At 70.0% G+C, this 112,377-nt stretch carries 109 protein-coding genes, 1 tRNA gene, 1 rRNA gene and 1 pseudogene (1 of these 112 only partly in view); 28 read left to right on the top strand and 84 right to left on the bottom strand.

All coding sequences use genetic code 11. The features are described from left to right. The 6 genes from AB0P08_RS05865 to rpsA form a co-directional block, all read right to left on the bottom strand. A protein-coding gene (locus tag AB0P08_RS05865) for an O-acetylhomoserine aminocarboxypropyltransferase/cysteine synthase family protein (protein ID WP_187661761.1) crosses the window boundary here: on the bottom strand, positions 1-603 show its 5' portion. It extends 702 nt beyond the left edge of the window; the window shows 603 of its 1,305 coding nt (coding positions 1-603); its start codon is at positions 601-603; the stop codon falls past the left edge of the window. Continuing rightward, positions 600-2,606, bottom strand: a complete 2,007-nt coding sequence (gene acs / locus AB0P08_RS05860) for an acetate--CoA ligase (protein WP_522727301.1) — start codon at positions 2,604-2,606, stop codon at positions 600-602. The genes AB0P08_RS05865 and acs overlap by 4 nt, the downstream gene beginning before the upstream one ends. After that, positions 2,597-3,454: an ABC transporter permease gene (locus AB0P08_RS05855; protein WP_363447323.1), complete on the bottom strand. Its 858-nt coding sequence runs from the start codon at positions 3,452-3,454 to the stop codon at positions 2,597-2,599. The genes acs and AB0P08_RS05855 overlap by 10 nt, the downstream gene beginning before the upstream one ends. After that, on the bottom strand, positions 3,451-4,491 hold the full coding sequence (locus AB0P08_RS05850) for an aliphatic sulfonate ABC transporter substrate-binding protein (protein ID WP_363588747.1): 1,041 nt from the start codon (positions 4,489-4,491) through the stop codon (positions 3,451-3,453). The genes AB0P08_RS05855 and AB0P08_RS05850 overlap by 4 nt, the downstream gene beginning before the upstream one ends. Next, a complete protein-coding gene (locus tag AB0P08_RS05845; protein ID WP_363588745.1) occupies positions 4,488-5,336 on the bottom strand; it encodes an ABC transporter ATP-binding protein in 849 nt (282 codons plus the stop codon). Before AB0P08_RS05845 ends, AB0P08_RS05850 begins: the two co-directional genes overlap by 4 nt. Positions 5,337-5,480: 144 nt before the next feature. Then, positions 5,481-6,935, bottom strand: a complete 1,455-nt coding sequence (gene rpsA / locus AB0P08_RS05840) for a 30S ribosomal protein S1 (protein WP_259954710.1) — start codon at positions 6,933-6,935, stop codon at positions 5,481-5,483. Positions 6,936-7,170: 235 nt separating this feature from the next. Here rpsA and AB0P08_RS05835 point away from each other — a divergent pair, with 235 nt between their 5' ends. From AB0P08_RS05835 to AB0P08_RS05825, 3 genes are all read left to right on the top strand, one after another. Then, complete coding sequence (locus tag AB0P08_RS05835) at positions 7,171-7,698, top strand: hypothetical protein (RefSeq protein ID WP_363588743.1); 528 nt, start codon at positions 7,171-7,173, stop codon at positions 7,696-7,698. 278 nt (positions 7,699-7,976) lie between these two features. After that, positions 7,977-8,477 carry a hypothetical protein gene (locus AB0P08_RS05830; RefSeq protein WP_363588741.1) on the top strand — a complete coding sequence of 167 codons (501 nt, stop codon included), beginning with the start codon at positions 7,977-7,979 and terminating at the stop codon, positions 8,475-8,477. 32 nt (positions 8,478-8,509) lie between these two features. Continuing rightward, positions 8,510-9,460, top strand: coding sequence for a 5'-3' exonuclease (locus AB0P08_RS05825; RefSeq protein ID WP_363588739.1), 951 nt, complete (start codon positions 8,510-8,512; stop codon positions 9,458-9,460). A 12-nt stretch (positions 9,461-9,472) separates the two neighbouring features. On the opposite strand, the gene AB0P08_RS05820 is transcribed toward AB0P08_RS05825, so the two are convergent. Then, positions 9,473-10,459 carry a PHP domain-containing protein gene (locus AB0P08_RS05820; protein WP_187661769.1) on the bottom strand — a complete coding sequence of 329 codons (987 nt, stop codon included), beginning with the start codon at positions 10,457-10,459 and terminating at the stop codon, positions 9,473-9,475. A gap of 2 nt (positions 10,460-10,461) precedes the next feature. After that, entirely contained in the window at positions 10,462-11,532 is a 1,071-nt protein-coding gene (gene trpD / locus AB0P08_RS05815) for an anthranilate phosphoribosyltransferase (RefSeq protein WP_187661770.1), read from the bottom strand. A 192-nt stretch (positions 11,533-11,724) separates the two neighbouring features. Between trpD and ctaE the strand changes: the two genes are divergently transcribed. From ctaE to AB0P08_RS05780, 7 genes are all read left to right on the top strand, one after another. Further along, the gene (ctaE, locus tag AB0P08_RS05810; RefSeq protein WP_101845082.1) at positions 11,725-12,378 is read left to right on the top strand and encodes an aa3-type cytochrome oxidase subunit III; all 654 of its coding nucleotides are present in this window, start codon (positions 11,725-11,727) and stop codon (positions 12,376-12,378) included. A 20-nt stretch (positions 12,379-12,398) separates the two neighbouring features. Next, positions 12,399-13,199: a cytochrome bc1 complex diheme cytochrome c subunit gene (gene qcrC, locus AB0P08_RS05805; protein ID WP_187661771.1), complete on the top strand. Its 801-nt coding sequence runs from the start codon at positions 12,399-12,401 to the stop codon at positions 13,197-13,199. A 36-nt stretch (positions 13,200-13,235) separates the two neighbouring features. Continuing rightward, positions 13,236-14,312, top strand: a complete 1,077-nt coding sequence (gene qcrA, locus AB0P08_RS05800) for a cytochrome bc1 complex Rieske iron-sulfur subunit (RefSeq protein ID WP_363588737.1) — start codon at positions 13,236-13,238, stop codon at positions 14,310-14,312. Further along, the gene (qcrB, locus tag AB0P08_RS05795; protein WP_187661773.1) at positions 14,309-16,123 is read left to right on the top strand and encodes a cytochrome bc1 complex cytochrome b subunit; all 1,815 of its coding nucleotides are present in this window, start codon (positions 14,309-14,311) and stop codon (positions 16,121-16,123) included. Before qcrA ends, qcrB begins: the two co-directional genes overlap by 4 nt. A gap of 76 nt (positions 16,124-16,199) precedes the next feature. Continuing rightward, complete coding sequence (locus AB0P08_RS05790) at positions 16,200-16,487, top strand: Rid family hydrolase (protein WP_363588735.1); 288 nt, start codon at positions 16,200-16,202, stop codon at positions 16,485-16,487. Then, the gene (locus tag AB0P08_RS05785) at positions 16,484-17,011 is read left to right on the top strand and encodes a GNAT family N-acetyltransferase (protein ID WP_363588733.1); all 528 of its coding nucleotides are present in this window, start codon (positions 16,484-16,486) and stop codon (positions 17,009-17,011) included. Before AB0P08_RS05790 ends, AB0P08_RS05785 begins: the two co-directional genes overlap by 4 nt. A gap of 77 nt (positions 17,012-17,088) precedes the next feature. Beyond that, positions 17,089-17,508: a rhodanese-like domain-containing protein gene (locus tag AB0P08_RS05780; RefSeq protein WP_363588731.1), complete on the top strand. Its 420-nt coding sequence runs from the start codon at positions 17,089-17,091 to the stop codon at positions 17,506-17,508. A 64-nt stretch (positions 17,509-17,572) separates the two neighbouring features. Here the strand turns inward: AB0P08_RS05780 and AB0P08_RS05775 are convergent, their stop codons facing one another. The 5 genes from AB0P08_RS05775 to AB0P08_RS05755 all read right to left on the bottom strand — a co-directional run bounded on the left by AB0P08_RS05775 (position 17,573) and on the right by AB0P08_RS05755 (position 22,616). Continuing rightward, positions 17,573-18,007, bottom strand: coding sequence for a cytochrome c oxidase subunit 4 (locus AB0P08_RS05775; RefSeq protein WP_025105064.1), 435 nt, complete (start codon positions 18,005-18,007; stop codon positions 17,573-17,575). 3 nt (positions 18,008-18,010) lie between these two features. Beyond that, positions 18,011-19,744, bottom strand: a complete 1,734-nt coding sequence (gene ctaD, locus AB0P08_RS05770; protein ID WP_187661777.1) for an aa3-type cytochrome oxidase subunit I — start codon at positions 19,742-19,744, stop codon at positions 18,011-18,013. Between the two features lie 3 nt (positions 19,745-19,747). Further along, positions 19,748-20,644 (bottom strand): aa3-type cytochrome oxidase subunit II, encoded by an 897-nt coding sequence (gene ctaC / locus AB0P08_RS05765; RefSeq protein ID WP_363588729.1) that lies wholly within the window; start codon positions 20,642-20,644, stop codon positions 19,748-19,750. A 139-nt stretch (positions 20,645-20,783) separates the two neighbouring features. Continuing rightward, positions 20,784-21,146: an iron-sulfur cluster insertion protein ErpA gene (gene erpA, locus AB0P08_RS05760; protein WP_187661779.1), complete on the bottom strand. Its 363-nt coding sequence runs from the start codon at positions 21,144-21,146 to the stop codon at positions 20,784-20,786. A gap of 66 nt (positions 21,147-21,212) precedes the next feature. Further along, entirely contained in the window at positions 21,213-22,616 is a 1,404-nt protein-coding gene (locus AB0P08_RS05755) for a dipeptidase (protein WP_363588727.1), read from the bottom strand. 45 nt (positions 22,617-22,661) lie between these two features. On the opposite strand from AB0P08_RS05755, the gene AB0P08_RS05750 reads away from it, so the two are divergent. Next, complete coding sequence (locus tag AB0P08_RS05750; RefSeq protein WP_060921218.1) at positions 22,662-23,234, top strand: DUF3043 domain-containing protein; 573 nt, start codon at positions 22,662-22,664, stop codon at positions 23,232-23,234. On the opposite strand, the gene AB0P08_RS05745 is transcribed toward AB0P08_RS05750, so the two are convergent. The 25 genes from AB0P08_RS05745 to AB0P08_RS05625 all read right to left on the bottom strand — a co-directional run bounded on the left by AB0P08_RS05745 (position 23,209) and on the right by AB0P08_RS05625 (position 49,863). Then, positions 23,209-24,246, bottom strand: coding sequence for a quinone-dependent dihydroorotate dehydrogenase (locus AB0P08_RS05745; RefSeq protein ID WP_363588725.1), 1,038 nt, complete (start codon positions 24,244-24,246; stop codon positions 23,209-23,211). The two genes, AB0P08_RS05750 and AB0P08_RS05745, sit on opposite strands and share 26 nt — an antisense overlap. A gap of 10 nt (positions 24,247-24,256) precedes the next feature. Continuing rightward, entirely contained in the window at positions 24,257-24,727 is a 471-nt protein-coding gene (gene nrdR / locus AB0P08_RS05740) for a transcriptional regulator NrdR (RefSeq protein ID WP_187661782.1), read from the bottom strand. A gap of 10 nt (positions 24,728-24,737) precedes the next feature. After that, positions 24,738-26,042 carry a histidinol dehydrogenase gene (gene hisD / locus AB0P08_RS05735; protein WP_363588723.1) on the bottom strand — a complete coding sequence of 435 codons (1,305 nt, stop codon included), beginning with the start codon at positions 26,040-26,042 and terminating at the stop codon, positions 24,738-24,740. A gap of 1 nt (position 26,043) precedes the next feature. Beyond that, positions 26,044-27,279 (bottom strand): hypothetical protein, encoded by a 1,236-nt coding sequence (locus AB0P08_RS05730; protein ID WP_363588721.1) that lies wholly within the window; start codon positions 27,277-27,279, stop codon positions 26,044-26,046. Positions 27,280-27,346: 67 nt separating this feature from the next. Then, positions 27,347-30,865, bottom strand: coding sequence for a DNA polymerase III subunit alpha (gene dnaE, locus AB0P08_RS05725; RefSeq protein WP_363588719.1), 3,519 nt, complete (start codon positions 30,863-30,865; stop codon positions 27,347-27,349). 74 nt (positions 30,866-30,939) lie between these two features. Next, positions 30,940-31,521, bottom strand: a complete 582-nt coding sequence (locus AB0P08_RS05720; RefSeq protein WP_363588717.1) for a GNAT family N-acetyltransferase — start codon at positions 31,519-31,521, stop codon at positions 30,940-30,942. A gap of 53 nt (positions 31,522-31,574) precedes the next feature. Beyond that, a complete protein-coding gene (locus AB0P08_RS05715; protein ID WP_187661787.1) occupies positions 31,575-32,495 on the bottom strand; it encodes an RluA family pseudouridine synthase in 921 nt (306 codons plus the stop codon). A gap of 2 nt (positions 32,496-32,497) precedes the next feature. Then, positions 32,498-33,070: a signal peptidase II gene (gene lspA, locus AB0P08_RS05710; protein ID WP_283398736.1), complete on the bottom strand. Its 573-nt coding sequence runs from the start codon at positions 33,068-33,070 to the stop codon at positions 32,498-32,500. A 9-nt stretch (positions 33,071-33,079) separates the two neighbouring features. Continuing rightward, positions 33,080-33,679 (bottom strand): DivIVA domain-containing protein, encoded by a 600-nt coding sequence (locus AB0P08_RS05705; protein WP_336502191.1) that lies wholly within the window; start codon positions 33,677-33,679, stop codon positions 33,080-33,082. Positions 33,680-33,860: 181 nt separating this feature from the next. Then, positions 33,861-34,160 carry a YggT family protein gene (locus tag AB0P08_RS05700; RefSeq protein WP_187661789.1) on the bottom strand — a complete coding sequence of 100 codons (300 nt, stop codon included), beginning with the start codon at positions 34,158-34,160 and terminating at the stop codon, positions 33,861-33,863. A gap of 3 nt (positions 34,161-34,163) precedes the next feature. Beyond that, positions 34,164-34,637: a cell division protein SepF gene (locus AB0P08_RS05695; protein WP_187661790.1), complete on the bottom strand. Its 474-nt coding sequence runs from the start codon at positions 34,635-34,637 to the stop codon at positions 34,164-34,166. A 43-nt stretch (positions 34,638-34,680) separates the two neighbouring features. Beyond that, on the bottom strand, positions 34,681-35,382 hold the full coding sequence (locus tag AB0P08_RS05690) for a YggS family pyridoxal phosphate-dependent enzyme (protein WP_363589656.1): 702 nt from the start codon (positions 35,380-35,382) through the stop codon (positions 34,681-34,683). Between the two features lie 2 nt (positions 35,383-35,384). Then, positions 35,385-36,539: a cell division protein FtsZ gene (gene ftsZ / locus AB0P08_RS05685; RefSeq protein WP_363588715.1), complete on the bottom strand. Its 1,155-nt coding sequence runs from the start codon at positions 36,537-36,539 to the stop codon at positions 35,385-35,387. 163 nt (positions 36,540-36,702) lie between these two features. After that, on the bottom strand, positions 36,703-37,626 hold the full coding sequence (locus AB0P08_RS05680) for a cell division protein FtsQ/DivIB (RefSeq protein WP_363588713.1): 924 nt from the start codon (positions 37,624-37,626) through the stop codon (positions 36,703-36,705). Positions 37,627-37,629: 3 nt separating this feature from the next. Beyond that, on the bottom strand, positions 37,630-39,030 hold the full coding sequence (gene murC / locus AB0P08_RS05675; RefSeq protein ID WP_363588711.1) for a UDP-N-acetylmuramate--L-alanine ligase: 1,401 nt from the start codon (positions 39,028-39,030) through the stop codon (positions 37,630-37,632). 42 nt (positions 39,031-39,072) lie between these two features. Next, entirely contained in the window at positions 39,073-40,149 is a 1,077-nt protein-coding gene (locus AB0P08_RS05670; protein WP_363588709.1) for a UDP-N-acetylglucosamine--N-acetylmuramyl-(pentapeptide) pyrophosphoryl-undecaprenol N-acetylglucosamine transferase, read from the bottom strand. Beyond that, complete coding sequence (gene ftsW, locus AB0P08_RS05665; RefSeq protein ID WP_187661795.1) at positions 40,146-41,351, bottom strand: putative lipid II flippase FtsW; 1,206 nt, start codon at positions 41,349-41,351, stop codon at positions 40,146-40,148. The genes AB0P08_RS05670 and ftsW overlap by 4 nt, the downstream gene beginning before the upstream one ends. Continuing rightward, a complete protein-coding gene (murD, locus tag AB0P08_RS05660) occupies positions 41,320-42,855 on the bottom strand; it encodes a UDP-N-acetylmuramoyl-L-alanine--D-glutamate ligase (RefSeq protein WP_363588707.1) in 1,536 nt (511 codons plus the stop codon). The genes ftsW and murD overlap by 32 nt, the downstream gene beginning before the upstream one ends. Further along, the gene (gene mraY, locus AB0P08_RS05655) at positions 42,845-43,951 is read right to left on the bottom strand and encodes a phospho-N-acetylmuramoyl-pentapeptide-transferase (protein ID WP_025105090.1); all 1,107 of its coding nucleotides are present in this window, start codon (positions 43,949-43,951) and stop codon (positions 42,845-42,847) included. Before mraY ends, murD begins: the two co-directional genes overlap by 11 nt. Next, positions 43,948-45,360, bottom strand: a complete 1,413-nt coding sequence (locus AB0P08_RS05650; RefSeq protein WP_363588705.1) for a UDP-N-acetylmuramoyl-tripeptide--D-alanyl-D-alanine ligase — start codon at positions 45,358-45,360, stop codon at positions 43,948-43,950. Before AB0P08_RS05650 ends, mraY begins: the two co-directional genes overlap by 4 nt. 27 nt (positions 45,361-45,387) lie before the next feature. Next, on the bottom strand, positions 45,388-47,157 hold the full coding sequence (locus AB0P08_RS05645; protein WP_336502183.1) for a peptidoglycan D,D-transpeptidase FtsI family protein: 1,770 nt from the start codon (positions 47,155-47,157) through the stop codon (positions 45,388-45,390). A gap of 26 nt (positions 47,158-47,183) precedes the next feature. Continuing rightward, a complete protein-coding gene (ftsL, locus tag AB0P08_RS05640) occupies positions 47,184-47,756 on the bottom strand; it encodes a cell division protein FtsL (RefSeq protein WP_363588703.1) in 573 nt (190 codons plus the stop codon). Next, entirely contained in the window at positions 47,753-48,691 is a 939-nt protein-coding gene (gene rsmH, locus AB0P08_RS05635; RefSeq protein WP_315637553.1) for a 16S rRNA (cytosine(1402)-N(4))-methyltransferase RsmH, read from the bottom strand. The genes ftsL and rsmH overlap by 4 nt, the downstream gene beginning before the upstream one ends. A gap of 103 nt (positions 48,692-48,794) precedes the next feature. Beyond that, entirely contained in the window at positions 48,795-49,226 is a 432-nt protein-coding gene (mraZ, locus tag AB0P08_RS05630; RefSeq protein ID WP_025105095.1) for a division/cell wall cluster transcriptional repressor MraZ, read from the bottom strand. Between the two features lie 262 nt (positions 49,227-49,488). Then, positions 49,489-49,863: an SCO2097 family morphological protein gene (locus AB0P08_RS05625; protein WP_187661800.1), complete on the bottom strand. Its 375-nt coding sequence runs from the start codon at positions 49,861-49,863 to the stop codon at positions 49,489-49,491. Between the two features lie 162 nt (positions 49,864-50,025). Between AB0P08_RS05625 and AB0P08_RS05620 the strand changes: the two genes are divergently transcribed. Continuing rightward, entirely contained in the window at positions 50,026-51,051 is a 1,026-nt protein-coding gene (locus AB0P08_RS05620) for a polyprenyl synthetase family protein (RefSeq protein WP_315637766.1), read from the top strand. 9 nt (positions 51,052-51,060) lie between these two features. Here the strand turns inward: AB0P08_RS05620 and AB0P08_RS05615 are convergent, their stop codons facing one another. Continuing rightward, entirely contained in the window at positions 51,061-51,417 is a 357-nt protein-coding gene (locus AB0P08_RS05615) for an Rv2175c family DNA-binding protein (RefSeq protein ID WP_327036728.1), read from the bottom strand. 129 nt (positions 51,418-51,546) lie between these two features. Between AB0P08_RS05615 and AB0P08_RS05610 the strand changes: the two genes are divergently transcribed. Together AB0P08_RS05610 and pknB are read left to right on the top strand one after the other, a co-directional pair. Then, complete coding sequence (locus AB0P08_RS05610; RefSeq protein WP_363588700.1) at positions 51,547-52,689, top strand: LysM peptidoglycan-binding domain-containing protein; 1,143 nt, start codon at positions 51,547-51,549, stop codon at positions 52,687-52,689. A 76-nt stretch (positions 52,690-52,765) separates the two neighbouring features. Then, a complete protein-coding gene (pknB, locus tag AB0P08_RS05605; RefSeq protein ID WP_187661803.1) occupies positions 52,766-54,721 on the top strand; it encodes a Stk1 family PASTA domain-containing Ser/Thr kinase in 1,956 nt (651 codons plus the stop codon). 60 nt (positions 54,722-54,781) lie between these two features. Here pknB and AB0P08_RS05600 read toward each other — a convergent pair whose 3' ends face one another. Next, on the bottom strand, positions 54,782-56,122 hold the full coding sequence (locus tag AB0P08_RS05600) for a class II 3-deoxy-7-phosphoheptulonate synthase (RefSeq protein ID WP_187661804.1): 1,341 nt from the start codon (positions 56,120-56,122) through the stop codon (positions 54,782-54,784). A gap of 46 nt (positions 56,123-56,168) precedes the next feature. After that, positions 56,169-56,858 carry a lysophospholipid acyltransferase family protein gene (locus tag AB0P08_RS05595; RefSeq protein ID WP_187664181.1) on the bottom strand — a complete coding sequence of 230 codons (690 nt, stop codon included), beginning with the start codon at positions 56,856-56,858 and terminating at the stop codon, positions 56,169-56,171. 151 nt (positions 56,859-57,009) lie between these two features. On the opposite strand from AB0P08_RS05595, the gene AB0P08_RS05590 reads away from it, so the two are divergent. Further along, positions 57,010-58,842, top strand: a complete 1,833-nt coding sequence (locus AB0P08_RS05590; RefSeq protein ID WP_187661805.1) for an AMP-dependent synthetase/ligase — start codon at positions 57,010-57,012, stop codon at positions 58,840-58,842. Positions 58,843-58,933: 91 nt separating this feature from the next. Here the strand turns inward: AB0P08_RS05590 and def are convergent, their stop codons facing one another. The 3 genes from def to AB0P08_RS05575 all read right to left on the bottom strand — a co-directional run bounded on the left by def (position 58,934) and on the right by AB0P08_RS05575 (position 64,412). After that, the gene (def, locus tag AB0P08_RS05585) at positions 58,934-59,425 is read right to left on the bottom strand and encodes a peptide deformylase (RefSeq protein WP_363588698.1); all 492 of its coding nucleotides are present in this window, start codon (positions 59,423-59,425) and stop codon (positions 58,934-58,936) included. Further along, positions 59,425-60,939, bottom strand: coding sequence for a MinD/ParA family ATP-binding protein (locus AB0P08_RS05580; RefSeq protein WP_363588696.1), 1,515 nt, complete (start codon positions 60,937-60,939; stop codon positions 59,425-59,427). Before AB0P08_RS05580 ends, def begins: the two co-directional genes overlap by 1 nt. 65 nt (positions 60,940-61,004) lie before the next feature. Further along, entirely contained in the window at positions 61,005-64,412 is a 3,408-nt protein-coding gene (locus AB0P08_RS05575; RefSeq protein WP_363588694.1) for a pyruvate carboxylase, read from the bottom strand. A 92-nt stretch (positions 64,413-64,504) separates the two neighbouring features. Here AB0P08_RS05575 and AB0P08_RS05570 point away from each other — a divergent pair, with 92 nt between their 5' ends. Beyond that, positions 64,505-65,317 (top strand): ParA family protein, encoded by an 813-nt coding sequence (locus AB0P08_RS05570; protein ID WP_025105105.1) that lies wholly within the window; start codon positions 64,505-64,507, stop codon positions 65,315-65,317. 68 nt (positions 65,318-65,385) lie between these two features. Here AB0P08_RS05570 and AB0P08_RS05565 read toward each other — a convergent pair whose 3' ends face one another. The 3 genes from AB0P08_RS05565 to AB0P08_RS05555 form a co-directional block, all read right to left on the bottom strand. Beyond that, complete coding sequence (locus tag AB0P08_RS05565) at positions 65,386-65,931, bottom strand: MerR family transcriptional regulator (RefSeq protein WP_060921155.1); 546 nt, start codon at positions 65,929-65,931, stop codon at positions 65,386-65,388. A 99-nt stretch (positions 65,932-66,030) separates the two neighbouring features. After that, positions 66,031-66,717 (bottom strand): transcriptional regulator FtsR, encoded by a 687-nt coding sequence (ftsR, locus tag AB0P08_RS05560; protein WP_363588692.1) that lies wholly within the window; start codon positions 66,715-66,717, stop codon positions 66,031-66,033. Beyond that, positions 66,717-67,199 carry an FHA domain-containing protein gene (locus tag AB0P08_RS05555; RefSeq protein WP_187661811.1) on the bottom strand — a complete coding sequence of 161 codons (483 nt, stop codon included), beginning with the start codon at positions 67,197-67,199 and terminating at the stop codon, positions 66,717-66,719. Before AB0P08_RS05555 ends, ftsR begins: the two co-directional genes overlap by 1 nt. Before the next feature lie 100 nt (positions 67,200-67,299). Here AB0P08_RS05555 and AB0P08_RS05550 point away from each other — a divergent pair, with 100 nt between their 5' ends. Together AB0P08_RS05550 and lpdA are read left to right on the top strand one after the other, a co-directional pair. Beyond that, the gene (locus AB0P08_RS05550) at positions 67,300-67,950 is read left to right on the top strand and encodes a copper resistance CopC family protein (protein ID WP_363588690.1); all 651 of its coding nucleotides are present in this window, start codon (positions 67,300-67,302) and stop codon (positions 67,948-67,950) included. A gap of 9 nt (positions 67,951-67,959) precedes the next feature. Continuing rightward, positions 67,960-69,357, top strand: coding sequence for a dihydrolipoyl dehydrogenase (gene lpdA / locus AB0P08_RS05545; protein ID WP_060921151.1), 1,398 nt, complete (start codon positions 67,960-67,962; stop codon positions 69,355-69,357). A 54-nt stretch (positions 69,358-69,411) separates the two neighbouring features. Here lpdA and AB0P08_RS05540 read toward each other — a convergent pair whose 3' ends face one another. The 6 genes from AB0P08_RS05540 to AB0P08_RS05515 form a co-directional block, all read right to left on the bottom strand. Further along, positions 69,412-70,533: an FAD-dependent oxidoreductase gene (locus AB0P08_RS05540; RefSeq protein WP_363588688.1), complete on the bottom strand. Its 1,122-nt coding sequence runs from the start codon at positions 70,531-70,533 to the stop codon at positions 69,412-69,414. Then, positions 70,520-71,245, bottom strand: coding sequence for a methyltransferase domain-containing protein (locus AB0P08_RS05535; protein ID WP_363588686.1), 726 nt, complete (start codon positions 71,243-71,245; stop codon positions 70,520-70,522). The genes AB0P08_RS05540 and AB0P08_RS05535 overlap by 14 nt, the downstream gene beginning before the upstream one ends. Beyond that, the gene (locus AB0P08_RS05530; protein ID WP_363588684.1) at positions 71,242-72,399 is read right to left on the bottom strand and encodes a type III polyketide synthase; all 1,158 of its coding nucleotides are present in this window, start codon (positions 72,397-72,399) and stop codon (positions 71,242-71,244) included. The genes AB0P08_RS05535 and AB0P08_RS05530 overlap by 4 nt, the downstream gene beginning before the upstream one ends. Before the next feature lie 62 nt (positions 72,400-72,461). After that, positions 72,462-73,073 carry a CYTH domain-containing protein gene (locus AB0P08_RS05525; protein ID WP_363588682.1) on the bottom strand — a complete coding sequence of 204 codons (612 nt, stop codon included), beginning with the start codon at positions 73,071-73,073 and terminating at the stop codon, positions 72,462-72,464. Continuing rightward, positions 73,066-73,281 carry a response regulator gene (locus tag AB0P08_RS05520; RefSeq protein WP_187661817.1) on the bottom strand — a complete coding sequence of 72 codons (216 nt, stop codon included), beginning with the start codon at positions 73,279-73,281 and terminating at the stop codon, positions 73,066-73,068. The genes AB0P08_RS05525 and AB0P08_RS05520 overlap by 8 nt, the downstream gene beginning before the upstream one ends. 47 nt (positions 73,282-73,328) lie before the next feature. Then, positions 73,329-73,799, bottom strand: a complete 471-nt coding sequence (locus tag AB0P08_RS05515) for a prepilin peptidase (RefSeq protein WP_363588680.1) — start codon at positions 73,797-73,799, stop codon at positions 73,329-73,331. 129 nt (positions 73,800-73,928) lie between these two features. Between AB0P08_RS05515 and imuA' the strand changes: the two genes are divergently transcribed. From imuA' to AB0P08_RS05500, 3 genes are read left to right on the top strand one after another with little or no spacing between them, the layout of a single operon-like run. Further along, positions 73,929-74,714: a DnaE2-dependent mutagenesis accessory factor ImuA' gene (gene imuA', locus AB0P08_RS05510; protein ID WP_280564197.1), complete on the top strand. Its 786-nt coding sequence runs from the start codon at positions 73,929-73,931 to the stop codon at positions 74,712-74,714. Then, complete coding sequence (locus AB0P08_RS05505) at positions 74,711-76,246, top strand: Y-family DNA polymerase (protein ID WP_187661820.1); 1,536 nt, start codon at positions 74,711-74,713, stop codon at positions 76,244-76,246. Before imuA' ends, AB0P08_RS05505 begins: the two co-directional genes overlap by 4 nt. Further along, on the top strand, positions 76,246-79,701 hold the full coding sequence (locus tag AB0P08_RS05500; RefSeq protein WP_363588677.1) for an error-prone DNA polymerase: 3,456 nt from the start codon (positions 76,246-76,248) through the stop codon (positions 79,699-79,701). The genes AB0P08_RS05505 and AB0P08_RS05500 overlap by 1 nt, the downstream gene beginning before the upstream one ends. A 33-nt stretch (positions 79,702-79,734) precedes the next feature. On the opposite strand, the gene AB0P08_RS05495 is transcribed toward AB0P08_RS05500, so the two are convergent. After that, entirely contained in the window at positions 79,735-80,115 is a 381-nt protein-coding gene (locus AB0P08_RS05495; protein ID WP_268777345.1) for a hypothetical protein, read from the bottom strand. Between the two features lie 387 nt (positions 80,116-80,502). Beyond that, entirely contained in the window at positions 80,503-80,718 is a 216-nt protein-coding gene (locus AB0P08_RS05490) for an Rv3202a family protein (protein WP_363588675.1), read from the bottom strand. 84 nt (positions 80,719-80,802) lie between these two features. Here AB0P08_RS05490 and AB0P08_RS05485 point away from each other — a divergent pair, with 84 nt between their 5' ends. Next, complete coding sequence (locus AB0P08_RS05485) at positions 80,803-81,666, top strand: DUF72 domain-containing protein (protein WP_363588673.1); 864 nt, start codon at positions 80,803-80,805, stop codon at positions 81,664-81,666. Positions 81,667-81,681: 15 nt separating this feature from the next. On the opposite strand, the gene AB0P08_RS05480 is transcribed toward AB0P08_RS05485, so the two are convergent. After that, a complete protein-coding gene (locus AB0P08_RS05480; RefSeq protein WP_522727300.1) occupies positions 81,682-82,263 on the bottom strand; it encodes an NADPH-dependent FMN reductase in 582 nt (193 codons plus the stop codon). Positions 82,264-82,391: 128 nt separating this feature from the next. Between AB0P08_RS05480 and helR the strand changes: the two genes are divergently transcribed. Next, entirely contained in the window at positions 82,392-84,521 is a 2,130-nt protein-coding gene (gene helR / locus AB0P08_RS05475; RefSeq protein WP_363588671.1) for an RNA polymerase recycling motor ATPase HelR, read from the top strand. 14 nt (positions 84,522-84,535) lie between these two features. On the opposite strand, the gene AB0P08_RS05470 is transcribed toward helR, so the two are convergent. From AB0P08_RS05470 to AB0P08_RS05430, 9 genes and pseudogenes are all read right to left on the bottom strand, one after another. Continuing rightward, a complete protein-coding gene (locus AB0P08_RS05470) occupies positions 84,536-84,748 on the bottom strand; it encodes a DUF2188 domain-containing protein (RefSeq protein ID WP_187661826.1) in 213 nt (70 codons plus the stop codon). Next, positions 84,748-85,065 carry a sugar ABC transporter ATPase gene (locus tag AB0P08_RS05465; protein ID WP_363588669.1) on the bottom strand — a complete coding sequence of 106 codons (318 nt, stop codon included), beginning with the start codon at positions 85,063-85,065 and terminating at the stop codon, positions 84,748-84,750. Before AB0P08_RS05465 ends, AB0P08_RS05470 begins: the two co-directional genes overlap by 1 nt. 114 nt (positions 85,066-85,179) lie before the next feature. Continuing rightward, positions 85,180-85,296: an SDR family oxidoreductase gene (locus AB0P08_RS05460; protein WP_363588667.1), complete on the bottom strand. Its 117-nt coding sequence runs from the start codon at positions 85,294-85,296 to the stop codon at positions 85,180-85,182. A gap of 98 nt (positions 85,297-85,394) precedes the next feature. Next, a pseudogene (locus AB0P08_RS05455) lies at positions 85,395-85,628 on the bottom strand (SDR family NAD(P)-dependent oxidoreductase); the annotation flags it as partial. A 170-nt stretch (positions 85,629-85,798) separates the two neighbouring features. Further along, on the bottom strand, positions 85,799-86,704 hold the full coding sequence (locus AB0P08_RS05450; RefSeq protein ID WP_363588665.1) for a LysR family transcriptional regulator: 906 nt from the start codon (positions 86,702-86,704) through the stop codon (positions 85,799-85,801). A 59-nt stretch (positions 86,705-86,763) separates the two neighbouring features. Then, positions 86,764-87,219, bottom strand: coding sequence for a DUF6389 family protein (locus tag AB0P08_RS05445; RefSeq protein ID WP_363588663.1), 456 nt, complete (start codon positions 87,217-87,219; stop codon positions 86,764-86,766). Further along, a complete protein-coding gene (locus AB0P08_RS05440) occupies positions 87,216-90,278 on the bottom strand; it encodes a hypothetical protein (RefSeq protein WP_363588661.1) in 3,063 nt (1,020 codons plus the stop codon). The genes AB0P08_RS05445 and AB0P08_RS05440 overlap by 4 nt, the downstream gene beginning before the upstream one ends. Positions 90,279-90,315: 37 nt before the next feature. Beyond that, positions 90,316-90,669 carry a hypothetical protein gene (locus AB0P08_RS05435; RefSeq protein WP_363588659.1) on the bottom strand — a complete coding sequence of 118 codons (354 nt, stop codon included), beginning with the start codon at positions 90,667-90,669 and terminating at the stop codon, positions 90,316-90,318. Between the two features lie 93 nt (positions 90,670-90,762). Next, positions 90,763-90,839 (bottom strand) — tRNA-Pro (locus AB0P08_RS05430). A gap of 108 nt (positions 90,840-90,947) precedes the next feature. Between AB0P08_RS05430 and AB0P08_RS05425 the strand changes: the two genes are divergently transcribed. The 5 genes from AB0P08_RS05425 to AB0P08_RS05405 all read left to right on the top strand — a co-directional run bounded on the left by AB0P08_RS05425 (position 90,948) and on the right by AB0P08_RS05405 (position 94,523). Continuing rightward, positions 90,948-91,556, top strand: coding sequence for a GNAT family N-acetyltransferase (locus AB0P08_RS05425; protein WP_363588657.1), 609 nt, complete (start codon positions 90,948-90,950; stop codon positions 91,554-91,556). Beyond that, on the top strand, positions 91,553-92,008 hold the full coding sequence (locus AB0P08_RS05420) for a hypothetical protein (protein ID WP_363588655.1): 456 nt from the start codon (positions 91,553-91,555) through the stop codon (positions 92,006-92,008). The genes AB0P08_RS05425 and AB0P08_RS05420 overlap by 4 nt, the downstream gene beginning before the upstream one ends. A 62-nt stretch (positions 92,009-92,070) precedes the next feature. Further along, positions 92,071-92,739, top strand: a complete 669-nt coding sequence (locus AB0P08_RS05415) for a lysoplasmalogenase family protein (RefSeq protein WP_363588653.1) — start codon at positions 92,071-92,073, stop codon at positions 92,737-92,739. Beyond that, positions 92,739-93,113 (top strand): Hsp15 family ribosome-associated heat shock protein, encoded by a 375-nt coding sequence (gene hslR, locus AB0P08_RS05410; RefSeq protein ID WP_268777293.1) that lies wholly within the window; start codon positions 92,739-92,741, stop codon positions 93,111-93,113. Before AB0P08_RS05415 ends, hslR begins: the two co-directional genes overlap by 1 nt. A gap of 39 nt (positions 93,114-93,152) precedes the next feature. Then, positions 93,153-94,523 carry an HNH endonuclease signature motif containing protein gene (locus AB0P08_RS05405; protein ID WP_363588651.1) on the top strand — a complete coding sequence of 457 codons (1,371 nt, stop codon included), beginning with the start codon at positions 93,153-93,155 and terminating at the stop codon, positions 94,521-94,523. A 197-nt stretch (positions 94,524-94,720) separates the two neighbouring features. Here the strand turns inward: AB0P08_RS05405 and AB0P08_RS05400 are convergent, their stop codons facing one another. The 19 genes from AB0P08_RS05400 to rrf all read right to left on the bottom strand — a co-directional run. Further along, complete coding sequence (locus AB0P08_RS05400) at positions 94,721-95,668, bottom strand: NUDIX domain-containing protein (RefSeq protein WP_363588649.1); 948 nt, start codon at positions 95,666-95,668, stop codon at positions 94,721-94,723. A gap of 62 nt (positions 95,669-95,730) precedes the next feature. Continuing rightward, positions 95,731-97,203 (bottom strand): ribosome biogenesis GTPase Der, encoded by a 1,473-nt coding sequence (gene der, locus AB0P08_RS05395; protein ID WP_336502826.1) that lies wholly within the window; start codon positions 97,201-97,203, stop codon positions 95,731-95,733. A 40-nt stretch (positions 97,204-97,243) separates the two neighbouring features. Further along, positions 97,244-97,942, bottom strand: coding sequence for a (d)CMP kinase (gene cmk / locus AB0P08_RS05390; RefSeq protein ID WP_363588647.1), 699 nt, complete (start codon positions 97,940-97,942; stop codon positions 97,244-97,246). After that, positions 97,935-99,071 (bottom strand): prephenate dehydrogenase, encoded by a 1,137-nt coding sequence (locus AB0P08_RS05385; RefSeq protein ID WP_363588645.1) that lies wholly within the window; start codon positions 99,069-99,071, stop codon positions 97,935-97,937. The genes cmk and AB0P08_RS05385 overlap by 8 nt, the downstream gene beginning before the upstream one ends. Continuing rightward, a complete protein-coding gene (locus AB0P08_RS05380) occupies positions 99,068-99,865 on the bottom strand; it encodes a pseudouridine synthase (RefSeq protein WP_363588643.1) in 798 nt (265 codons plus the stop codon). The genes AB0P08_RS05385 and AB0P08_RS05380 overlap by 4 nt, the downstream gene beginning before the upstream one ends. Then, positions 99,862-100,485, bottom strand: coding sequence for an SMC-Scp complex subunit ScpB (gene scpB, locus AB0P08_RS05375; protein ID WP_187661848.1), 624 nt, complete (start codon positions 100,483-100,485; stop codon positions 99,862-99,864). The genes AB0P08_RS05380 and scpB overlap by 4 nt, the downstream gene beginning before the upstream one ends. Then, positions 100,475-101,344 (bottom strand): segregation and condensation protein A, encoded by an 870-nt coding sequence (locus tag AB0P08_RS05370; protein WP_363588641.1) that lies wholly within the window; start codon positions 101,342-101,344, stop codon positions 100,475-100,477. The genes scpB and AB0P08_RS05370 overlap by 11 nt, the downstream gene beginning before the upstream one ends. Next, positions 101,328-102,161 (bottom strand): ParA family protein, encoded by an 834-nt coding sequence (locus AB0P08_RS05365; protein WP_164498181.1) that lies wholly within the window; start codon positions 102,159-102,161, stop codon positions 101,328-101,330. Before AB0P08_RS05365 ends, AB0P08_RS05370 begins: the two co-directional genes overlap by 17 nt. A 164-nt stretch (positions 102,162-102,325) precedes the next feature. Then, on the bottom strand, positions 102,326-103,228 hold the full coding sequence (xerD, locus tag AB0P08_RS05360; RefSeq protein ID WP_363588639.1) for a site-specific tyrosine recombinase XerD: 903 nt from the start codon (positions 103,226-103,228) through the stop codon (positions 102,326-102,328). A gap of 2 nt (positions 103,229-103,230) precedes the next feature. Further along, on the bottom strand, positions 103,231-103,827 hold the full coding sequence (locus tag AB0P08_RS05355; RefSeq protein WP_363588637.1) for an NUDIX domain-containing protein: 597 nt from the start codon (positions 103,825-103,827) through the stop codon (positions 103,231-103,233). Further along, positions 103,820-105,514, bottom strand: coding sequence for a CTP synthase (gene pyrG / locus AB0P08_RS05350; RefSeq protein ID WP_029989884.1), 1,695 nt, complete (start codon positions 105,512-105,514; stop codon positions 103,820-103,822). Before pyrG ends, AB0P08_RS05355 begins: the two co-directional genes overlap by 8 nt. Before the next feature lie 26 nt (positions 105,515-105,540). Next, the gene (recN, locus tag AB0P08_RS05345; RefSeq protein ID WP_363588634.1) at positions 105,541-107,223 is read right to left on the bottom strand and encodes a DNA repair protein RecN; all 1,683 of its coding nucleotides are present in this window, start codon (positions 107,221-107,223) and stop codon (positions 105,541-105,543) included. Continuing rightward, entirely contained in the window at positions 107,220-108,140 is a 921-nt protein-coding gene (locus AB0P08_RS05340) for an NAD kinase (protein WP_363588632.1), read from the bottom strand. The genes recN and AB0P08_RS05340 overlap by 4 nt, the downstream gene beginning before the upstream one ends. After that, complete coding sequence (locus AB0P08_RS05335; protein WP_363588630.1) at positions 108,137-108,934, bottom strand: TlyA family RNA methyltransferase; 798 nt, start codon at positions 108,932-108,934, stop codon at positions 108,137-108,139. The genes AB0P08_RS05340 and AB0P08_RS05335 overlap by 4 nt, the downstream gene beginning before the upstream one ends. Continuing rightward, complete coding sequence (locus AB0P08_RS05330) at positions 108,931-109,110, bottom strand: hypothetical protein (protein WP_187661855.1); 180 nt, start codon at positions 109,108-109,110, stop codon at positions 108,931-108,933. The genes AB0P08_RS05335 and AB0P08_RS05330 overlap by 4 nt, the downstream gene beginning before the upstream one ends. Positions 109,111-109,159: 49 nt before the next feature. Then, positions 109,160-110,209 (bottom strand): HAD-IIA family hydrolase, encoded by a 1,050-nt coding sequence (locus tag AB0P08_RS05325; protein WP_522727299.1) that lies wholly within the window; start codon positions 110,207-110,209, stop codon positions 109,160-109,162. Further along, positions 110,209-111,039 (bottom strand): tetratricopeptide repeat protein, encoded by an 831-nt coding sequence (locus AB0P08_RS05320; RefSeq protein WP_363588626.1) that lies wholly within the window; start codon positions 111,037-111,039, stop codon positions 110,209-110,211. The genes AB0P08_RS05325 and AB0P08_RS05320 overlap by 1 nt, the downstream gene beginning before the upstream one ends. A 47-nt stretch (positions 111,040-111,086) precedes the next feature. After that, the gene (locus AB0P08_RS05315) at positions 111,087-112,112 is read right to left on the bottom strand and encodes a hypothetical protein (RefSeq protein ID WP_363588624.1); all 1,026 of its coding nucleotides are present in this window, start codon (positions 112,110-112,112) and stop codon (positions 111,087-111,089) included. A 181-nt stretch (positions 112,113-112,293) separates the two neighbouring features. Beyond that, positions 112,294-112,377, bottom strand: a 5S ribosomal RNA gene (rrf, locus tag AB0P08_RS05310); the annotation flags it as partial.

The following is a 112,377-nucleotide window of genomic DNA, read 5'->3' as shown; positions in this document are numbered from 1 at the left end:
CGCCCCGTGCTCCAGCGGACGCGCGAGGTACGGGGTGGCCAGGGTGGCGTCCACGACGAGCGGCACACCTGCCTCGTGGGCGACAGCGGCGAGACCCTCGATGTCGGCGATCTCACCCGAGGGGTTTCCGATCATCTCGACGTAGACGACCTTGGTCTCGGGACGGACGGCCGCGGCGAAGTCCGCCGGGTCGGAGGAGCGGACGAAGGTCGTCTCCACGCCGAAGCGACGCAGTGTCACGTCGAGCTGCGTGACCGTGCCCCCGTAGAGCTGCGCGGCGGCGACGACGTGATCACCCGCGCCCACGAGGGCGGCGAACGTGATGAACTCCGCGCTCATGCCGGAGGCGGTCGCGACCGCACCGATGCCGCCCTCCAGCGAAGCCAGGCGCTCCTCCAGGGCGGCGACCGTGGGATTGCCGATACGCGAGTAGATGTTGCCGTACTTCTGCAGCGCGAAGAGGTTTCCGGCGTCGGCTGCATCGTCGAAGACGAACGACGTCGTCTGATAGATCGGCACCGCCCTCGCCCCTGTGGCGGCGTCCGGGGTGCCCCCGGCGTGAAGGGCGCGGGTGCGGAACCCGAAACGATGGTCGTCGGTCATGATGTCCTCGATTCTGCGGCGAGAGCGCCGGCGATGTCGTCGACGGCCCAGGGGTTCTGCAGTGACGTCGTGTCGCCGAGCGCCTGCGGGGTCCGTCCCGCCCGCCGATCCTGTTCCGCGTCCCAGAGCTGCGCGAGGAGGCGGCGCATGATCTTCCCCGAGCGCGTCTTGGGCAGGTCCGGCACGACGACGACGTGCTTCGGCTTCGCGACCGGACCGATCGAGCGGGCGACCTCAGCGCGCAGCGCGTGCGCGTCGATCTCCGCCCGGCCGGACGGGGTGACGAACGCCACGACCGCCTGCCCCGTGACCGGGTCCGCCACACCGGCGGACCCGGCTTCGCCGACCGTCTCGTGCGCCACGAGCGCCGACTCGATCTCGATCGTCGAGAGGCGATGACCGGAGACGTTCACGACGTCGTCGAGCCGCCCCAGGATCCAGATGAAGCCATCGGCGTCGCGGGTCGCCCCGTCTCCCGCGACGTAGTAGCCGCCATGCGCCCCCACTCCGGCGTACGCGGACCAGTACGCGTCGCGGTAGCGCTCCGGGTTTCCCCAGACGGTCCGCGCCATCCCCGGCCACGGGCGCCGGACGACCAGGGTCCCGGATCGGCCCGGCGCCACCTCGTCACCGTTCTCGTCGACCACGGCGACGTCGATGCCCGGAAGCGGGACCGACGCGGAGCCGGGCTTCAGGGGCGTGATGCCGGGCAAGGGGGCGATCATCGCGGCACCGGTCTCCGACTGCCACCATGTGTCGATGACGGGGAGCTCATTCCGCCCGAAGTTCCGGCGGAACCACACCCAGGCCTCCGGGTTGATCGCCTCACCCACCGTGCCGAGCAGCCGCAAGCTCGACAGGTCGTGTCCGCCCGGCAGTTCGTCGCCGAACCAGGTCATGAACGTCCGGATGAGCGTCGGCGCCGTGTAGTAGACCGTCACGCCGTAGCGCTCGATGATCTCCAGGTGCCGCTCGCGACGCGGAGTGTCCGGCGTGCCCTCGTAGATGACCTGGGTGAGCCCGTTCGACAGCGGTCCGTAGATCTCGTACGTGTGCGCGGTGACCCAGGCGAGGTCGGCCGTGCACCAGTGCACGTCATCCGGTTTGGCGTCGAAGTGCGCCCAGTGCGCCCAACTCGCGTGCGTCAGGTAGCCGCCGGAGGTGTGCACGAGCCCCTTCGGCTTCCCTGTCGTGCCGGAGGTGTAGATGATGAACAGCGGGTGCTCGGCGTCGAAAGCCTCAGCCTGATGCGCGGTGGGTGCTGTGTCGACGACGTCGTGCCACCACACGTCCCGACCGTCGGTCCACGGGACGGCCTGTCCGGTACGACGGAGCACGAGGACGTGTTCGAGGTCCGGCAGTCCCGCAGCGGCGGCATCGGCGGCGGACTTGACCTCGGTCGCCGTCCCCCGCCGGAACTGGCCGTCGCTGGTCACGAGCAGCTTCGCCCCGGTGTCCTCGAGCCGGAACCGCACGGCCTCCGCCGAGAACCCTCCGAAGACGAGCGAGTGGACGGCTCCGATCCGCGCGCACGCGAGCGTGACGACCACGGTCTCCACGAGCACGGGGAGGTAGATCACCACGCGATCGCCCGGTCGGATCCCGAGGTCTTCCAGCGCGTGCGCCGCCTGGGCCACACGACGCTGCAGGTCGGCGTAGGTCACCGAGATCCGGTCGCCCGGCTCCCCCTCGAAGTGGAGGGCGACCTTGTCTCCGCGTCCGGCATCGACATGCCGATCGACGCAGTTCACCGCGACGTTGAGCCGCCCGCCGAGAAACCATCGCGCCGCGGGGACCGCACCGTCGAGAGGCGGCTCCCAGTCGTGCACGAGGTGCCAGGGCTCGACCCAGTCCAGCCGGCGGGCCGCATCTTCCCAGAAGGCCAGAGGATCAGCGGCCGCGCGGGCATAGGCTTCTGCGGTCACGTTGGCATCGAGGAACGCGGGCGACGGAGGATAGACCCGTTCCTCCTGCAGCCGGGCCTCGGTCATCGTCACGTCCATCGCCGCAACAGGTACTTCTCCAGCAGCGCGAGCACGCCGTTGGTGATCGTGCCGAGCAGCGCCAGCAGCACGATGGAGAGCAGGATGCGGTCGACACGCCCGGTGCTCTGCGAGTCCGTCAACAGGAACCCGAGCCCCATGGACGAAGCGATGAGCTCGGCGGCCACGAGGAACAGCCATGCCTGCGCCAGCGCGAGACGCAGCCCCGCGACGACGGAGGGCACGACGGCCGGGAGCTGGACCGTGCGGAACAGCGACCAGCCGTGCAGGCTGAACGAGCGTCCCGCCTCGACGAGCTGCGGGTCCACGTGACGCAGTGCCGAGGCGACCGTCGTGTAGACCGGGAAGAACGCGCCGATCGCGATGAGGGTCACCTTGGACTCCTCGCCGATCTGCATCCACAGGATCAGCAGCGGCACCCAGGCGAGCGACGGGACGGCGCGAACGGCGGCGAGAGTGGGACTGAGCAGAACGTCACCCCACCGCGAGAGTCCGACGATGCCGGCCGCGGCGAGCCCGATGACCGAGCCGATCGCGAATCCGAGCAGCACCCGCTGGACCGAGATGGCGATGTGGGTCCAGAGCTGTCCGGTCTCGGCGAGTTCCACTCCGGCCTGGAAGACCGATCCGGGCGTCGGGAGTCGGTACGGCTCGATGAGCCCGGCCGTCGTGACCACCTGCCAGGCGATGAGGATCACGGCGGGGAGCAGGAAGCCCCCGAGGATCCGCACGACAGGCGGCAGGCCACGCCGTGCTCCCCCGGGCCTCCCGCGGGGAGCACCCTTCGCGAACTCGAGCGCGTCCCGCGATTCCGCCGGGACGACCACCCGCTCCTCGAAACCGGTCACTCGCTTGCGCCCGCCTTCGTCGCGAAGGTGTCGTTGATGATGCTGGAGAGCGCCTTGTCGACCGATGCCTGACCGCCCTGCACATCGCCGGACTCGACGAGCACCGGCGCGATCTTCTCGAGAACGGCGAGCTGGTCGTCACCGGGGACGCCGCTCACGTCGAGGTTCGACCGCTCCTGGATCACCGTTGTCGCGACCTCGAGGTCGATGCCCGCGACGTCGGCGAGCAGGGCGGCCGTCTCCTCCGGGTGCTCGAGCGCCCAGACGCGCGCCTCCTCGTAGGCGTCGACGACGGCCTGTGCGAGATCCGGGTGGTTGTCGATGAAGTCCTCGGTCGCGTTGAGGAAACCGTAGGTGTTGAAGTCGACGTTGCGGTAGATGAGCTTGTCGCCCGACTCCTGCTCCGCAGCGGCCATGATGGGGTCGAGACCCGCCCACGCGTCGACGGACCCGCCGTCGAGCGCGGCCCGCCCGTCCGCGTGCTGGAGGTTCTGCACCTCGACGTCCGCGAGCGACAGCCCGCCCTCCTCCAGCGCCTGCAGGAGGAAGAAGTACGGGTCGGTGCCCTTGGTGGCCGCGATGGACGCGCCCTTGAGGTCCTCCACCGACGTGATGTCGCTGTCGGGACCGACGACGATGGCCGACCACTCGGGCTGGGAGTAGATGTCGATGACCTGGATGGGGGAACCGTTGGCGCGAGCGAGCAGCGCGGCCGAGCCCGCCGTCGAACCCACGTCGACCGAGCCGGAACGCAGCAGCTCGTTGGCCTTGTTGGACCCGGCGGACTGCACCCATTCGACGGTCACGTCGTCGCCGAGGATGTCCTCGAGGATGCCCTGGTCGCGGATCACGAGGCTGAGCGGGTTGTAGGTAGCGAAGTCGATGGACAGCGTGTCGGCGGACCACTCGCCGCTCCCGGCGGGCGTGGACTCGGCGTCGGCCGTCGCGTTCTCGCCGGCGACGCAGCCGGTGGCGACGAGCATCATCGTCCCGGCGACGGCGATCGCAGGGATGATGCGGCGGGTGATGGTGCTCATCGGGTCTCCTCGGGGGTGTGGTGGTGCGTGTCGACGCCGAGCCCTTCGAGGAGCTCGGCGCGCAGGTCGGCGAGGCCGCGGTCGGCGCGGTCTCGGGGGCGGACGCCGGGGACGTCGACCGTCCGCGCGACGGACGACTCGTCGTCTCCCGCGCCGACGGTGCGCAGCAGCAGCACGCGGTCGGCGAGGTAGAGGGCCTCCTCCACGTCGTGGGTCACGAGCAGCACCGTGGTGGGCTCGGCGGCGTGGATCTTGAGCAGCAGGTCGTGCATGCGCAGACGGGTGAGGGCGTCGAGCGCGCCGAACGGCTCGTCCAGCAGCAGCACCCCGGGGTTACGGGCGAGAGCGCGGGCGAGCGAGGCGCGCTGGGCCATGCCGCCGGAGACTTCACGAGGGCGCTGGTCGGCGGCATGCTCCAGTCCGACGAGTTGCAGCAGCTCACGCACACGTGTCCGTCCGGCGACCCGGCCGGTGCCGCGCGGCAGTCCCAGTTCGACATTCTGGGCGAGCGTGCGCCATGGAAGCAGCCGCGGCTCCTGGAACGCGACAGCGGTGCGCTCGTCCACGTCGGCGACGCCCGAACCGTCGAGCCGGATCGTGCCCGTGGTGGGAGCGTCGAGGCCGCCGATGAGGCGCAGCAACGTGGACTTCCCACACCCCGACGGGCCGACGACGGCGACGATCTCCCCGGCGGCGATGTCGAGGTCGATGCCGCGGAGCACCTCTCGCCGGCCCTGCGCGAGCGGGAACGAGCGCGCGATGCCGTCGAGGCGGACGGGCTGCGCGGAACCCGACCCCTCCGGGGCCTCGGCAGTGCGCGACGCAGCGGGCAGGAGGGCGGTCATGTCCCCATCGTGTCGGAGCCGCTGGATTGTTACGAATGCGGCCGTAACGTTGCGTCACGCAGCGGTTTCCGGGGGCTCCGGGCATGCGAAAAGGGCCGTCACACCCGCCGTGAAGCGGGGTGACGACCCTTTTCGGAGTGTTACTTAGGAGTTGCCGCCCGAGAGCTTCTCGCGCAGAGCCGCGAGAGCCTCGTCGTCGGCGAGCGTGCCGGCGCCGGCCGTCTCGCTCGAGAAGGACTGGCCACCGAAGTCGTCGCCGGCCGCAGCCTCGGCCTCGGCCGCCTTCGCGACCTGAGCCTTGTGCGCCTCCCAGCGAGCCTGGGCCGCAGCGTACTCCTGCTCCCATGCCTCGCGCTGGGCGTCGAAGCCTTCCTTCCACTGACCGGTCTCGGCGTCGAAGCCCTCCGGGTACTTGTACTCGCCGTTCTCGTCGTACTCGGCGAGCATGCCGTACAGAGCCGGGTCGAACTCGGTGCCATTGGGGTCGACCGACTCGTTGGCCTGCTTCAGCGACAGCGAGATGCGGCGACGCTCGAGGTCGATGTCGATGACCTTGACGAAGACCTCTTCGCCGACCGACACGACCTGCTCCGCCAGCTCGACGTGCTTGCTGGAGAGCTCGGAGATGTGGACGAGGCCCTCGATGCCGTCTGCGACGCGGACGAACGCACCGAACGGAACGAGCTTGGTGACCTTACCCGGCGTGACCTGACCGATCGCGTGGGTACGGGCGAAGACCTGCCACGGGTCCTCCTGCGTCGCCTTCAGCGACAGGGAGACGCGCTCGCGGTCGAGGTCGACCTCGAGGATCTCGACGGTGACCTCCTGGCCCACCTCGACGACCTCGGAGGCGTGCTCGATGTGCTTCCAGGACAGCTCGGAGACGTGCACGAGGCCGTCCACGCCGCCCAGGTCGACGAACGCACCGAAGTTGACGATCGACGACACGACACCCTTGCGGACCTGACCCTTGTGCAGGTTGTTCAGGAACGTGGTGCGCGACTCCGACTGCGTCTGCTCGAGGAGCGCACGGCGGCTGAGGACGACGTTGTTGCGGTTCTTGTCGAGCTCGAGGATCTTCGCCTCGATCTCCTGGCCGAGGTACGGCGTGAGGTCGCGGACGCGGCGCAGCTCGATGAGCGAGGCCGGGAGGAAGCCACGGAGGCCGATGTCGACGATGAGTCCACCCTTGACGACCTCGATGACCGTACCGGTGACGACGCCGTCGTTCTCCTTGATCTTCTCGACGTCTCCCCAGGCGCGCTCGTACTGCGCACGCTTCTTGGAGAGGATCAGGCGGCCTTCCTTGTCCTCCTTCTGGAGGACGAGGGCCTCGACCTCGTCGCCGACCTTGACGACCTCGTTGGGGTCGACGTCGTGCTTGATCGAGAGCTCGCGCGAGGGGATGACACCCTCGGTCTTGTAGCCGACATCGAGCAGGACCTCATCGCGGTCGATCTTGACGATCGTGCCTTCGATGATGTCGCCGTCGTTGAAGAACTTCAGGGTCTTCTCGACCGCGGCCAGGAAGTCCTCAGCAGATCCGATGTCGTTGATGGCGACCTGCTTGGTGGCCGGGGCGGTCGTTGCGGTAGTCATGTAGTGGGTTGTCCTTGTGAATGGATACTCGGGCTGCGGAGCATGACCGCGCACGGTCGGGATGTGCTTCGCAGCAGGTGGATTGTGGTGTGTTCGTCACCTGGGCATGCGTGTACACGCCACGAGTGACAGTTCAGGCTACCAGAAGTTGCCGCCCTATGAAGGAGCCGATTCCCCGCAGCCGCTCTGTGGATAACGTCGGCAGCGAGCTCGGCATTCCGCATACGGTGGCCCGGTGATCTCGCCCACCGCTCTCCGCCTGCTCGCCACGCTGGCAGTCGGCGTCTCGATGCTCTCCGGGTGCACCGCCACTCCGGACCCCACGCCCACTCCCTCCCCTGCGTTCTCGTCCGAAGAAGAGGCCTTCGCCGCCGCCGAGGCCACGTATCGCGAGTTCACGCGACGGCTCAACGAAGTGGATACGTCTGACCCGGCCACCTTCGAACCGCTCTACGAACTGTCGACCGGTGATTTCGAGAAGGCGGATCGCAAGGCGTATTCAGCGATGCACGCGGAAGGAATCAAGGTTGAAGGCGAGACGCGAATACTGTCTTTCGCGGCCGTCGACTCCGACGCGACGCACAATGCCGTTGCAGCGGTCGTATGTCTGGATGTCAGCGATGTCGAAGTTACCGATTCGAACGGGGTATCCCAGGTGGCGCCTGGTCGGCCAGACGTATACGCGTTGAGAGTGAACTTTGTGATTGAGCGGGGAAATTATGTCATCAGCTCAGCCCAAGGGGAGTCGGAGACCAAGTGCTGAGCCTTGCCCCGGCGTTCCTCGCTCTCACCCTCGCGGTCTCGGGCATGGCTTCCGGACCGTCGGCTAGTGACCGCCACGACACCGACCCCATCGGGAGCGCCGCGTTGTCGGTCGGGAACACATCGCTCAGCGTGTCTGCCGCTGAGACTCGTTCGGCCACTCCGAACCCAGTGCGCCGTAGCGCCGGCGAGCAGGCACCCTCGGTCCCCGAGACGGAAAGCAAGACGTGCCGGACCGACACGGTGCTGAGCCGGTCGTGCGGGATGTACGCGGTGCGGGTGACGGAGGAGTCCGGGAGGCCGCTCACGATCGAGGATGTCGCGCAGTTCGCACCCGCCCCCGTGACCACGACGGCCGAGCCGGGCAACGTGGGCGTCGTGGGGATGCCGACCAACTTCGTGGCGACCGTCGCCGCGCACACGGCGACCGGCACACTCCTCGACCGGCCCGTGACGGTGCGTTTCACGCCCGTTCGCGTCGTCTTCGACCACGGCGACGGCACGACGGCGGTGACGCCCGACGGCGGTCGCACCTGGTCGATGCTCGGGCAGGCGCCGTTCACGCCGACCGAGACGAGCCATACCTATGCGCGACGGGGCACCTATTCGACGAGGACCACGGTCGCGTACACGGCGCAGGTCGACGTCGGCGGCGGCTGGTTCGCGGTTCCCGGTGAGCTGTCGATAGAGGGAGCGTCCCGGGACATCCGCATCTACGAGGCGACCACCGCGCTCGTGGCGCGGACGTGCGAGGAACGACCCGCGGCGGTCGGCTGCTGAGCGCCCGATGGGACACGCTCTACCCTGAATCCATGACCCGCGCCGAACGCCTCATGCTGCTCGACACCGCCAGCCTCTACTTCCGCGCGTTCTACGGGGTGCCCGACAAGGTCACAGCCCCGGACGGGTCCCCGATCAACGCCGCACGCGGCCTGCTGGACATGATCGCCAAGCTGGTGACGACCTACCAGCCGACCCACGTCGTGGCGTGCTGGGATGACGACTGGCGTCCGCAGTGGAGGGTCGACATCATCCCCAGCTACAAGACGCACCGCGTGGTCGAGGTCGTCACCGGTGCGCCGGACGTCGAGGAGGTCCCCGACCCGCTGGAGGCGCAGATCCCCTTGATCCGGGAGACGCTCGCCGCCATCGGCATCCCCATCGTCGGCGTCGCCGAGCATGAGGCGGACGATGTGATCGGCACCCTCGCGACGAACGCGACGATGCCTGTCGACATCGTGACCGGCGATCGCGACCTCTTCCAGCTCGTCGACGATGCCCGGGACGTCCGGGTGATCTACACGGCCCGCGGCATGAGCAATCTCGAACTCGTCACGGACGCGACGGTCGTCACGAAGTACGGTGTCCTGCCGACGCAGTACGCGGACTTCGCGACGATGCGCGGGGACGCGTCGGATGGGCTCCCCGGTGTCGCCGGCATCGGCGAGAAGACGGCCGCCACGCTCCTGCAGAAGCACGGCGATCTGCTCGGTATCCGCGAGGCCGCGGACGCGGGTGAGGGCATGAGCGCGGGCATCCGCGCGAAGATCCTCGACGCGCAGGCCTACCTGGACGTCGCTCCGACCGTCGTCGCCGTCGCCACGTCGCTCCCGATCACCGCCCCGGGTGTCGCCCTGCATGCCCTCACGCCGGACGAGGCCGAGGCGGCCACGGCCCTCGCCGAGCGCTGGAACCTCGGCAGCTCCATGACCCGCGCAGTCACCGCGGTCACCGAGGCGGCGAAGGCGGTCGCGGACGCCTGACGAGGGCGTCCCTCACTCCGCCCAGGCGAGCAGACGCGACAGGCCCCACGTGGTGACGATGCGTGACGCCGGCACCCCGGCACGCTCCGCCCGCTCGGCACCGTGGTCCAGGAGCGACAACTGGCCGGGGGCGTGTGCGTCGGAATCGATGGAGAACAGGCAACCGGCGTCGAGCGCGATCGCGATGAGCTCGTCCGGGGGATCCTGACGCTCGGGACGGGAGTTGATCTCCACGGCGACCCCGTTCTCCGCACAGGCCGCGAAGACGGCGGCGGCGTCGAAGGCCGAAGGCGGGCGCGTGCCACGGTCCCCCTGCACGAGACGACCCGTGCAATGCCCGAGGACGTTCACCCGCGGATGCGACACCGCGGCGATCATCCGCTTCGTCATCGCCCGACCGTCCATGCGCAGCTTCGAGTGCACGGAGGCGACGACCACATCCAGCTCAGCGAGCACGGCGTCGTCCTGATCGAGGGCGCCGTCTTCGAGGATGTCCACCTCGATGCCGGCGAGCAACGTGAATCCGTCCCCCGACTGCGCCCGCACCTGCGGGATCTGCTCACGCAGCCGTTCCACCGAGAGGCCTCGGGCCACGCGGAGGCGCGGCGAATGATCCGTGATGGCCTGGTACTCGTGCCCCTGCGCGCGGGCTGCGGCGGCCATCACCTCGATGGAGGTCGTCCCGTCTGACCACTCGGTGTGAGCGTGCAGGTCCCCGCGCAGCTTTCCACGGAGCGCAGACACCCGCTCAGGCTCGACGTCCCCGCGCAGTTCGATCAGATACTCCGGCACGTCCCCGGCCTGAGCCTGCCGGATGACGGCGAAGGTCGACTCGCCGATGCCCTTGGCCGCCCGAAGACGGGTCGGGTCGTCCTGCACATCGGCAGGGAGGTCCTGGAATGTCGCGGCCGCCTGACGGAAGGCCTTGGCCCGGTAGCGCGACGCCCGCTCCCGCTCCAGCAGCGAGGCGATCTCGAGCAGCGCGTCGACCGGATCCATGGTCACTCCTGAGGGGCCGCCAGCTCGCGGCTCACGCCGATCCACTGGTCGAGCTTGGCCAGTGCACTCCCGTCGTCCACGGCAGCGGATGCACGGGCGAGCCCGTCGCGGAGGCGCTCGAGGATCGGCCGCTGCACCTGGGTCGCGTCCTGGGAGAGCTCGAAGGCGACGATCCCGGCGGCGGCGTTCAGGAGCACGATGTCCCGGACGGGCCCCTGCTCCCCCGCGAGCGTCCGCCGGAGCACGTCCGCGTTGTGGGCGGGAGACCCGCCGATGAGGTCGGACAGGTCGGCGAGGGGGATGCCCAGGTCGCGCGGGTCGAGATCGTGTTCATGGATGTCCCCGCGGGTGACCTCCCAGATCCTGCTGTGCCCTGTGGTCGTCAGCTCGTCCAGGCCGTCGTCGCCGCGGAACACCAGCGCCGTGGCCCCCCGCGTGCGGAAGACGCCGGTGATCAGCGGCACCCGCTCCATCTGTGCCACGCCGACCGCGTTCGCCTCCGCGCGCGCCGGGTTGCACAGCGGACCGAGCATGTTGAACACGGTCGGCACGCCGAGCTGCGACCGGACGGCACCCGCGTGCTTGAACCCGGGATGGAAGGCCCCGGCCCAGGCGAAGGTGATGCCGGTCCGGTCGAGGATCGAGGCGACCGCCGCGGGGTCGAGGGATAGCTCGAGGCCGAGTGCACCGAGGACGTCCGAGGAGCCCGAGGCCGAGCTCGCGGCGCGATTGCCGTGCTTGACCACGGGGATGCCCGTGGCACCGATGATGACGGCAGCCGTCGTCGACACGTTCACCGTACCCACACGGTCCCCACCCGTGCCGACGATGTCCAGCACATTCGGGGAGACCGGAAGCGGCACGGCCGCTTCGAGGATGGCGTCACGGAAGCCGACGATCTCGTCGATCGTCTCGCCCTTCGCGCGCAGCGCCACGAGGAACCCCGCGAGCTGCGCCTCGGAGACCCCACCCTGCATGATCTGCCGCATGGCCCAGGTGGACTCCCAGACGCTGAGGTCGCGACGCTCCAGGAGAGAGGTGAGCACGTCGGACCAGGTCAGGGAATCAGCCATGTGTGCGATCCTATCGGCGCGGAGAAAACGTGCAGTGCGATCCGAGCGGGCGCGCAGACACCGAACGTGCGGCGTTTCCCGCGTATTCACCGGGTATTCGCAGTGTTTTCTTAGGGTCCCCTAAGTCACCGACGGGCGAATCGAGGGCCGGGGGTGCAAGAATCACGCTCGCGGATCGGCCATAATGGAGGGGTGACGACCTCAGCGACGTATGCCCCGGCGGCGAGAACCATCAAGCGGCCCAACCCGGTAGCTGTCGGCACCATTGTGTGGCTCGGCAGCGAGGTGATGTTCTTCGCGGGACTCTTCGCGATCTACTTCACCCTCCGCAGCACCTCACCCGAGCTGTGGGCCGACCGTACCGAGCTCCTGAACGTCCCCTTCGCGGCAGTGAACACGGCGATCCTCGTGCTCTCCTCGTTCACCTGCCAGATGGGTGTGTTCGCGGCGGAGGACCTGCAGCCGTACAAGATCGGCAAGGGACAGAAGAACGGCGCCGGCCGCCGTCGCCTGTTCGGCTGGGGCATGGTCGAGTGGTTCTTCCTCACCTTCGCCCTGGGCGCGATCTTCGTCTCCGGCCAGGTCTGGGAGTACGCACAGCTGGTCGCGGAGGGCATGCCCATCCAGGCTGACGCCTACGCCTCGGCCTTCTACCTGACCACCGGCTTCCACGCCCTCCACGTCACCGGCGGACTCGTCGCGTTCCTCCTGGTGATCGGCCGCGCGTACGCCGTCAAGAACTTCCGGCACAAGGAGGCGACCTCCTCGATCGTGGTGTCCTACTACTGGCACTTCGTCGACGTCGTCTGGATCGTGCTGTTCTTCGTTATCTACTTCCTGAAATAAGAGCGGAGCTGATCCCCGAGATGGCACGAGAGAAGAAGCGCCGTTCGAGCGGTCGTCGCAGCCCACTGGCGGCGGCCGCGCTCATCGGAGCAGGCCTCATGATCACCGGCGCTGTGTACGCGGGTGCGACCGCGGCATTCGCCGCCAACGACGCGCCCACGGCATCGACGCAGCTGACGGTCGAGGACGGCGAGAAGCTGTTCACGGCCAACTGCGCCACCTGCCACGGCCTCGACCTGGAGGGCACCCCCAACGGCCCGAGCCTCTACGGCGTCGGCGAGCTCGCGGTCGAGTTCCAGGTGTCGACCGGCCGCATGCCGCTGCAGATGCAGGGACCGCAGGCCCCCCAGAAGGAGCCGCAGTTCACCGAGGAGCAGATCCTCGCGATGGCGGCCTACGTGCAGTCCGAGGCCCCCGGACCGGAGTTCCCCTCCGAGAAGATCCTCGACGGCGAGGGCGACGTGGCGCACGGCGCCGAGCTCTTCCGCGTCAACTGCGCGATGTGCCACAACGTGGCCGCCGCCGGTGGCGCACTGACCGAGGGCAAGTACGCTCCGGCGATCACCGAGACCAGCGCGCTGCACATCTACGCCGCCATGGTCACCGGCCCGCAGAACATGCCGGTCTTCGGCGACATGAACCTGTCCGACGAGGACAAGCGCGACATCATCTCGGCTCTGCTCTTCCAGCAGCAGTCCGTCCAGATCGGCGGCTTCTCCCTCGGCTCGCTCGGACCGGTCTCCGAGGGCCTGTTCGTGTGGATCTTCGGTATCGGCGCTCTGGTCGCCATCACCGTGTGGATCACGGCGAAGTCCAACTGACGCTTATTCATCGAAGAGGAACGTACGAGGAGCACCATGGCACACGACGACGACTCGCAGGCTCTTGACAGGGCCTACCAGCCCTCTCCGGGGCTGGGTGTCGCAGTCAGCGATCCCGTGCAGAACCCGGGTCTTCCGCCGCACCGTGAGCGGATGACCGACAAGGACCCGCGCGCCGAGAAGACCGCGGTCCGCACCGTCTACACGCTGTTCTACCTGTCCCTCGCCGGGAGCATCTGGGCGGTCGCCGCCTACATGCTGTTCCCGATCGAGAGCGGCGCGCTCATCGACATCCGTCAGAACAACCTCTTCATCGGTCTCGGCATCGCGCTCGCGCTGCTGGCCCTCGGAATCGGTGCCATCCACTGGTCCAAGGCGCTGATGTCCGACAAGGAGTTCATCGAGCACCGCCACCCCACCCGGGGCAAGGACTCCACGCGTGAGGCCGCCATCAGGGCGTTCTCCGACGCGAACGAGGAGTCCGGGTTCGGACGCCGCACGATGATCCGCAACTCGCTGTTCGCCGCGATCGTGGCGTCGATCATCCCCGGCGTGACGCTGTTCCGCGGCCTCGCTCCGCACTCGACACCGGACGACCCCACCGCGGGCGACCCGGTCGCGCTGCTGAAGCACACGATGTGGGACGAGGGCATGCGCCTGGTGCGCGACCCGGATGGCACCCCCATCCGCGCAGCGGACGTGACGCTCGGCTCCGCCTTCCACGTCATCCCCGAGGACCTCGCGGAGCTCGGGCACGACGAGGGCTACCTCGAGGAGAAGGCCAAGGCCATCGTGCTGATGATGCGCCTCCGCCCCGAGCAGCTCATCGAGGCCGAGGACCGCAAGGACTGGTCCTACGACGGCATCGTCGCCTACTCCAAGGTCTGCACGCACGTCGGCTGCCCCGTCGCGCTGTACGAGCAGCAGACCCACCACCTGCTGTGCCCGTGCCACCAGTCGCAGTTCGACGTCACGGACCACGCGAAGGTCATCTTCGGCCCGGCCGCCCGGCCGCTGCCCCAGCTGCCCATCACCGTGGACGACGAGGGCTACCTCATCGCACGCAGCGACTTCACCGAACCCGTCGGCCCGAGCTTCTGGGAGCGCCATTGAGCACCGCAACGCTGTCCAAGGACGAGAAGGACACCAAGGCGCCTCTCGGCGGCCGTTTCGTCGGCGCCGCGTCGAACTACATCGATGAGCGCACCAGCCTCTCGGGCTTCGTCAAGGAGCTCGGTCGCAAGATCTTCCCCGACCACTGGTCGTTCATGCTCGGTGAGATCGCGCTCTGGAGCTTCGTCGTCGTGTTCCTCTCCGGAACCTTCCTGACGTTCTTCTTCCAGGCCTCCATGGTGGAGACCCACTACACCGGCGCATACGCCCCCATGCGCGGCATCGCGATGTCGTCGGCCCTCGAGTCGACGCTGCACATCTCGTTCGACCTCCGCGGCGGTCTGCTGGTCCGCCAGATCCACCACTGGGCCGCGCTGGTGTTCATCGCCGGCATCGGTGTGCACATGCTCCGCGTGTTCTTCACGGGTGCGTTCCGCAAGCCGCGCGAGCTCAACTGGGTGATCGGCTTCGTGCTGTTCATCCTCGCGATGGCGGAGGGCTTCACCGGCTACTCGCTCCCCGACGACCTGCTCTCGGGTAACGGCCTCCGGATCATCGACGGCATGATCAAGGGTCTCCCGCTGATCGGCACCTGGACCTCGTTCCTCCTCTTCGGCGGCGAGTTCCCCGGTACCGACATCGTCGGACGCCTGTACACGCTGCACATCCTGCTGCTGCCGATGCTGGTCATCGCCTTCATCGCCGTGCACCTGATGCTCATGATCATCAACAAGCACACGCAGTTCGCCGGCCCCGGCCGGACGAACGACAACGTCGTGGGCTACCCGATGATGCCGGTCTACATGTCCAAGATGGGCGGCTACCTGTTCATCGTCTTCGGCACCATCGTGCTGATCGCGACGTTCTTCCAGATCAACCCGATCTGGAACTACGGACCGTACGACCCCTCCCCCGTCTCGGCGGGTACGCAGCCCGACTGGTACATCGGCTTCGCGGACGGCGCGCTCCGTCTGGCGCCGTCGAACTGGGACATCGTGTTCCTCGACCACACCTGGTCGTTCGGCATCCTGGCCCCGGTCGCCGTGCTCGGCCTGTTCATCGTCATCGTCGCGATCTACCCCTTCATCGAGGCGTGGGTCACCGGTGACAAGCGTGAGCACCACATCGCCCAGCGCCCGCGCAACGCGGCCACCCGCACCGCGATCGGCGTCGCCGGCGTCATCTTCTACGCGGTCCTGTGGGCGGCGGCCTCGTCCGACCTCATCGCGACGCACTTCATGCTCACCATGGAGGGCGTGATCCACACGCTGCAGGCGCTGCTGTTCCTCGGCCCGATCATCGGCTACTTCGTCACGAAGCGCATCTGCATCGCGCTCCAGAAGAAGGACCGCGAGATCGTCCTGCACGGCTTCGAGTCGGGCCGCATCGTGCGTCTCCCCGGCGGCGAGTTCATCGAGGTGCACCAGCCGGTCGACAAGTACGACCGCTGGAAGCTCATCGACATCGACGGTTACGAGCCGCTCGTCGTCCGTCCGAACGCGAAGGGCCGTATCCCGTGGACGGAGAACCTCCGCTCGGCGATGTCGCGTTGGTTCTTCGAGGATCGCCTTGCCCCGCTCACGCAGGCCGAGATCGATGCCGCGGACGCTCACCAGCACCACGTCACCGAGGGCAACGAGGCGGCGGAGGTCGCAGAGATCCAGGGCGCTCATGAGCGTGCCGGCTTCCCCGACGCCCCGCTCACTGTCGACGAGACGCACGTCGACGAGACTCCGAACACGCCCAGCACGGTGATCTCCACCGAGCCGGTCAAGAAGCCTCGGAAGAAGAAGTCGGAGGACGACGAGTAATCGTCACCCCCCTCGCGAAGGCCCCGTCCGCTCGGACGGGGCCTTCGTCGTTCTCCCCCGATGAGAGGATCGAACCATGTCATCCGTCGTCCGTCTGCTCCGCGCACCTCAGTTCGCCGATGCCCCCTACGCCTATGCAGCGACCGCACCCGCGGACGCCCGTCTCGTCTTCCTCGCCGGAGCCTGCCCCCTCGAGGACGACGGCACGGCCACGGCTCCGGGCGACGACGCAGCGCGGGCCGCGCGGTGCGTGGAGACCGTGGAGCAGGCTCTCCAGGCCGCCGGCGCCACCCTGATGGATGTCATCAGCACGCGGGTCCTGGTGGCCTCTTCCGCGCAGCGCGAGCTCGTCACCGCCCGATGAGGCCACTCATCCGGTTCGCGACCGCCGCCGACCACGTCGTTCTCGAAGAGCTCGAGCGCGCCGCCGACCTCATCCTGATCGAGCGTTTCGGGGCGCGGTCGTGGCCACCCCCCACCTCGAACGAGGAACGCCAGGATGCCCCGGGGTTCGTCCTGGTGGCGGCTCTCCCCTCCCCCGCCGACGAGCATGTCGACGATCCCTCGACGCCCGTCGGCTTCGCGCACGTCCTCGAGGTGGACGGGGAGGCACACCTGGAGCAGCTCTCCGTGCGCCCGGAGCACGCCCGCCGCGGCGTCGGACGCGCGCTGGTGGTGGCCGTGCAGGAGGAGGCGCGACGTCGAGGCCATCGGCGCCTCACCTTGCGCACCTACGCGGACGTGCCGTGGAACGCCCCCTTCTACGCCCGGTGCGGCTTCGAGGAGTCCGCGCCGGACACCGACTTCCTGCGCGCGCTCGTCGGCGTCGAAGAACGGCTGAACCTCTCCGTCCACGGCCGACGGATCCAGATGACCGCACCGCTCTGAGGAGGATCGGCAGGATTCGTGCGATGCGCGACGGGAACACTCCTCCGTGCGGCGCCCACGTTCCGTAATCTGAACTCATGATCGACCGTACCGACTACTTCGCTGCCCGCCTCGCCTATGAGACCGACCCGAGCGACGTCCATGCTGATCGCGCCGCTGGCCGCCCCCTCGTCGTGGTCGACGTGCGCTCGACCGAAGCATGGGCTCAAGGGCGCGTCGCCGAAGCCGTCCACATGCACCACAGCGAGATCGCGGACAGGGCGCCGCGAGAGATCCCCCGCGACGCCGACGTGGTCGTGTACTGCTGGAGCCCGGGGTGCAACGGTGGTGTGCGCGGTGCGCTCGAGTTCGCGCGCCTCGGCTATCGCGTGCGTGAGATGATCGGCGGCTTCGAGTACTGGGTCCGCGAGGGGTACCCCGTCGAAGACGCCGAGGGCGTGCACCATCGGCCGATCGACCCGCTCACCGGAATCCCCCGTATCCGCACCCGGGCTTGACCACGGCGTCGGAACGACGAAGGCCCCCGGAGTGATCCGGGGGCCTTCCTTCGTGTGCGGGGACTCAGCGGGCGAAGTTGCCGCGGTAGTACTCGTAGACCCAGCCGACGATGGCGACCACGAAGATGGCCAGCCCGATCGGGAGGAGGAAGTGCCCGACCGCCAGACCGACGACGAACACGCCAGCCGATGCCGCGAGGACCAGCGGCCACCAGGACCACGGGCTGAACTCGCCGAGCTCGGGGTCGCCGTCGTCGATGTCCGACGTGAGGATGTCCTCAGGCAGCTCGCCGTTCTGCGCCTTGTGCGTCCGGTCCAGGTAGAACGCGACCATGGCGCCCATGAAGGCCGAGAAGAACAGGGCGACCGTGCCGACCCACTCGATCTGGTTCACGAGCGGAAGCCCCGGGTGAGCCAGGATGTTCCAGCCGGTGTAGACGACGCCGACGAGGGCGAAGAACGCGGTCAGGACCCACCAGATGATGACGTTGTCGCGCATGACTCAGTGGCCCTCTCGCTCGCCGGGCGCGGTGGTCGCGAACTCCGCGGCCTCCGGGTGGTTCAGGTCGAAGGCCGGACGCTCGCTGCGGATGCGCGGGATCGACGTGAAGTTGTGCCGCGGCGGCGGGCACGAGGTGGCCCACTCGAGCGAGGCGCCGTAACCCCACGGGTCGTTCACCGTGACCTTGGGCGCCTTGCGTGCCGTGATCCAGACGTTCAGGAAGAACGGCAGCATCGAGGCACCGAGGATGATCGCGCCGATCGTGGAGACCTGGTTCTGCCAGGTCCAGCCGTCCGCCGCGGAGTAATCCGCGTAACGCCGGACCATGCCGTCGACACCGAGCCAGTGCTGGATGAGGAAGGTCATGTGGAAGCCCACGAACAGCATCCAGAAGTGCACGTAGCCGAGGCGCTCGTTGAGCATGCGGCCCGTCCACTTCGGCCACCAGAAGTAGAAGCCGGCGAACATGGCGAACACCACTGTGCCGAACACCACGTAGTGGAAGTGCGCCACGACGAAGTACGAGTCGCTGAGGTGGAAGTCCAGCGGCGGGGCCGCGAGGATCACACCGGTGAGACCACCGAAGACGAACGAGACGAGGAAGCCCAGTGCGAACACCATCGGCGTCTCGAAAGTCACAGAGCCTCGCCAGAGCGTGCCGATCCAGTTGAAGATCTTCACACCCGTCGGCACCGCGATGAGCATCGTCATCAGGGCGAAGAACGGCAGGAGCACCGAGCCGGTGACGTACATGTGGTGCGCCCACACGGCCACGGACAGCGCGGCGATGGCGATCGTCGCGTAGACGAGGGTCTTGTATCCGAAGATCGGCTTGCGGCTGAACACCGGGAAGATCTCCGACACGATGCCGAAGAACGGCAGCGCGATGATGTAGACCTCGGGGTGGCCGAAGAACCAGAACAGGTGCTGCCAGAGCAGGACACCGCCGTTCTGCGGATCGTAGATGTGGGCGCCGAGCACACGGTCGGCGGCGGCGGCGAAGATCGCCGCGGCTAGGACCGGGAAGGCCATCAGGATCAGCAGGCTGGTGATCAGCGTGTTCCAGCTGAAGATCGGCATGCGCCACATCGTCATGCCGGGCGCGCGCATCGTGATGATCGTCGTGATGAAGTTCACCGCACCGAGGATCGTGCCGAAGCCCGAGATGCCGAGACCGAGCATCCACAGGTTTCCGCCCGCTCCTGGCGAGAACGACGCGTTGGCCAACGGCTGATAGGCGAACCAGCCGAACGAGGCCGCACCCTGCGGGGTGAGGAAGCCGGCGACCGCGATGGTCGAGCCGAACAGGAACAGCCAGAACGCGAAGGCATTCAGACGCGGGAAGGCGACGTCCGGAGCACCGATCTGCAGCGGCAGGATGGCGTTGGCGAAGCCGGCGAACAGCGGCGTCGCGAACATCAGCAGCATGATCGTGCCGTGCATCGTGAACAGCTGGTTGTACTGCTCCTTCGTCGGGACGATCTGCATCCCCGGCGCGAAGAGCTCGGCACGGATGACAAGCGCCATCACGCCACCGAGGAGGAAGAACATCACCGAGGCGATGAGGTACATGTACCCGATCGTCTTGTGGTCAGTGGAGGTGATCCACTTGACGACGATGTTGCCCTTCTGCTCCACACGCGAGGAGCTCATCAGAGCGGCCTGACGCGCGGGCAGGGTGGTGGGACGGGAGCGGGGTGCCTCGTCGGTGCGAGGAGCTTCAGTGGTCGACATGGTTTACTCCTCTCCTTCCTCGGTTTCGGTCTTCCCGGAGGTGCCGGGGAGGTTCGAGAGACGGTCGTACGCGTCGGTGATGTCCCCGGTGTTGCCCTCTTCCTCGAGGGACTCGAGGTAGGCGTCGTACTCGTCCTGCGAGACGACCTTGACGTTGAAGAGCATCATCGAGTGGTACTCGCCGCAGAGCTCGGCGCACTTGCCGGCGTACTCGCCCTCGCGGGTGGGGATGAAGGACCAGGAGTTGTCCTTCCCGATGAACATGTCCTTCTTGTAGAGGAAGTCGATGATCCAGAAGGAGTGGATGACATCGCGCGACTGGAGGTTGATCGTGACCTTCTGGTCGACGGGGAGCACCAGCGTCGGCAGCTCGGACTGGTCGATGTTGCCTGCGGCGTCCGGCTGGGCCTGGATGCCCATCGTCCAGACGGTGTCCTCGTCGGTCTCACCGTTGTACTGGAAGTCCCACGCCCACTGCTTGGCGATCGCGGTGATCTCGACGTCGGGGTCATCCCACTTCGTCTCGATCTCGGTCTGATCGCGAGCCGTGAAGAAGAACATGCCGAGCACGAGGATGAGCGGCACGATCGTGTAGAAGATCTCGATCGGCATGTTGTATCGCATCTGCACCGGGAGGCCGGTCTGGCCCTTGCGCCGGCGGTACGCGATCGCAGCCCAGGCCATGAGGCTCCAGGTGACGACGCCGACCGCGAGGAGAACGATCCAGGAGTTCACCCAGAGGGACGACACGCGCTCCGTCTGGTTGGTTGCTGCCGGACCACCGTCCACGAAGCCCGGAAGAAAGCCGTTCAGCTCGGTGGGAGTACATCCCGCCAGAGCCACAGCTGCCACAACTCCCACAGGGAGTGCGGCCCAACGAAGGCGGCGTTTCGAGGGCACGATGCACCTTTCAGATCGCGGACAAGGCATGTTCAAGTCTAGAGCAACCTCACACCTGATTCATGCCAACCATGCAGGTTGAGAAGCGGAACGGCCGCCGTCACGCGAGGTGACGACGGCCGTTCGCGGGAAGAACGTGTCAGTGGAAGCTGTCGCCGCAGGCGCAGCTGCCCGCCGCGTTCGGATTGTCGATCGTGAAGCCCTGCTCCGAGATGGTGTCCTTGAAGTCGATCGAGGCGCCGTCGAGGTAGGGAACGCTCATGTTGTCGACGATGACCTCGACGCCGTCGAAGTCGACCGTCTCGTCACCCTCGAGGAATCGCTCGTCGAAGTAGAGCTGGTAGATCAGGCCCGAGCAGCCGCCGGGCTGCACGGCGACGCGCAGACGCAGGTCGTCGCGGCCCTCCTGCTCCAGGAGGTTCTTCACCTTCGTGGCGGCGGCGTCCGTCAGCTTGACGCCGTGTGCGCTGGTGGTCTCTGCGGACAGGATGGTGTCGCTCATGTCGCTCCTCATGACGGGCCGGGTACGGGCTCTTCGACGATTCTACCGTCGGTGGGGACGGAAGGCTCAGATCTCACGCGCGTTCATACGGGCGAGCAGCAGCGCCTCGGTCGCCACGGCGTGCCGGAAGGTGTTCAGATGCAGCGACTCGTTGGGGCTGTGCGCGCGGGAGTGCGGATCCTCCACGCCGGTGACGAGGATCTGCGCCTCGGGGAACTCCCGCACGAGATCCGCGATGAACGGGATCGACCCGCCCACACCGAGATCCACCGGAGGCACCCCGTACCCGTCCCGCATGGCATCCCTGGTGAGCGCGACGGCCCAGCCGCTCGTGTCCACGAGGAAGGGGTTACCGAGGTCCACGTCGGAGAAGGTCAGCTCGGCACCGAAGGGCGCGTGTGCGCGGAGGTGACGCTCGAGAGCCTCGTACGCGTCCTGGCCGGACTGGCCGGGGGCCACTCGCGCGCTGATGACCACGGTCACCTCCGGGAGCAGCGTGTTCGAGGCCGCGGCGACGCTCGTCGCATCGATGCCGATGACCGTGACGGAGGGCTTGTTCCAGATGCGGCTGAGGATCGTGCCGTCACCGATGGGCGTGGTCCCCGGCAGGAGCCCGGCCTCGTCGCGCAGCGTCTCCTCGGTGTACTCGGGGGTCTCGGCGTCCCGTGCCGTCATCCCCTCGACGGCGACGGAGCCGTCCTCGTCCCACAGCGTGGCGAGGAGCCGCACGGTCGCCATCATGGCGTCGGGCACCGCTCCGCCGAACATCCCGGAGTGCGAGGCGTGGTCGAGCGTGCGCACCTTCATGGTGAAGCGCGCGTTGCCACGGAGCGAGACGGTCAGGCCGGGCGTGACGGAATCCCAGTTGCCGGAGTCCGCGACCACGATCGAATCGGCGCGGAGGGCGTCCTTGTTGTCGGAGAGGAACTGGGCGAAGGACCGCGAACCGTACTCCTCCTCCCCCTCGACGAACATCGCGATGCCGAGGTCGAGGTCGTCGCCGAGCACCTCCGCGACCGCGCGGATCGCCCCGATGTGCGCCATGATCCCCGCCTTGTCGTCTGCGGCGCCGCGGCCGTACAGGCGGCCGTCCCGCACGGTGGGCTCGAACGGCGGCGTCTCCCACAGGGCGTCGTCCCCCGGAGGCTGCACGTCGTGGTGGGCGTAGAGGAGGATCGTCGGCTTGCCGTTCCGTGCCGCGCGCGTCGCGAGCACCGCGGGCTGACCCTGCTCGTCGGTGCCGGGGATGTCGGCGCGGAGCACGGTCACCTCGTCGAAGACGCCGGTGCCACGCGCGAGGGTGGCGACGGCGTCGGCGCTGCGCTCCAGCTGCGTCTGATCGAAGGCAGGCCAGGCCATGCCGGGGATGCGCACGAGGTTCCCGAGGTCCGACAGCGCGGAGGGGATACCGGTGGCGACGGCTTCGAGGACGGCGGCGTCGGACTCGCTGGGAAGAGCAGGTGAGGTCATGCGAGTAATCTTAAGGCGACCCACCCCAGCGAACCGAGGAACCTCGTGGCCACTACCCCCGCCTCCCCTTCGACGAACGACGACGCCCCCCAGACGCCTGCCGTCGGCAAGGGACGCGCGACGCCGACCCGCGCCGAGCAGGAGGCCGCCCGTCGCCGCCCCCTCGTGGCGAACACCAAGGAGGCCAAGGCCGCGGCCCGCGCCGAGCTCAACGAGCGCCGCGCGAAGGCGCAGGCGGGCATGGCCGCAGGCGAGGAGAAGTACCTCCCCGCGCGCGACAAGGGCCCGCAGCGTCGGTGGGTGCGCGACTACGTGGACGCCGGCTGGCACCCCGCCGAGTTCGTCATGGGGGTCATGGTGCTCGTCATCCTGGCCTCGTTGCTGCCGACGAACATGATGATCTCGTTCTACGCGTACCTGTTCATGATGGCGTACCTCGTCATCGCGATCGGCGGCATGATCCTGCTCGGCATGCGGGTCAAGCGCAAGGCGGCCGCGAAGTTCGGCAAGGACCGCGTCGAGAAGGGCCTCGGCTGGTACGCGGGTATGCGCGCCCTGCAGATGCGCTTCATGCGCCTGCCGAAGCCGCAGGTCAAGCGCGGGCAGTACCCGGACTGACCAGTCCCCGGTTGATCTCGCGGCCCCAGAACGGTCCGCGGTAGAGGAACGCCGTGTAGCCCTGGACCAGGGTGGCCCCGGCATCCAGACGCTCCTGCACATCCGCGGCCGTCTCGACACCGCCCACCGCGATCACGCAGAAGTCCTCGGGGACCGCGGCGCGGACGACCCGGAGGACCTCGAGCGACCGCTTCTTGAGCGGCGCACCGGAGAGACCGCCCGCGCCGGCCGCCTCGACAGCGGCCGCATCGGTGCGGAGCCCGTCGCGGCTGATCGTCGTGTTGTGGGCGATGATGCCCGCGAGCCCCTCCTCGACGGCGAGGCGCGCGATCGCGGCGATCTCGTCATCCGGCAGATCGGGGGCGATCTTCACGAGCAGCGGGGTCGCCCCGGCTGCCTCGCGGACGGCCCGCAGCAACGGCGCCAGCGTCTCGACGGCCTGCAGACCGCGAAGTCCAGGGGTGTTCGGCGACGAGACGTTGACGGCGAGGTAGTCGGCGAGCGGGGCCAGTCGGGTGGCCGACGCGACATAGTCCGCCACGGCGTCCTCGACGTCCACCACACGGCTCTTGCCGATGTTGACGCCGATCACCGTGTCGGGCGCGCCACGACGAAGCCGTGCGAGACGACGGGCTGCGGCATCCGCACCACGGTTGTTGAAGCCCATGCGGTTGATGACCGCGCGGTCCTCGACCAGTCGGAACAGCCGGGGCTTCGGATTGCCCTCCTGCGGGACGGCCGTGACCGTTCCGACCTCGACGTGCCCGAAGCCGAGCGCTGCCAGGCCACGGACGCCGACGGCGTTCTTGTCGAACCCGGCCGCGACGCCGAACGGCGAAGGGAACGTCAGCCCCAGCGCCTCGACCCGCAGGGAGGGGTCGGGCCGGGTCATCGCGCGCGTGGTCCACGAGAACGGCGGCACACCGAGCACGCGAATCACCGCCATACCGGCGTGGTGGGCGAACTCGGGATCGAAGCGCGAGAGGACGGCGCGGAAGAGCAGCGGATACATCCCTGCCAGATTACCGGTCCGCCGCCTCCGCCTTGGCGTGGTCGGCCCGGAGGTCGCCGATGGCGGACTCGAAGTCCTCGAGCGAGTCGAACGCCTGATAGACGCTCGCGAAGCGGAGGAACGCGACCTCGTCGAGCTCCCGGAGCGGTCCGAGGATCGCGAGGCCGATCTCGTTCGTGTCGAGCTGGGAGACACCGGTCTGCCGGACCGCCTCCTCCACGCGCTGCGCGAGGATCGCGAGGTCTGCCTCGGTCACGGGACGCCCCTGACAGGCCTTCCGCACTCCGGAGATGACCTTCTCCCTGCTGAACGGCTCCATGACGCCCGAGCGCTTGATGACGTTCAGGCTCGCGGTCTCCGTCGTCGAGAAACGTCCCCCGCATTCCGGACACTGGCGACGACGACGGATGGAGAGCCCGTCGTCGCTGGTGCGCGAGTCGATGACCCGGGAATCGGGGTGACGGCAGAAGGGGCAGTGCATCTGACAGATCCTACGCGGTGAAACGGGCCTCGATCGCCTCGCCGTGGGCGGGGAGCACCTCGGTGTCGGCCAGCGCGACGACGCCGTCCCGGACGGCGGCGAGGGCGTCGCGGTCGTACGACACGACCTGCTGCGGGCGGAGGAACGTGTACGCACCGAGGCCCGGGGCGTAGCGCGCCTGCCCGCCCGTCGGCAGGACGTGGTTGCTGCCAGCCATGTAGTCGCCGAGACTGACCGGCGTCTGATCGCCGACGAACACGGCACCCGCGCTCGTGAAGACGGTGGCCGCCTCCTCCGCGTCGGCGAGGTGCAGTTCCAGGTGCTCCGGGGCGTAGGCATTGCTGAACGCGATCGCCGCCGCCCTGTCGTCCACGAGCACGATCGCCGACTGCGGCCCGGACAACGCCGCCGCGACGCGCTCGCTGTGCCGGGTGCGCGCAGCCTGCCGTTCGACCTCGGCCCTGACCTGCTCGGCGATCTCCACCGCGTCGGTCACGAGGACGGCCGAGGCCTGCTCGTCGTGCTCGGCCTGGCTGACGAGGTCGGCGGCGATGAGACGGGGGTCGGACGCGGCGTCCGCGACGACGAGGATCTCGGTCGCGCCGGCCTCGGAGTCCGTGCCGACGACCCCGGCCACGGCACGCTTCGCCGACGCGACGTAGTTATTGCCCGGTCCGGATACCACGTCGACCGGATCGAGTCCCAGGCTCGCGACGCCATGGGCGAGTGCTCCGATGGCTCCGGCCCCGCCCATCGCATAGACCTCGGAGACGCCGAGCAGCGCCGCCGCGGCGAGGATCGTCGGGTGGACACGGCCGTCCTGATCCGCCTGCGGCGGCGAGGCGAGGGCGATCTGCTGCACCCCGGCGACCTGCGCGGGGACGACGTTCATGACCACGCTGGACGGGTAGACGGCCTTGCCCCCGGGGATGTAGACCCCGACGCGAGACACCGGCTGCCACCGCTGCGTGATGGTCGCTCCCTCGCCGATCCGCGTCACCTGCGGGGCGGGGACCTGCGCGGCCGAGGCGAGACGCACACGGCGGATGGCCTCCTCGAGCGCTGCGCGGACCGTGGGAGTGAGATCCGACAGGGCTTCCGCGAGGTGGGCCTCCGGAACACGAACCGCGTGACCGACGACGCGGTCGAAGCGCTCCGCCTGCTCCCGCAGCGCGTCCTCGCCGCGTTCCCGCACATCGTCCACGAGGCGCGCCGCGGTGTCGAGTGCCTCGGCCCGAGCCTGGGTCGCGCGCGGGACGGCGGCGAGCATGTCAGCGGGCGAGAGCTCGCGCCCCCGCAGATCGATCGTGCGCATGTCAGCCCTTCGTGATGCCGGCGATGTCGTGGAGGTAGCCGATACGGCCGTCGTCATGACGCACGACGAAGGCGCCGCCCCGGTCCTCGATCACGAGTGCCCAGGCGGTCGGGCCGATGCGGAAGATCGGCTCTCCGCGTTCGTCGTGCACGTCGCGCTCCGTCGGGGCGAGGATCCAGAAGGGCTGCGCCTCAACAGCACTCTGTCGCGGAGCGGCAGCCTGCGGATCGGCGTGGTCGCTGATCACCGGGTGCACAGCGGTCGCGTCGTCCGGTGTCGGCTCCTGGGCGGCGGCGAGCTCCTCCTCGGAGAGTGCCTTGGCGCCGAGCAGCGACTCGATGCTGCCGGTGTCGGACACGATCTCGGGCTGCTCCCCGCGGGAACGCCGCGAGTAGACCGGGGTGTACTCGGGTTCCGAGGTGACAGGGACGGTTCCGGTCCCCCCACCCGAGGCGTGTGCGGTGAGCGGAACGCGATCCGCGTCGTCCACGGAGGCGCCGCGGTCGGCGGTGGCCGTCTCACGGACGTCGACGGCGTCGTCCTGGTCCGCGGGGGTCGGCTCGAGGTCGGCATCGGCGATCACGGCCGTCTCATCCGCGGCAGGAGAGCTCGGGGGGACGGCGTCCGCAGACGCCTCGGCCGCCGATCCACTCGGCGTCACCTCGGGACGCGGGCGTGCGATCACCGGGCGCACGGGGTTCGCGTTGCGGTGGGCGAGCGTGACGAGCCGCCCCTGGAAATCCTCCTTGAGCCCCGGGATGAGAGGCGCGAAGACGGTGAGGACGACGAGGGCGGTGGAGGTGATGACCTGCACGACCGCGTTCCAGGGCAGCCCCCAGTTCCCCGTGGAGATGACCGCCGAGAGGGCGAGCCACAGGTTGCCGGCCCACACGCAGGCCGCGACCGAGAACGCCACGGAGGCGAACTGGTCGATGCCGAGCGAACCGACGCGACGGATGCCGTCCGGCGAGAAGCGCCGGAGGACGAGGAGGAAGACGGCCACCGTGGGCACGCCGATCGGCAGGATCCACTGGATGCCGATGCCCCACAGGGAGATGCCGCCGCTGAGCGGGAAGAAGGAGACGAGGAAGGAGACCAGCCAGACGCCCACGATCAGCAGCTCGCGCAGCGTGAAGCCGAGGATGCCGTACTCCGGCGTGACCTCGTCGTCGTAGAGGACGCCGTCCTCATCGCTGAACACCGCTTCGGCGTCCGGCTCGGGAAGATCCGTGCTCATAGTCGTCCTTTCCTCGTCGGCGCACCACGACTCTCCGGTGCTCTCGACGGCTCCCGATCCTACCCGCTCACCCCAGACAGGTCGGTCCGAGCAGAGACTTGAGGTCACCGAAGAGGTCGGCCGAGACCTTCACCGGCATGGGCACCTCGAACACCTTCGCCGTGCCCGCGCGGTGCACGCGGAGCAGCACCTCGGTGTCCCCGCTGTGCCGCCGGAGGACCTCGGCCAGCTCCGTCATGACCCGCTCGGTGGCGCGCCGCTCGGCGAGGACGAGCGACAGCGGGCCTGCAGCATCGAAGGAGCCGACGTCGGGTGCGAACGCGGACTGCGCATGCAGGTTCAGCCCGTCGTCACGGCGCGAGACCCGTCCACGCACCGCGAGGATGGCGTCCTGCTGCAGGGTGTGCTGGAACTCGAGGTAGGTCTTGCCCATGAACATCACGGTGACCTCACCGTTGAAGTCCTCCACGGTGATCATGCCGTACGGGTTCCCACTCGCCTTCGCCACACGATGCTGCACGCTGGTGACGAGGCCGGCCACGGTGACCTGATCGCCGTCCTGCAGATCCTCGGAGTTGTTGAGGTCGTGAATGGAGATCGAGGCGTGCTTCGCGAGCGGCACCTCGAGACCGGCGAGCGGATGATCCGAGACGTAGAGGCCGAGCATCTCGCGCTCGAACGCGAGCTTGTCCTTCTTGATCCATTCCGGACGTGGGGGCACCTTCGCGGGCGCCGCCTCCTCCATCCCGTCGTAGAGACTGTCGAAATCGAAGCCGATGGCGCCCTGCGCCTCGTTCCGCTTCCTGTCGACCGCCGCCTCCACGGCGTCTTCATGGATCTCGAGGAGCGCCCGGCGGGTGTCCCCCATCGAGTCGAAGGCACCGGCCTTGATGAGCGATTCGACCGTGCGCTTGTTGGCGACGTGCAGGGGAACCTTGTCGAGGAAGTGATGGAAGGACGTGAAGCGCTCGTCCTTGCGGGACTGCACGATGCCGTCGACGACGTTCGTGCCGACGTTGCGTACCGCGCCGAGACCGAAGCGGATGTCGTCGCCGACGGCCGCGAAGAAGTTGATCGACTCGGAGACGTCCGGCGGCAGCACCTTGATGCCCATCCGGCGGCACTCGTTCAGGTAGAGCGCCATCTTGTCCTTCGAGTCGCCGACGCTCGTCAGGAGCGCGGCCATGTACTCGGCCGGGTAGTGCGCCTTGAGGTACGCGGTCCAGTACGACACGAGACCGTACGCAGCGGAGTGCGCTTTGTTGAAGGCGTAGTCGGAGAACGGCAGGAGGATGTCCCAGAGCGCCTTGACCGCCCCCTCGCCGAAGCCGCGTTCGGTCATTCCGGCCGCGAACCCCGCGTACTGCTTGTCCAGCTCGGACTTCTTCTTCTTGCCCATCGCGCGGCGCAGGATGTCGGCTTGACCGAGGCTGAATCCGGCGACCTTCTGCGCGATCGCCATGACCTGCTCCTGGTAGATGATGAGTCCGTAGGACTCCTCCAGGATCTCCGCGAGCGGTTCCGCCAGCTCGGGATGGATCGGGGAGATCTCCTGCTGACCGTTCTTGCGCAGCGCGTAGTTGGTGTGGGAGTTCGCTCCCATCGGTCCAGGACGGTACAGCGCGATGAGGGCCGAGATGTCGCCGAAGTTGTCCGGCTTCATGAGTCGCATGAGCGAGCGCAGCGGCGGGCTGTCGAGCTGGAACACGCCGAGGGTGTCGCCACGGGCCAGCAGTTCATAGACGGCGGGGTCATCGAGCCCGAGGTGCTCCAGATCGAGCTCCTCGCCGCGGTTCATCCGGATGTTGTCCAGCGCGTCCGAGATGATCGTCAGGTTCCGGAGGCCCAGGAAGTCCATCTTGATGAGGCCGAGGGACTCGCACGACGGGTAGTCGAACTGCGTGACGATCTGGCCGTCCTGCTCGCGGCGCATGATCGGGATGATGTCGAGCAGGGGCTCGGACGACATGATGACGCCGGCGGCATGCACGCCCCACTGCCGCTTCAGCCCCTCGAGCCCGAGAGCCCGGTCGAAGACGGTCTTCGCCTCCGGATCGGTCTCGATGAGGGCACGGAACTCGCTGGCCTCCTTGTAGCGGGGGTGCGCGGAATCGAACATGCCGTCCAGCGGCATGTCCTTGCCCATCACCGCCGGGGGCATCGCCTTGGTGAGCCGCTCCCCCATGCTGAACGGGAACCCGAGCACGCGACCGGCGTCCTTGAGGGCCTGCTTCGACTTGATCGTGCCGTAGGTGACGATCTGCGCGACGCGCTCGGAGCCGTACTTCCGGGTCACGTACTCGATGACCTCGCCGCGGCGACGATCGTCGAAGTCGACGTCGAAGTCGGGCATCGAGACGCGGTCGGGGTTGAGGAAGCGCTCGAAGATCAGACCGTGCTCGAGGGGATCGAGATCCGTGATCTTCATCGCGTAGGCGACCATCGAGCCGGCACCGGAGCCACGACCCGGGCCGACGCGGATGCCGTTGTCCTTCGCCCAGTTGATGAAGTCGGCGACGACGAGGAAGTAGCCGGGGAAGCCCATCTGCAGGATGATCCCGGTCTCGTACTCGGCCTGCTTGCGCACCTTGTCCGGGATGCCGCTGGGGTACCGGTAGTGGAGGCCCTTCTCGACCTCCTTGATCAGCCAGCTGTCCTCGGTCTCGCCGTCCGGGACCGGGAACCGCGGCATGTAGTTCGCCGAGGTGTTGAACTCGACCTCGCAGCGCTCGGCGATCAGCAGCGTGTTGTCGCAGGCCTCCGGGTGGTCCCGGAAGAGCTGCCGCATCTCGGCGGCGGTCTTGATGTAGTAGCCGTCGCCGTCGAACTTGAAGCGGTTCGGGTCGTCGAGCGTGGAACCGGACTGCACGCACAGCAGGGCGGCGTGGGCGTCGGCCTCGTGCTGGTGGGTGTAGTGCGAGTCGTTGGTGGCCACGAGCGGGATGCCGAGGTCTTTCGCGAGCCGCAGCAGATCGGTCATGACACGGCGCTCGATGGAGAGACCGTGGTCCATGATCTCGGCGAAGTAGTTCTCCTTGCCGAAGATGTCCTGGAACTCCGCCGCCGCGGCCCTGGCGGCGTCGTACTGGCCGAGCCGGAGCCGGGTCTGCACCTCCCCCGACGGGCACCCCGTCGTGGCGATGAGACCCTTGCCGTAGGTCTGGAGCAGCTCGCGGTCCATGCGGGGCTTGAAGTAGTAGCCCTCCATGCTCGACAGCGAGCTCAGCCGGAAGAGGTTGTGCATGCCCTCGGTGCTCTGGCTCCACATGGTCATGTGGGTGTAGGCGCCCGAACCCGAGACGTCGTCGCTGCGCTGGTCCGCCGAGCCCCACTGCACCCGGGTCTTGTCGCTGCGGTGCGTGCCCGGGGTGACGTAGGCCTCGAGACCGACGATGGGCTTGATGCCGGCGTTGCGTGCGGCGTTGTAGAACTCGAACGCCGCGAAGGTGTTCCCGTGGTCCGTCACCGCGATCGCCGGCATGCCGTAATCGGCGGCCGCCTGGGTCATCGCGTTGATCTTCGCGGCCCCGTCGAGCATCGAGTACTCGCTGTGCACGTGCAGGTGGACGAAGGAGTCGGATGCCATGCTTCGAGTCTACGTTCGGCTCCGGACACCGGCATGCGTCGCGCTCCCCCAGCAAGCGCGCCGCGGAACCCGGTTCACGCGTCCTCGCGGAGGTCCAGCCGCATGAGCACGCGGGGGAACCCGTCGAGCACCGAGCCCGTGTCCGCGACCTTGCGGAATCCCGCGCTCTCGAAGAGACGCCGCGTGCCCACGTACGCCATCGTCAGGTTCACCTTCGCCCCGGCGTTGTCGACCGGGTACCCCTCGACGGCGGGGGCGCCGCGCTCTCTGGCGTAGGCGACGGCTCCCTCGATGAGCGCATGCGACACGCCCTGCTTGCGGTGCCCCGGCCGGACTCGGAAGCACCACAGCGACCACACGTCGAGGTCGTCGACGTGCGGGATGAAGCGGTTGCGCGCGAAGCTCGTGTCGCGTCGAGGGTGCAGCGCCGCCCAGCCGACCGGCTCGTCGTCGAGGTAGGCGAGCACACCGGGAGGGGGGTCCTGGTGGCAGAGCTCGCGCACCCGGTCGGCACGCGCGGGGCCGCGCAGGGAGACGTTCTCCTTGTTGCCGATCCGGTAGCTCAGACAGAAGCAGACGTTCGACGTCGGCTTCTTCGGTCCCACCACCGCCGCGACGTCGTCGAAGACCGTCGCCGGACGCACCACGATGCTCATGCGGTCAGTGTGGCCGAGACCACCGACACCGCGGAAGCGACGCTCCGCGGGACCTATTCTCCGCGGAGCACGTCCAGTGCGTGCTGGAAGTCGTCCGGATAGGGCGAGGTGAACTGCACCCAGTCCCCCGTCGTCGGATGCGCGAAGGCGAGCTGATGCGCGTGCAGCCACTGCCGGGTGAGACCGAGCCGGGCGGACAGCGTCGGGTCGGCACCGTACAGCGGATCGCCTACACACGGGTGGCGGTGCGCGGCCATGTGCACGCGGATCTGGTGGGTGCGGCCCGTCTCCAGGTGGATCTCGAGCAGGGAGGCACCGGGGAACGCCTCGAGGGTCTCGTAGTGCGTCACGGAGGGCTTGCCGTCCGGGACGACCGCGAACTTCCAGGAGTGGTTCGGGTGGCGACCGATCGGGGCGTCGATCGTACCCACGAGCGGGTCCGGATGCCCCTGCACCACCGCGTGATAGATCTTCTCGACCGTGCGCTCCTTGAACGCCCTCTTCAGCGCGGTGTAGGCGGCCTCGCTCTTGGCGACGACCATGAGCCCGCTCGTCCCCACGTCCAGCCGGTGCACGACGCCTTGACGCTCCGGCGCGCCGCTCGTGGCGACGCGGAACCCGGCGGCGGCGAGAGCACCGACGACCGTGGGGCCCTCCCACCCGAGCGAGGGATGGGCGGCGACGCCGGTCGGCTTGTCGACGACGACGATGTCGTCGTCGTCGTACACGATGCCGAGCTCGGGCACCGCGATCGGGACGATCTTCGGCCCTTCCTTCGGCTCCCACTCGACGTCGAGCCAGGCACCGCCACGCAGGCGGTCCGACTTGTCGAGGGTGACGCCGTCCAGGCGGACGCCGCCCGACCCGGCCACCTCGGCCGCGAAGGTCCGCGAGAACCCGAGGAGCTTGGCGAGGGCGGCGTCGACGCGCGTGCCGTCGAGCCCGTCCGGGACGGGCAGCGACCGGGACTCCACGCTCAGCGCCCCTCGGACGCGGCGGCCGCCTCGGCGTCCTCGTCGGTCTCGACCGGGGCGTGGTCCTTCTCCCGCGTGCCGTCGAAACGCAGTCCGAACACGACGAGCAAGGCGACCGAGATCATCCCGGTGACGATGAAGATGTCGGCGACGTTGAAGATGGCCGGCATCATCCACGGCATGGAGATCATGTCGACCACGTGGCCGACGGGGAAACCGGGCTCGCGGAACAGTCGGTCCGACAGATTGCCCAGCACGCCCCCGAGCAGGCAGCCGAGGACGACCGCCCAGAGGCGCGAACGCAGCCCGAACGCCTTCCAGACGATGACACCCGCCACCACGGCGAGAGCGATCGTGAAGATCCAGGTCACGCCGGAACCGAGGGAGAACGCCGCGCCGGGATTGCGCACGTAGTAGAGCTGCAGGAACTCTCCGAGAACCGGGACCGCCTCGTGCAGCGGCAGGTTCTCGATCGTGAGGTACTTCACAAACTGATCGGCGGCCAGCACGACCGCTGCGAGAATCGCAACGATCGCACCGGCCGCCGACCGACGAAGGGGACGACGTCCTGACAAGAGGGCGCCTTACAGGCCGATCGCGGAGACCGGGGTGGAGTCCGTGGACGCCGACTTCTCGTCGAGCTCGCGGAGCTGGCCCTCGATGTAGCCGCGGAGCTGCGAGCGGTAGTCGCGCTCGAAGTTGCGCAGCTCGGTGATGCGGGCCTCCAGCGTGTTGCGCTCGCGCTCGAGACGTGCGGTCTCCTCGCGCTGCTTCGCCTCGGCCTCCGTGCGGATGCGTGCGACCTCGGCCTCGGCCTCGGAGATGAGCTGGTTGCGCTTCGCCTCACCCTCGGCGACGTGCTCGTCGTGCAGACGCTGCGCGAGCTCGATGATGCCGGCGGTGGCGGTCGCGGAGCCGGTCGGAGCGGCCTCGGCGGCGGGCGTCTCGACCGCGGGGGCCGGAGCGGGAGTGGCGGCAGCCGGCTCGGCAGCGGCGGGAGCAGGGGTGGAACCCGACTCGTACGCGGCGAGCTTCGCCTTCAGCTCGGCGTTCTCCTCGAGGGCCTTGCGCCACTCGATGACGATCTCGTCGAGGAAGTCGTCGACCTCGTCCGGGTCGAAGCCGTCCTTGAAGCGGACGTGCTGGAACTGCTTGGTGACGACGTCATCCGGGGTAAGTGCCATGGGTGGCTCCTCTTTCGATGAGTTCGATTGCCAGTACCGATGTATGGCGTGTTCGTGATGTGGCGCGAACCCGGGGCGCGCACCTGGGTGCCAGCATAGCCCCCGAGCCTTGGCGTCGCGATGCCACGACACCCAGGCTCGGACAACTCGCGGCGGTTCCAGGGCGCGACACGCGGGGTGGTCAGCGGATGAACAACCGGACGATGTTCATCAGGATCAGCACGACCAGCAGGGTCAGCGCGAAGCCGAAATCCAGCGACAGCTGGCCGATGCGCAGCGGAGGGATGATCCGCCGGAAGAACCGGATAGGCGGATCCGTGACGGTGTAGACCGCTTCCGCGGCCACGAGGCCGAAACCCTTCGGACGCCACTCCCGATTAAACATCGGGATGTAGTCGAGGATGAGCCGCGCGAAGAGCACGAGGATGTACACCAGCAGCATCAGATGGACGATGCTGGCGAGGACCGAGACCAGCTGCACGGTCTAGGAGTGGTCGAAGCCCGCAGACTCGGCGTCTGCGTGCGCGATGCCCCCGTGACCCGACACCGCGATGTTCTCCGGCGACAGCAGGAAGACCTTCGAGGTCACCCGCTCGATGCGACCGTAGAGGCCGAGGGAGAGACCGCTCGCGAAGTCGATGAGGCGGCGCGCATCGGCGTCGCTCATCTGGGAGAGGTTGATGATGACCGGGACGCCCTCGCGGAAGCTCTCCGCGATCAGCTGGGCGTCGCGGTACTGCTTCGGGTGGACGGTGAGGATCTCGTTCACGGCTCCTGCTGCGGGCTGGCGGACGGCGACGGGACGACGGAGCGGCGTGACGGGAGCCGGAGCCGGCTCTTCGCGGTCACGCTCACGCTCGCGCTGGGCACGGGCGGGCGCCGGCGTCTCCTCCTCGTAGACCTCTTCCTCATCGGCGAGGCCGAGATACACCATGGTCTTCTTCAGCGGGTTACCCATCGTGTCCTCCGGTTCGAACGTTTCGGGCTGGTCTTGTCACAGGTTAGCCCCGGGCGGGGCGCGGGCCCGTGATTGCGGAACCGATCCGCAGGTGTGTCGCGCCGGCGGCGATCGCCTCGGCGAAATCGCCGGTCATCCCGGCGGAGATCCAAGTCGCCTCGGGGGCGACCGATCGCACGTCGTCGGCGATCCGCCGCAGGCGGTCGAAGGCGGCCGTGGGCTCCTCATCGAGAGGAGCCACCGCCATGACGCCGCGGAGGCGCAGTGAGGGCAGGGTGAGCACGTGCTCGGCCAACGCCACCGCGGAGGCCGGGGCGACGCCTCCGCGCCCTTCGTCCTCCGTCAGATTCACCTGCACGAGCACGTCGAGCACGTCGTCGTCCACGGCGGCTCGGTGGAGGGCGTCGGCGAAGCGGTCACGGTCGACGGAGTGGACCACGTCGGCACTCCGCCTGATCGCGGAGGCCTTGTTCGTCTGGCCCTGTCCGATGAAGTGCCACTCGAGGTCGAGACCGGCGAGCTCGGCCTCCTTGGCGGTGAGCTCCTGCTGTCGGTTCTCCCCCACCGCGTGCACTCCGAGGGCGTGCAGATCGCGCACCAGGGAGGCGGGGTGGAACTTCGTGACGACGATCCGGGTGATCTCCGCCGGCGAACGGCCGGCGGCACGCGCGGCGTCGGCGATCCTCTCGTCGATCGCCGACAGCCGCGCGGCCAGGTCCGATGGCGCCGAAGCGCCGACCGGCATCGTCACTTCAGGAATTCGGGGATGTCGATGTCGTCGTCGGCGAAGGCCGGCTCGATGCTCGTCGTCGGGGTGCGAGGCGCCGACGGCGCCGCGGTGGGCTCCGGCGCGCTCTTCTCCGTCGCGGGCTCGGTGGTCTCCGACAGCGCAACCTCGGGAAGCGACGCGGTCGAAGGACGCGAGACGACCATCGGGTCCAGCCGCAGCGAGGGCTCGCCGCCATCGAAGCCGGCGGCGATGACCGTCACTCGGACCTCGTCGCCCAGCGTGTCGTCGATCACGGTACCGAAGATGATGTTGGCCTCCGGGTGCGCAGCCTCCTTGACGAGGTCAGCTGCATCGTGGATCTCGAAGATGCCGAGGTTCGAGCCACCCTGGATCGACAGCAGCACACCATGCGCACCCTCGATCGAGGCCTCGAGCAGTGGGGACTCGACGGCGAGCTCGGCGGCCTTGATCGCGCGGTCGGCGCCGCGCGCCGACCCGATGCCCATCAGCGCGGACCCTGCTCCCTGCATGACCGACTTCACGTCGGCGAAGTCGAGGTTGATGAGACCAGGGGTCGTGATGAGGTCCGTGATGCCCTGCACACCGGCGAGGAGCACCTGGTCGGCGGTCGCGAACGCCTCGATCATCGAGATGCCGCGGTCGCTGATCTCGAGCAGACGGTCGTTCGGGACGACGATGAGGGTGTCGACCTCTTCCTTCAGCTTCGCGACGCCTGCCTCGGCCTGGCTCTGGCGGCGGCGACCTTCGAAGGAGAACGGCTTCGTGACGACGCCGATGGTCAGGGCACCGATCGACTTCGCGATACGGGCGACCACCGGGGCACCGCCGGTTCCCGTGCCGCCGCCCTCACCCGCGGTGACGAAGACCATGTCGGCGCCGGTCAGCGCCTGCTCGATCTCCTCCGCGTGGTCCTCGGCCGCGCGGCGGCCCACCTCCGGGTCCGCTCCGGCGCCGAGCCCGCGGGTGAGCTCACGGCCCACGTCGAGCTTGACGTCGGCGTCGCTCATGAGCAGCGCCTGGGCGTCGGTGTTGACGGCGATGAACTCGACTCCGCGGAGACCGAGCTCGATCATGCGGTTGACGGCGTTGACGCCGCCACCGCCGACGCCGACGACCTTGATCACGGCGAGGTAGTTCTGGTTCTGGCTCATGGCCGGCCTCCGATTAGTAGAGCCTGGAAGGGGTGAACCTTAAACCTCAACTAGAGGTGTAAAGTATTTCCCGGTATTGCGTTCTCTCAGATCGAAGGTAAGCGCCGCCTGCCCCTGCGCGCGCAGCGACATGGGCGTGTCGCGCCATTCCCGTCGAAACAGATCAGCCGACCACCGCGACGTCGGGTGAGGTGACGTCGATCGACGAGGCATTGGGGTTCTTCACGAGCGCGGCGGAGAGCGCGAGCGCCTTCAACCCGGAGTCCTCCTGGCTCCCCCACACGACCGTGAGGCCCGAGTCGAGGGTCAAGGTCACGTCGTCCGCCGTCGAGGCGCGGACGCCGGTGAGCGCACTGCGGATGTCGGCAGGGAGAGCGCGGACCACGAGTCCCGCGCTGCGGAACGCCGGCGAGTCCATTCCCCCCTCGACCTCCACCAGCGGCTGCCCTGCCGGGCGTTCCGCCGTCGTCGAGAGGGCGACACCTGCGGCATCCACGAGAGTGAATCCGGCACCCGACTCGACGACCCCGATCGGCGTGCGCTCCACGATGCGCACGGTCAGATCGTGCGGCGGTCGAGCCTCCAGGGCATAGGTCTCGATGAGCGGGAACGTCAGCAGCGCCGCCTTGACCTCGCTCGTGTCGACCAGGGCGAGGGGCGTCCCGAGCTGATCCGCGAGGGCCCCCTCGATCACCGCGGGATCGATCGTCGTGGTGCCGGTGACCGTGATGCGCTGCACGGCGAAGAGCGGGCTGTAAGCGGCAGCGACACTCCCCCCGATCAGCAGCACGACGGCCCCCACGGCGCTCAGCCAGACGATGCGGCGCCGCCGCGATCGCTGGGTGAACCGACGGATCTCCGCCCTGAGCGCCTTGCGGCGGGCGCGTGCCGCGCGCCAGACGTCCATCGAGGAACGAGGGCCCGCTTCCTCCTCCGTCTCCGCCTCGTCGGGCTCGACGGGCGCGGCGACGGCACCCTCGTCCGGAGCCGCCTGAGGCGCGGGACGCCGGCGGAGGATCCGCTCGGAGGCGACGTCCGTCTCCCCCGGAGTGTCCGGAGCGCTCGGGAGCGGGGGCGGCCGGCGCATGGGCTACGCCCCGTCGGTCCGGCGCAGCGACTCCAGCACCTGCGGGATGATCTGGTAGACGTTGCCGCAGCCGAGAGTCACGACGAAGTCGCCGTCCTTCGCGACAGACGCCGTGTAGTCGGCCGCTTCCTGCCAGTCGGCGACGAAGCGCACACGGGAGGGGTCGTCGAACGCCCCGCTCACCAGCTCGCCCGTCACGCCGGGCACCGGGTCCTCCCTGGCACCGTAGACGTCCAGCATCACGGTGTGGTCGGCGAGCTCCTCCAGGACGTCTGCGAACTCCTGGTACATGTGCTGCGTCCGCGAGTACGTGTGCGGCTGCTGGATGGCGATCAGCCGGCCGGACCCGGCGATGCTGCGCATGGCCTCGAGCGCCGCACGCACCTCGGTCGGGTGGTGCGAGTAGTCGTCGTAGACGGTGACCCCGCGCTCCTCGCCGTGGCGCTCGAGACGACGGATCGTCCCCGCGAAGCCCTCGACGGCACGTACGGCGTCGCGGAGCGAATAGCCGAGCGCGAGGAGGACGGCGACGGCGCCGGTCGCGTTGATCGCGTTGTGCACGCCGGGGACCGCGAGCTGCATGCGCTCGATCTCGCCGCCGTGCGAGACGGCGGCGGCGACGGGGCCCGAGGTGACGATCTCGCTGACGCGGACGTCGGCGTCCTCGGCCTGCCCGAACGTGAGGATGCGCGGGTGCGACAACCCGGCCAGCACGCGGAGTGCGCCGGGGTCGTCGCTGGAGATGACGACCGCCTCGGATGCCGCGTCTGCGAAGCGCACGAAGGCGTCGTGGAAGGCCTCATCGGAGCCGTAGTGATCGAGATGATCGGGGTCGACGTTCGTGATGAGCGCGACCGCGGTGTCGTAGAGGAGGAAGGTCCCGTCCGACTCGTCGGCCTCGATGACGAAGAGGTCGCCGTTCCCGGTCGCGCTGGAGGTGCCGAGCTGCTCGATCACGCCGCCGTTGACGAAGTGCGGATCGGCGCCGAGCGCGCGCAGAGCCGTGACGATCATGCCCGTCGAGGTGGTCTTGCCGTGGGCGCCGGCCACCGAGACGAGGCGTCGGGTGCCGATCAGCCAGTGCAGGGCCTGAGAGCGGTGGATGACGTGGAGGCCGCGCCCCTTGGCGGTGACGAACTCGGGGTTCTCCGGCCAGATGGCACCGGTGTGCACGACCGTGTCGGCGTCGCCGAGGTGGGCGGCGTCATGACCGACGTGGACGGTCGCCCCCGCGGCGGCCAGCGCCCGGAGGTTGTCGCTGTCGGCGCGGTCGCTGCCGGAGACACGGATGCCCGCGTCGAGGAACATCTTCGCGAGTCCGCTCATCCCGGATCCACCGATGCCGATGAAGTGCGCGGAGGTGATCGTGTCGGGGATGGGGAGGGAGAGGTCGGGTCTGATCATGTCCGCTTCAGTCTACTTTTCGTTCTCGTCCGGACGGCGGCGTCACGCCGCACCGAGGGCACGGTCGATCATCGCGACGACGTTCTCGGTGCCGGTGCGGGTGCCCGCGGTCTCCGCCGCCTCCGCCATCCGCCGGATGCGGTCACGGTCGCCGAGCAGCGGCACCACGATACGTCGGACCGCATCGCCGTCGAAGGTCGCGTCATCGAGGAGCTGAGCGGCACCGGCGGCCACGGCGGATCCTGCGTTCAACCGCTGCTCTCCGTTGCCCACCGAGTACGGCACGTACAGCGCGGGAATCCCGAGCGCGCTGATCTCGCTCACGGTGGCCGACCCCGAACGCGACACGATGAGATCGGCCAACGCGAACGCGAGGTCCATGCGGTCGATGTACCGGCGGAGGGCGTACCCGGGCACTCCAGGATCCGGCAGGTCGCTGCGCTCCCCGGTGACATGCAGCAGCTGCCAACCGGCGGCGAGGATGTCGCGCCAGGAGTCCGCCAGGGCGTCGTTCAACCGCTGCGCTCCGAGCGAGCCGCCGAAGACGAGAAGGACAGGACGATCGGCGTCGAGCCCGAAGTACTCGGCGGCCTCGGCGCGTCGAGCCGCCCGGTCGAGCGTGATGACCTCGCGCCGCAGCGGCATGCCGACCACCTCGCTCCCGCGGAGCGGCGTCCCGGAGAACGCGACTCCCACACCCGCGGCCGCACGGGCACCGAGCACGTTCGCCAGCCCGGGCTTCGCATTGGCCTCGTGGACGACGAAGGGCACGCGCTCGCGACGCGCGGCGACGTAGGCGGGTGCGGAGGCGTAGCCGCCGAAGCCCACCACGATGTCGATCCCGTGCTGCCGGATGTGCGCACGCACCTGGGCGATCGCCCGGCGGAACCGCGCGGGGAACGCGGCGGCCTGCGCGTTCGGGCGCCGCGGGAACGGCACCTTGTCGACGATGAGCAGCTCGTAACCACGCTCGGGGACGAGACGGGACTCCAGGCCCTCCGCCGTGCCGAGCACGAGGATCGTCGCCGACGGGTCACGCTCACGCAGCGCATCGGCGACCGCGAGCAACGGATTGACATGGCCGGCGGTGCCACCGCCGGCGAGGAGGTACGAAGTCACCTCGCGACCCTACCCCGCTCGGCTGACTGCTTCTCGGCGACCGGGATGGTCCGCGCGAAGGCCAGCAGGACGCCGCAGGCGACGAGCACGGCGAAGAGTGCCGTTCCCCCCTGGGACATGAACGGCAGGGGCACACCCATCACCGGGAACACGCCGATGACGACGCCGACGTTCAGGACGGCCTGACCGACGATCCAGACCGTGATCCCCCCCGCGGCGACGCGGATGAAGGGGTCCGACGTCTTGCGGATCACATGGAACGCACCGACCGTGAAGAACGTGAACAGGGCGAGGACGACGATGCAGCCGATCAGCCCGAGCTCCTCGCCGACGATCGCGAAGATGAAGTCGTTGCCCGCGGCGGGGAGCCAGCCGTACTTCTCCTGGGAGTTGCCGAGCCCGAGTCCGAAGATCCCGCCGGAGGCCATGCCCCAGATGCCATGGATCGACTGGTAGCAGTCGGTGTAGTACAGCGCCATGTCATCGCACGTCGCGGTGATGCGACGCATGCGGTCCTCGCTGGAAAGCGCGTAGGCGAGCACCGCGACCACGCCCAGGATCATCGGGATGATGAAGAGGCGCAGCTTCACACCCGAGAAGAAGAGACAGCCGAGCAGGATGAGGACCATCACCATCGCGGTCCCGAGGTCCTTGCCGGCGAGGACGGTGCCGATGGCCAGCGCGCCGACCGGGATCACGGGGATGAAGACGTGATGCCAGGTCCCGAGCATGGTCTGCTTGCGCAGCAGGACCGCGGCGATCCACAGGGCGAGGGCCAGTTTGAGGAACTCGGACGGCTGCATCTGGAAACCCGCCACCTGGATCCAGTTCCGGTTTCCGCCGTCGGCGATGCCGAGCGGTGTGAACACGAGGAGCTGGAGGGCGATGGCTCCGAACAGCGCCGGCCAGGCCATGCGCTTGAGGAACGCCACAGGGAAGCGGCTGATGAGGAACATCATCGGGATACCGAGCAGGGCGAACACACCTTGCCGGAGAGCGCCGTCCAACGGGTTCTGCGCCTTGGCCACCGCCGTCGCGCTCGTCGCGGACAGCACCATCACGAGACCGAAGATCGTCAGGAGCAGGGCGGTTGACGCGATCAGCAGGAACTCGGTCGACACCGGGGTGAACCGGCGTCCGAGCGAGACCCGCGCGGCGAGGCCACCCGACTCAGACCGCGGAGGGCGAGCCACCTGCGTCATCGGCGCTCCCCCGATCGATCCATTCCCGCACCGCTTCGGCGAAGCGGTGGCCGCGATCCGCATAGCTGGAGAACTGGTCGAAGGACGCGGCGGCGGGAGCGAGGAGCACAGTGCCCTCCCCGTCGACGATCCCCGCCGCGATCTCCACGACGCGGTTCATGACCTGTCCAGTGTCGCCAGCTTCGACCTCGAAGACCGGCACCGTCGGCGCGTGTCGCTCGAATGCCGCGACGACGGCTGTGCGGTCCGCTCCGATGACGACCGCCGCGCGCGCGGTGGAGCCCGCGTCCGCGACGAGATCGGCGATGTCGACGCCCTTGAGATCACCGCCGACGACCCACACCGCACCGGGGTACGCGCGCAGTGACGACGCGGCCGCGTGCGGGTTCGTCGCCTTGGAGTCGTCGACCCAGGTGATGCCGGCGTGGCGCGCGACCACCTCGATGCGGTGCGCGTCCAGGCGGAAGGTCTGCAGCGCCCCGTGGATGGCCTCGGGCTCGACCCCGAGAGAACGGGCGAGGGCACTGGCGGCCAGGATGTTCTGAACGATGTGCGGTGCCGACAGCCCTGCGGCCTCCAGGTCGGCGACCGTGGTCAGTTCCAGGGCGCTGCGGGCTCGATCGTCGAGGAACGCCCGGTCGACGAGCAGCCCCTCCACGACGCCGAGATCGCTCGGGCCGGGGATGCCGAGATCGAAGCCGATGGCGCGGGCGCCCTCGACGACGTCGGCCTCCTCGACCATCCGGCGCGTCGCCTCGTCGGCCTTGTTGTAGACGCAGGCGACCCGCGTGTTGCGGTACACCAGCGCCTTCGCGTCCCGGTAAGCCTGAGCGCTGCCATGCCAGACGAGATGATCGTCGGCGAGGTTCAGGCAGACTGCGGCGTGCGGGAACAGCTCCCCCTCCGAACGCGACAGTCCGAGGTACCAGAGCTGGTGGCTGGAGAGCTCGACGACGAGCACGTCGAAGCCGGCGGGGTCGCGGACCGCGTCGAGCACGGGGACGCCGATGTTGCCGCACGGTGCGGCGCGCAGGCCACCGGCGACGAGCAGCGTCGCCGTGAGCTGGGTCGTCGTCGTCTTGCCGTTGGTTCCGGTGATGAGCACCCAGTCCGCCGGCGTGCCGTCCGCGCGGCGGACCTTGTCGCGCACCCGCCAGGCGAGCTCGACGTCACCCCAGAGCGCGATGCCCTCGTCCTGAACCCAACGGATGACCGGGTGCGCCGGGGCGAAGCCAGGGGACGCGATGACGACCTCGGGCCCGAACGCCATCAGCGCCTCGGGCACGGCGTCCAGCGGACCGAGCTCCAACCGGGCACCGATGACGGGGAGCAGGCGGGCGTACTCCTCCTCCGCGGACTCGCTGAGCACGAGGACGTCGGCACCGAGCTCGGCGAGGGTGTCGGCCACGGAGAAGCCGGTCATGGAGAGGCCGAGGACGGCGACGCGCAGGCCGCTCCAGTCGGCGTGCCAGCTCGTCAGCCCGGCCAGACGCTCAGCCGACACGGGTCAGCCATTCGACGTAGAAGAGCCCGACGGCCGACACCGCGAGAAGACCCGCGATGATCCACATGCGCACCACGATGGTGACCTCGGACCAGCCCCGCATCTCGAGGTGGTGGTGGAACGGGCTCATCAGGAACAGCCGCTTGCCGCGGGTGATCTTGAAGTAGGCGCGCTGCAGGATCACGGATCCGGAGGCGAGCACGAAGACGCCGGCGATGATGAGGAGCAGCAGTTCGGTGCGGGTCATGACCGCCATCGCGGTGATGACGCCACCGATGGCCATCGAGCCCACGTCTCCCATGAACACCTTCGCCTTGGGCGCGTTCCACCACAGGAACCCGATGAGGCTGGCGGCGAAAGAGGCCGAGATGATGGCGAGGTTGAACGGGTCGCGCACCTCGTAACAGCCGCCGAGCGAGCCCGGATCACCGCCGATGCAGGGCTGCTTGAACTGCCAGAACGCGATGAGGCTGTAGGCGCCGACGACGATCACGCCCGCGCCGGCGGCGAGGCCGTCGAGGCCGTCGGTGAGGTTGACGCTGTTGGAGGTCGCGACCCCGATGATCGAGATCCAGGCGAGGTAGAGGATCCAGCCCAGGATGACGCCGAACGCGAAGAGGTTCAGCCAGGTGATGTCCCGGAAGAGGGAGATCGACGCACTGGCCGGCGTCTGCCCCCACTTGTTCGGGAAGTTCAGTGCCACGATGCCGAAGGGGATCACGACGATGAGCTGACCGATCACCTTCCGCCACCCCGACAGCCCGAGGCTGCGCTGGCTGCGCACCTTCATGTAGTCGTCGATGAATCCGACCACACCGAAGCCGACCATGAGCCAGATCACCAGGATGGCGGACAGCGCCGGCGTCTCGCCGCTGACGAGGACCCCGGTGAAGTAGCCCACGATCGAGCCGAGGATGAAGATGACACCACCCATGGTCGGGGTGCCGCGCTTCGCCTCGTGGCTCGGGTTGCCCGCAGCCTCCGGGGTACGGATGACCTGCCCCCAGCCCCACTTGCGGAAGAGCCGGAGGAAGACGGGAGTCAGGAAGAGAGTGAAGGCGAGCGAGATGGCCGCCGCCATGATGAGGGACCTCACGAGAACAATTCTCCCAGACGATCGCCGAGATGCCGGAGGCCCGCGGAGTTGGACGACTTCACCAGGACCCGGTCTCCGTCACGCAGCTCGGTACGGAGGTACTCGAACGCAGCGTCCTGGTCCGGCAGATGCACGGCTTCGCTGTCCCATGACCCCTCGCCGACGGCGGCGAGGTAGAGCCGCCGTGCCTCCGGGCCGACGACGACGATGCGCCGGATGTTGAGACGCACGGTGAGGAGGCCGATGCGATCGTGCTCCTCCCCTGCGCTCTCGCCGAGCTCGCTCATCGCGCCGAGGACGGCGACCGTGCGCTCGTCGGGGCCGGTGATCTGGGCGAGGGTCCGCAGGGCGGCCGCCATCGAGTCGGGACTGGCGTTGTACGCGTCGTTGATGATGCGGACGCGGTCGTTGCCCAGCGGCTGCATCCGCCACCGCTCGGCGATCTCGACGGTCTCCAACCGGGAGACGGCATCGGCCGGGGCCACGCCGAGCTCGACGGCGGCGGTGATCGCGGCGAGGGCGTTGCTGACGTGGTGGGCGCCGAGGACGCGCAGGCGCAGTGGCAGCCGCTCCCCTGCGACCTCGATCACGCACTGCGTGCCGGAGGCCGAGACCTCGATCTCCCGCGCGTGCACGACAGCCGCAGCCGACTGGCCGAAGCCGACGACCCGGAGGCCGCGGCTCTCCGCGAGCTCGCGCATCGCCCACACCCGGGCGTCGTCCGCGTTGAGCACGGCGATGCCGGGCACGCGGGCCGCGGCGACGAGCTCGGACTTGGCCTTCGCCGTGGCCTCGATGCCGCCGAAGCCGCCCGCGTGCGCCATGCCGACCATCAGCACGACCACCAGGTCCGGCTCGACGAGACCGGCGAGCCGCGCGATGCTGCCCGGCGCGGCGGCCCCGAACTCGCTCACCAGGAAGCGGGTGTCGTGCGTGACGCGGAGCATCGTCACCGGGGCGCCGACCTCGTTGTTGAAGGACTTCACCGGGGCGACGGTCTCGCCCTCGTCCTCGAGGATGCGGGCGAGGAAGTTCTTGGTCGTCGTCTTGCCGTTCGAGCCGGTGATGCCGACGATGCGCAGGTTCCCGCCGGCGCGCACGCGCGCCACGACCTCGCGCGCCAGCTCGCCGAGGGCGACCACGGCATCGGACACGACGATCTGCGAGACATCGACGTCGACGGGGTGCTCGACGATCGCCAGGACCGCACCGGCTTCGGCGGCGGCACCGACGAAGCGGTGCCCGTCGGTCTCGACGCCGGGCTTGGCGACGAAGATCGACCCCGCCCCCATGGTGCGCGAATCGGTGTCGACGATCCCGTCGACCACCGTCTCCGGCGTGTGCTCTCCGGCCACGCGCAGTTCACCACCGATGGCGGCGGCGATCTCAGCGAGCGTCAGGGCGATCATGTCATCTCCATGCGCGGCTCTCGCCGGCTATCCGAACTTGGGGAGGAGCGCGTCCATCGGGACAGAGGACGGCATCACGCGATAGGTCTTCATCACCTGCGTCATCGCCTTCTGGAAGGCGGAAGCGGTGGCCGCGGACGATACAACCTTAGTCGGCTCGTCGAGGGTGACCACGACGACGTACTGCGGGTCGTCGACGGGCGCGAAGCCCACCATGCTCGTGTAGTACACGCCTGCCTTGTAGCCGCCCTTGCCGTCCGAGACCTGCGCGGTACCGGTCTTGCTGGTCACCCGGTATCCGGGAACCTGGATGCGATCGGCGTTCCCGCCCTGCACGGCGACGTTCTCGAGCATGCGGGTCAGATCGGCGGCGGTCTGCTCCTTCACGATCTGCTCGTGCTTCGGCTTCGGCGTCTCCGTGACCGTCCCGTCGGGCGCCGTGCAGGACTCCACCATCGACAGGTCGATCTTCTCCCCGCCGTTGGCGATGGCCTGGTACGCACCGGCGAGCTGCGGGGCCGTCACCGTGAAGTACTGGCCGAACGTCGTCGTGTAGAGGGACTGGCTGTCCCAGTCGCTCACCGGGTGCAGGATGCCTCCCACTTCGGAGGGGAAGTCCAGGGTCTTCTGCCCGACCCCGAAGCGCTGCAGGTAGTCGTAGCGGACCTCGGGGGCGACCATCGTGCCGAACTTCGACAGCGCGGTGTTGGAGGAGTCGATCAGTCCGCCCGCGAGCGTGTAGTTGTAGGCCGGATGGCTGAACGCGTCGTTGACCACGGCGCCGTTCGGGAAGGTCTCGCGCGAGGAGGCCGTCACGGTGCTGAGCGGGGTGAGGCCCGCACCCTCCATCGCCGCCGCCGCGGTGATCGCCTTGAACGTCGAACCGGGCTCGAAGTCGCGGTGGAAGATCTGGCTGTAGCGGGTCTCCGGAGTCGAGGAGTCCAGGTCGTTCGGGTCCATGGCCGGCCATTCGGCCGCGGCGCGGATCTTGCCGGTGCCCACCTCGACGACCGTGACGGTTCCGCCCTTCGCGCCCTGCTTCTGGGCCTCCTCGCCGATCATCTGCTGGAGGTACCACTGCAGGTCGCTGTTGATCGTGAGCTGCACGGTGCCGCCGTCGACGGCGTCGGTGACCGACTCGCTCCCCGGGATCACGACGCCGTCCTTGCCCTTGCGATACGTCTTCTCCCCATCGATCGGCGCGAGGCACGATTCCTCGAGCTGCTCGACGCCGGCCTTGGCCTCCCCGGTGTTGTCGAGGAAGCCCAGCACGTTCCCGGCGACCGCGCCGTTGGGATAGACCCGGGTCTCGCGCGGCGTCAGGGCGAGGTACGACCCCAGGCCGAGGTCGCGGAGCGCGATGAACTGCTCGGTGTTGAGCCCCGTCTTCAGGGGTGCGTACTGGCTGTTCGGGTTCTCGGCGAGGGCATCGGAGACGCGTTTGCGGATCTCGTCTCCCGGTACCCCCGTGATCGCGGCGATCTTCTCGGAGGCCTCGGCCCAGGGCAGCGCAGGATCCTTCTCCTCCGTGAGCCTGATGACCTGAGGACTGAGCTGCGCGTCGTACACCATCACGCTCGACGCGAGGACCGTGCCCTCGGCGTCGACGATGGATCCCCGCTGTCCGGGGATCTTCGAGCCATCGCCGATGTGCTCGAGGGATTGGTTGACGTGCTCGTCGGCGCTCACCACCTGGATGTCGATCAGGCGGACGACGAACGCCACCAGGATCGAAAGGATGACCGCCAGTGCGACGACGGTGCGTCGCCGCGGTCCGCGCGTGGCTCGTGTCGTCATGGGATCTCTCCGTCGATCGGGGATGGTCAGCGCGTCGTGGGGCTGGGCAGGCCGTCGGTGATGGCGGGCGGCAGGTCCTGCGCGGGCGGTGTACCGCCGGTCGCGTCGTCCCCGGCGTTCTCCGCCGGCGGGGTCTCCTCCGTGACGAGGACGTTGCCGACCGCCGCCTTCCCGTTGGGATCGATCGTGGAGACCCCTTCCGCCCCGGCGCCCGTCCCGAAGACGGCGCCGTCGCTGAGACGGAGGTAGGACGGGGCGCCCGCCACGACCATGCCGAGGTCGGCGGCGCTGCTCGCGAGCACCTGCGGGGAACTCAGCCCCGTCAGCTCCTCCTGCAGCGCGTCGGTCCGGAGGTCGAGTTCGCGCTGCTGGGACGTGAGCCCGGCGAGGGTGAACGAGTCCTGAGTGATGGCCAGCGAGAGCCCGACCTGCCCCGCACCGATGGCCAGGGCGCCGCCCAGCGCGACGAGCGCGTAGGCGAGCTTCGGCTTGCGGCGCCGTGCGGGCGCCGTCACCGGTCGCAGGCGCCGCTCGGGCGTCGTCTCCGGAGCGACCGGCTGCAGCGGCAGGGTCGGCTTGCGGACTGCGTTCATGCTCATGCGCTCTCCCGCACCTTCTCGGCGGCGCGCAGGCGCACCGGTATCGCACGCGGGTTGCGTGCGCGCTCTTCGTCATCGGCGAGTTCCGCACCCTTGGTGAGGATGCGGAATCGGGGGGCGTGCTCCGGCAGCTCGACCGGCAGCCCGGCGGGCGCCGTCGAGGAGGAGGCGGCCGCGAAGGCCTGCTTGACCAGCCGGTCCTCGAGGGACTGGTACGACATCACGACGATGCGGCCTCCGACCGCGAGTGCGTCCATCGCGGCGGGGATCGCGTCCGCGAGGACGTTCAGCTCGGCGTTGACCTCGATCCGGAGGGCCTGGAACACGCGCTTCGCCGGGTGTCCGGATCGCTGCGCGGCCGCGGGGGTGGCGGCCACGAGGATGTCGACGAGTTCGCCCGATCGCGTGATCGGCTGCTTCTGACGGGCGTCGATGATGAAGCGCGCATACCGTCCGGAGAGCTTCTCCTCTCCGTACCGCTCGAAGATGCGCCGCAGGTTGCCCTCGCTGTAGGTGGCGATGACCTCGGCGGCGGTGATGCCCTTCGTCTGGTCCATCCGCATGTCGAGCGGAGCGTCCTTCGAGTAGGCGAAGCCGCGTTCGGCCTCATCGAGCTGGAGCGACGAGACGCCCAGGTCGAACAGGATTCCGGCCGCCCCTTGCGCGTGCAGGCCGATCTCGTCGTAGACCGTGTGGACGAGGGTCACGCGATCGCGGAACCGAGCGAGCCGCTCCCCCGCGATCTTCAACGCGTCGGTGTCACGGTCGAGACCGATCAGACGGATGCCGGGGAACCGCTCGAGCAGCGCCTCCGAGTGCCCGCCCATCCCGAGCGTGGCGTCGACGAGCACGGCGCCGTCCTCCTGGAGGGCAGGTGCGAGGAGCTCGACGCAGCGGTCGAGCAGGACGGGGGTGTGGATGTCGCGGAGGTTCATGATCTCTCTCGGGTCCGACCTTCGGCTCTGATCCCCCTCCGCATCTCGACCCGGCACCGGGGAAGTGTGTCGGGGCGGGAGCGGCGGGGCATCACAGCCGTGGTCAGAACAGTCCCGGAATCACCTCCTGCTCCAGCTCGGCGTAGGACTCCTCGCCGGCGGCGAGGTACGCGTTCCAGCTCTCCGCGTCCCAGATCTCGGCGTGGGCGCCGACTCCGGTCACGATGAGCTCCTTCTGAAGACCCGCGTACTGACGCAGGTGGGCGGGGATGGTGATGCGGTTCTGGCTGTCGGGCATCTCCGCACTGGCACCGGAGAGGAACATGCGCATGAAGTCACGCGCCTGCTTGTTGGCGAGCGGGGCCTGACGGATCCGCTCGTGCATCGCCTCGAACTCGGCCGTGCTGAAGACGTAGAGGCAGCGCTCCTGGCCCCGGGTGACGACGATGCCGCCGCCCAGGTCCTCGCGGAACTTCGCGGGAAGGATGACCCGTCCCTTGTCGTCCAGCTTCGGTGAGTGCGTGCCCAGCAGCATCGGCCATCACCCCCTCTCCGTCCGGCCAACTCGAGGTGCGCCCCACTTTACTCCACTTTCCTCCACATTCCTACGACGAATCCAGGGTATCGTCCCTGTGCTTCCGCGGGTCTCGCCCTACTTCCGCGACATTCCGCGGTGGAGCGAGGTGGAGCGCCAGTGGAGGGCCGGTGGAGGGCCGGTGGGGACCGGATGCCCAACAGGCACGAAAAAGCCCGGATGCTCAGCATCCGGGCTTCGTGGTGGAGGGGAAGGGAGGAGGTCAGTGGCCGTCCTGGCGCCGATCCCATCGATCGTTCATGCGGTCCATGAAGGAGGAGGAGTCCTGCCGCTTCGGAGCGGTGCGGGTCCGGGGCTCTGCCGGTCCGGACCGTCGGACGGGAGTGACGGCCAGCATGACGCCGCCGAGCATGGCCGCGAAACCGATGACCCCGACGACGATGCCCCAGATGTCTCCGAGGATGACACCGACGACCAGTCCGCCGACGCCGGCCAGCAGGAGCAGAGCACCGTAGACGAGATTGCGATAGCTGAGCGTGCGATCGCCCGACGGCGCGCTCACGACGTCGGCGTCATTGTGCAGGAGATGGCGTTCCATCTCGTCGAGCAGACGTTGCTCCTGTTCGGAGAGTGGCATCTCGTCCCCCTCGGGTATGGTGCCCTCCAGTCTACGCGCGAGCGGCGTCCGGGGCTAGCGGTTCGGGCGTCTCATCCTTTACGTATGCTGGGAGTCGTGCCGTCCCCCTCCCCCTCCGTCGCCGACGCCGTGGCCGCGCGACTGGACCTGTTCCTCGACCGCATGCGAGCAGAGTCGGCGGGGTACGGCGACGACGCCGCGGCCTTCCTCGATGCGGCGTCCGACACCCTCTCCGGAGGGAAGAGGCTGCGCGCCCGCTTCTGCCACGCAGGGTGGCGCGCCGTCTCCCGGTTCCGTGACCGTCTCGCCGTCGAGGACGACGCCCTGTGGGACCTCTGCGCGGCGCTGGAGATCTTCCAGTCCGCCGCTCTCGTGCACGACGACCTGATCGACAACTCCGACACCCGCCGGGGCCGTCCCGCGGCGCACCGGGCGCTCGAGGCCTCCCACCGCTCCGCCGGATGGTGGGGCGACGCCGCTGCCTTCGGGCGCGCCGGTTCCGTGCTGCTCGGCGATCTCCTCGTGGCGTGGAGCGACGACCTCCTGGAGTCGGCGCTCGACGGTCACGGCGCGGCACGGACCGTGCGCGCCGAGTACGCGCGCATGCGTCGCGATGTCACGACCGGACAGTTCCTCGACATCGCCGAGGAGTCGGCGTGGAGCGTCAGTGATGACCGCGAGCATGCGGAGCGCGCGCTGCGCGTAGCCTCGCTGAAGTCGGCGCGATACAGCATCGAGCAGCCACTCATCCTGGGAGCGAGCCTCGCTGGCGCCGACGCCGGGCAGACCGAGGCGCTGCGCCGCTTCGGGCACCCTCTCGGCCTCGCCTTCCAGTTGCGTGACGACGTGCTCGGCGTGTTCGGCGATGCCGCCGTCACCGGCAAGCCCGCGGGCGACGACCTCCGAGAGGGCAAGCGGACCGTCCTCATCGCGCTCACCAGGGAGAAGCTGGACGCGCCCGCCCGGCGGGTGCTCGACGAGATGCTCGGAGACCCCGACCTGACGGCGTCCCAGGTCTCGTTCCTGCAGGAGACGATCGCCGGGACCGGAGCCCTCGAACGGGTCGAGACGATGATCGCCGACTACGCCGGAGAGGCCGATCGCGCGCTCTCCGGAGCCCGGCTCGAGGACGCCGCGGTCGGCGAGCTCCGCGATCTCGGCCGAGCGGCGACCGTGCGCTCCTCCTGAACAGGTCGCTCAGGCGAGGGTGCGCGCGAGCCGACGGACCTCGCTCTTGTGCCCGGCGAGCAGAGAGGCGATCGGGGAACGCCCGAGGGTCTCGTCCTCGGCGAGCAGCCAGTCGATCAGTTCGTCATCGGAGAAGCCGGCATCCTGCAGGACGATGATCGTCCCGCGCAGGGAGCTCAGCGGCTCGCCGTCCACGATGAACACCGCAGGAACGGCGAAGACGCCGCTGCGCCGCGAGCCGACGAGGTAGTGCTCGTCGATCAGACGACGCACGCGGCCGAGGGGCTCGCCGAGCACCTCGACGAGGTCGGGCATGGTCAGCCACTCGAGGGCGGCGTCAGGGGTTGCAGCGACGTTCTCAGACACGTTGCCACTATCTCACCTCGGCCCCCGACGCGCATATCCATCACTTCCGTCACATTCGTCACACCTGTCACTTCTGTTGACATCTCTATACATCCGTGTCAGCGTGAAGTGCTCGAAAAGGGGGCTGACGTGATCTTCCAGACAGCCGTGGCCGGCGCCCTCGCCGCCACTCTGACGGCGACACCCGCCGCCGCGCCCGCACCGCCGGTCGCGCCGCACGAACGGCATCGGATCGCTCCGGTGCGCGTCGCACCGACGCAGAACATCCCGCCCTCGCACGTCGTACAGCCGGGGGACACGGTCGCCGGCATCGCCGGTCGTCACGGACTGCGCACCGCTGACGTCCTCGGCTGGAACGGCCTCTCCTGGCGCTCGGTCATCTATCCGGGGCAGACCCTGCATCTGCGCGCCCCGGCCTCGGCACCCGCGCCGGCGCCCACGCCGGTGCCTGTGGCGACGAAGACCCACACGGTCGTGGCGGGCGACACCGTCTTCGGCATCGCCCGGAAGTACGCCACCTCGGTCGGCGCGATCCTCGCCGCCAACGGCCTTCCCGACGGCGCCATCATCTACCCGGGACAGAAGATCGTCGTATCCGGAGGCGCGGCTTCCGCTTCCCCTCCGGCACCCGCGGCCGCACCCGCGGCGGCACCCGCGACGCCCCCACAGAGTGGCGGCAGCGCCCACACCGTCGCCGCGGGCGAGACGCTGTTCTCGATCGCTCAGCGGTACGGGACCACCACGCAGTCCCTCTTCGCCTGGAACGGCCTCGGCCCGTCGTCAATCATCTACCCGGGTCAGCGCCTCGCCGTGCAGGCGCCTGCCCCGAAGCCCGCCGCTGCGCCCACCGGACAGCGCAGTGCGACCCTGACGGCCGAGCAAGCTGCCAACGCCGCGCTCATCATCCGCGTGGGCCGCGAACTCGGAGTCTCCGACCGCGGGATCGCCATCGCCCTCGCCACCGGCATGGTGGAGTCGGATCTCCGCAACCTGGACTGGGGGGATCGCGACTCGCTCGGGATCTTCCAGCAGCGCCCGAGCACCGGCTGGGGCACCCCGGCGCAGATCATGGACGCGGAGCGGAGCACGCGGGTCTTCTACGGCGGCACGGGCGACCCGAACGGGCACACCACCCGCGGACTGCTCGACATCGCGGGCTGGGAGTCGCTGCCCTTCACCGACGCGGCGCAGGCCGTGCAGATCTCCGCCTACCCCGATCGCTACGGGCAGTGGGAGGCCCAGGCGTACGCATGGCTCGCCCAGCACGGGTGAGGCCGCCGGAAATCCGGATGACCCGAGGGGTGAGGCGTTCCCGGGGCTTTCAGCCATTCGTCCATAGACTTCTGTCGTGACGACCAATCATCAGGCCGACCCCCTCATCGGGCGGCTTGTCGACGGTCGGTACCGCGTGCGTGCGCGGATCGCCCGCGGCGGCATGGCCACGGTCTACGTCGCCACCGACCTCCGCCTGGAGCGCCGCATCGCCTTGAAGGTCATGCACGCGCACCTCAGTGACGACTCCGCGTTCCAGAGCCGGTTCATCCAGGAGGCCCGCGCCGCGGCCCGCCTCGCCGACCCGCACGTCGTCAACGTCTTCGATCAGGGCCAGGACGGCGAACTCGCCTACCTCGTCATGGAGTACCTGCCAGGGATCACTCTGCGTGAGCTCCTCCGAGAGCAGAAGCGCCTCACGGTCGCTCAGACGATCACGATCATGGATGCCGTTCTCGCCGGGCTGTCCGCCGCGCATCGCGCGGGCATCGTCCACCGCGACGTCAAGCCGGAGAACGTCCTGCTCGCGGAGGACGGCCGTATCAAGATCGGCGACTTCGGACTCGCCAGAGCCACGACCGCGAACACCGCGACCGGGCAGCAGCTGCTCGGGACGATCGCGTACCTCGCGCCGGAGCTCGTCACCCGCGGTACCGCCGACGCCCGCAGCGACATCTACGCGCTCGGCATCATGCTCTACGAGATGCTCGTCGGCGAGCAGCCCTACAAGGGCGAGCAGCCGATGCAGATCGCGTTCCAGCACGCCACCGAGTCGGTCCCCCGACCCAGCGTCCGCAATCCGTCGGTGCCCGAGCAGCTCGACGAGCTCGTGCTGTGGGCCACCGAGAAGTCCCCGGACGAGCGTCCGGACGACGCTCAGCAGATGCTGGAGCGCCTGCGGGAGATCGAGCGCGAGATCGGTGTCGCCCCCGCCGTGACCCGGACCACCGGCGCCTCCAGGGATCAGGCCGACTCCGGCGACCTCACCAAGGTCATGCCGGGCACCATGCTCCTGCCGGAACCGGCGACGGCCACCTCCCCCGGGATCGACAACGCCACCATCCTCCGGCGGCGGGCCGCCAAGCGCCGCGCCCGTGGCACGTTCCTCCTCTCCCTCGTCCTCCTGCTCGCCGTCCTCGCCGGCGGCGTGGGCTGGTGGTTCGGCTCCGGTCCCGGCTCGCTGATCGCGGTGCCCGCCGTGGCGGGCCAGACGTACGACGAGGCGGCGGCAGACCTCACGGAAGCCGGCTTCGAACCCGCCCAACGCGACGAGTTCTCCGTCGACGTCGAGAAGGGCATCGTCATCGAGACGGACCCCGGCGAGGGCACCAGGATCGACAAGGGCACCACCGTCGCCGTCGTCGTGTCCGCCGGCCCCGCCTCCCACGACCTCGCCCCTGTGGCCGGACAGCCTGCCGAGGACGTCCGGGCCGCGTTGCAGGCGGCGAACCTCGAGATCACCGACGACGAGGAGTACTTCACCGACGCCGCGGCCGGATCGGTCATCAACGTCCGCATCACTCCCCGTGACGGCGGCGATGCCTTCGGCTGCGATGAGGGCTGCACCGTCCACGAGAAGGACACCGCCACGATCCAGGTGTCGCGCGGGCCGGTGCCCGACGTCACGGACATGACCGTCAAGCAGGCGACCGAGACGCTCACCGGCAAAGGCCTCAAGGTGGCGGAGGAGAACATCTACCGCCCGAGCGATTCCATCGGCAAGGACCGGGTCATCGGGTACGCGGACCGCACCGAGGAAGGATCCTGGCGTCCTGGCGAGACGATCCAGCTGATCGTCTCGCAGGGCCCGCCGCTGTTCGATGTGCCGGATGTCTCCGGGATGACGCGCGACGAGGCCACCGGCGCGTTGCGAGACGCCGGATTCACCTGGAGCTACACGAGCAGCACGGGTCTGCCGGACTCCGTGTGGGACCTCCTCGCGAACGAGAACACGCGCGTGGAGTCGTACAGCCCATCCGAACCGCAGCGGAAGGGCGCGAGCATCACGCTCACCATGAGCTTCGCCGGCTGACGCCGACACGACGAAGGGGCCGGAACATCGTTCCGGCCCCTTCGTGCGTCCACCCGTGGCTCAGCGCTTCTCGAGCTCCTCGGCCACCAGGAACGCCAGCTCCAGGGACTGCATGTGGTTCAGGCGCGGGTCGCACAGGCTCTCGTAGCGGGTCCCCAGGGCCGCCTCGTCGATCTGCTCCGATCCGCCCAGGCACTCGGTGACGTCGTCGCCGGTCAGCTCGACGTGGATGCCGCCGGGGAACGTGCCGACCGCCCGGTGCGCCTCGAAGAAGCCGCGGACCTCGTCGACGACGTCGTCGAAGCGACGCGTCTTGTACCCGGTCGGCGTCGTGATGCCGTTGCCGTGCATGGGGTCGGTGACCCAGAGCGGCTGGGCACCCGACTCGCGGACCGCCTCCAGCAGCGGGGGCAGCGCATCGCGGATGCGGCCGGCGCCCATACGCGTGATGAAGGTCAGCCGGCCGGGCTCGCGCTCCGGGTCGAGCTTGTCGATGAGTGCCAGTGCCGTCTCCGGCGTGGTGGTGGGGCCCAGCTTCACGCCGATCGGGTTCCGGATCTTCGAGAAGTAGTCGACGTGCGCGCCGTCGAGCTCGCGGGTGCGCTCCCCGATCCACAGGAAGTGGGCGGAGGTGTTGTACGGGGTGTCCGTCCGCGAGTCGATCCGCGTCATCGGGCGCTCGTAGTCCATGAGCAGACCCTCGTGACCGGTGAAGAACTCGACGCGCTTGAGCTCGTCGAAGTCGGCGCCGGCGGCCTCCATGAACTTGATCGCACGATCGATCTCGGCGGCCATGCGCTCGTACCGCTGGTTCGCCGGGTTCTGCGCGAAGCCCTTGTTCCAGGAGTGCACCTCGCGGAGGTCCGCGAAGCCACCCTGCGTGAACGCCCGGATGAGGTTCAGCGTGGAAGCGGCGGTGTGGTAGCCCTGCAGCAGTCGACCGGGGTCGGCCTGACGGGAGCCCTCGGTGAAGTCGTAGCCGTTCACGATGTCGCCGCGGTACGCCGGCAGGGTGACCTCGCCGCGCGTCTCGGTGTCGCTGGAGCGCGGCTTGGCGAACTGCCCGGCCATGCGCCCCATCTTGACGACCGGCATGGACGCGCCGTAGGTGAGCACGACGGCCATCTGCAGCACCGTCTTGATGCGGTTGCGGATCTGCTCGGCCGTGGCCCCGGCGAAGGTCTCGGCGCAGTCGCCGCCCTGCAGCAGGAAGGCCTCCCCGGAGGCCGCCCTGGCGAGACGGTCGCGGAGGTTGTCGACCTCACCGGCGAAGACCAGCGGCGGAAGGCTCGAAATCTGCCGGGAGACGTCGGCGACGCGGTCGGCGTCTGGCCACTGCGGCTGCTGCTTGATGGGAAGCGAGCGCCAGGCATCAAGGGCGTCGATGTGGTGCGGAAGCATGCGTCCAGCCTAGTGGGCGGCACCACCGCCGAGACGCGCCGGGGGCCTATGTGACGCGCGTCGGAAGACGGTCCTTGACCGTGGACGCGTAGACGTCCTCGTACTCCTGCTGACCGAGGCGCTGGAGGGCCACCATGATCTCGTCCGTGACGGACCGGAGGATGTAGCGGTCGTTCTCCATGCCCGCATAGCGGGAGAAGTCCAGCGGCTCGCCGATGACGATCCCGACCCGCATGACCCGCGGGATACGGCGGCCGATGGGCATGGCGGTGTCGGTGTCGACCATGATGACCGGGATGACCGGGACCTTGGCTTCGAGCGCCATCCGGGCGATGCCGGTGCGGCCGCGGTAGAGCTTGCCGTCGGGGCTGCGCGTGCCCTCGGGGTAGATGCCCAGCAGGTCGCCGCCCCCGAGCACCTGGAGGCCGGTGTTGAGGGAGGCCTCGGACGCCTTGCCCCCGGAGCGGTCGATGGGGATCTGGCCCGTCGCCTTCATGAAGAAGCGGGTGGACCAGCCCTTGAGGCCTCGTCCGGTGAAGTAGTCGCTCTTCGCGAGGAACGACATCGACCGATCGATCACGAGCGGAAGGAATATCGAGTCCGCGAAGGAGAGGTGGTTGCTGGCGAGGATCGCCGCCCCGGTCGCGGGCACGTTCTTCCGCCCCACGATCCAGGGACGGAACACGGCCTTGACCACAGGGCCGATCACGACGTACTTCATCAGCCAGTAGAACATCGAGGTGAAGTCTAGCGCCGCGACGCGGATCGCCCTCATGTTCCTCGTCGGACGACCCGCAAAGCGACTGAGTTCCACCCTGACCGCGACCGGGTGCCATGCCCTAGACTCGGACCAACGCCCGTGCCCGACCGGTACCGAAGGAGCTGCCGTGGTCCAGTTTGAAGTCCCCGCGATCGTCCCCGCCGATCCCGACGCGAACGTCGCCGACCTGCTTGCGAAGCGTGTGGAGGCGACTCCCGACCGGGCGCTGTTCTCCGTCCCGCAGGGCGACGGATGGCGCGACATCACCGCCGCCGACTTCGAGACCGCGGTCATCGCGCTCGCAAAGGGGTTCGCCGCTGCGGGCATCCAGCCCGGCGAGAAGGTGGGCTTCCTCGCCCGCACCACGTACGAGTGGAGCCTCGTCGACTTCGCGCTCTTCTATGCCGGTGCCGTGATGGTGCCGATCTACGAGACGAGCTCGCCGTCGCAGATCCAGTGGATCCTCGAGGACTCGGGCGCGATCGCCCTCCTCGTCGAGTCACCGGAGCACTTCGCCCGCGTCGACGAGGTGCGCGGCGACCTTCCGCTCCTCCGAGAGGTCTGGCAGCTGCACCTGGGCGCGATCGACACGCTCACCGCGCAGGGGGCATCCGTCTCGGATGAGGAGATCCAGCGTCGCCGCGGCCTCGCCGTCGGCTCCGACATCGCGACCCTCATCTACACCTCGGGCTCCACCGGACGACCGAAGGGCTGCGTGCTCACCCACAGCAACTTCGTCGAGCTGTCCCGCAACTCCGCCAAGGCGCTCGACGAGGTCGTGCAGACGCCCGGCTCGTCCACGCTGCTGTTCATCACGACCGCGCACGTGTTCGCCCGCTTCATCTCCATCCTCAACGTGCACGCCGGGGTGCGCACCGGCCACCAGCCCGACACGCGTCAGCTGCTCCCTGCCCTCGGCTCGTTCAAGCCCACCTTCCTCCTCGCGGTCCCCCGCGTGTTCGAGAAGGTCTACAACTCCGCCGAGCAGAAGGCCGAGGCGGGCGGCAAGGGCAAGATCTTCCGCGCCGCCGCCGACGTGGCGATCGAGCACTCCCGGCTGCTCGAGGAGGGCAAGAAGATCCCGTTCGGGACGAAGCTCAAGTTCGCGCTCTTCAACAAGCTCGTCTACTCCAAGCTCCGCGAGGCCATGGGCGGCAACGTCGTCTACGCGGTGTCGGGCTCCGCTCCCCTCGGCGCGCGCCTCGGTCACTTCTTCCACAGCCTCGGCGTGGTGATCCTCGAGGGCTACGGCCTGACCGAGACCACGGCGCCCGCGACGGTGAACCTCGCCTCGAAGTCGAAGATCGGCACGGTCGGTCCCGCCCTTCCCGGCGTCGGGGTGCGTCTGGCCGACGACGGCGAGATCGAGGTGCGCGGCATCAACGTCTTCAAGGAGTACTGGAACAACCCGGAGGCCACCGCCGAGGCGTTCAGCGACGGCGGCTGGTTCCACACCGGCGACATCGGCAGCTTCGACGCCGACGGCTTCCTCACGATCACGGGGCGCAAGAAGGAGATCATCGTCACGGCGGGTGGCAAGAACGTCGCTCCGGCCGCACTCGAGGACCCGATCCGCGCGAACCCCATCGTCGGGCAGGTCGTCGTCGTCGGGGACCAGCGCCCGTTCATCTCGGCCCTCGTCACCCTCGACCCCGAGATGCTGCCGACCTGGCTCGCGAACAACGGCCTCGACGAGAAGATGACCCTCGCGGAGGCCTCGACCAACGCGCAGGTCCGTGCCGAGGTGCAGCGTGCGGTGGACGCGGCGAACGAGCGGGTGTCGCGCGCCGAGTCCATCCGCAAGTTCACGATCCTGGACTCGGAGTGGACGGAGGCCTCCGGCCACCTCACCCCGAAGCTGTCGATCAAGCGGAACATCATCATGAACGACTTCGCCGACGAGATCTCCGCGATCTACGACGAGCCGGTCGCCACGACCAACGTCGCCATCGGCGGCTGACCCGCGCGTCGACCCACCCCCTTCTGACCGAACCGGCCCCTTGCGCTCGTGCGCAAGGGGCCGGTTCGTACGTGAAGGGGTGGGTCGGTGGCTAGAACCAGGAGCTCTCGCGAACCTCGCGCATCGCGACCTTCCGGGTCTCGGGATCGAGCCGGGAGAGGAAGAGCTTGCCGTCGAGGTGGTCGGTCTCGTGCTGGAGCGCCTGCGCGAGCAGCCCGTCCCCCTCGAGCACCACGGGCTGTCCGTCGAGATCGATCCCCTCGACGCGGGCCCAGGGATGGCGCTGGGCGTCGTGCCAGAGTCCCGGCACCGACAGGCAGCCCTCGCCCGTCGGCTCGGGCTCGCCGCGGACCTCGGTCAGCACGGGGTTCAGCACGTAGCCGATCTCGCCGTCGACGTTGTAGCTGAAGGCGCGGAGCGCGACGCCGATCTGCGGCGCGGCCACGCCGGCGCGGCCCGGGAGCTCGACGGTCTCCAGGAGATCCGTGACGAGCGCACGCACGCCGTCGTCGATCTCCTCGATGGGTGCGGACACCGTCCGCAGGACCGGGTCGCCGAAGATGCGGATCTCGCGAACCGTCATCAGGCGGCCTTCGCCCGGAGGCCCTCGACGAGGAGCGCCGCGAGTTCCCGCGCCGCCTTCCGCGTCTCGGGGAGGAGGTTCGCGAAGACGATCGTCCCGCCCGCGGCGATCTGCGGGTCGTACGGCACGCGCACGACGCTGCGGGCCCGCGACGCGAAGTGCGCCTGGAGCTCACCCAGCCGCACGAGCGGCGTCCCGGGCGTGGACTGGTTGAGCACCACGATGGCGTCGCGCGCCTGCTGCGCGTACCCGTTGGACTCCAGCCATGTGAGGGTCTCGGACGCCAGCCGCGCCTCGTCGACGCTGAGTCCGGAGACGATGACGATCTGGTCGGCGAGGTCGAGGGTCGCCGACATCACCGAGTGGACGATCCCCGTGCCGGTGTCGGTGAGGACGAGGGAGTAGTAGTGCGCGGCCACATCGGCCACGTCGCGATAGTCGTCGTCGCTGAAGGCCTCGGCGACACGCGGGTCGGCGTCCGAGGCGAGCACGTCGAGGCGCGTCGCATCCCGCGCCACGATCGCGGAGATGTCGTGGAACCCGCGCACGTCGTCCCGGATGCGGACGAGGTCGCGCACGGACTTGCCATGCTGCGCGCGCTGCACCCGGTCGGCGAGCGTTCCGCGGTCGGGGTTGGCGTCCACGGCGATGACGCGGTCCTCCCTCGCGTCAGCGAGGGCCATGCCGAGGAGCGCGGTGACCGTGGTCTTGCCCACGCCGCCCTTCCGCGAGAGCACCGGCACGAACCGGGCACCGCCGGCGAGCGGGGCGGCGATCCGCGCCGTGAGCTCCTTGCGCTCGCGCGCGCGACGGCCGTCGCCGATGTTCAACCGGCGTCCGGACAGCGTGTAGAGCAGGTGACTCCACCCGCCCTCGGGTTCCGGCTTGGCGACGCGGTGCGGGTCGAGGAGGCGATCGGAGGTGAGGAGATCTGCGGACTCGCGGGCGGACTCACCCAGCTCCCCCAGACGCTTCGCGGTGAGGGTCACGTCGGTCCGGGGCGCCGGACGTGCGGGCGCGGATGCGACGGGCTTGTCGTCGGCTTCGGGCATCGTGGTCTCCTTCTGCACGGGCGCCTGTGGGGCACGCGCCGGTTTCGCGGCCGGGACCTGGGCACGGTCGGCGCCGGCCTTCGCGAGGAAGCGGGCGGCCGCCTCCTCCTCCGCGAGCAGGTCAGCCGCGGGCTCGGCAGCCGGCACGGGCTCCTCCGGCACGGAATCCTCCACCACGGGCTCCTCCACCACGACGGCGTCGATCACGTCGTCGAGTCGCGGAGCATCGAGGACGGGCTTCGGCGCCGCGGGGAGGGTCACGTCGTCGACGACGAGGTCGATGCCGACCTCCCCGTCCACGACACCGTCGTCGGCGAGGTCGTCATCCTCCTCCGCCGGCAGGGTCACCCGCACCTGCGCGGTTCCGCCGAGGATGCCGATGCCGGCGGTGTCGACGGATGCGGCGTCGTCGAGCACCCCCAGCGGACTGTCCTCGGGGTCGGCGTTGTTCTTCGCGGTCACGTGTCACTCCCAACCTGTGCGGGCCTCGGGATGCGCCCAGGGTGCGCGGCCTCGCCCGCACAAGATTAGTGCGCCGGTCGGATCACGACCAAAAGATCGCCCGCGTCCACCTGCTGCGTCTCGGAGATGGCGTGCCGCTCCACGACCCCGTCCACGGGGGCGGTGATGGCGGCCTCCATCTTCATCGCCTCGATCGACGCGACCGGCTCGCCCGCGCGCACCGTCGCTCCCACCTCGGCCTTGAGGGTGACCACGCCGGAGAACGGCGCCGCCACCTGGCCGGGGACGGACGTGTCGGCTTTCTCGACCTCGTGCGCATCGACCGAGATGGAGCGGTCCCGCACGAACACCGGGCGGAGCTGACCGTTCAGCGTGGTCATCACCGTCCGCATGCCCTTGTCGTCGGCCTCGCCGATCGCCTCGAGCCCGACGTAGAGCTGGACGCCGCGATCGATCTCGATGAGGTGCTCCTGGCCGGGGACCAGCCCGTACAGGTAGTCGCCGGTGTCCAGCACGGACAGGTCGCCGTACTGCTCCCGTCGTTCGGCGAACTCGGCCGCCGGAGCCGGGAAGAGCAGAGTGTTCAGGCAGGAGCGTCGTTGCGCGCTCGTCCCCGCCAGCGCGGCCTCGTCCTGGTCGGTGAGAGCCGTGAGCCCGGTCCGCACGGAACGACCGGCGAGCACCTTGGACCGGAACGGCTCGGGCCAGCCTCCGGGGAGGTCGCCGAGCTCACCCGCCATGAAGCCGACCACGGAGTCGGGCACGTCGTACTTCTCCGGGTTCGCCTCGAAGTCCGCGGGGTCGGCCTTCACGGCGGCGAGATGCAGGGCGAGATCGCCCACCACCTTCGACGACGGGGTGACCTTCGGCACGCGTCCGAGGATGCGGTCGGCCGCGGCGTACATGTCCTCGATGAGCTCGAAGTCGTCGGCGAGCCCGAGGGCCTTGGCCTGCTGTCGGAGGTTCGACAGCTGCCCGCCCGGGATCTCGTGGTGGTACACGCGGCCGGTGGGCCCCGGGAGCCCGGACTCGAACGGCGCGTACTGGCGACGCACCGCCTCCCAGTAGGGCTCCAGATCCGAGACGGCCGCGAGCGAGATCCCGCTGTCCCGCTCCGTGTGGGCGAGGGCGGCGACGAGTGACGACAGCGACGGCTGACTGGTCGTGCCCGACAGCGGCGCCGAGGCGGCGTCCACCGCATCCACGCCGGCGGCGCTGGCGGCGAGCAGGGTCGCGAGCTGCCCGCCGGGGGTGTCATGGGTGTGCAGGTGCACGGGCAGGTCGAAGCGCTCACGGAGCGCCGAGACGAGCGTCGCGGCCGCGGCGGGGCGGAGCAGGCCCGCCATGTCCTTGATCGCGAGGATGTGCGCGCCGGCCGCGACGATCTGATCCGCCAGCTTCAGGTAGTAGTCGAGGGTGTAGAGCTCCTCTGCCGGGTCCAGCAGGTCTCCGGTGTAGCAGAGCGCCACCTCGGCGACGGCGGTCCCCGTGGCGCGGACCGCCTCGATCGCCGGCCGCATCTGCTCCACGTCGTTCAGCGCGTCGAAGATCCGGAAGATGTCGACGCCGCTTGCCGCTGCCTCCGCCACGAAGGCCTCGGTCACCGCGGTCGGGTACGGCGTGTAGCCGACCGTGTTCCGGCCGCGCAGGAGCATCTGGATGGCGACGTTCGGGAGGGCGGCACGCAGCTTGTCGAGCCGCTCCCACGGGTCCTCGCCGAGGAAGCGCAGCGCGACATCGTACGTGGCGCCACCCCAGGCCTCGACCGACAGCAGCTCCGGGGTGAGACGGGCGAGGTACGGGGCGGCGGCGACGAGGTCCTTCGTGCGGACCCTGGTCGCGAGCAGCGACTGGTGCGCGTCGCGGAAGGTCGTGTCGGTGATCGCGAGGGCGGTCTGCGCGCGCAGGCCGCGGGCGAACTCCTCGGGGCCCACCTCGAGCAGCCGCTGCCGGGAGCCGGGCGCCGGCTCCGTGCTGAGGTCGATCGGCGGGAGCTTGGTCGCGGGGTCGATGACGCCGGGGTGCGCGCCGTGCGGCTTGTTCACCGTCACGTCCACGAGCCAGTTGAGGATCTTCGTGCCGCGGTCCTTCGAGGCGCGACCGCGGAGCAGCTCCGGGCGCTCGTCGATGAAGGACGTGCTGACGTCGCCGCGGATGAAGGCCTCGTCATCGAGCAGCGCCTGGAGGAAGGGGATGTTCGTGGAGACGCCGCGGATGCGGAACTCGGCGAGGGCACGGCGCGCGCGGGCCACGGCGGCCGGGAAGTCGCGGCCGCGGCAGGTCAGCTTCGCGAGCATCGAGTCGAAGTGCGGGCTGACCTGGGCGCCCTGGTGCACGGTGCCGCCGTCGAGCCGGATCCCGGCACCGCCGGGCGAGCGGTAGGTGGTGATCTTCCCGGTGTCGGGACGGAAACCCTGCGTCGGGTCCTCCGTGGTGATGCGGCACTGCAGCGCGGCACCTCGCAGGTGCAGGTTCTCCTGCTGCAGCCCGAGATCGGCGAGGGTCTGCCCCGCGGCGATGCGCATCTGGCTCTGCACGAGATCGACGTCGGTGACCTCCTCGGTCACCGTGTGCTCGACCTGGATGCGGGGGTTCATCTCGATGAAGACGACCTCTCCCGCGCGCTCCCCCGCCGTCTCCAGCAGGAACTCGACGGTGCCGGCGTTCTCGTAGCCGATGGAGCGGGCGAAGGCGACGGCATAGCCGTGCAGGGCCCGGCGCACGTCGTCATCGAGGTTGGGGGCGGGAGCGATCTCGACGACCTTCTGATGCCGCCGCTGCACGGAGCAATCCCGCTCGAACAGGTGCACCGTCTCACCGGTCTTGTCCGCGAGGATCTGCACCTCGATGTGCCGCGGGCGCACGACGGCCTGCTCCAGGAACATCCGGGGGTCGCCGAAGGCGCTGCCGGCCTCCCGCATCGCCTCGGCGAGGGCCGGTCCGAGGTCGCCGAGCGTCTCGACGCGTCGCATGCCGCGGCCGCCACCACCGGCGACGGCCTTGGCGAAGAGGGGGAAGCCGATCTCCTCCGCCTGGGCGACGAGCGCGTCGACGTCGTCGGAGGCCTCGGTCGAGCGGAGCACGGGGACGCCCGCCTCGACCGCGTGCCGCTTGGCCTCGACCTTGTTGCCGGCCATCTCCAGCACCTTCGCGGGAGGACCGATGAAGACGATGCCGTGGGCGGCGGCCTTCTCCGCGAGCTCCGGGTTCTCCGAGAGGAAACCGTAGCCGGGGTAGATCGCGTCGGCACCCGACTCGGTGGCCACGCGGATGATCTCGTCGACGTCCAGGTAGGCGCGGACGGGATGGCCCCGCTCGCCGATCTCGTACGCCTCGTCGGCCTTGAGCCGGTGGACCGAGCCGCGGTCCTCGTGCGGGAAGACGGCGACGGTGCGCGCCCCCACCTCCACGGCCGCTCGGAATGCCCGGATCGCGATCTCGCCACGATTCGCCACAAGGATCTTCTGGAACATGCACACCTCTGAGAGCTCGATGCACGGCCGAGGCACGCACATGGGGCGGGGCTGAGTGTTCCCCCAGCCTAGGGGAAGGTAACGTGGAGTCCGTGCACGTACTCAGCGTCAGCTCTCTCAAGGGGGGCGTCGGCAAGACGACCGTGACACTCGGGCTGGCCTCCGCGGCTTTCGCCCGGGGTGTCCGGACGCTCGTCGTCGACCTCGACCCGCAGTCCGACGTCTCCACCGGGATGGACATCCAGGTCGCCGGACGACTCAACATCGCCGATGTGCTGGCGAACCCGAAGGAGAAGACCGTCCGCCAGGCGATCACCTCCAGCGGCTGGGCGAAGGTCCACCCCGGCACGATCGACGTGCTGATCGGAAGCCCGTCCGCCATCAACTTCGACGGCCCGCACCCGAGCGTCCGCGATGTGTGGAAGCTCGAGGAGGCGCTCGCAGCGGTCGAGGCGGACTACGACCTCGTGCTCATCGACTGCGCGCCGTCGCTGAACGCCCTCACCCGCACCGCGTGGGCCGCGAGCGACCGCGTCATGGTCGTCACCGAGCCCGGCCTCTTCTCCGTGGCCGCCGCGGACCGTGCGCTGCGCGCGATCGAGGAGATCCGCCGCGGTCTCTCACCGCGCCTCCAGCCGTTGGGCATCGTGGTCAACCGCGTGCGCCCGCAGTCGATCGAGCACCAGTTCCGCATCAAGGAGCTGCGGGACATGTTCGGCCCCCTCGTGCTCTCGCCGCAGCTTCCGGAGCGCACCTCGCTGCAGCAGGCGCAGGGCGCCGCGAAGCCGCTGCACATCTGGCCCGGCGACTCCGCTCAGGAGCTCGCCGCGGACTTCGACCAGCTCCTCGACCGCATCATCCGCACGGGTCGCGTCCCCGTTCCGGAGAACGGACCGCAGAGCTGACACCGCGGAACGACGAAACGGCCATCCTCTTCGAGGGTGGCCGTTCTTCGTGAAGCGGGGGTGGAGCGTCAGGCGGAGCGCTTGGCGCGACGGGCGGAGAGCTCGTCGACGGGGTCCGGCGCGGAGGCATCGAAGGCGACGAGCGTCGACTCCACCTCGCGCAGCACCTTGCCGACCGCGATCCCGAAGACGCCCTGACCGCGGCTGACCAGGTCGATCACCTCGTCGTTCGAGGTGCAGAGGTAAACGGACGCGCCATCGCTCATGAGGGTCGTCCCCGCGAGATCGCGGATGCCGGCGCGACGGAGCTCGTCCACCGCGGTGCGGATCTGCTGCAGGGAGATGCCCGTGTCGAGCAGGCTCTTGACGAGCTTCAGGACGAGGATGTCGCGGAAGCCGTAGAGACGCTGCGAGCCGGAGCCGTTCGCGCCGCGCACCGTGGGCTCGACGAGCTCGGTGCGGGCCCAGTAGTCCAGCTGGCGGTAGGTGATGCCGGCCGCACGGGCTGCAACGGCGCCGCGATAGCCGACCTCGTCGTCCATCGCGGGCAGACCGTCGGTGAAGAGGAGTTCGGTCACGAACCGCGGGTCGCCTGCGAGCTCATCCGCATTCATCTGAAATCCTCCCTGGAACGGTTATCTCCACGGTAGAGCAGGGTCCCGGCACCGGCAACGACATCCGTGCGACACCGAAGGTGTGTCGCAATCAGTTCGTTACGAAAGGATCCGCGTGAGCGCATCCTTGACGAACAACGTCCGGACGTCGTCGATCCGAGTGGCCAGCTCCGGCGCCAGTTCGTTGGCGCGGGCCCGCGAGGTGGCATCGGTGCGACGCAGCAGCGTGGACAGCGCCGACTCGATGAGCGAGACCTCCCGCTCCGCGCCCTGCCGCAGGGAACGGAGATGACGCGGCTCGATACCGTGCCGGTCGAGGGCCACGAGCCCGCGGAGCAGCGCGACCGTGGGCTCCGAATAGGTCTCCTGTGCGGTGATGACCCCGGTGCTGATCGCGTCGTTGAGGAGCTGCGGTCCGGCGCCGGCAGCGGCCAGGAGCTCGTCGCGACGATAGCGCCGCGGCGCCGGGGCGATCGAGGGCGGCGGGGCGAGCGCGGCCGTCTCGCCCGAGGCCTCCGCCTCGTCGAGCTGCTCGCGGATCACGCTGAGGGGAAGGTAGTGATCCCGCTGCAGGGTCAGTCCCAGACGGAGGCGCTCGATGTCCGAGGAGGAGAACTTCCGGTAGCCGGACTCGGTGCGGGAGGGACGCACGATGCCCTGCACCTCGAGGAACCGCAGCTTGCTGGAGGTCAGGTCGGGGAACTCCGGGGTGAGACGTGCGAGCACCTGACCGATACTCAGCAGGCCCGCGGACGCCGAGCGTTCGCGGGCGGGAGTTGCCGCCATCAGGCGTTCGCCGCGCGGTCGAGCGGGGACGCGAAGAAGTTCAGACGGAACTTGCCGACGCGCAGCTCGGAGCCGTCCGCCAGGGGGCTGCGGTCCACGCGCTCGCCGTTCACGTAGGTGCCGTTGAGGGAGCGCTGATCGATGATCTCGAACGTCGTCCCGTTGCGGGTGATCTCCGCGTGACGGCGGGACACCGTGACGTCGTCGAAGAAGATGTCGGCCTCCGGGTGACGACCGACCGTGGTCACGTCGGTGTCGAGGAGGTACCGCGCACCGGCGAGCGCACCGGAACGGACGAGCAGCAGAGCCGAGCCCGAGGGCAGCGCCGCGATGGCCGACTGCTCGACATCGGTCAACTCCACGCCGAACGGCACGAACGACAGATCGGAATCGTGTCCGAACGTCTGCGTCACGTCGTGTCTCGGCTCGCCGGAGCGATGGATGGCGGCTTCACCGGCCGGTCGGCTGTCGCTGTCTGTCACTGTGCCCTCCTGGCTGTCCAGACTATCCGATCCGGAGGGGTGCGCGGGAGGCCGCTTTCACACTCAGCGGTCCCATACCGGGGATTCATAGGCTGGACTCGTGAAGACCACAGCTCTGCGCCGCCCGGCGGCCCCGATCGCCCTCGCAGCCACCCTCCTCGCCGCATTCCTCGTCCTCCTCTCCCCGCTCTCCGCGTCCGCCCATGACGCGCTCGTGTCGTCGTCGCCTGCGGCGGACAGCTCCGTGGAGACGCTGCCCTCCGAGCTCACCCTCACCTTCAGCGCGAAGCTCATCGACGGCGAAGGAGCGACGGAGCTGACCGTCACGGATCCGGCCGGTCAGTCCGTCATCGACGGCACTCCCACGGTCGAGGGCGCCATCGTGACGCAGCCCCTGCTCGGCTCCGGGCCCGCCGGTGAGTACCACGTCGTCTGGAAGGTCGTCTCGAGCGACGGCCACCCGACCTCCGGCGAGTTCTCCTTCACCGTCACGGTCGGCGACGAGGCCACGCCGTCGGACGAGCCCACCACCGCTCCCCCGACGGCGGCGCCGACGACGGAGCAGACCGCCGCCCCCGAGGCGACCGCGACGACGGCACCGGACGCGGGAGACGACGCGGGAGCCCCTTCGGTGTGGATCTGGGTGCTCGCGATCCTCGTACTCGCCGCGCTGGCCCTTGTCGTCTGGCTCGTCCTGCGCCGCCGCCGGGGACCGGCTCCGACCGATTCCGCTACCCCCTCGGAGCGATAGGCTTAAGGCATGCCACACTACGACGTCGTCATCCTTGGTGCAGGTCCTGGCGGATACGTCGCTGCGGTTCGCAGCGCGCAGCTCGGTCTGTCCACCGCCATCATCGAGGAGAAGTACTGGGGTGGTGTCTGCCTCAACGTCGGCTGCATCCCTTCCAAGGCGCTCCTGAAGAACGCGGAGATCGCGCACACGCTGAACCACAAGGCCGACTTCTTCGGGATCTCCGGAGAGTTCACGATCGACTACGGCAAGGCGTTCGACCGCAGCCGCGTCGTCGCCGATGGCCGGGTCAAGGGCATCCACTTCCTCATGAAGAAGAACAAGGTGACCGAGTACGACGGCCGCGGCACCTTCACGGGCCCGAAGGCCATCTCGGTGGCGAAGGCGGACGGCTCCACCGAGGAGGTCACCTTCGACAACGCGATCATCGCCACGGGCTCGAAGGTCCGCCTGCTCCCCGGCGTGCAGCTCAGCGACAACGTCGTAACCTACGAGGAGCAGATCCTCTCCCGTGAGCTGCCGAAGTCCATCGTCATCGTCGGCGCCGGCGCGATCGGCATGGAGTTCGCCTACGTGATGACGAACTACGGCGTCAAGGTCACCATCATCGAGTTCCTCGACCGCGCCCTCCCCAACGAGGACGCCGACGTGTCGAAGGAGATCACGAAGCAGTACAAGAACTACGGCGTCGACATCCTCACCTCCACCAAGGTCGAGTCGGTCGTCGACAACGGCTCCTCCGTGACCGTCTCCTACACGGGCAAGGACGGCCAGCAGGCGTCGATCGAGGCCGACAAGGTGCTCATGTCGGTCGGGTTCGCGCCGAACGTCGAGGGCTTCGGGCTCGACAAGACGGGCGTGAAGCTCACCGAGCGCGGCGCGATCGACATCGACGACCACATGCGCACCAACGTCGAGGGCATCTACGCCATCGGCGACGTGACCGCCAAGCTGCAGCTCGCGCACGTCGCGGAGGCACAGGGTGTCGTCGCGGCCGAGACCATCGGCGGCGCCGAGACCATGACGCTGGGCGACTACCGCATGATGCCGCGGGCGACCTTCTGCTCGCCGCAGGTGGCGTCCTTCGGGCTCACCGAGCAGCAGGCGAAGGACGAGGGACGCGAGATCAAGGTCGCGACCTTCCCCTTCATGGCCAACGGCAAGGCGCACGGCCTCGGCGAGCCGGTCGGCTTCGTCAAGCTCATCGCCGACGCCGAGCACCTGGAGCTCATCGGCGCGCACATGATCGGACCCGACGTGTCGGAACTGCTGCCCGAGCTCACCCTCGCGCAGAAGTGGGACCTCACGGCCCTCGAGCTGGCTCGCAACGTGCACACCCACCCGACCCTGTCGGAGGCGCTGCAGGAGGGCTTCCACGGCCTGGCCGGCCACATGATCAACTTCTGATCCCTCGCCTCGAGAAAGGCCCGGCCCGCGCACGCGGACCGGGCCTTTCTCGCGTCAGAGGCCGCGCATCGTGATGAGACCGGTCGTCCACGGGCGCAGCGCGGAGGAACCGAGCGTACGCACCAGCCCCTCCCGCACGGCGACGACCGGGGCGACCGCCGGAGCCCCCATCGCCATGAAGAACGCGGAGCGATGATGCGCCTTCCGCGCCGCCCGCTGGACCTCCCGGGCGAAGCCGTCGAGGACGGGGGCGGCGCCGCGGTCGGTCCGGCGCAGCGCCGCGACCAGCCGGAGCGCATCCGCCCAGCCGAGGTTCATGCCCTGGCCGCCGATCGGGCTCACCTCGTGCGCGGCGTCGCCGAGCAGCACGATCCGTCCGCGGTGCAGCCGTCGAGCCGCGTGCTGGGCCGCGCGGAACGAGGAGACAGGCGCGGTGGGGTCGACCTCGAGCCTCTCCCCGGTCCGGCGACCGACGATGTCCGCCAGCTCGGCGGCTGTGGACACCGTCCGACCACGGTCTTCGCGCACCACCCAGCGGCGCCGGCCGCCCGGCAACGGGAAGGACTCGACGAGGCCGTCCGGCTCGAAGTACAGCACGGCGCGATCGTCGGCCGGCGGATCATCGACGTCGAGCATCGCGTAGCCTGCGGTTCCGGTGGGCGCCCGCCACCCCGCACCGAACGCCTCCCGCAGGGGACTCCGGACGCCGTCCGCGACGACGACGATCGACGCCGTCTCCTCCCGACGTCCGTGCTCGCCGTCGATCCCGACCCGCACGAACGGCCCCTCGTCGCGCACCGAGCGGACGACGGAGCCGGACTGCATTGCATCCGGTTGCAACGTCCGGAGACGGTCTCGCAGCAGCTCCTCGGTGCGGGGCTGCGCGATCGTCAGGATCGGGCGCTCGGTGGTGAACGTCAGGGTGGCGAGTCGCCGGCCGCGGCTGCGGACCTCACCACCGGAGAGGCGGAGCGCCTCGGAGCGCACGCCGGTACCCACTCCCGCGGCGTCGAGGGCATCGAGCCCCGGTCGATGGATCCCGATCGCCCGCGTCTGCCTGCCGGGCTCGGGGCGACGCTCGCACACCCGCACCCGGCGACCGTCCTGCCCCACGAGGCAGGCGAGGAGCAGCCCGACCGGACCGCCGCCGACCACGAGGACATCATGGTCGACCATCGCCACCCTCCCAGCGCAGTTCGAGCCGAGCGGGCAGGTGCGACCGGACCTCCCAGCCCGGCGGCGCGACGGCCGCGAGCTCCCGCAGGGTATAGGAGCGGCGGATGCTCAGGAGGCCGTCGACTCGGATGAAGGAGCCCGCGAGAAGGTTTCCCGCGAACGGCCGGGTGCCCACGGCGAACGCCCCGTAGGCGAGGCGGCTGCGGGCGATGTCGTGGTGGGAGACGAGTCCGCGGTCACCCACCAGCGCACGGGAGTCGTCGAGCACCGCGTGCAGCGCTGCGGCGTCGAGGTGATGGAGGACGTGGTTGGAGAGCACGACGTCAAAGGTGTCGCCCGCAGCCACGAGATCCCCGGAGAACGCGTGGCGATAGCGGATCCCTGCACCGTCGTCGTGTGCCGAGGCCCAGCGGATCGCACGCTCGTCGGCGTCCAGGGCGGTGACATCGGCGCGGAGGCCGTCGCGACGCAGTCTCCGGACCAGATCGCGGCACAGGTCGCCACCACCGGCGCCGATGTCGAGGATGCGCAGCACACGCCCGGCCGCCGCCCGGGGACGGATGTCCCGCCGATACAGCCGTCCGGGGCGCGAGACGACCGCGTTGACGGCGCTGAAGCGCCGGTACGTGCGACCGAGCGCCTCCTCATCCGCGTCGGGGTCGTCCATGAGCTCGACGAGGTCGACGGCACGCGTCGACAGGTCCAGGCTCACGGTGCGGGCGCGACCACGGTCAGCAGCGCGCTCTCGGCGGTGAGCCCCGGGCCGAAGGCCATCGCCGCCACGCGGTCACCGGGATCCGCGCCCTCCTGCTCGAGGATGCGCTTCAGCACGAACAGCACGGTCGCACTCGACATGTTCCCGTACTCCCGCAGCGTCTCGCGCGCGGGTCGCAACTGCACGTCGCTCAGGGCCATCCGCTCCTGCACCCGGTCGAGGATGCTGCGCCCGCCGGGGTGGATCGCCCAGTGGCGCACCCGCTCGCCCACCCGCCCGGCGGTGAAGGCCTCCGCCAGGTCGTCCTCGCGACCGTAGAGCGGCGTGAGCGCCCCGATGATCGACTCCCCGATGATCTGTGGGACGGCGGTCGAGAGGATCATCTCGAAGCCCGAGTCGCCGATCGTCCAGGCCATGTCGTCCACGCCCTCCGGCACGATCGCGGTGTGGAAGCCGTCCAGCCGGAGCGCGGGGACGGCGGTGGGCAGGTCTCGTGCCGTCACGATCCCGGCGGCAGCCCCGTCCGCGAACAGGGAGGAGGCCACGATGGTGTCCGGATCCTCGGAAGAGCGCAGATGCAGCGTGCAGAGCTCGACGCTGACGACGAGGACGACCGCGTTCTGATCGGCCGCGCAGAACTGTGCGGCCGCGCGCAGGGCCGGCATCGAGGCGTAGCACCCCATGAAGCCGAGGTGATAGCGCTGGACGGCATCGGACAGGCCGAGCCCGCGCACGATCTCGTACTCGGGGCCCGGGGCATGGAAGCCGGTGCAGGAGACCGTGATGACGTGCGTCACGTCCGCGGGGTCCAGGTCGGGGTCCGCCTCGAGGGCGCGGCGCGCGACCTCGACGAAGAGACGGGAGGCCTCGCGCGTGTAGACGTCGTTGCGCGCCTTCGTTCCCGGCGCCAGCAGCCGTCCGGAGGCGCGATCGTAGAACAAGGGCTCATCCGGGTCGGCGTCATCGGCCAGCTCCGCGATGACGGTGTGCCGCGTGTCGATGCCGGAGACGTTGAACGACGTCGCCACGATGCGCTGCGCCAGCCGTCCCAGATCGGGCTGGGCGGCGAAAACGTCGCGTACCTGCTCCTGCACGAGGACGGTCTCGGGGACGATCGTCTGCAGCGATCGGAGCACGGGCGGTCGACTCATGTCGTCACTCAACCACCCCGGAGCCGGACGCGGAAAGGGGTTGCATCCGGAGAGTCCGCGGCCTAGAAGCCGAGGGCGCGGGCGAGCTTCGAGTCGGAGCTCGCCTCTCGGCCGCCGACCGCGCGCACGGCGCTTTCGATCGCCGCGAAGAACGCCGAGCGGCCGGCGTCGTCGGAGGGGCCTGCGGGCCCGAGTTCGACCTCCCACTCCCGCCACGCACGTCGCGCCCCGGTGCGCAGGTCGGTCGCCTGGACGTGGTCGTCGACGAACTCCGCCACGACGCCGTCCTGTCCGGTGAGGAGGTACGCCGTCCGGTCGTTCTCGATGCGGGCGAGAGGTTCCAACGGCGCGGTCGTCCAGGCGGCGATCGCCTCGCGCACCGCCGTCGGGATCTCCTCGTCGCCGAGTGGCCAGCCCTGCTCGACCCGGCCGTCACCCTGCCGCGGACCCTTGATGTGCCACCCCTCGTCCGGTCCGCCGGAGCGACGACGCAGGGCGACACCGGCACGGGCCAGCGCGCCGTCCGCGGTGTCCAGATAGCGGGCGTCGAGGGCACGGTGCTCGGCAGGCGAGACGGCATCGACGCCGGGGATCGCCGCCCAGTCCGGCAGCGGAGTCCCCTCGTCGACGTCGTACTTGCGCTCGACCTCGACGGTGCGAGAGGGCTCAGTCATCCTCGAGCGTGAGGTCCTCGAGGGCTTCCTCGAACCAGTAGTCGACCTCGGTGGGGCCGTCGCCCTCGCCCGTGTTCTGCGGCTCGCCGCGGCGGTTGTAGACCACCTGCGTCTCGCTGTAGGGGACGATCAGCTTGTCGTCCGCGTCGTCATCGAGGGGGATGATCTGCCCGTCCAGCGGGCCGCCGTGAAGTCGTGCGAGTGCCATGTGCCCAGGGTAGCGCCGCCCTCCCCCATTCGGTGCGACCTGCACGGTCAGCCGCCGAGGACTCCGAGGACGGCCCCCGCGATCATCCACGGCCCGAAGGCGATGCGCGTCCTCCGGTCGGCCCGTCCCGCGGCGAGGAGCACGAGCGCGAAGACCGCCCCGAGCACGAAGGCGGACGACGCGCCCAGGAGGAACGCGCCCCAGCCGTGCCACGCCAGGAGGAGTCCGATCACGAGGGCGAGCTTCACGTCCCCTCCTCCCATGCCGGCCCGGCTGATCATCCGCAGCACGGCGTAGAAGCCGCCGAGCATGAGGGAGCCGAGCAGGCCCCGGCCGAGCGGCGCCGCGTCTGCGGTGACGACGGCGTCGACGGAGACCGCCACGGCCAGCAGGGCCAGGGTGGGCAGCACGATGCGGTTCGGCAGTCGGTGCGTGCGGACGTCGATCACGGTGAGCAGGATGCCGATCCCGAGGAGGGCGCCGTGCACGAGACCGAGGAGGGCGAGACGGATGTCCATCCCGGCAGGGTAGGGAGATCCGGGACGGCGCGGAGCGCGCTGTGGACAACCAGGCGGCGATGTCGGATGTACGAACTAGCGTCAGTCTCATCACTTGCTTTATTCGTACATATCTTCGAGGATGGATACATGGGGATCGGGCTCGATGCGATGACCGCGCTCTCTCCGACCAGCGACACCCGCGCCGGAGAGGTGCTGCGACTGCGCCGCGAGATCAGCCGGATGCAACGACGCCGCAGCGAGCACACGCTCCTCCCCCTCGATCCCGCCTTCGCGGCGCTGCTGCCGGAGGAAGGGCTGCAGACGGGCACCTCGTACACCGTCTCCCCCTCGCCCGCCCTCGTGCTCGCGCTGCTCAGCGCCTCCTCCGGTCGGGGCCACTGGTGCGCGGTGATCGGCATGCCCACCCTCGGGGTCGAGGCCGCCGCCGCCTACGGCATCGATCTGAGCCGGCTGATCCTCGTCCCCGACCCGGGAGACCGCTGGCTCGCGGCGGCGTCCGCATTGGCCGAGGTGGTGCCCCTGATCGTCGTGCAGCCGACGACGAGGGCACGGGACGCCGATGTCTCCCGGTTGAGTGCGCGCCTGCGCGACCGCGGGGCCACACTGCTCGTGGCAGAGGAACCGGGCGCCGGCCGCTGGGCGCAGAGCGAGGGGACCATCCGACTGCACGATCCTGATTGGCACGGGCTCGGCGAGGGATGGGGGCTGCTCTCGGACTGCACGGTGACGGTCACCGCGCGGACCAGGCACAGCCCCCGCGCCTCGAGCGTGCGCGTGCGACTTCCCGGCGGACACGGAGCCGTGGAGACCGCGGCCGCGGAGCTGACCGCCCTGCCGCCGCTCGCTTCCTCCCCGACGGACAGCGCTGCGTCCGCGTCCTCCGACCTCCTCTTCTGGGCGGAGGCGGGATGAACGCTCCTCTCCGCGTCCTCGTGCTCTGGTTCCCCGACTGGCCGCTGCGGGCGGTGCTGGGCGGAGGGCCGCATCCGCCGACGGCCCTGGTGCAGGCGAACACGGTCGTCGCCTGCACCGCCTCGGCGCGGGCGCACGGCGTCCGCATCGGGCAGCGCCGCCGCGTCGCCCAGGGCCTGCTCTCCTCGCTGCAGGTCCTCCCCCACGACGCCGAGAAGGACGAGCGCGCCTTCGTCCCGGTGCTGCAGCTCATCGAGAAGCACGCCCCCGGCGTCACGCTCCTGCGCCCCGGCCTCGCGATCCTGCGCGCCCGCGGCATCGCCCGCTATCACGGCGGAGAGGCCGAAGCGGCGGCGGCGCTGTCCGCGGTCCTCGCTGCGGCCGGCTTCCCCGAGGTGCGTGTCGGCGTCGCCGACGGCCCCTTCACCGCCGAGATCGCGGCCCGCGGCGCCGCCGCCTGCACCGTCGTCCCGCCCGGCGGATCCCGCGAGTTCCTGGCCCCCTATCCCGTGCAGGTGCTCCGCGACGAGCAGATCAGCGATCTCCTCCTCCGCCTCGGCGTGCGGACCCTCGGCGAGTTCACCGCGCTCGCCCCTCTCGACGTCCGCGACCGCTTCGGCGAGCACGGCGCCCGCCTGCAGGCCCTCGCCGCCGGCGCCGATTCCCGCCCGCTGGCCCCTCGGCCGCCGGATCCCGAACTGGCCAGGACCATCGAGTTCGAGTCCCCTCTCGGCGGCACCGACCAGGTGGCCTTCGCCGTGCGGCAGACCGCCGATGCCGTGATGCTCGCCCTGGCGGATGCATCCCTCGTGTGCACCGAGGTGCGGATCGACCTGACCGACGACGACGGCGTCGTCCACTCCCGCACCTGGCTGCATCCGACGAGCTTCGACGCCGCCGACCTCGTGGACCGCGTGCGCTGGCAGCTGGAGGCGCTGGCCGCCCTGACCGCCCGCGAACCCGTCGATGAGGCGAGGGCGTTCGGGGGCATCGTGGCCGCCCGCCTCCTCCCCGTCGCCGTGGACGACGCCGCCCACCACCAACCGGGGCTCTTCGGCTCGGGTACCGATGAGCGGCTGCATCACGCGGTCTCGCGGGTGCAGACCATGCTGGGGCATCAGGGCGTGGTCACCGCCGCCCTCTCCGGAGGGCGCTGGCTCGCCGACCGCCAGGTGCTCACGCCATGGGGCGAGCGTCCGGTGCCTCCGCGTGATCCGCGGTCCCCCTGGCCGGGGAGCCTCCCGGATCCCCTCCCCTCCGAGGTGTTCCGGCCCCCGCGTCCCATCGGCGTCGTCGCGGCGGACGGGAGCACGATCGACGTCGATGACCGCGGCGCCCTCACGCACGATCCCGCCCGCATCGACGGGGCGACCGTGCAGGCCTGGGCCGGCCCGTGGCCCGTGCACGAACGGCGCTGGAGCACGGGCGGCGGCAAACGAGGACACCGGCTCCAGATCGTCGACGACCGCGACCGCGCCTGGCTGGTCTTCCTGGCCGGCGAGCGCTGGTGGGCCGAGGGGAGGTACCGCTGATGGGCTGGCACAATCCGCCGTTGACCTGGGATCAGCTCGAACGCACTCTCAGCGGGGAACCCATCCCCGAAGCGGCCTTCGCACCCCCGGGACTCCGACCGGATCCCGGGCCGGTGAGTCGCCCGCGGAAGCTCGTCCCCCCGGCCCTCCCGGAGCGGCCAGAGGAGGCGGTGCCCTATGCCGAGCTGCACGCGCACTCGTCCTACTCGTTCCTCGACGGGGCGTCCTCCCCCGACGACCTGCTCGCGGAGGCCGAACGTCTCGGCCTGAGCGCGCTCGCCCTCACCGACCACGACGGGTTCTACGGTGCCGCCCGCTTCGCCGAGCTGGCGGAGCTCATGGAGCTGCGCCTGCAGACCGTCTACGGCGCCGAGCTCTCCCTCGACCTCCCTTCCGCTCCGCAGGGGGCCGCCGATCCGCCGGGCACGCATCTGCTCGTGCTCGCCCGGGGCCTCGAGGGATACCACCGTCTGTCGGGGGCGATCACCGCGGCCCAGCTGCGCGGCGGGGAGAAGGGGCGCCCGGTCTACGACCTCGACGAGCTGGCAGGGACCGCCGACGGGCACTGGACGATCCTCACCGGCTGCCGCAAGGGGGCGGTACGGCAGGGGCTGGAGGCCGGAGACGCCGCTGCGCCGCTGCGTCACCTCGTCGACCTCTTCGGGCGCGACAACATCGCCGTCGAGCTCTTCGACCACGGCGATCCGCTGGACACCCGGCGCAACGACACCCTCGCCGACCTCGCCCGCCGGATGCGGCTGCCCGTCGTGGCGACCAACAACGTGCACTACGCCCGCCCGGACCAGGCCCCTCTCGCCGAAGCGGTGGCCGCGGTCCGCGCGGTCCGGAGCATGGACGAGCTCGACGGCTGGCTGCCGGCCCACGGGGGTGCCCATCTGCGCAGCGGGGCGGAGATGACCGCCCGCTTCCGACGGTACCCCGGCGCGATCTCGCACGGTCTGGAGCTGGCCGCGGCCTCCGCCTTCCCGCTCCGGATGGCGCGTCCCGCCCTCCCCCGCCAGGACGTGCCGTCGGGGCACACCCCGATGAGCTGGCTGCGGCACCTGGTCTGGGAGGCGGTCCCGTCGAAGTATCCGCGGCTGGACGAAGACGGCCGTCGGCGCATCGCCCGTGAACTCGACGTGATCGAGGAGAAGGACTTCCCCGGGTACTTCCTCATCGTGCACGGCATCGTGGCGGAAGCACGGCGACGCGGCATCCTCTGCCAGGGCCGGGGTTCCGCTGCGGCGAGCGCGGTCTGCTATCTGCTGGGCATCACCGCGGTCGACCCGATCCTCTACCGCCTCCCCTTCGAGCGCTTCCTCGCCACCACCCGCACGGAGGAGCCGGACATCGACGTGGACTTCGACTCGCGGCGGCGGGAGGAGATCATCCAGTGGGTCTATCGGGAGTATGGCAGGGAGCGGGCGGCTCAGGTGGCGAACGTCATCCAGTACCGGCCGAAGAACGCGGTCCGCGACATGGCCAGAGCCCTGGGGCACTCGCCGGGGCAGCAGGACTCCTGGTCGCGGCAGGTGGACGGCTGGGGGTCGGGACTCGAACCCGTCGAGGGGCACGACATCCCCGACACCGTGCTCGACTACGCGGCCGAGCTGCTGAAGGCTCCGCGGCACCTGGGGATCCACTCGGGCGGCATGGTGCTCACCGCCCGGCCGGTCGGTGAGGTGGTGCCGGTCGAGCACGCCCGCATGGAGGACCGCACCGTCATCCAGTGGGACAAGGACGACGCCGCCTTCATGGGGCTGGTGAAGTTCGATCTCCTCGGCCTGGGCATGCTCGCGGCACTGCAGCACTGCTTCGACCTGGTCCGGGAGGCGACGGGCGAGGAGTGGACGCTGGAGAGCCTGCCGAAGGAGGAGGCCGGCGTCTACGACATGCTCTGCCGGGCCGATTCGATCGGCGTCTTCCAGGTGGAGTCCCGCGCGCAGATCGGGCTGCTCCCCCGGCTGCAGCCGCGACGCTTCTACGACCTCGCCATCCAGATCGCCCTCATCCGCCCCGGGCCCATCCAGGGCGGCGCCGTGCACCCGTTCGTCCGGCGCAAGATGGCGAAGGACAGGGTGGACGAGGCGAACCGGGAGCGGGAGGCCAGGGGCGAGCCCCTGGAGGACTTCCCCATCCCGTACCCGCACAGCGACCTCGAGGACATCCTCGCGCGGACTCTGGGCATCCCCATCTTCCAGGAGCAGCTCATCCAGATGGCCACGGCCGTCGGCGACTGCACCGCCGATGAGGCCGACCTGCTGCGCCGCGCGATGGGGTCGAAGCGAGGTCTGGAGAAGATCGAGAAGGTCAGGGACAAGCTGTATGCGGGGATGGCCCGCCGCGGGCTCGTCGACGAGGCCGCCGACCGGATCTATGCGCAGATCCAGGCGTTCTCGAACTTCGGGTTCGCCGAGTCCCATTCGCTGTCCTTCGCGCTGCTCGTCTACGCGAGCTCGTGGTTGAAGCTGCACTACCCGGCAGCCTTCCTCGCGGGTCTGCTGCGGTCGCAGCCGATGGGCTTCTACTCCCCTGCGACCCTCACGGCGGATGCCCGTCGGCACGGTGTGGAGGTCCGCCGCCCGGATCTGCATCTCTCCGGCGCCACCGAGACCCTCGAACCCCTCACCCCGGACGCGGCGGGCACGACCGGGAGGGCCGACTGCCTGGCCGACCCGCAGCCGCCCGTGCACCGGTTCGACAGGAACGCGCCGGACGAGTCCGCGACGCACCGCAGGGACGGACGGTTCGCGGTGCGTCTGGGCCTCAGCGGCATCCGCGGGATCGGGGTGCCGATGGCGGAGCGCATCGTCGCCGAACGGGAGGCTCACGGTCCCTACCGCGATCTGCACGACCTCGTGCGTCGCACCGATGCCACGGCCGCGCAGGTGGAGGCCCTCGCCACCGCCGGAGCCTTCGCATGCCTCGGGCTGGAGCGCCGGGAGGCCATCTGGCTCGCCGGGGCCGCCGCGGAAGACCGCGCCCGGTTCCTCCCGGGGACCACGGTGGCGGTGCAGCCGCCGCTTTTCGCCGACCAGACCAGCTACGAGCGCCTCTCGGCCGATCTCTGGGCCACGGGCATCTCGACCGACGACCACCCGATGACGCACTTCCGCGACGACCTCCGGGATCGCGGCGTCCTGACCGCCGCGGACCTGCAGCGCCACGAGACCGGACGACGCGTCGAGGTGGCCGGTCTCGTCACCCATCGACAGCGACCCGCCACCGCCGCCGGCGTCACGTTCGTCAACCTCGAGGACGAGAGCGGGTTGGTGAACGTGATCTGCTCGACGGGGGTCTGGGGACGGTTCGGTCGCATCGCCCGAGAGTCCCCCGCGCTCATCATCCGCGGCATCCTCGAGCGCTCACCGGAGGGGGTCGTCAATGTGCTCGCCGACGCCTTCGAAGACCTCCGCACGGGGGTCATGCACCGCTCGCGGGACTTCCGATGACCCCGGTGCGCGAGGTGCCCCGGCTTCCGGCGGTCACCAGAAGCGTTCGGGCTCCTCCGGCGGGGGCCGATCCGATCCACCCCAGCGATCAGCCTCGGCCTTGGCCGCGTTGACTGCCGCGTCCGCGCCCCGCAGAGCGATGCCCGCGCCGCTGGCCGAGGGCCCGATGGGGTCGAGGAGCAGCGACGTCCGCGGAGCGACGCCCACCGCCACCGTGCAGTCGAGGACGCGACCGATCCAGTGCGTCACCTCGGCCCGCGGCTCCTCGGCGCGACGGTAGCGGATACCGGTATCAAGGTCGAGCAGCGAGAGGACGACCGGCTCCTCCGTCTGCGGGTCGACGAGTTCGGAGACCTCGACCCGGTGCCCGACCGGGAGCGCGACCTGACCGGCGAAGACGAGCATCCTGTCCATGCCCCCACCCTACGGAACGGCTCGCATCGGCGACAGGGATCGGAGCCGGGCAGAATTTTCGAAGAAATCTTTGTCCCCCAAATGGCGGACAAGGAGATTAAGGGATATCCTGCTCTCGTAGCGGGGGCTACCGGCTGGATCTCTGGGGGATCAGCCGTAGAGACAGCGAGACTTCGCCGCCTCCCCAACCGTCCGGGTAGGACGGTGAGCCCTCTCGGCAGCACCGAGTTGGGGCGGTCCCGTCGAGAGGGCATACCCCGCGGCTAGCCGCCGTCCCGCCGAGCGTCAACCCCGGCGAACGCGCGCGCCCGCCGGACTACGGTCGTGCACCATGACGCCTCTCCGCAGCCTCCGACGCCACTCCGGCGCGCACACCGCCGGAGGCGGTCAGTCGTCGCCGGGCTCGTCGAGGCCGTCCTCGTCCAGGGGCACCTCGATCCGCTGCTCCGCGGCATCCGCGGGATCCGCCTCGATGGGGTGCGGCTCCGGTGCCGAGGGGGCCGGCGCTTCCGGGTCCTCGGGAGTCTCCGCGGCGAGGCGCTCCTGCTCCTGCAGGTCGGCTTCGGGCTTCACATCGTCGATCGGATGGTCATTCAGGGACATGGCTTCTCCTCCTTCGGTGTGGATGTCTCCAGCTTGCCGACGCCGGATGACAGCGGCAAGGGGCTTGACCCGACGGAGGCGGCGATGACGCGGAAGGGCGGTGGAGGCCGGGTCCGCATCGGCGTCTCCGGATGGCGGTACGCCCGGTGGCGCGGCGACTTCTACCCGCGCGGCCTGCCGCAGCGACGAGAGCTCGAACACATCGGGTCGCTGTTCCCCACGGTGGAGCTCAATGGTTCGTTCTACTCCCTGCAGCGGCCGGACAGCTACCGGCGGTGGGCGGCGAGCGTTCCCGAGGACTTCGTGTTCGCGGTCAAGGGCTCGCGCTACGTCAGTCACATGCTCCGGCTGCGGAACGTCGAGCAGGCGCTGGCGAACTTCTTCGCGTCGGGGGTCCTCGCCCTCGGTCCCCGCCTCGGACCGATCCTCTGGCAGCTCCCCGAGCGTCAGCGCTTCGACGCCGAGCTCCTGGAGTCGTTCCTCGACACCCTTCCCCGGACGACGGCTGAGGCCCTCGCGCTCGCTCGACGTCATGACGAGCGGCTGCAGGACCGGGCGTGGCTGGAGATCGATGCCGACCGCCCACTCCGGTACGCCCTCGAACCGCGTTCCGACTCGTTCGCCGATCCGTCGAGCCTGCGTCTTCTGCAGGAGCACGGCACCTCCCTCGTCGTCGCCGACACCGCAGGGAAGTGGCCCCGCTTCGACGCCCTCACCGCGGACCTCGTCTACGTCCGACTCCACGGTGCGCAGATGCTCTATCACAGCGGATACACGGACGCGGAGCTGCGGGAGTGGGCGGCCCTCATCCGCGGATGGGCGGACGGCTCAGGAGCCGACGACGGGAAGCCGCGCGACGTCTACGTGTACTTCGACAACGACGCCCGCGGGCACGCGCCCCATGACGCCATGGCCCTGAGCGCCCTCGTCGCGGACATGCCCTCCTGACGCGGCGAGCGCGGCCTACCGATCGCCGACGTGACCCGGCGCGGTGAGCGACAGGACCCGCTCGACGAACGCCGCGTACTCCTCCATGTAGTGCGCGAGGAACTTCTCGGTGTCGGCGTCGTGCACCGTGCCGTCGGCACCGAACACCTCGCGCCGGAACGTGATGTACGCCTCCGGGGCGTTCAGCTGCGGCGCGTTGAGGAAGCTTAACACGCTCCGCATCGACGACTGCATGACAGCGGTGCCGATCGCCCCGGTCGAGGCGCCGATGATGCCGGTGGGCTTCCGCGCGAAGGAGTTGTGCCCCCACGGCCGCGAACCCCAGTCGATGGCGTTCTTCAGCGCACCGGGGATGGAGCGGTTGTACTCCGGCGACACGAGCAGCAGACCGTCCGCCCCCTCGACGGCACTCTTGAACGCGGTGACCGCGGCGACGGGTTCGAGCTCGTCGTCGCGGTTGTAGAGCGGGAGGTCCCGGATGGGGATCTCCACGAGTTCCAGGTCGGGCGGGGCGAGCCGCACGAGCGCCGTGGCGAGGACGCGGTTGATCGAGTCCGATGCGAGGCTGCCGATGAGGTAGCCGATCCGATGGATCATGATGAGGTCCCCTCATCTCCCTGCACTTCCAGGATATCGCCGGGGTGGGGGCTTGCCACAAGGCCCCCCTCGCGAGGCAGAATCGACGGCTCGTGTGCCCCCGCCCGCTCTCGCGAAGGAGACCTCCGGTGCTCGACCCCTTCACCCTGCCCGACGACCACGCGGCGAAATCCGCGGATGCCCTCATCGCCGTCGATCGTGCCCACCTCCGGCGTCTCGGCGCCGCGCTGTCCCGGGAGCGGGACGCCCTGACCGCTCGTCTCGCCCTCGTCCGTCGGCAGGCCGCGGACGCGGGTGTGACGGCGGTCGACCGCGACCTCGAGATCCGACGGCTCAGTGCGACCCTGCGCCTGCGGGAGCGCTTCGACATCGACATGTGCCTCGGGCGGATGACCCCTGCGGAGGGCCCGCCGGTGTACATCGGGCGCGCCGGGGTGTCCGACGCGGACGGCACCCGTCTGCTGGTCGACTGGCGGGCTCCGGCAGCCGAACCGTACTTCGCGGCGACCTGGGAGGACCCCCGGGGACTCATCTCCCGGCGACGGTACCGATGGAACGCAGGCCGGATCACGGACTACTGGGACGAGGCCCTGTCGCCGGAGGGTCTCGACGGTGCGGCATCCCTCGACGATCAGTCCGCGTTCCTCGCGAGCCTGGAGGCGCACCGCACCGGGCGGATGCGGGACGTGCTGGCGACGATCCAGGCGGATCAGGACGCCATCGTTCGCGCCCCCTCCCCCGGCGCTCTCGTGGTGGACGGCGGGCCCGGCACCGGGAAGACGGTGGTCGCGCTGCACCGGGCGGCGCACCTCCTGTACGCCGAGCCGCGGCTGACGAACGGCGCCGGCGGCATGCTCCTCGTGGGTCCGAACCCGCAGTACCTCGGCTATGTGGAGGACGTGCTGCCGAGTCTCGGCGAGGACACGGTGCGGTTGTGCACCCTGCGCGATCTCACACCCGAGGGCGCGGGCGCGGTCGCAGAGCCGGACCCCCGCGTGGCCGAGCTGAAGCAGGGCCTCGACCCGGACCAGGTGATCGAGGCGGCGGTCGCCGTCCTGACCCGGCCGCCGAGGCACGCGCTCCGCATCGAAACGCCGTGGGCCGATCTGTGGATCAGCCGAGACGACTGGGGCGAGCTGTTCGCCGCGGCCGATCCCGCCTCCCCGCACAACGAGGCCCGCGACGAGGTCTGGGAGGAGCTGCTGGAACTGCTCGTCGACCAGGTGCGCGACGAGGATGTCCCGGAGTCCTCGATCCGCCGGTGGCTGCGGCAGGACGACGAGCTCACCGGGACCTTCGTACGGGCGTGGCCGCTGCTGGCGCCGGAAGCGGTGGTCGCCGCGCTCTGGGCGTCCCCGACGCTGCTCGCGCAGTGCGCCCCCGACCTCGCGCCCGAGGAGCTCGCCCTGCTGCACCGTGCCGAGGGGGCGCCCTGGACGGATCCCGACCTTCCCCTCCTCGACGCCGCGCACCGCCGGATCGGCGATCCCGAGGTCGTCCGCGAGCAGCACCGCCGGCAGGGCGCGGCGGCCGCGGCGCAGGAGCAGATGTCGGCGGTGGTCGAGCACCTCGTCGCGAGCGACGACAGCGAGATGAAGGTGATGTCGATCCTGCGAGGTCAGGATGCGCGCAACGTTCTCGCCGGAGCGGACGTGCCTCCCCCGCTCCCGCCGGACGAACTCGCCGGCCCCTTCGGTCACATCGTCGTCGACGAGGCCCAGGAGCTGACCGATGCGCAGTGGCGCATGCTGATCGCACGGTGCCCCTCCCGCAGCTTCACCGTCGTGGGCGACAGGGCTCAGGCGCGGCGGGAGTTCACCGAGTCGTGGTCCGCCCGCCTCGAACGTCTCGGCCTGCGGAACGTGCGGGTCTCCTCGCTCCGGGTGAACTACCGCACTCCGGCCGAGGTCATGGCGCTGGCCGCACCGACGATCCGCGAGGCTCTGCCCGACGCGAACGTCCCGACCTCCGTGCGGGAGAGCGGCATCCCGGTCCGCTACGGCGCGGTGGCCGAGCGCGACGCGGTGCTGGACACGTGGGCAGCGGCGAACCCCGAGGGCGTCGCCGCCGTCATCGGCGACGAGAGTGCCCTGCCGCGGCCCCCGGTGCGCGCCCTGACGCCGGAGGAAGCGAAAGGGCTGGAGTTCGACCTCGTGGTCCTCGTGCGCCCGGAGGCCTTCGGCTCCGGGCGCACGGGGGCGGTCGACCGCTATGTGGCGATGACCCGCACGACGCGCGAACTCGTCATCCTCCGCTGAGGGACCGTCCGGTCTCAGACGTCGTCCGGGTCGCCGCCGTCGGTGATCGTGCCGGTCGGCTCGCTCTCCTCGACCTCATGGCGGGCGCCGTGCTCGGAGGCGAGCGCTTCACCCTCCTCGATCGCCTCATCGCGGCTGGTGTAGCTGCGGGAGAGCTCCGGCGCGCCCTCCACCTCGTTGACCCACTGGCCGTTCTTCGAGCGGGTGACGATCGACGTGATGGCCATCAGACGTCCCCCGGTCCCAGGTCGCCCTGGCCTTCTTCGCCGAGATCGGCGAGGACCGGCTCCTCCCCCTGGCTCTCCGGCTGCGGCGCGGAACCCGGCAGGTCCGCCGCCGGCACCTGGTCGTCGGGGTCCGGGATCTCGTCCGGATCACGGCCCGTCGCGGTGGTCGCGTCCAGCTCCTCCGGCGTCGCACCCTCGTCGAGGGCTTCCGTGCGCTCCCATTCCGCCTGAGCGGGATCGTTGCTCGGGTCGGCCTCGGTGGTCGCGTCGCCGTCGCGCAGCGGCTGACCGCCGACGTCGTCGGGTGTCGATTCCATGTCTCCTCCTTCGATCGGGCTGGCCCCAGTCTTCCCGCCGGAGCCGCTGTCATCGAGGGGCTTGAGGAGACCTCGCCGAGCAGCTAGGTTCCCGGAGCGTCGGGAGAGGCGGGTTCAGTTGCGCCCGGCCATCACGCCGCCGTCCGCGTCCCAGACCGCTCCGGTCACCCAGCCGGCCCGGTCGGACAGCAGGAACGCGGCGACCTCGGCGATGTCCTCAGGGGTCCCCACGCGGCCCAGCGGGTGGAAGGCGTCGAAGCTCGACACACCTCGTCGACCTCGTCCTTCGGGATGAAGCCTTCGTAGATGGGGGTGCGCACGACCGCCGGGGCGATCGCGTTCACGCGGATGCCGTGCGACGCCAGCTCCATCCCCAGGTGCTGCGTGAGCGAGTGCAGGCCGGCCTTGGCCATCGAGTACGCCGACGACGGCGTCGCGGCGATGGCGTCGATGCCGTGGCTGACGAGCGACACCCGCGCCGCCTCCAGCATCTCCCCGCGTCGGCCGACGAGGACGACGGTCGCGCCCTCCCGTCCGATCCGCTCGGCGATGGCGAGACCCATCCCGCTCGTGCCCCCGATCACGATCGCGGTGCGTCCGGTGAATTCCTGTCGAGCTCGGCCATTGTGCGGCTCCTCTCCGTCATGGACGGCAGGTGCCGACTCGTCTCCACGCTACGAAGCGAGAGCCCGCCGCAGTAGACGAGTGCGTGGGATGGAGTGATAACGAATGCTTATGACCGGACGGCGGCGGGATCCAGCGAGAGCGCGGCGGTGAGCTCGGCCAGGTCGTCGGCGAGCGGGGAGGAAGGATCCCAGACGGCCTCGTAGAAGATCTCCACGTCCATGCCGCGTTCACGCAGCGTGCGGTGCGGCGCGTCCGGGGACGCGAGCTTCGATCGCGGGATCACCGCCGTGCCGAGGCCGAGCTTGGCCCACTCCTCGAGCACACGGTAGGTCGCGGCCTCGCCGTCGTAGGCGCTCAGCGGAACGTCGTTCGCAGCGAAGAGATCGATGGTGAAGGTCGTCAGCCCGCACGTGTCCGGCATCAGGATCAGGGGTGCGTCCGTCAGGTCGCGGAGCTCCACAGGGCCGTCCGGCGACGGCTCCTGATCGACGACGACCACGGGTTCCGCATCGACGATACGGTGCCGGAACCGCGGCATGGGGGCGACGGACGGGACGAGGATGAGGTCCAGCTCCCCGACGGAGAGCTCGCGCCGCAGGTCGGCGACGTTCGCCTCGCGGAGGACGAGCTGTCGGGGTGCTGGCGCGGCGGGAAGCGCGCATACGGCCGTGTAGGCGCGAGCCACGATGGCCGGGTTCATGAGCGGGGAGACGCCGACTCGCACCCGTGCGTCGGCGGACCGGTTCCAGCGCGCCGCCTCGGCGGCCACCTGGTCGACGGCTTGGAGCGCGCGGTCGATGACCGGGAGCAGATGCGCACCGAACGCCGTCGGGACGACTCCGCGGGGCGAGCGCTCGAACAGGCGCTCTCCCAGACGGTCCTCCAACTTGGAGATGCCCGTCGAGAGAGCGGGCTGCGTCACGCCGTAGGCACGCGCGGCCGCGCCGAAGGAGTGCCTCTCGGAGACGGCCTGGGCATAGCGGAGGGCTTCGACGCTCACGCGGTCACTCATAGCCCGACGTTATCACCGCGCGACGGACGGACGGGCCGTTCGCGGCAACCCGCGCGCGGTCAGGCGTAGCCGAGGTCCGGCGCGCCGACCCAGAAGAGGCCCTCCTTCGCGTCAGCGGGGAGGAGGCCTTCGATCCACTCGGCGACGATGACGAGGACGGCTTCCTCCAGGCGATCCCGCGTCCACCGGCGCGGGCGCGAGGGTACCGCGGGCTCCCAGCCGTCCGCGGTCCACTCGACCCCGAACAGATGGCGCTGCTCGTCGAGACGTCGGTCCAGCGCGAAGGCGCCAGCCCCCTCGAACCGCGCCCAGACGTCGAACGGGCCCTCGCCGTCCTGGTCGACGAAGACGTCGATGAGGATCGCCTCCACGCCGTTCTCCGCCTCGACGGCGGCGCGGTGCAGGTTCCCCAGGGCGGCGGCGACGCGCTCGCTCTCCGTGTCGAGCACGGTGCGCAGGGCACGGGCGTACGATTCCGCATCATCCCCGCGCGCTCCGGACTCTGCAGCGCTCATCGCTCCCGCTCCGTCTCGGTGTCGAGGTCCCTGCCCACGGCGATCTCGCGGATCGCCGACGCGAGCGCGTCCCTCGACCGTCCGTGCGGGAAGGGGCCGGCTGCGAAGTCCAGCAAGCTGCGGCCGTCGGGGAGAGCCGGCGTCGCGGGGTCGACATCGCCGTGCACGAGGAGGGTCCGCACCAGCGGCGCCAGCGCGGTCTCCTCCATGTCGCGATCCAGCAGCTGCACGAACGGATGACCCTCCGGGAGCGTCGCGACGGGTGTCGGGCCCGGGATCGCGCCCTTCTCGAGGAGGCGTCGCAGCACCGGCTCGTCCTCTGCGTCCAGCGTGGGGTTGGCGAAGAGGACGTTGACCGGGCTCAGGAACGACAGGGAGGAGGACGCGTCGAGGCGCTGGTCCAAGAGCCAGAGCGCGAGCTCGCGGCGGCGCTCCGGGTGCGGGTTACTGAGCGCGGCGTCGAGGAGGAACCGGTATCCCGGAGCATCGACGACGACGTCGAGGAGATCGTTGAGCGTGCCCGTGAGTGCGAGATCGGGGAACACCCCGAGGCCCGCGTAGACCTGCTCGATCTCCTCCCTCTCGGGCACCCGATCGAAGACGAAGCTCGCGTACGGCGCATCCAGCAGGGTCGGCGGCCCCATACGGTCCCCCATCCGGAGCGCCCACTGGAGCTGCGGCACCCCCAGGGCTTCGGCGTAGATGGTCTCCAGGGGGTTCGTCGTGTCCACGTCGTCCGGGTCGAGGGCAGAGCGCACCCGTTGCAGCATCCCTTCCGAGGCGCGCCAGTCGACGTCATCCCGCCAGAACACGGCGTGCACGGCGGGCAGGGTCGTCGCGCCGGGGAGAAGGCCGGCGGTCTCAGCGGGGCCAGGGGTCGAAGCCTCGCGATGCACGACCGGGCAGAACCCTCCCGGGTCGCGGTCCACCACGAGCGACAGCAGGTCATCGGGCACCCCGCCGAACAGGGAGAGCTGTTCCTCGAAGGTGGGCTCGGGTCGCGCGGCGGCGTCGGGACCCGTCGGATGGGACAGGAGGAGGCCGCGCCCGTCGTGCGTGAAGTGCCACGTCCAGAAGTGGTCGCCGGTGCGGAAGCCGCCGCGCATCGCATCGGGGACGAGGGAGGAGTCCGCGAGCGGCGGGCCGTTCCACGGCACGGGTTCGGACGCGGGGGCGCCGCCCACGAGGGCGGAGACGTCGGAGATGATCCGGGAGCGGATGCGGAGCTCCCAGGGACTGCTCCCCCGCGCGAGGTCGAGCACGGCGTCCGGTCGCGCGATGACGATGATGACCTCGGGGTCGTCGCCGTACGAGGGGTCGGGTGTCCCCGCGACGACAGCCACCGCGTGGCCGTTCACCCACCAGAGCGGCGCGGTGAGCAGTCCGGTGGCGCGCAAGACACGGGTGAGCGGGCTGCGGCGATCGATTCCGGTCTTCTCGTTGCGGGCGTGGATCTCCCCCGCCGCTCCCCACCGTCCGCCCATGATGCGGATGAGGTCGTCCGCCCAGGCCTGGAGTGCATCGACCGTCCAGCGCTCCCCCGAGGCGAGCACGACGCGGAGCGCCCGACCGTGGTCGTCGCGGAGCCCGCGTCCGCCGATCTCGAACGTCCGATCCGCCCAGTCGGCGTCCTCCGGCGAGCGCTCCCACCACGCTCTGGTGACGCGCTCGATGTCCGCCACGAGGTCGTGATGGTCGCCGCTCGTCGGTACCGCGTAGCCGAGGCGGTCCGTGTCGGACGGGCGGTCCTGCTCCGGGTACGGGCACGCGGCGAAGACCTGCTCGAACCAGGCGCGCCGCTCGTCGCCCTCCCGGGACATCTCGTCGAGGGTGAGCGCGCCTCCGAGGCGATACGGCTGCCGCACCGCGGCGCCGAAACCGAAGTCGTCCATGCCGAAGTCGTTGCGGCGGCCGATCTCCATGAGCGAGGGCGAGACGCACCAGTGCGCTCCGTCGAACCACACCGCGCCGGTGATGACCGGCACAGGTTCGTCGCCGAGCATGCGGAACTCCAGGTCGTGCTCCGCGACCGCGCCGCGGGCGTCCTCGCCACGGGCGGCGATGAGGGCACGGAGGTCGTCCGGCACCCTGTCGAGCATGCGCGCGGCCAGAATCAGCCACGCCTCCGCCAGATCCGCTTCCCGTTCGGAGGAGTCCACGACGTCCGCCGCCTCGCCACCGTGCTGCTGCGCCACCTCGGCGAGGAACTGCGCCGGCGCTTCGTCCGCGAACGTCGACGTCGGGTCCTGGATGAGGACGAGGATGCGGCCGTCGTCCGTGAACGTCCAGACCGTCGTCACCCCGCTGCGCGACTGCAGGCTGAAGCGGGATGCCGGGACGTCGACGTCGCGCAGCCGCACCTCCCCGGCGCCGAACAGCGTGCTCAGCAGCCAGGCGCGGCGCCGCAGCTCGAGCGGATGCTCGCCGTTCATGAGGAGGTCGTTGTGCATGTCCTCCTCGGGCAGGAGCGCGCTGAGGCTGCCGACGGCGTACTCCCGCGGCAGCACGACCATCGCCTGGCGCAGCATGCCCTGCCGGGGCTCGGCGTCCCAGTTCGTGACGAGCACGCAGTACAGGTCGCCGCGGTCCCACATCTCCGCCTCCGGAATGCCGACCGAGACGAGGACCACGTCGAGGATGCCCTCCGGATCCTGGTTCTCCCCCACGAGCGACGGCTTCCGGACCATCGGCGCGCCCCACGCTTGGTGCAGCGTCCGGCGCACGCCCTCCGTCCACTCCTCCGCGTAGGCGGCGAATCCGCCCTCGGGGACCACGAGGTCCGCGGGCGGGTTCGGCTGCAGCGACTCGTCGGCGTCGGGGTCGTAGCCGCCGAGCGGGAGCAGCCAGACCCCCTGCGACTCCTCGACCTCCACCCCCTCGAACGTGAAGGCCTCCCGCGTCTCTCCCGCGAGCAGGTGGGCGACAAGCCGGTCGAGGAACCCGGGGACCTCTTCCCTGCCGAACGGCGGTGTGTAGTACGGGAGGTCCTCCTCCGTCTCGTCCCTCGTGTCTGCGTCGTCCCTGCCGGTGTCGTCGACCATGCCCCACCCCGTCGTCATCGAAACAGCCTTGGGACGAGCATACGGACGCGTGGCGTCAGGCGTCCTCGGAGTCGATGAGCTCGAGGAGCTTCCGCAGCTCGTCCCTGATCTCCGAGTGGTCGTACTGCCCGGCGCGGCTCTCACCCGAGATCACGCCGGAGCGACGCACCTTCCGGAAGTCGCCGAAGGGAAAGCTGTACGCCTTCTTCGTCTCGGGGTTCTCGCTCTTGTCGATGCCGAGGTGCCAGTGGGCGAACTCCGTCCACCCGTGCTCGTCGATGAAGCGGTTCTCGTCCTCTGCGCTGGGCGCTGCCTCGGACCAGTCGTCGCGTTCATCCCGCACGACCTTGCCGTCGCGGACGAGGGAACGCGCGAGCTTCAGCGCCGGTCGGTTCAGTTCGATAGCCATGGGGGAACGCTAGGACGCGGAGTGACGGTGCCGTACCCCCTTGACGGGGGATGCAGAAGGGCCGGAAACTCTTGCGAGATTCCGGCCCCGAAATGGTCGGGCTGACAGGATTTGAACCTGCGACCCCTTGACCCCCAGTCAAGTGCGCTACCAAGCTGCGCCACAGCCCGTTGTTCTGCACTCTCGCGCAGGCAACTCCCCTATCTTAGCCGCACCGGAGGCCCTCTCGCGAACCGAGGCGTTGCGGGGTGTCGGAAGCTGCTTGTACCGTCGCCTGCATGGCGACGATCACGACCGCGCTGGCGACGATCGCCCGCTGGGACGACGTGCAGCACGCGCTCACCGGCGGCGGTGACGGGGCGAGCTGCCAGTGCATCTGGCCGGTGCTGCCGAACAAGGACTGGAATCAGACCACCACGCCTCAGCGCACCGAGATGTTCCGCGCCGAGATCGACGAGGGTCCCCCTCCGGGGCTGGTCGCGTACGTCGACGGCGAGGCCGCGGGCTGGATCCGCATCGGACCGCGCACCCGTCAGGCCCGGATCCCCCGTACCCGCATGATCGCCGCGTCGAGCACCGAGCCGTTCGATGACGAGTCCGTGTGGGCCGTCACCTGCTTCGTCGTCCGCAGGGACCATCGGGGCAGCGGGCTCAACGCGGAGCTGCTCGACGCCGCGATCGCCTTCGCGCGGGAGTCGGGCGCCCGCCTCATCGAGGGCTACCCGGTCGACACCCGCGGCGAGAAGCAGCGCGCGAACGATCTGTACCACGGCACACTCGGGACATTCCTGCGCGCGGGTTTCACGGAGAAGATGGTGATGAAGCCGGGGCGCGTGATCGTCGCCCTCGACCTGGCGCCGAACGGGACCGATAGCGTGAAGGCATGAGCGACGCGACCTCCTCCCTCGAAGACCCCGACCTCGGTCCGCTCCACCGGGCGACGTCCGAGCTCGACGACGGCTCCGTCCTCACCCACGACTGGTTCGTCGGCAGCGTCGAAGTCGACGGCAGCACCTACGAGCTGATGGTCGAGGGCGCGTCGCCGGACGAGGTCGCGCCGCTGCTCCCCCGGCTGCGCACAGTCGTCGCCGCGCTCCCGGGACTGCGCCGGGTCGCCTCGGACGCCGTGGTCACGACGTTCAGCACCGGAGACCCCGCCCCCGCCGAGCTCGACGAGGCGGCCGACGACCTGGAGCTCGAGACCGTCGAGGCCGGAGCCGACGGCACCGTCGTCCTCCACTTCACGGACTCCTGCGGCGAGCACTTCCCGGAGGGGTACTGGCCCGCCGTGCACCTCGATGCCGAGGGGGCCGTGGCGGCGGTCACCGTCGAGTCCTGAGCCGGGTCCGTCCGATCGACCGCCTTCGGGACGACATGCCCCTCCGGTCATACGATGGGGGGATGCAGCGCCGCACTCTCCCTCCCGCGATCGTGTGGGCGTTCGTGCCGTACGTCGTGGTCGCTCTCCTGCACGTCGTGCTTCTCGCGCTCGGCCATGACCTCGCGGGGCCGACGAAGCTGCTGCTCATGCCGCTGCTCGCGGTGCCGGTCCTGGTGGCGGCGCGACGGATCCACCCACCCGTGACGGTGGCCTTCCTCCTCATCGCCCTGCTCTTCTCCTGGCTGGGTGACGGCGCGGGCGCGCTGTTCCCCGCGGCACCCGAGCTTCCGCTCATGCTGGGCTTCTTCGGCCTCGCGCACATCGCCTACATCGTCCTCTTCGCCCGCCACCTGGCCCGCCGCCGCCTGCCGTGGTGGACCGCGATCTACGCCGTCTGGTGGCTCGCGATGGTCCTCGTCCTCGGCCCACACACGGGCCCGCTCCTTGTCGGCGTCGCGCTGTACGGCCTGCTCCTCGCGGGCACCGCCGCGTTCGCCGCACGATGTCACCCGCTCGTCGCGACGGGCGGCGCGTTCTTCCTGGCGAGCGACACGATCCTCGCTTTCCGACTCTTCCTGCCCGACGCCATCCCGGCCTGGAGCAGCCCCGCCGTGATGCTGACGTACACGCTCGGCCAGGGGCTGATCGTCGCGGGCGCGCTCGTCTCCCTGCAGCGGAGGGCAGCCTGATGGTCGACAGCGCGCGGGTGGACAGCTGGCTCTGGGCGGTGCGCGTCTACAAGACCCGGTCCGCGGCGACCACCGCATGCCGCGCCGGGCATGTGCGCGTCAACGGCGACAAGGCGAAGGCCGCGCAGGCGGTTCGCGTGGGCGACGAGCTCCGCATCCGCATCGCGGGCTTCGACCGGATCCTGATCGTGCGGCAGATCCTCGTCAAGCGCGTCGGCGCGCCGCTCGCCGCCCTCGCCTACGAGGACCGGACGCCGGAACGCGAGCCGCAGGCAGCCCTCGGCGTTCGAGACCGCGGCGCCGGGCGACCCACGAAGCGGGAGCGTCGAGACATCGATCGCCTTCGCGGACGAAGCGATATACAACAGGATTGAACCCTTCCTTCATTCGAACATATGTTCTAAAATCGAGGTATGACGAACCCGCCGACCGCAGACCTCGACCTGGAGGAGCGTCGACGCGTGCGTGACGCCTGGGCGGAGACCCGCCGGCGCATCGCGGTGCTGGAGGCGGAGGCCGCGGAGCTGTTGGTCACGCAGATCGCTTTCCACGACGAAGACGTCGCCTCAGCCCCGCACCACCGTGACGCCATCCACCGCTCGATGGTCGCCGAGTTCGCCGCGGCGGGGCACGTTTCCACCGGCACCATGGAGTTCGCGTTCGCCGACGCTCTCGCCCTGAGCACAGCGCTCCCCCGCGTGCGGCAGGCCTTCCGCACCGGGGCTCTGAGCTCCGCGCATGTCCGGGAGATCGCACGGGCGAGCGCCATCGTGGACGAGGCCATCCGCAACCGCGTCGTCGCGCCGGAGACGATGGCGCTGTTCGAGACGGCGGTGCTCGTCGTCGCCGAAGCCGAGACCGCGGCGCGCACGCGAGTGCATGCCCGCCGCGTCGCCTCCGCTCTCGTCGGCGAGACCATCACGGAGCGACACCGCCGAGCGGCGGACGAGCGCTGCGTCACGGTGCGATCGGTCGACGACGGCCTCGCGGTCCTGACGGCCATACTCCCGGAGTGGGCGGCGGTGGCGATCGCCGACCGGCTGACTCAGCTCACCCGCACGGTGATCCGGGCGCGCGCTGCGGTTCCCGCGCGTGATGCGGGGTCGGACGGAGCGTCGCATCCTCGTTCGGACACCACGATCTCCAGCGGCGATGGCGGCACCTTCGCCCTCGACCCCGAGGCGGAATCGGCCCCCTCAGACACCCGCTCCTGGAGCCAGGTGCAGGCCGACCTTCTGACCGATCTGCTCCTCACCGCCGATCCGAGCGCCGTCGAGGGCGAAGGCCTCTCCGGCGTACGCGGGCGCCTGCAGGTGACCGTGGCGGCGACGACCCTGGCGGGTCTCGACGACCGTCCGGCCGAACTGGACGGACACGGCGCCCTGCACCCGGACATCGCCCGCGCTCTTGCCGGACGCGACGGCGGATGGACGCGCTTGTTCCTCGACCCACACGGGCAGGTCGTCGAAACGGACGCTCACAGCCCGACCGAGAGCATGCGCCGGTTGCTCCGCGCCCGCGATCAGCACTGTCGGTTCCCGGGGTGTCGCCAGCCGGTACACCGCTGCGACATCGACCACACCTGGGATCACGCGAAGGGCGGCTCGACCCGCGTCGACAACCTCGCGCACCTCTGCCGCGGACACCATGTGCTGAAGCACCCCGATGTCCCGGAGCCTCAGCGCTGGACGGTACGGCAGCACCCCGGCGGGGTCCTCGAATGGCGAAGTCCCCTCGGCGCGGTCCACACCGATCACGCCCCATCTCGGGTCGCCTTCGTCTGAAACACGCCGCCATCACGACGATGGGGTCCTTCGCGCGCGGTGACTGATCTCCGCCGCGTCAGACCAGACCGTGCAACGCCACGTCAGACCAGACCGTGCAACGCCACGTCAGACCAGGCCGTGCCACGCCAAACCAGGCCACGCCACGCCACTGCACGAGCACCTGGATCCGCGAATCGAAGCGCCCGCGTCTCGGGCTACGCGTCGAGAAGACGAAGGAGCCAGCCACTGGAACGCACCTGCGCCCCGGCGGCCTCGAGGCGGGACTGCAGCTCGCGGTCACTGGTCACCGCGAGAACCGGCGACCCGCTCGCGACCCGGCGTTCGACCTCGGCCACGATCGCGTCGTCACCGGCGCCCTCCGCGCGCACGACGTCCAGGGCCGAGCTCGCGACGCCGGCTTCCGCGGCCGCAGCATCCGCGAGCGATCCCTCGGCGGAGGCCTCCGCGATGGCGCGCGCGCGACCTTCCACGACGAGCGACACCTCCGGAAACCAGGCGTCGCCGGCGAGTCCGAGATCGTCCGCGGGCACGGAGAGGCCCGTCAGACGATCGCGCAGTCGTGCGGCCGCTCCGGCGCGATCCTTCCACCAGCCGTCCGGGACCGACCCCACGACGTTGGCGGCGTCGACCACGACCACCGGATGAGCCGACAGTTGAGCTCGCAGCATCGGCCACGCCGCGCCGAAGCCGGGGTGCAGGGGCAGCCCCTCCACGTCCTCGACGGGTACCCACGACAGCGCGACGCTCTCCGGGTCGCTGATAACGGGGTCGAACGGCGTCCGCACATCGGCGACGACGGTGGTGTACGACCAGATGCCGAGATCGAGCACACTCGTGAAGCGCGGCCGCACCGCACCATCCGGCACTCCCGCCTCCTCCTGCGCCTCGCGCACGGCACCGACGATGGCCACCTCACCCTCGTGCAGCGCTCCCCCGGGCAGACCCCAGGTGCCGCCGAAGTGGCTCCACGCGACGCGATGCTGCAGCAGGATGCCGCGCTCCGCGTCGACGGCGAGGAGACCCGCGGCACCGAAGCGCCCCCAGTACCGCTCGCCCGTGTCGGCGACCACCCAGGCATCGCCCGGATCACGAGGCCCCTCGGGGCGACGCGGTTCACCGGCGGCGGGAGGTACGACAGTCACCCCCTCAGCTTTTCACAGCATCGGGGCTCCGGCGCCACCGCCGCGACATGCGCGGCAACGAGTCAGCGCTGACGCTTCTCACGCACCCGCATATTGATCACGATCGGCGTGCCCTCGAACGGGTAGAGCTCGCGCAGGCGGCGCTGGATGAACCGGCGGTAGCCCGGGTCGAGGAAACCGGTCGTGAACAGCACGAACGTCGGCGGACGGGTCGAGGCCTGGGTCCCGAAGAGGATACGCGGCTGCTTTCCACCGCGCACCGGGTGCGGGTGCTCGGCGACGAGCTCGGCGAGGAACGCGTTGAACTTGCCGGTGGGGATCCGGCGATCCCAGTTCTCCAGCGCCGTCTCCAGCGCCGGGACGAGCTTGTCGAGGTGACGGCCGGTCTTCGCCGAGATGTTCACGCGGGGGGCCCACGCGACATGCGCGAGGTCCTGCTCGATCTCGCGCTCCAGGTAGCGGCGACGGTCGGCGTTCTCCAGGTCGTCGTCGTTCAGGCGATCCCACTTGTTGAACGCCAGGACGAGCGCGCGGCCGGACTCGAGAACGAGGTCGATGATCCGCACGTCCTGCTCGCTGATCGTCTCGGAGACGTCGAGCACCACAACGGCCACTTCGGCCTTCTCCAGGGCGGCGGAGGTGCGCAGCGAAGCATAGAAGTCGGCACCCTGGGCCATGTGCACGCGGCGACGGATACCGGCCGTGTCGACCAGGCGCCACATCTTGCCGCCGAGCTCCACGACCTCGTCCACGGGGTCACGGGTCGTGCCGGCGAGGTCGTTGACGACCACGCGCTCCTCCCCCGCGGCCTTGTTCAGCAGCGAGGACTTGCCGACGTTCGGGCGCCCCAGGATCGCGACACGGCGCGGGCCGCCGATCTCCTGCTTCGCGACGGCGGAGACCTCCGGCAGCTTCTTCAGCACGTCGTCGAGCAGGTCCGCGACACCGCGACCGTGGATCGCGGAGACCGGGTGCGGCTCCCCGAGACCCAGGTTCCACAGGGCGGCCGCTTCCGGCTCCTGACGCGCGTCGTCGATCTTGTTGGCGACGAGGAAGACCGGCTTGCCGCTCTTGCGCAACAGCTTCACGACGTGCTCGTCGGTCGACGTGGCGCCCACCATGGCGTCCACGACGAACAGCACGACATCGGACAGGTCGATCGCGACCTCGGCCTGTGCCGCGACCGAACGGTCGATGCCCCGGGCGTCGGGTTCCCAGCCGCCGGTGTCGACGACCGTGAAGCGACGATCGTTCCACTCGGCCTTGTACGTGACGCGGTCGCGGGTGACACCGGGGGTGTCCTCCACGACGGCCTCGCGACGGCCGAGGATGCGGTTCACGAGCGCGGACTTGCCGACGTTCGGCCGCCCGACGATCGCCACCACGGGCAGCGCGGGGCTGTACTGGATGCCGTCCTCGCCGAGGGTGATGCCCGCGAGGAGCTCCGCGTCCTCGTCGTCCAGCTCGTAGTCGGCGAGGCCGGCGCGCAGGGTCTCCGCGCGCTGCTCGGCCAGCTGCTCGTCGAGCTGGTCCATCTTCTCGGCGAGCTGGTCGGGACCGCCTTCGTATTCGTCGTCAGTCACGGTGTGCTCCTCGGAGTCGTTCGATCACCGCGAGGACGGCGTCGATGGTCTGGGGGAAATCGAGTGCGGTCGAGTCGACGACCTCCACGCCTTCCGCGGCGTTGAGGAAGTCGACGACCGCGCTGTCAGAGGCGTCGCGCTTGTGCAGGGCGTCCGCGACGGCGGCGGCGTTCTCGCCTGCGAGCTCGCCCGCGCGGCGGGCGGCACGCACCTCCGGTGCGGCGGTCAGCAGGATGCGGACAGGCGCATCGGGTGCCACGACGGTCGTGATGTCGCGACCTTCGACCACCACGGCCGGGTACGGCGCCTCGGCGACCAGTGCCCGGAAGAGCTCGTTGACCTGGGTGCGCACCTCGGGCACCCGCGCCACGCCGCTCACCGCGCCGGACACGCGGGGCTCGCGGATCGCCTCCGTCACGTCCACGTCGCCGACACGTACCCTGCGGTCATCCGGGTCGAGCCCGAGGCGGACGGGGAAGTCGGCGGCCGCGGCGCGCACGGCCTCCGCGTCGTCGGTGTCCGCGCCGCGATCGAGCACGTGCCAGGCGAGAGCGCGGTAGGCCGACCCGGTGTCGAGGTAGCCGAAGCCCTCGCGACGCGCGATCGCCTTGGACACACTCGACTTGCCGGACCCGGCGGGACCGTCGATGGCGATGAACTTCGTGGCGGAGACGGTGGAGGTGTCAGTCATTGGTGTTCCCTGCGATGCGCCAGCCGCGTTCCTGGAGCCCGGTGATCGCGCCGTGCAGCGCCGCGGGGTCGACACTGATCTCGGCGAGGCCGAACTGCGCGCCGGGAGAATGCTCCAGCCGCAGGTCCTCGACGTTGACGCCCAGCTCGCCGAGCTCGCCGAACAGGCGACCCAGCTGACCGGCGGTGTCGTCGACCATGACGACCAGTGTCTCGAAGCGTCGGTTCTGTCCGTGCTTGCCGGGGAGGCGCTCGACGCCGTCGTTGCCCTGGCGGATGGTCTCCGCGAGCACGCGACGGGAACCCGGTGCGCCCGGAGCGCGCAGCGCATCGGCGACCTCGCTCAGATCGGTCGCCAGCGCGTCGAGGATCTCGACCACGGGACCGGCGTTGGCACCCAGGATCTGCACCCACAGCTCCGGAGCGGACGCGGCGATGCGCGTCGTGTCCCGCACGCCCTGCCCTGCCAGGCGGAGGGCGCCCTCCTCGGCCCCGGCGAGACGTCCGGCGAGGAGGCTCGCGACGACCTGCGGCACGTGCGAGGTGAGGGCGACGGAGCGGTCGTGCTCCTCGGGGGTCATCTCCAGCGGCATCGCGCCGACATCGAGAGCCAGCGCCTCGACCAGCGCGAGGTCCCGCGCGGTGGTGTCCTCGTCGCGGCACACGACCCACGGCCGTCCGATGAACAGATCGGCTCGCGCCGAGATCGCCCCGCCGCGCTCCCGGCCGGCGAGCGGGTGGGAGCCGATGTAGCGGGCGAGGTCCACACCGCGGTCACGGAGCGTGCGGAACGGCTCCAGCTTCACGCTCGCGACATCCGTCACGACGGCGTCGGGGTAGCGCTCGAGCTCGGCCTGGATCACGTCGGCGGTCACGTCCGGCGGCACGGCCACGACGACGAGCACCGGGGCGTCGTCATCCTGCGGAAGGCGTCCGGCGCCGTAGTCGACGGCGAGGCGCAGCTGCGCGGGGGACGCATCCGTGAGGACGACGTCGATACCCTTCGCGCGGAGCGCGTGGCCGACGCTGGCACCGAGCAGCCCGGCGCCGACGATGCGCACGGTGCCGGACAGGCGCGGCGCGACGGCACCGGCCTTCCGCGCCGCGGGCGCACTCGTCGTCTGGGTCATTCGCTCTCCTGCTCGCCTGGCGCCTCGGCGACACCGGATTCCCGGCGCGCGAGGGTCAACAGCGCGCCGAGTTCGATTTTACTCAGTTCCCGCGTCCGGCCCGCCGGGAGGGTTCCCAGGTGCAGCGGACCGAACTGCCGCCGCACCAGTTCCGTGACCGGATGACCGACCGCGGCCATCATGCGACGCACGATCCGGTTGCGTCCCGAGTGCAGCGTGAGCTCGACGAGGCTCGAGCCCGCCGACGTGTCGAGCAGGCGGGCCTTGTCGGCGGCGATGGGGCCGTCCTCCAGCTCGATGCCCTTCGTGAGCTTCGAGATGGTCTGCGCCGTCACCGTCCCCTCCACCTTCGCGATGTAGACCTTGGTGACGCCGAAGGACGGGTGCGCGAGGACGTGCGCGAGCTCGCCGTCGTTGGTGAGCAGCAGCAGTCCGCTGGTCTCGGCGTCCAGACGCCCGACGTTGTACAGCCGCTCCTCGTAGTCCTTCGTGAAGCGTCGGAGATCGGGGCGTCCGCTCTCGTCGCGCATGCTGCTGACCACACCCGTCGGCTTGTTCAGCATCACGTACCGCTTGGACACGTCGAGCTGCACCGCGGTGCCGTCCACGTCCACGAGGTCCCGCTCCGGGTCGATGCGGCGGCCGAGCTCGGTGACCACCTGGCCGTTCACGCGGATGCGTCCCTCGACGATGTACTGCTCGACGACCCGACGGGACGCCACACCGGCCGCGGCGAGCACCTTCTGCAGTCGCACGCCCTCGGGGGCGCTGGAATCGTGGGTGTCGGTGGTCATCGGACCGTCCCTTCGTCGAAGCCGTCGGCGCCGTCGTCGAGGAGCGGCGAGATCGGCGGAAGCTCATCCAGAGAGTTGATGCCGAGATGCTGGAGGAGTGCATCGGTCGTGCCGTAGTTGATCGCGCCGGTCTCGGAATCGGCGAACAGTTCGGTGATCAGCCCCCGCGCGAGGAGGGTGCGGACCACGGAGTCGACGTTGACCGCGCGGATCGACGCCACCTGGCTCCGGGTCACCGGCTGCTTGTACGCGATCACCGCGAGCGTCTCCAGCGCCGCCTGGGAGAGCCGGGCCGGCGCCTGACCGCCGACGAACTCCGCCACGACCGGATCGAGGTCCTCGCGGACGTAGAGCCGCCATCCACCGCCGACCTCTCGCAGCTCGAAGCCGCGCCGCGGACCCGCGCCTCGACCGTCGTAGTCCTCGACCAGCGACTCGACCGTCTGCCGGACGGCGGGAACCGGCGCGCCGACCGCCGCAGCGAGGGCCACCAGGCCGATCGGCTCATCGACGATGAAGAGGATCGCCTCCACACGCTCGCTGAGCGGGAGCTCGGCACCCGTCACGGCGTCGGGTTCCTCGCGGAGCCCGGTTTCCGTCTCGGTCATGTCATCGGTCATAGTCGGCCCCCAGGGTCGCGAGTGTCTCGTCCGACCAGGAGTCGGCGGCCCAGCGGAGCGTCAGCTCCCCGAGCGGTTCCAGTTGTTCGAAGGAGAGCGCCGCGTGCCGGTACAGCTCCAGCACCGAGATGAAGCGGGCCACGACGATGCCCGGTTCGGTGACGCCGGCGACGAGCTCGCGGAAGCTCAGCGACTCGGTGCCGCGCAGCAGCGTGACGACGATCGCGGCCTGTTCCCGGATGCTGACCAGGGGTGCGTGCAGGTGGTCGAGCCCGACGTGCGGGATCTCCTTCGGCGCGAAAGCCAGCAGTGCCAGAGCCGCGAAGTCGTCGGTCGTGAGCGGCCAGACGAGCTCGGGTGTCTGCTTCCGGTGCTTCTCCTCCAGCGGCACCGCGCGCACGTGGCGGCGGTCCTCCCGCTGCAGGCACCGTGCGAACCACGCGGAGACCTCCTTGAACGCGCGGTACTGCAGCAGACGGGCGAAGAGCAGGTCGCGCGCTTCGAGCAGGGCCACGGCCTCGGCATCGACGAGCTCGCCCTGCGGCAGCAGACCCGCCACCTTCATGTCGAGCAGGGTCGCGGCGACGACGAGGAACTCCGACGCCTGGTCCAGCTCCTCCTCGTCCTCGAGGTCGGCGAGGTACGCGATGAACTCGTTGGTGACGGCGCTCAACGACACCTCGGTGATGTCCATCTCGTGCTTGGAGATGAGGGTCAGCAGGAGGTCGAAGGGGCCGTCGAAGTTCGACAGCGAGACCCGGAACCCGGCGTCGTCGGAGGAGGAAGCTTCCGCACCGTCGACGGCGTCGGCGAGTGCCGGGACCTCAGCGGTTCCGAGCTCGTCAGGCGACGGCGCCACGGGCGACCAGCTCCCTGGCCAGCCGCAGGTATGCCTGTGCGGCCGCGTGCTCCGGAGCGAACTCGGTGATCGGGACCCCCGAGACCGACGCATCCGGGAACTTCACGGTGCGGCCGATCACGGTCTCCAGCACGTCGTCGCCGAACGCCTCCACGACGCGTTCGAGCACCTCGCGCGAGTGCAGCGTGCGCGGGTCGTACATGGTCGCCAGCAGCCCGTCCATCTCGATGGAGGGGTTCAGGCGATCGCGCACCTTGTCGATGGTCTCGATGAGGAGCGCGACACCGCGCAGCGCGAAGAACTCGCACTCGAGAGGGATGATGACGCCGTGCGCCGCCGTCAGCGCGTTCACGGTCAGCAGGCCCAGCGACGGCTGGCAGTCGATGAGGATGACGTCGTACTCCCCCGCCACCTGCCGGAGCACGCGGGCGAGGATCGTCTCGCGGGCGACCTCGTTGACGAGGTGCACCTCCGCGGCCGAGAGGTCGATGTTCGCGGGGAGGACGTCGAGACCCGGCACGTTCGAGTGCACGATCGCGTCGTGGGCGTCGCGCTTCGTGTCGAGCAGGAGGTCGTAGACCGTCGGCACGTCGTGCGTCTGGATGCCGAGACCGGCGGACAGGGCGCCCTGCGGGTCGAAGTCCACCGCGAGCACCTTGCGACCGTACTCCGCGAGGGCGGCGGCGAGGTTGATGGACGTCGTCGTCTTGCCGACGCCGCCCTTCTGGTTGCAGAGGGCGATGATGCGCGCGGGGCCGTGCGACTTCAGCGGCGCCGGGATCGGGAAGCCCTGATACGGACGGCCGGTGGGTCCCATGGGAGTGTCGTCGGCCTTCTGTGCCTTCGCCCTGGACTTCGCCGCTTTCTCAGCCACCGGTTCTCCTGCTCCTTCGTGCTTGCTCGATTGTAGCGGCCATGCGTTCCCCGGCCGTCCCGGCGCGCGGCGGGCCGCCTCGGGAGGAGGCGCGGATCCGCGCGGGATCAGCGTGCCCGGGGGTGCGAGGTCGCGTAGATGTCGCGGAGGGCGTCCACCGAGACGTGTGTGTAGATCTGCGTCGTCGCGACCGAGGAGTGCCCCAGCAGCTCCTGCACCACGCGCACGTCGGCGCCGCCCTGCAGGAGGTGGGTCGCGAAGGAATGCCGCAGCGTGTGCGGGGAGACCTCGGCGGTGAGCTGCGCGCGCTCCGCGGCGGAACGGATCGCCAGCCAGGCGCTCTGCCGCGAGAGCGGAGCGCCCCGCGCGCCGAGGAAGAGCCGGGCCGACGCACGTCCCTTCGCCGCGAGGCCCGGGCGGACCCGGGTGAGATACGCGTCGACGGCGGCGCGGGCATACGACCCCACGGGGACGATGCGCTCCTTCGAGCCCTTTCCCCGCAGGCGCAGCACCTCGCCGTGCGCCATGTCGTCGACGTCGAGCCCGACCGCCTCCGACACCCGGGCACCCGTCGCGTAGAGAAGCTCCAGCAGCGCCCTGTCCCGGATGCCGAGCGGCTCCTCGACCGACGGCGCGGCGAGCAGCCGCTCGACTTGGTCGATCGTGAGGGCCTTGGGCAGCCGGCGCGGGGTCTTCGGCGGGCGGAGGCGCCCAGTCGGATCGTCCGCCTCGATGCCCTCCCGGGCGAGGAACCGGTGCCAGCCGCGCACCGAGGACTGCAGGCGCGCCAGGCTCGTCGCCGCGGGCGGCGGCTCCGCCGAGGCACGGTCGGCGACGAAACGGTCGACCACCATGGACGTGATGTCCGCGGTGTCGTCGATCCCCTCCGCCGTGAGCCAGTCCCGGTAGCCCACGAGGTCCCGCCGGTAGGCGCCGACCGTGTGCGCACTGAGCCCGCGCTCGATCGTCACATGACGCAGGTACGCGTCGAGGGCACGATCGAGCAGCATCCTCAGCCTCGGTCGCGCAGCCTCTGCGCCGCGGCCAGCACGCCGATGGAGAGGATGCCGTTGCGCAGGCGTCCTGCCATCACTCCCGCGACGGCGTCATCCAGCGGCACCCAGGCGAGCCGGATGTCCGCCTCCTCGTCCTCGCGGTCGTGCGCGGTCTCGGCGGCCGAGAGCCCGGTCGCGAGGAACACCCGGATGAGCTCGTCGTTGCCGCCGGGCGTCGTCCACGAGGACACCAGCGGCTCCCAGTGGGCGGCGACGAGGTCGGCCTCCTCCGCGAGCTCGCGACGGGCGGCCGCCATCGGCTCCTCCCCCTCGATGTCGAGGAGGCCCGCCGGCAGCTCCCAGTCGCGGTGACGGATCGGGTGACGGTACTGCTGGATGAGCAGCACCCGCCCCTCGTCGTCCAGCGCGAGGATCGCGACGGCGCCGGGATGGGCGACGTACTGCCGCACGATCTCGCCGTCGCCGTACCGGACCCGGTCGGAGCGCACGTCCCAGACGTAGCCCTCGTAGACGAGGTCGCTGCTCAGGACCTCCGGCTCGAAGGACTCGTCGCGCAGCGACTCGTCCGCCGCGCCCATCCCCTGCTCACTCATCGACGGGCACGTCGAACAGCTCGCTCGCGCGGTGCCGGGCGATGGCCGCGCCGACGAGACCGCGGAACAGCGGGTGCGGGTCGGTCGGACGCGAGCGCAGCTCCGGGTGCGCCTGGGTGGCGATGTAGTACGGGTGCACGTCGCGCGGCAGCTCGACGTACTCGACGAGGTCCAGCTCCGGGTTCAGGCCCGAGAACACCAGACCGGCCTCCGACAGGCGATCGCGGTAGGCGTTGTTCACCTCGTAGCGGTGGCGGTGACGCTCGGACACCTCGGCGGCGCCGTAGACCTCGCGCGCCAGCGAGCCCTCGGCGAGAGCGGCCTGGTAGAGACCGAGCCGCATGGTGCCGCCCAGGTCGCCGCCGTCGAGGATCTCGATCTGCTCGGCCATGGTCGCGATGACGGGCTCCGCGGTGTCCGGATCGAACTCGCTGGACGAGGCTCCGGCGATACCGGCCACGTCGCGGGCGTACTCGATGACCATGCACTGCAGGCCGAGGCACAGGCCGAGGGTCGGGATCCCCTGCTCGCGGGCGAACTTCAGCGCGCCCAGCTTGCCCTCGATGCCGCGGATGCCGAAGCCGCCGGGCACGCAGATGCCGTCGAGCTCGGCCAGCTGCTCCTGCGCGCCCTCGGGCGTCTCGCAGAGGTCGGACGGGATCCAGCGGATGTTGACCTTGGTCTCCTGCGCGAAGCCGCCCGCCTTGAGGGCTTCGGTCACGGACAGGTAGGCGTCCGGCAGGTCGATGTACTTGCCGACGAGACCGATCGTGACCTCGTGCTTCGGGTTGTGCACGGCGTGCAGCACCTTGTTCCAGCGCGTCCAGTCGACGTCGTCCGCCTTCTGGTCGAGACCGAGGCGCCTCACGATGTAGGAGTCCAGGCCCTGCTCGTTGAGGGTGGAGGGGATGTCGTAGATGCTCGGCAGGTCGACGGTGTTGATGACGCCCTCGACGTCCACGTCGCACATCAGCGCGATCTTGTTGCGGTTGCTCGCGCTCACCGGGCGGTCGCTGCGGAGCACGAGCGCGTCCGGCTGGATGCCCACCTGACGGAGCGCGGCGACCGAGTGCTGGGTCGGCTTGGTCTTCTGCTCGCCGGACGCCCCCATGAACGGCACGAGCGAGACGTGCACGAAGAACACGCTGTCACGGCCGAGCTCGTGACGCAGCTGGCGGGCCGACTCGAGGAACGGCTGCGACTCGATGTCGCCGACCGTGCCGCCGACCTCGGTGATGATCACGTCGGGACGCGGGTCCTCGGTCGCCTGCAGCCGCATGCGGCGCTTGATCTCGTCGGTGATGTGCGGGATGACCTGCACGGTGTCGCCGAGATACTCGCCGCGGCGCTCCCGCGCGATCACCTGCGAGTAGATCTGACCGGTCGTGACGTTGGCCGCCTCGGACAGGTTGATGTCGAGGAAGCGCTCGTAGTGGCCGATGTCGAGGTCGGTCTCCGCACCGTCGTCGGTCACGAAGACCTCGCCGTGCTGGAACGGGTTCATGGTGCCCGGATCGACGTTCAGATACGGGTCGAGCTTCTGCATGACCACGCGGAGTCCGCGGGCGGTCAGGAGGTTGCCCAGGCTGGCCGCGGTGAGCCCCTTGCCCAAAGACGAAACGACACCACCAGTCACGAAGATGTGCTTGGTCGTGTCGTTCTTGGGCCCCGCAGAAGAAGAGTTCATCACGGGCTTCTATCCTAACAGTTCGTTCAGACGCCGAGGCTGAGAAGCTCACGGGCGTGGGTGAGTGCGGCATCGGAATCCGCGAGTCCGGAGAGCAGACGGGCCATCTCGGCCTCGCGCTCCTCCCCGTCGAGCCGCCGCACGCTGGAGGCGGTGACGGCGCCGTCGTTCGATTTCACGACGGTCAGGTGGTTGTTCGCGAAGGCGGCGACCTGCGCGAGATGGGTGACGGCGATCACCTGCGACTTCTCGGCGAGTCGGGCGAGTCGTCGACCGACCTCGATGGCCGCGGCACCGCCGATGCCGGCGTCGACCTCGTCGAACACGAAGGTGGGAACCGGGTCGGTCGCCGCGATGACGACCTCGATCGCGAGCATCACGCGCGACAGCTCGCCGCCGGACGCGCCCTTGGCGACGGAGCGGGGTTCGGCACCGGGATGCGGCGCGAGCAGGATGGCGACGTCGTCGCGCCCGTGGGTGCTCTCGGCGCCAGGCGCCACGGACACCTCGAGGCGTGCGTCCGGCATCGCCAGCGCGTGGAGCTCGGCGGTCACGGCCTCGCCGAGCCGGACGGCGGCCTCGCTCCGGGCGGCGGTGAGGGCGTCGGCGCGGGCGTCGAGCTCCGCCCTGGCCGCGTCGCGCTCGGCGGTGAGGCGTTCCAGACGCTCCCCGTCGTCGTCGAGCTCGGCCAGCCGTGCGGAACCGGTCTGCCACAGTGCCAGCGCCTCCGCCAGCGAACCGTGCTGACGGATGAGGACACCGAGCGCGGCCCGGCGTTCCTCGACGGCTGCCAGCTCGTGCGGGCCGGACTCGTCGAGGTCGGCGAGGAAGCCGGAGAGCACGCCGGCGGCGTCGGCGATCCGGTAGCCGATGTCGGCCAGGGTCTCGGCGACCTCCGCCAGCTTCGGGTCCGACACGCGCTCGATCGCTCGGCGGGCTTCCGCGACCAGGGCCGACGCATCCGGCTCGCCCTCCTCGTTCGAGAGGGAGCCGTGGGCCAGGGCGGCCGCGAGCCGCAGCTCCTCCGCGTTCGCGAGGCGTTCGGCGCGGGCCGTCAGCTCCTCATCCTCGCCCTCTTCAGGAGCGGTGGCCTCGATCAGGGCCAGGTCCTCCCGCAGCCGGGCGGCCTCCTCGGCGCGCCGGTCGCGGTTCGCGGTGATGTCGACGATCTCGGCGTCGAGCGTGCGCCAGTGCTCGAACGCGGCCTGATACTCCTCCAGCGCCCGGGCGATGGAGTCGCCGCCGAAGCGATCGAGGGCGTCGCGCTGCGCGGCCGCCGATCGCAGCCGCAGCTGCTCGGACTGTCCGTGCACCACGATGAGCTCGTCGGCGAGCGAGGACAGCACACCCGCCGGTGCGGCGCGGCCGCCGACGCTCGCGCGACTGCGGCCTTCGGCGCTGAGGGTGCGCGAGACGTACAGCTCCGCAGTCCCGGCGCCTGCCGGCTCCAGCTCTCCCCCGGCCTCGGCGACGATGTCGGCGACCTCACCGGTCTCCGGCACGATCCACACACCGGCCACCGACGCCTGCGCCGCGCCCTTGCGTACGGCGCCGGAGTCGGCGCGCTGTCCGAGAAGCAGGCCGAGACCGGTGACCACCATCGTCTTGCCCGCTCCGGTCTCGCCGGTGATGGCCGTGAAGCCGGGGCCGAGAGGCAGGACGGCATCGGCGATCACGCCGAGCCCCTGCATGCGCATCTCCTCGATCATGCCTCGCTCCTCCGTTCCTGTCCGCGCCATCCCTCGACGGGCAGCTGGAACTTGCGGACGAGACGATTCGTGAACGCGGTGGGGTGCAGTCGCGCGAGGCGGACCGGGCGCGACGAACGACGGACGACGACGCGGGCACCCGGCGGAAGGTCGTGGGAACGACGGCCGTCGCACCAGAGGATGCCGGAGCCGTCCGTCCGCTCCAGCATCTCGATCGCCACGGCCGCGTCGGGGCTCACCACGAGCGGCTTGGCGAAGAGGGCATGGGCCGACAGCGGGACGACGGCGATGGCCTCGACCGTCGGCCAGATGACCGGGCCGCCGGCGGAGAAGTTGTAGGCGGTCGAGCCGGTCGGGGTGGAGACGACCATGCCGTCGCAGCCGAAACTCGACAGCGGCCGCCCGTCGATCTCGAGCACCACCTCGATCATGCGCTCGCGGCTCGCCTTCTCGACGGTCGCCTCGTTCAGAGCCCAGGTCTCGAAGACGACGTCGCCCGACCTGTCCTTCACGCGCACCGACAGCGCCAGGCGCTCCTCGACCTCGTAGTCGCGGGCGATCACGCGGCGCATCGCGTCGTCCATGTCGTCCCGGTCGATCTCCGCGAGGAAGCCGACGTGGCCCATGTTGATGCCGAGCACCGGGGCGCCGCTGTCGCGGACGAGTTCCGCCGCACGGAGGATCGTGCCGTCGCCGCCGAGCACGATCGCGAGCTCGAGGGACGCCGGACCGGCGGAGGCATCCAGCACCTCGACGTCCGCGAAGAACGCATCGACCGCGGAGAGCTCCGCGTGGTCGTCGGCCGCCAGGACGGGGCGCACTCCCGCGCCGCGGAGGGCGTCGATCACCCGGCGGGCGGCCGCGACGGTGTCGACGCGACCCGCGTGGGCGACGACCAGGATCCTGCGCTCGTTCATCGTCCCCCTGCCAGCTGGTTGATGGTGTCCATCCATTCTGTCGGATTGCTGCCGCCGCCCGGCACGAGGTGGACGAGATACTCCGCATTGCCGTGGGTTCCGAGGATCGGGGAGGAGACGATCCCCGCCATCCCCATCCCCGCGTCCCACGCGCTCCACGCCACGCGGGCGACGGCATCGGCACGGGTGGCGGGGTCGGTGACGAGACCGCCGCGCACCGCCGTCCGGCCGACCTCGAATTGCGGTTTGACGAGCAGCAGGACATCGGACCCCGGCGCCGCGACGGCGACCACCGCGGGGAGCACGAGCTCGAGCGAGATGAAGGAGAGGTCGCCCACCACCAGGTCGGGCGAGGCGGACTCCCCCGTCGCCGCGGCGAGACTGTCACGGGTCATGTGCCGCACGTTGAAGCCCTCGACCGCGGTGACACCGGGGTCTGCGGCGATCGACGGGGCGAGCTGGCCGTGACCGACGTCCACAGCCAGCACGCGCCGCGCGCCGCGCTGCCGCAGCACCTGCGTGAAGCCGCCGGTCGAGGCTCCCATGTCCAGCACGAGGCGCCCCTGCACGGGAATGGTGAAGCCGTCGAGCCCGGCGATGAGCTTGTGCGCGCCGCGGCTGACGTAGTGGTCGGCGCCGGCCACCGTGATCGTGTTCTCCTCGCCGACCGCGGTCGAGGCTTTGACGACCGGGCGACCGTCGACGCTCACGAGACCGTCGGCGATGAGGGTGGCGGCGTGCGTGCGCGAACGGGCGAGTCCTCGGGAGGCGAGGGCGGCGTCGAGTCGCGTCATCGTGGTCCCGGAGTCTCCCGCTGTTCCAGCCGGGATCCGCTCTCGAGCCGTCGAGAGAGTTCATCGTGGAGGGCCGAGTACAAGTCCGCGCGTGCGGAGAGCGGCTGCCCTTCGATCAGGCGCAGACGACTCCACAGGCCGTCCGTCGGCGCGCTGGTCGTCGTCTCGTCACTCACGCTTCCACTGTACGCGGCGCCGCCGACGGCCGACGGCGCCACGCGTGGCTCAGGGGCGGTGGAACGGGTCGGCGTACAGCCGTTCGGGAACCCGCAGCACGAACACCGGCGTACCGGACGCCCAGATGGCCGCGGCGCCGGCGCGGAGGAGGTCGAGCTGCTCGCCGGACTCGGCGACGATCTCGACGTCCGCTCCGTGGACGCGGACGGCGGCACCGTTCACGTCGAACACGCCGTCGGTCACGACGGGCTCGGGATACGGCTCATGCAGGCCGCGCAGATCACCGAGGATGTAGGTCGGGCGTGAACCTTCCGGCGCGGCGAGGACGTGCTTGGGACGGTCGATGCCGGTCAGCACGAGCGCGGACTCGATGCCGGCGCTGCTGGCGCCCATGATGTCGGTGTCCAGGCGGTCGCCGATGAACAGAGCCTTCGCGGCACCGAAGCGGGCGAGCGCCTCCTCGAAGATCGGGGTCTCCGGCTTGCCCGCCACCGTCGCCAGGCGACCGATCGCGGTGTGCACGGCGGAGACGAGGGTGCCGTTGCCGGGGGCGACGCCGCGCTCGCGCGGGATCGTCCAGTCCGTATTCGTGGCGATCCAGGGGATGCCGCCCTCGTCCTCAGGGACCTTCAGCGCGAACGCCGCCTCGGCGAGGTCCGTCCAGGCCACCTCGGGCGCGAACCCCTGCACCACGGCCTGCGGAGCGTCCTCGGCGCTGCGCGTCACCGTGTACCCGGCCTTCTGCACCTCGTCGACGAGCCCGTCGCCGCCGACGACGAGGATGGTCGCCGGCGCGGGAACGATCCCGGACAGCAGACGCATCGCGGCCTGCGGGCTCGTGACGACGTCCTGCGGAGCGACGTCGAGCCCGAGACTCGTCAGATGCGCGGCCACGGAGGCGTCCGTGCGCGAAGCGTTGTTGGTGATGTAGCCGAGACGCACCGCGTGCGCCGCGGCGTTCAGGCTCTCGACCGCGTGCGGCAGAGCCCCCGGACCGGCGTAGACGACGCCGTCGAGATCGGCGAGGACGGTGTCCACGCCCTCGAGAGGCGTCCGTCCCGCTCGAGACCTCCGTGCCTTGGGTGTGAAGAGCCCCACTACGCCTCCGGCTTCTCGGATTCGGAGGGCGAGTCGTCCTCCGTCTCGTCGTCCTCGCCGAGCAGTTCGCGCACCTCGTCCTCGATGGACGGCTCGGCGGGCTCGGGGGTCTCGTTCGTGTCGGAGGAGGACGAGTCGTCTCCGGTCTCCGCGTCGGAAGCCTCTTCTTCCTCGGAGACGGTGTCGGAGTCGGTGTCGTCGGCGGAGTACTCCTCCTTGTCGGACACAACATCCTCGACGGAGACAGCGTGCTCCTCGGAGAACTCGTCCTCGACGAGACCGTCCTCGACGTAGAGCTCCTCGTCGCCGGCCTCATCCACACCGAGAGCCTCCGCGGCGACCTCGGCGCGGTGCGCCCAGAACTCCGCCTCGTCCGTGCGGCCGAGATCTTCCAGGACTGCGGCGCGCGCGGCGAAGAGCGCGGGGCTCCACTCGAACGCGCGATCCGGGTCGAGCTCCGGGATCTCGAGCTCCCCTAGGGCCAGCTCCAGGTCGCCCTGGTCCAGCCGGGCACCCGACATCGCGATCGCAAGAGCCACGCGCACGGGGGTGGTCAGAGCCGATCGGTCCACGGCGCGGCCGGTCTCGAGTGCGCGGTCGGGACGTCCGATGCCTCGCTCGCTGTCGACCATGAGGGCGATCTGGTCGTCCTTGCCGGAGATCCGGCGATAGGTGCGGAGCTCCCGCAGGGCCAGGGCGAAGTCACCCGTCGCGTAGGCGGTGATGCCCAGGGTCTCCCGGACGATCGCGATGCGCCCTGCACGACGCGACGCCGCGAGTGCGTGCTCGTGCGCCAGGGTCGGGTCCTCGTCGATCAGCCGAGAAGCCATCGCCAGATGCCGAGCGACGAACTCCGCGTTCTCCTTGCTGAGCGTCTTCAGCTCGTTGCGCGCGGAGGGGTGCAGGTCGCGCGCCGTGACATCCTCCGGGACGCGCGGCTCGTCGAACCGCGGACGCTCGCTCGCCGCGTTGGCAGGACGCTCCCGCCCCGCGCCGCCACGCTGCGGGAAGGACCGGGACCGGTCACTCCCCCGCTCGCGGTCGAATCCGCCCTCGCGGCGCGGAGCGCTGTCACGATTGTTGTACCCGCCTTCACGGCGCGGGCCACCACCGTCACGGTTGTAGCCACCTTCACGACGGGGCGCACCACCGTCACGGTTGTAGCCACCCTCGCGACGCGGAGCGCTGTCGCGGTTGTAACCACCTTCACGACGCGGGGCACCACCATCACGGTTGTAGCCACCTTCGCGGCGGGGAGCGGAGTCTCGGTTGTAACCACCTTCACGACGCGGGGCACCACCGTCACGGTTGTAGCCACCTTCACGACGCGGGGCACCATCACGGTTGTTGTAACCGCCTTCGCGACGCGGGGCACCACCGTCACGGTTGTACCCACCCTCACGACGCGGGGCACCACCGTCACGGTTGTAACCACCTTCACGACGCGGGGCACCACCGTCACGGTTGTACCCACCCTCACGACGAAGAGCACCATCGCGGTTGTTGTAGCGACCCTCCCGACGAGGAGTACCACCATCGCGGTTGTACCCACCCTCACGACGCGGGGCACCACCGTCACGGTTGTACCCGCCTTCCCGACGCGGAGCGCTGTCGCGGTTGTAACCACCCTCACGACGGGGCGCACCATCGCGGTTGTTGTAACCACCCTCACGACGAGGGGCACCACCGTCACGGTTGTAGCCGCCCTCGCGACGCGGGGCACCATCACGGTCGTTGTAACCACCCTCACGACGAGGGGCACCACCGTCACGGTTGTTGTAACCGCCTTCACGACGAGGGGCACCACCGTCACGGTTGTTGTAACCGCCTTCACGACGAGGGGCACCCCCATCGCGGTTGTAGCCGCCCTCCCGCCGAGGGCTTCGGTCGCCGGAGCCGGCACGGGAACCGCCCTCGCGGTACACAGGGCGACCTCCGGAAGGACGTTCGTTGCGCTGGTTCCCGTCGTTGCGACGTGGACGGCGCTCTTCCTCTTCCGGCATGGTGCTCCCTGTTCTCTGTTCTCTTCGCTCGTAAACGCAAAATGGCCACCCAACGATGGGTGGCCATTTCGACTAAAAGGAGTCCGGCGGTGTCCTACTCTCCCACAGGGTCCCCCCTGCAGTACCATCGGCGCTGTGAGGCTTAGCTTCCGGGTTCGGAATGTG

Origin of the sequence: Microbacterium meiriae (assembly GCF_040686935.1) — a bacterium.
In the GTDB taxonomy this organism is placed as follows: Bacteria; Actinomycetota; Actinomycetes; order Actinomycetales; family Microbacteriaceae; genus Microbacterium; species Microbacterium meiriae.
The sequence above is the reverse complement of the archived record's forward strand: the minus strand, read 5'-3'. Positions and strand labels throughout refer to the sequence as shown.

What these genes read in the sequence shown, in the direction of transcription:
- acs (WP_522727301.1), bottom strand. Translation starts at nt 2,606, where the DNA reads ATGGACGTGACGATGACCGAGGCCCGGCTGCAGGAGGAACGGGTCTAT.
- AB0P08_RS05850 (WP_363588747.1), bottom strand. Translation starts at nt 4,491, where the DNA reads ATGAGCACCATCACCCGCCGCATCATCCCTGCGATCGCCGTCGCCGGG.
- AB0P08_RS05845 (WP_363588745.1), bottom strand. Translation starts at nt 5,336, where the DNA reads ATGACCGCCCTCCTGCCCGCTGCGTCGCGCACTGCCGAGGCCCCGGAG.
- rpsA (WP_259954710.1), bottom strand. Translation starts at nt 6,935, where the DNA reads ATGACTACCGCAACGACCGCCCCGGCCACCAAGCAGGTCGCCATCAAC.
- AB0P08_RS05825 (WP_363588739.1), top strand. Translation starts at nt 8,510, where the DNA reads ATGACCCGCGCCGAACGCCTCATGCTGCTCGACACCGCCAGCCTCTAC.
- AB0P08_RS05820 (WP_187661769.1), bottom strand. Translation starts at nt 10,459, where the DNA reads ATGGATCCGGTCGACGCGCTGCTCGAGATCGCCTCGCTGCTGGAGCGG.
- trpD (WP_187661770.1), bottom strand. Translation starts at nt 11,532, where the DNA reads ATGGCTGATTCCCTGACCTGGTCCGACGTGCTCACCTCTCTCCTGGAG.
- qcrC (WP_187661771.1), top strand. Translation starts at nt 12,399, where the DNA reads ATGGCACGAGAGAAGAAGCGCCGTTCGAGCGGTCGTCGCAGCCCACTG.
- qcrA (WP_363588737.1), top strand. Translation starts at nt 13,236, where the DNA reads ATGGCACACGACGACGACTCGCAGGCTCTTGACAGGGCCTACCAGCCC.
- AB0P08_RS05790 (WP_363588735.1), top strand. Translation starts at nt 16,200, where the DNA reads ATGTCATCCGTCGTCCGTCTGCTCCGCGCACCTCAGTTCGCCGATGCC.
- AB0P08_RS05785 (WP_363588733.1), top strand. Translation starts at nt 16,484, where the DNA reads ATGAGGCCACTCATCCGGTTCGCGACCGCCGCCGACCACGTCGTTCTC.
- AB0P08_RS05780 (WP_363588731.1), top strand. Translation starts at nt 17,089, where the DNA reads ATGATCGACCGTACCGACTACTTCGCTGCCCGCCTCGCCTATGAGACC.
- AB0P08_RS05775 (WP_025105064.1), bottom strand. Translation starts at nt 18,007, where the DNA reads ATGCGCGACAACGTCATCATCTGGTGGGTCCTGACCGCGTTCTTCGCC.
- ctaD (WP_187661777.1), bottom strand. Translation starts at nt 19,744, where the DNA reads ATGTCGACCACTGAAGCTCCTCGCACCGACGAGGCACCCCGCTCCCGT.
- erpA (WP_187661779.1), bottom strand. Translation starts at nt 21,146, where the DNA reads ATGAGCGACACCATCCTGTCCGCAGAGACCACCAGCGCACACGGCGTC.
- AB0P08_RS05755 (WP_363588727.1), bottom strand. Translation starts at nt 22,616, where the DNA reads ATGACCTCACCTGCTCTTCCCAGCGAGTCCGACGCCGCCGTCCTCGAA.
- AB0P08_RS05745 (WP_363588725.1), bottom strand. Translation starts at nt 24,246, where the DNA reads ATGTATCCGCTGCTCTTCCGCGCCGTCCTCTCGCGCTTCGATCCCGAG.
- nrdR (WP_187661782.1), bottom strand. Translation starts at nt 24,727, where the DNA reads ATGCACTGCCCCTTCTGCCGTCACCCCGATTCCCGGGTCATCGACTCG.
- hisD (WP_363588723.1), bottom strand. Translation starts at nt 26,042, where the DNA reads ATGCGCACGATCGATCTGCGGGGGCGCGAGCTCTCGCCCGCTGACATG.
- AB0P08_RS05730 (WP_363588721.1), bottom strand. Translation starts at nt 27,279, where the DNA reads ATGAGCACGGATCTTCCCGAGCCGGACGCCGAAGCGGTGTTCAGCGAT.
- dnaE (WP_363588719.1), bottom strand. Translation starts at nt 30,865, where the DNA reads ATGGCATCCGACTCCTTCGTCCACCTGCACGTGCACAGCGAGTACTCG.
- AB0P08_RS05720 (WP_363588717.1), bottom strand. Translation starts at nt 31,521, where the DNA reads ATGAGCATCGTGGTGCGTCCGGCGACGGTCTTCGACGACGTCGCGGCG.
- AB0P08_RS05705 (WP_336502191.1), bottom strand. Translation starts at nt 33,679, where the DNA reads ATGGCACTTACCCCGGATGACGTCGTCACCAAGCAGTTCCAGCACGTC.
- AB0P08_RS05695 (WP_187661790.1), bottom strand. Translation starts at nt 34,637, where the DNA reads ATGGGTAACCCGCTGAAGAAGACCATGGTGTATCTCGGCCTCGCCGAT.
- AB0P08_RS05690 (WP_363589656.1), bottom strand. Translation starts at nt 35,382, where the DNA reads ATGCCGGTCGGCGCTTCGGCGCCATCGGACCTGGCCGCGCGGCTGTCG.
- ftsZ (WP_363588715.1), bottom strand. Translation starts at nt 36,539, where the DNA reads ATGAGCCAGAACCAGAACTACCTCGCCGTGATCAAGGTCGTCGGCGTC.
- AB0P08_RS05680 (WP_363588713.1), bottom strand. Translation starts at nt 37,626, where the DNA reads ATGCGCCGGCCGCCCCCGCTCCCGAGCGCTCCGGACACTCCGGGGGAG.
- murC (WP_363588711.1), bottom strand. Translation starts at nt 39,030, where the DNA reads ATGATCAGACCCGACCTCTCCCTCCCCATCCCCGACACGATCACCTCC.
- ftsW (WP_187661795.1), bottom strand. Translation starts at nt 41,351, where the DNA reads ATGACGCAGGTGGCTCGCCCTCCGCGGTCTGAGTCGGGTGGCCTCGCC.
- AB0P08_RS05650 (WP_363588705.1), bottom strand. Translation starts at nt 45,360, where the DNA reads ATGATCGCCCTGACGCTCGCTGAGATCGCCGCCGCCATCGGTGGTGAA.
- AB0P08_RS05645 (WP_336502183.1), bottom strand. Translation starts at nt 47,157, where the DNA reads ATGACGACACGAGCCACGCGCGGACCGCGGCGACGCACCGTCGTCGCA.
- ftsL (WP_363588703.1), bottom strand. Translation starts at nt 47,756, where the DNA reads ATGAGCATGAACGCAGTCCGCAAGCCGACCCTGCCGCTGCAGCCGGTC.
- rsmH (WP_315637553.1), bottom strand. Translation starts at nt 48,691, where the DNA reads ATGAACCTCCGCGACATCCACACCCCCGTCCTGCTCGACCGCTGCGTC.
- mraZ (WP_025105095.1), bottom strand. Translation starts at nt 49,226, where the DNA reads ATGCTGCTGGGCACGCACTCACCGAAGCTGGACGACAAGGGACGGGTC.
- AB0P08_RS05625 (WP_187661800.1), bottom strand. Translation starts at nt 49,863, where the DNA reads ATGCCACTCTCCGAACAGGAGCAACGTCTGCTCGACGAGATGGAACGC.
- AB0P08_RS05620 (WP_315637766.1), top strand. Translation starts at nt 50,026, where the DNA reads ATGCGAGCAGAGTCGGCGGGGTACGGCGACGACGCCGCGGCCTTCCTC.
- AB0P08_RS05600 (WP_187661804.1), bottom strand. Translation starts at nt 56,122, where the DNA reads ATGCTTCCGCACCACATCGACGCCCTTGATGCCTGGCGCTCGCTTCCC.
- AB0P08_RS05595 (WP_187664181.1), bottom strand. Translation starts at nt 56,858, where the DNA reads ATGTTCTACTGGCTGATGAAGTACGTCGTGATCGGCCCTGTGGTCAAG.
- def (WP_363588698.1), bottom strand. Translation starts at nt 59,425, where the DNA reads ATGACGGTTCGCGAGATCCGCATCTTCGGCGACCCGGTCCTGCGGACG.
- AB0P08_RS05575 (WP_363588694.1), bottom strand. Translation starts at nt 64,412, where the DNA reads ATGTTCCAGAAGATCCTTGTGGCGAATCGTGGCGAGATCGCGATCCGG.
- AB0P08_RS05565 (WP_060921155.1), bottom strand. Translation starts at nt 65,931, where the DNA reads ATGAATGCGGATGAGCTCGCAGGCGACCCGCGGTTCGTGACCGAACTC.
- ftsR (WP_363588692.1), bottom strand. Translation starts at nt 66,717, where the DNA reads ATGGCGGCAACTCCCGCCCGCGAACGCTCGGCGTCCGCGGGCCTGCTG.
- lpdA (WP_060921151.1), top strand. Translation starts at nt 67,960, where the DNA reads ATGCCACACTACGACGTCGTCATCCTTGGTGCAGGTCCTGGCGGATAC.
- AB0P08_RS05540 (WP_363588688.1), bottom strand. Translation starts at nt 70,533, where the DNA reads ATGGTCGACCATGATGTCCTCGTGGTCGGCGGCGGTCCGGTCGGGCTG.
- AB0P08_RS05530 (WP_363588684.1), bottom strand. Translation starts at nt 72,399, where the DNA reads ATGAGTCGACCGCCCGTGCTCCGATCGCTGCAGACGATCGTCCCCGAG.
- AB0P08_RS05525 (WP_363588682.1), bottom strand. Translation starts at nt 73,073, where the DNA reads ATGACTGAGCCCTCTCGCACCGTCGAGGTCGAGCGCAAGTACGACGTC.
- AB0P08_RS05520 (WP_187661817.1), bottom strand. Translation starts at nt 73,281, where the DNA reads ATGGCACTCGCACGACTTCACGGCGGCCCGCTGGACGGGCAGATCATC.
- AB0P08_RS05515 (WP_363588680.1), bottom strand. Translation starts at nt 73,799, where the DNA reads ATGGACATCCGTCTCGCCCTCCTCGGTCTCGTGCACGGCGCCCTCCTC.
- imuA' (WP_280564197.1), top strand. Translation starts at nt 73,929, where the DNA reads ATGGGGATCGGGCTCGATGCGATGACCGCGCTCTCTCCGACCAGCGAC.
- AB0P08_RS05505 (WP_187661820.1), top strand. Translation starts at nt 74,711, where the DNA reads ATGAACGCTCCTCTCCGCGTCCTCGTGCTCTGGTTCCCCGACTGGCCG.
- AB0P08_RS05500 (WP_363588677.1), top strand. Translation starts at nt 76,246, where the DNA reads ATGGGCTGGCACAATCCGCCGTTGACCTGGGATCAGCTCGAACGCACT.
- AB0P08_RS05495 (WP_268777345.1), bottom strand. Translation starts at nt 80,115, where the DNA reads ATGGACAGGATGCTCGTCTTCGCCGGTCAGGTCGCGCTCCCGGTCGGG.
- AB0P08_RS05490 (WP_363588675.1), bottom strand. Translation starts at nt 80,718, where the DNA reads ATGTCCCTGAATGACCATCCGATCGACGATGTGAAGCCCGAAGCCGAC.
- AB0P08_RS05485 (WP_363588673.1), top strand. Translation starts at nt 80,803, where the DNA reads ATGACGCGGAAGGGCGGTGGAGGCCGGGTCCGCATCGGCGTCTCCGGA.
- AB0P08_RS05480 (WP_522727300.1), bottom strand. Translation starts at nt 82,263, where the DNA reads ATGATCCATCGGATCGGCTACCTCATCGGCAGCCTCGCATCGGACTCG.
- AB0P08_RS05470 (WP_187661826.1), bottom strand. Translation starts at nt 84,748, where the DNA reads ATGGCCATCACGTCGATCGTCACCCGCTCGAAGAACGGCCAGTGGGTC.
- AB0P08_RS05465 (WP_363588669.1), bottom strand. Translation starts at nt 85,065, where the DNA reads ATGGAATCGACACCCGACGACGTCGGCGGTCAGCCGCTGCGCGACGGC.
- AB0P08_RS05450 (WP_363588665.1), bottom strand. Translation starts at nt 86,704, where the DNA reads ATGAGTGACCGCGTGAGCGTCGAAGCCCTCCGCTATGCCCAGGCCGTC.
- AB0P08_RS05445 (WP_363588663.1), bottom strand. Translation starts at nt 87,219, where the DNA reads ATGAGCGCTGCAGAGTCCGGAGCGCGCGGGGATGATGCGGAATCGTAC.
- AB0P08_RS05440 (WP_363588661.1), bottom strand. Translation starts at nt 90,278, where the DNA reads ATGACGACGGGGTGGGGCATGGTCGACGACACCGGCAGGGACGACGCA.
- AB0P08_RS05435 (WP_363588659.1), bottom strand. Translation starts at nt 90,669, where the DNA reads ATGGCTATCGAACTGAACCGACCGGCGCTGAAGCTCGCGCGTTCCCTC.
- AB0P08_RS05425 (WP_363588657.1), top strand. Translation starts at nt 90,948, where the DNA reads ATGGCGACGATCACGACCGCGCTGGCGACGATCGCCCGCTGGGACGAC.
- AB0P08_RS05420 (WP_363588655.1), top strand. Translation starts at nt 91,553, where the DNA reads ATGAGCGACGCGACCTCCTCCCTCGAAGACCCCGACCTCGGTCCGCTC.
- AB0P08_RS05415 (WP_363588653.1), top strand. Translation starts at nt 92,071, where the DNA reads ATGCAGCGCCGCACTCTCCCTCCCGCGATCGTGTGGGCGTTCGTGCCG.
- hslR (WP_268777293.1), top strand. Translation starts at nt 92,739, where the DNA reads ATGGTCGACAGCGCGCGGGTGGACAGCTGGCTCTGGGCGGTGCGCGTC.
- AB0P08_RS05405 (WP_363588651.1), top strand. Translation starts at nt 93,153, where the DNA reads ATGACGAACCCGCCGACCGCAGACCTCGACCTGGAGGAGCGTCGACGC.
- der (WP_336502826.1), bottom strand. Translation starts at nt 97,203, where the DNA reads ATGGACCAGCTCGACGAGCAGCTGGCCGAGCAGCGCGCGGAGACCCTG.
- cmk (WP_363588647.1), bottom strand. Translation starts at nt 97,942, where the DNA reads ATGACTGACACCTCCACCGTCTCCGCCACGAAGTTCATCGCCATCGAC.
- AB0P08_RS05385 (WP_363588645.1), bottom strand. Translation starts at nt 99,071, where the DNA reads ATGACCCAGACGACGAGTGCGCCCGCGGCGCGGAAGGCCGGTGCCGTC.
- AB0P08_RS05380 (WP_363588643.1), bottom strand. Translation starts at nt 99,865, where the DNA reads ATGACCACCGACACCCACGATTCCAGCGCCCCCGAGGGCGTGCGACTG.
- scpB (WP_187661848.1), bottom strand. Translation starts at nt 100,485, where the DNA reads ATGACCGATGACATGACCGAGACGGAAACCGGGCTCCGCGAGGAACCC.
- AB0P08_RS05365 (WP_164498181.1), bottom strand. Translation starts at nt 102,161, where the DNA reads ATGGGACCCACCGGCCGTCCGTATCAGGGCTTCCCGATCCCGGCGCCG.
- xerD (WP_363588639.1), bottom strand. Translation starts at nt 103,228, where the DNA reads ATGCTGCTCGATCGTGCCCTCGACGCGTACCTGCGTCATGTGACGATC.
- AB0P08_RS05355 (WP_363588637.1), bottom strand. Translation starts at nt 103,827, where the DNA reads ATGAGTGAGCAGGGGATGGGCGCGGCGGACGAGTCGCTGCGCGACGAG.
- pyrG (WP_029989884.1), bottom strand. Translation starts at nt 105,514, where the DNA reads ATGAACTCTTCTTCTGCGGGGCCCAAGAACGACACGACCAAGCACATC.
- recN (WP_363588634.1), bottom strand. Translation starts at nt 107,223, where the DNA reads ATGATCGAGGAGATGCGCATGCAGGGGCTCGGCGTGATCGCCGATGCC.
- AB0P08_RS05340 (WP_363588632.1), bottom strand. Translation starts at nt 108,140, where the DNA reads ATGAACGAGCGCAGGATCCTGGTCGTCGCCCACGCGGGTCGCGTCGAC.
- AB0P08_RS05335 (WP_363588630.1), bottom strand. Translation starts at nt 108,934, where the DNA reads ATGACGCGACTCGACGCCGCCCTCGCCTCCCGAGGACTCGCCCGTTCG.
- AB0P08_RS05320 (WP_363588626.1), bottom strand. Translation starts at nt 111,039, where the DNA reads ATGGCTTCTCGGCTGATCGACGAGGACCCGACCCTGGCGCACGAGCAC.